Annotated in this window: 109 protein-coding genes and 5 tRNA genes (2 of these 114 cut by a window edge); 45 read left to right on the forward strand and 69 right to left on the reverse strand. The window is 69.9% G+C overall.

Translation table 11 applies throughout. The annotated features are described in order from the left end of the window. Both lipA and DJ021_RS15745 read left to right on the forward strand, forming a co-directional pair. Positions 1–240, forward strand: the 3' end of a protein-coding gene (lipA, locus tag DJ021_RS15740) for a lipoyl synthase (RefSeq protein ID WP_111458450.1). The gene continues 723 nt to the left of window position 1, outside the view; the window shows 240 of its 963 coding nt (coding positions 724–963); its start codon lies off the left edge, out of view; the stop codon is at positions 238–240. 10 nt (positions 241–250) lie between these two features. Beyond that, positions 251–760: a type II toxin-antitoxin system RatA family toxin gene (locus DJ021_RS15745; RefSeq protein ID WP_111458451.1), complete on the forward strand. Its 510-nt coding sequence runs from the start codon at positions 251–253 to the stop codon at positions 758–760. Here DJ021_RS15745 and DJ021_RS15750 read toward each other — a convergent pair. Next, positions 757–1,248: a CinA family protein gene (locus DJ021_RS15750; RefSeq protein WP_111458452.1), complete on the reverse strand. Its 492-nt coding sequence runs from the start codon at positions 1,246–1,248 to the stop codon at positions 757–759. The two genes, DJ021_RS15745 and DJ021_RS15750, sit on opposite strands and share 4 nt — an antisense overlap. A gap of 87 nt (positions 1,249–1,335) precedes the next feature. Here DJ021_RS15750 and DJ021_RS15755 point away from each other — a divergent pair, with 87 nt between their 5' ends. Next, positions 1,336–3,612 carry a spermidine synthase gene (locus DJ021_RS15755; protein ID WP_111458453.1) on the forward strand — a complete coding sequence of 759 codons (2,277 nt, stop codon included), beginning with the start codon at positions 1,336–1,338 and terminating at the stop codon, positions 3,610–3,612. On the opposite strand, the gene DJ021_RS15760 is transcribed toward DJ021_RS15755, so the two are convergent. Further along, complete coding sequence (locus DJ021_RS15760; protein ID WP_111458454.1) at positions 3,609–4,754, reverse strand: bifunctional 2-C-methyl-D-erythritol 4-phosphate cytidylyltransferase/2-C-methyl-D-erythritol 2,4-cyclodiphosphate synthase; 1,146 nt, start codon at positions 4,752–4,754, stop codon at positions 3,609–3,611. The genes DJ021_RS15755 and DJ021_RS15760 overlap by 4 nt on opposite strands. A 101-nt stretch (positions 4,755–4,855) precedes the next feature. On the opposite strand from DJ021_RS15760, the gene dusB reads away from it, so the two are divergent. The 9 genes from dusB (at position 4,856) to DJ021_RS19120 (ending at position 14,966) form a co-directional block, all read left to right on the forward strand. Next, positions 4,856–5,863, forward strand: a complete 1,008-nt coding sequence (gene dusB, locus DJ021_RS15765) for a tRNA dihydrouridine synthase DusB (RefSeq protein ID WP_111458455.1) — start codon at positions 4,856–4,858, stop codon at positions 5,861–5,863. After that, entirely contained in the window at positions 5,860–6,978 is a 1,119-nt protein-coding gene (locus DJ021_RS15770) for a two-component system sensor histidine kinase NtrB (RefSeq protein ID WP_111458456.1), read from the forward strand. Before dusB ends, DJ021_RS15770 begins: the two co-directional genes overlap by 4 nt. Next, positions 6,975–8,396, forward strand: a complete 1,422-nt coding sequence (gene ntrC / locus DJ021_RS15775) for a nitrogen regulation protein NR(I) (protein ID WP_111458457.1) — start codon at positions 6,975–6,977, stop codon at positions 8,394–8,396. The genes DJ021_RS15770 and ntrC overlap by 4 nt, the downstream gene beginning before the upstream one ends. A 97-nt stretch (positions 8,397–8,493) precedes the next feature. Then, positions 8,494–10,713: a sensor histidine kinase NtrY-like gene (locus DJ021_RS15780; RefSeq protein ID WP_165837240.1), complete on the forward strand. Its 2,220-nt coding sequence runs from the start codon at positions 8,494–8,496 to the stop codon at positions 10,711–10,713. 11 nt (positions 10,714–10,724) lie between these two features. After that, positions 10,725–12,116, forward strand: coding sequence for a nitrogen assimilation response regulator NtrX (ntrX, locus tag DJ021_RS15785; RefSeq protein ID WP_111459136.1), 1,392 nt, complete (start codon positions 10,725–10,727; stop codon positions 12,114–12,116). Continuing rightward, a complete protein-coding gene (locus tag DJ021_RS15790) occupies positions 12,116–12,979 on the forward strand; it encodes a D-amino-acid transaminase (RefSeq protein WP_111458458.1) in 864 nt (287 codons plus the stop codon). The genes ntrX and DJ021_RS15790 overlap by 1 nt, the downstream gene beginning before the upstream one ends. 101 nt (positions 12,980–13,080) lie before the next feature. Next, positions 13,081–13,326 (forward strand): RNA chaperone Hfq, encoded by a 246-nt coding sequence (gene hfq, locus DJ021_RS15795; protein ID WP_111458459.1) that lies wholly within the window; start codon positions 13,081–13,083, stop codon positions 13,324–13,326. Next, positions 13,323–14,642, forward strand: coding sequence for a GTPase HflX (gene hflX / locus DJ021_RS15800; protein ID WP_111458460.1), 1,320 nt, complete (start codon positions 13,323–13,325; stop codon positions 14,640–14,642). Before hfq ends, hflX begins: the two co-directional genes overlap by 4 nt. A gap of 6 nt (positions 14,643–14,648) precedes the next feature. Beyond that, positions 14,649–14,966: a hypothetical protein gene (locus tag DJ021_RS19120; protein ID WP_207801861.1), complete on the forward strand. Its 318-nt coding sequence runs from the start codon at positions 14,649–14,651 to the stop codon at positions 14,964–14,966. 2 nt (positions 14,967–14,968) lie between these two features. Here DJ021_RS19120 and mazG read toward each other — a convergent pair whose 3' ends face one another. Further along, positions 14,969–15,781 carry a nucleoside triphosphate pyrophosphohydrolase gene (gene mazG, locus DJ021_RS15810; protein WP_111458461.1) on the reverse strand — a complete coding sequence of 271 codons (813 nt, stop codon included), beginning with the start codon at positions 15,779–15,781 and terminating at the stop codon, positions 14,969–14,971. 82 nt (positions 15,782–15,863) lie between these two features. Then, entirely contained in the window at positions 15,864–16,352 is a 489-nt protein-coding gene (locus tag DJ021_RS15815) for a hypothetical protein (protein WP_111458462.1), read from the reverse strand. Between the two features lie 167 nt (positions 16,353–16,519). Here DJ021_RS15815 and DJ021_RS15820 point away from each other — a divergent pair, with 167 nt between their 5' ends. Next, positions 16,520–17,881, forward strand: coding sequence for a metallophosphoesterase (locus DJ021_RS15820; protein ID WP_165837241.1), 1,362 nt, complete (start codon positions 16,520–16,522; stop codon positions 17,879–17,881). Between the two features lie 67 nt (positions 17,882–17,948). On the opposite strand, the gene purN is transcribed toward DJ021_RS15820, so the two are convergent. From purN to DJ021_RS15850, 6 genes are read right to left on the reverse strand one after another with little or no spacing between them, the layout of a single operon-like run. Beyond that, complete coding sequence (gene purN / locus DJ021_RS15825) at positions 17,949–18,569, reverse strand: phosphoribosylglycinamide formyltransferase (RefSeq protein WP_111458464.1); 621 nt, start codon at positions 18,567–18,569, stop codon at positions 17,949–17,951. After that, positions 18,566–19,390: an MBL fold metallo-hydrolase gene (locus DJ021_RS15830; protein WP_111458465.1), complete on the reverse strand. Its 825-nt coding sequence runs from the start codon at positions 19,388–19,390 to the stop codon at positions 18,566–18,568. Before DJ021_RS15830 ends, purN begins: the two co-directional genes overlap by 4 nt. Then, positions 19,387–20,163, reverse strand: coding sequence for a TatD family hydrolase (locus DJ021_RS15835; RefSeq protein ID WP_111458466.1), 777 nt, complete (start codon positions 20,161–20,163; stop codon positions 19,387–19,389). Before DJ021_RS15835 ends, DJ021_RS15830 begins: the two co-directional genes overlap by 4 nt. Before the next feature lie 20 nt (positions 20,164–20,183). Then, positions 20,184–21,185 carry a DNA polymerase III subunit delta' gene (locus DJ021_RS15840; RefSeq protein ID WP_111458467.1) on the reverse strand — a complete coding sequence of 334 codons (1,002 nt, stop codon included), beginning with the start codon at positions 21,183–21,185 and terminating at the stop codon, positions 20,184–20,186. Beyond that, on the reverse strand, positions 21,178–21,813 hold the full coding sequence (gene tmk / locus DJ021_RS15845; RefSeq protein ID WP_111458468.1) for a dTMP kinase: 636 nt from the start codon (positions 21,811–21,813) through the stop codon (positions 21,178–21,180). The genes DJ021_RS15840 and tmk overlap by 8 nt, the downstream gene beginning before the upstream one ends. Before the next feature lie 31 nt (positions 21,814–21,844). Next, positions 21,845–22,390: a septal ring lytic transglycosylase RlpA family protein gene (locus DJ021_RS15850; protein WP_279386493.1), complete on the reverse strand. Its 546-nt coding sequence runs from the start codon at positions 22,388–22,390 to the stop codon at positions 21,845–21,847. Positions 22,391–22,519: 129 nt separating this feature from the next. On the opposite strand from DJ021_RS15850, the gene DJ021_RS15855 reads away from it, so the two are divergent. Next, positions 22,520–22,609: transfer RNA gene (locus DJ021_RS15855), tRNA-Ser, on the forward strand. A gap of 124 nt (positions 22,610–22,733) precedes the next feature. Further along, positions 22,734–23,339 carry a recombinase family protein gene (locus tag DJ021_RS15860; protein ID WP_165837242.1) on the forward strand — a complete coding sequence of 202 codons (606 nt, stop codon included), beginning with the start codon at positions 22,734–22,736 and terminating at the stop codon, positions 23,337–23,339. Positions 23,340–23,595: 256 nt separating this feature from the next. Here the strand turns inward: DJ021_RS15860 and DJ021_RS15865 are convergent, their stop codons facing one another. Further along, complete coding sequence (locus DJ021_RS15865; RefSeq protein ID WP_133255040.1) at positions 23,596–23,943, reverse strand: hypothetical protein; 348 nt, start codon at positions 23,941–23,943, stop codon at positions 23,596–23,598. Positions 23,944–24,198: 255 nt separating this feature from the next. On the opposite strand from DJ021_RS15865, the gene DJ021_RS15870 reads away from it, so the two are divergent. Together DJ021_RS15870 and DJ021_RS15875 are read left to right on the forward strand one after the other, a co-directional pair. Continuing rightward, positions 24,199–25,698 (forward strand): ATPase domain-containing protein, encoded by a 1,500-nt coding sequence (locus tag DJ021_RS15870; protein ID WP_111458472.1) that lies wholly within the window; start codon positions 24,199–24,201, stop codon positions 25,696–25,698. After that, positions 25,695–27,608 (forward strand): PAS domain-containing protein, encoded by a 1,914-nt coding sequence (locus DJ021_RS15875; RefSeq protein WP_111458473.1) that lies wholly within the window; start codon positions 25,695–25,697, stop codon positions 27,606–27,608. Before DJ021_RS15870 ends, DJ021_RS15875 begins: the two co-directional genes overlap by 4 nt. A 141-nt stretch (positions 27,609–27,749) precedes the next feature. Here the strand turns inward: DJ021_RS15875 and DJ021_RS15880 are convergent, their stop codons facing one another. The 3 genes from DJ021_RS15880 to DJ021_RS15890 form a co-directional block, all read right to left on the reverse strand. After that, complete coding sequence (locus DJ021_RS15880) at positions 27,750–30,590, reverse strand: TonB-dependent receptor domain-containing protein (protein WP_111458474.1); 2,841 nt, start codon at positions 30,588–30,590, stop codon at positions 27,750–27,752. Between the two features lie 168 nt (positions 30,591–30,758). After that, entirely contained in the window at positions 30,759–32,402 is a 1,644-nt protein-coding gene (locus DJ021_RS15885) for an outer membrane protein assembly factor BamB family protein (RefSeq protein ID WP_111458475.1), read from the reverse strand. Further along, on the reverse strand, positions 32,399–33,265 hold the full coding sequence (locus DJ021_RS15890) for a c-type cytochrome (RefSeq protein WP_111458476.1): 867 nt from the start codon (positions 33,263–33,265) through the stop codon (positions 32,399–32,401). Before DJ021_RS15890 ends, DJ021_RS15885 begins: the two co-directional genes overlap by 4 nt. Before the next feature lie 294 nt (positions 33,266–33,559). On the opposite strand from DJ021_RS15890, the gene DJ021_RS15895 reads away from it, so the two are divergent. Both DJ021_RS15895 and DJ021_RS15900 read left to right on the forward strand, forming a co-directional pair. Then, positions 33,560–34,633, forward strand: a complete 1,074-nt coding sequence (locus tag DJ021_RS15895) for a beta-propeller fold lactonase family protein (protein ID WP_111458477.1) — start codon at positions 33,560–33,562, stop codon at positions 34,631–34,633. Then, positions 34,630–35,793 (forward strand): aldose epimerase family protein, encoded by a 1,164-nt coding sequence (locus DJ021_RS15900; RefSeq protein WP_207801862.1) that lies wholly within the window; start codon positions 34,630–34,632, stop codon positions 35,791–35,793. Before DJ021_RS15895 ends, DJ021_RS15900 begins: the two co-directional genes overlap by 4 nt. Here the strand turns inward: DJ021_RS15900 and fghA are convergent. Together fghA and DJ021_RS15910 are read right to left on the reverse strand one after the other, a co-directional pair. Beyond that, a complete protein-coding gene (gene fghA / locus DJ021_RS15905; RefSeq protein ID WP_111458478.1) occupies positions 35,732–36,592 on the reverse strand; it encodes an S-formylglutathione hydrolase in 861 nt (286 codons plus the stop codon). The two genes, DJ021_RS15900 and fghA, sit on opposite strands and share 62 nt — an antisense overlap. Position 36,593: 1 nt before the next feature. Next, entirely contained in the window at positions 36,594–37,703 is a 1,110-nt protein-coding gene (locus DJ021_RS15910) for an S-(hydroxymethyl)glutathione dehydrogenase/class III alcohol dehydrogenase (RefSeq protein ID WP_111458479.1), read from the reverse strand. 125 nt (positions 37,704–37,828) lie between these two features. Between DJ021_RS15910 and DJ021_RS15915 the strand changes: the two genes are divergently transcribed. Continuing rightward, on the forward strand, positions 37,829–38,086 hold the full coding sequence (locus DJ021_RS15915) for a hypothetical protein (RefSeq protein WP_111458480.1): 258 nt from the start codon (positions 37,829–37,831) through the stop codon (positions 38,084–38,086). Positions 38,087–38,184: 98 nt separating this feature from the next. On the opposite strand, the gene DJ021_RS15920 is transcribed toward DJ021_RS15915, so the two are convergent. Both DJ021_RS15920 and DJ021_RS15925 read right to left on the reverse strand, forming a co-directional pair. Then, positions 38,185–38,589 carry a hypothetical protein gene (locus DJ021_RS15920; RefSeq protein ID WP_111458481.1) on the reverse strand — a complete coding sequence of 135 codons (405 nt, stop codon included), beginning with the start codon at positions 38,587–38,589 and terminating at the stop codon, positions 38,185–38,187. Between the two features lie 116 nt (positions 38,590–38,705). Continuing rightward, positions 38,706–40,151, reverse strand: coding sequence for an MFS transporter (locus tag DJ021_RS15925; protein ID WP_111458482.1), 1,446 nt, complete (start codon positions 40,149–40,151; stop codon positions 38,706–38,708). 84 nt (positions 40,152–40,235) lie between these two features. Here DJ021_RS15925 and DJ021_RS15930 point away from each other — a divergent pair, with 84 nt between their 5' ends. After that, a complete protein-coding gene (locus DJ021_RS15930) occupies positions 40,236–40,481 on the forward strand; it encodes a sulfurtransferase TusA family protein (protein WP_111459140.1) in 246 nt (81 codons plus the stop codon). On the opposite strand, the gene DJ021_RS15935 is transcribed toward DJ021_RS15930, so the two are convergent. From DJ021_RS15935 to DJ021_RS15945, 3 genes are all read right to left on the reverse strand, one after another. After that, entirely contained in the window at positions 40,441–41,379 is a 939-nt protein-coding gene (locus DJ021_RS15935; RefSeq protein ID WP_424444029.1) for a YihY/virulence factor BrkB family protein, read from the reverse strand. The genes DJ021_RS15930 and DJ021_RS15935 overlap by 41 nt on opposite strands. Positions 41,380–41,598: 219 nt before the next feature. Continuing rightward, positions 41,599–42,744 carry a CaiB/BaiF CoA transferase family protein gene (locus DJ021_RS15940; protein ID WP_111458484.1) on the reverse strand — a complete coding sequence of 382 codons (1,146 nt, stop codon included), beginning with the start codon at positions 42,742–42,744 and terminating at the stop codon, positions 41,599–41,601. A gap of 75 nt (positions 42,745–42,819) precedes the next feature. Beyond that, positions 42,820–43,596, reverse strand: coding sequence for an SDR family NAD(P)-dependent oxidoreductase (locus DJ021_RS15945; RefSeq protein ID WP_111458485.1), 777 nt, complete (start codon positions 43,594–43,596; stop codon positions 42,820–42,822). Positions 43,597–43,717: 121 nt separating this feature from the next. Between DJ021_RS15945 and DJ021_RS15950 the strand changes: the two genes are divergently transcribed. The 5 genes from DJ021_RS15950 (at position 43,718) to DJ021_RS15970 (ending at position 48,343) form a co-directional block, all read left to right on the forward strand. Continuing rightward, complete coding sequence (locus DJ021_RS15950; RefSeq protein ID WP_111458486.1) at positions 43,718–45,049, forward strand: diguanylate cyclase domain-containing protein; 1,332 nt, start codon at positions 43,718–43,720, stop codon at positions 45,047–45,049. Then, entirely contained in the window at positions 45,049–45,561 is a 513-nt protein-coding gene (locus DJ021_RS15955) for a CcdC protein domain-containing protein (protein ID WP_111458487.1), read from the forward strand. The genes DJ021_RS15950 and DJ021_RS15955 overlap by 1 nt, the downstream gene beginning before the upstream one ends. Before the next feature lie 182 nt (positions 45,562–45,743). After that, complete coding sequence (locus DJ021_RS15960; RefSeq protein ID WP_111458488.1) at positions 45,744–46,193, forward strand: MarR family winged helix-turn-helix transcriptional regulator; 450 nt, start codon at positions 45,744–45,746, stop codon at positions 46,191–46,193. Positions 46,194–46,198: 5 nt separating this feature from the next. Then, positions 46,199–47,464 carry a beta-ketoacyl-ACP synthase II gene (fabF, locus tag DJ021_RS15965; RefSeq protein WP_207801863.1) on the forward strand — a complete coding sequence of 422 codons (1,266 nt, stop codon included), beginning with the start codon at positions 46,199–46,201 and terminating at the stop codon, positions 47,462–47,464. 213 nt (positions 47,465–47,677) lie between these two features. Continuing rightward, a complete protein-coding gene (locus DJ021_RS15970; protein ID WP_111458490.1) occupies positions 47,678–48,343 on the forward strand; it encodes an HAD hydrolase-like protein in 666 nt (221 codons plus the stop codon). A gap of 8 nt (positions 48,344–48,351) precedes the next feature. On the opposite strand, the gene mfd is transcribed toward DJ021_RS15970, so the two are convergent. After that, on the reverse strand, positions 48,352–51,843 hold the full coding sequence (gene mfd / locus DJ021_RS15975) for a transcription-repair coupling factor (protein ID WP_424444032.1): 3,492 nt from the start codon (positions 51,841–51,843) through the stop codon (positions 48,352–48,354). After that, positions 51,833–52,180, reverse strand: a complete 348-nt coding sequence (locus tag DJ021_RS15980; protein ID WP_341538142.1) for an FAD assembly factor SdhE — start codon at positions 52,178–52,180, stop codon at positions 51,833–51,835. Before DJ021_RS15980 ends, mfd begins: the two co-directional genes overlap by 11 nt. A 2-nt stretch (positions 52,181–52,182) precedes the next feature. Here DJ021_RS15980 and recG point away from each other — a divergent pair, with 2 nt between their 5' ends. Next, positions 52,183–54,255: an ATP-dependent DNA helicase RecG gene (gene recG, locus DJ021_RS15985; protein ID WP_111458491.1), complete on the forward strand. Its 2,073-nt coding sequence runs from the start codon at positions 52,183–52,185 to the stop codon at positions 54,253–54,255. A 120-nt stretch (positions 54,256–54,375) separates the two neighbouring features. On the opposite strand, the gene DJ021_RS15990 is transcribed toward recG, so the two are convergent. From DJ021_RS15990 to kdsA, 5 genes are all read right to left on the reverse strand, one after another. Continuing rightward, a complete protein-coding gene (locus DJ021_RS15990) occupies positions 54,376–55,377 on the reverse strand; it encodes an NADP-dependent oxidoreductase (protein ID WP_111458492.1) in 1,002 nt (333 codons plus the stop codon). Positions 55,378–55,439: 62 nt separating this feature from the next. After that, positions 55,440–56,543, reverse strand: a complete 1,104-nt coding sequence (locus tag DJ021_RS15995; protein WP_111458493.1) for a DUF3089 domain-containing protein — start codon at positions 56,541–56,543, stop codon at positions 55,440–55,442. Between the two features lie 2 nt (positions 56,544–56,545). Further along, positions 56,546–57,547 (reverse strand): ADP-glyceromanno-heptose 6-epimerase, encoded by a 1,002-nt coding sequence (gene rfaD / locus DJ021_RS16000; protein WP_111458494.1) that lies wholly within the window; start codon positions 57,545–57,547, stop codon positions 56,546–56,548. Beyond that, positions 57,544–59,016 (reverse strand): D-glycero-beta-D-manno-heptose 1-phosphate adenylyltransferase, encoded by a 1,473-nt coding sequence (rfaE2, locus tag DJ021_RS16005; protein ID WP_111458495.1) that lies wholly within the window; start codon positions 59,014–59,016, stop codon positions 57,544–57,546. The genes rfaD and rfaE2 overlap by 4 nt, the downstream gene beginning before the upstream one ends. Before the next feature lie 48 nt (positions 59,017–59,064). Further along, entirely contained in the window at positions 59,065–59,919 is an 855-nt protein-coding gene (kdsA, locus tag DJ021_RS16010) for a 3-deoxy-8-phosphooctulonate synthase (RefSeq protein WP_111458496.1), read from the reverse strand. Positions 59,920–60,094: 175 nt separating this feature from the next. Between kdsA and DJ021_RS16015 the strand changes: the two genes are divergently transcribed. From DJ021_RS16015 to DJ021_RS16030, 4 genes are all read left to right on the forward strand, one after another. Next, a complete protein-coding gene (locus tag DJ021_RS16015; RefSeq protein ID WP_111458497.1) occupies positions 60,095–61,351 on the forward strand; it encodes an SAM-dependent methyltransferase in 1,257 nt (418 codons plus the stop codon). 43 nt (positions 61,352–61,394) lie between these two features. Then, the gene (locus DJ021_RS16020; protein WP_111458498.1) at positions 61,395–62,396 is read left to right on the forward strand and encodes a cysteine synthase A; all 1,002 of its coding nucleotides are present in this window, start codon (positions 61,395–61,397) and stop codon (positions 62,394–62,396) included. A 2-nt stretch (positions 62,397–62,398) separates the two neighbouring features. Further along, the gene (gene sseA, locus DJ021_RS16025; RefSeq protein WP_111458499.1) at positions 62,399–63,238 is read left to right on the forward strand and encodes a 3-mercaptopyruvate sulfurtransferase; all 840 of its coding nucleotides are present in this window, start codon (positions 62,399–62,401) and stop codon (positions 63,236–63,238) included. 141 nt (positions 63,239–63,379) lie between these two features. Next, a complete protein-coding gene (locus DJ021_RS16030) occupies positions 63,380–63,745 on the forward strand; it encodes a GNAT family N-acetyltransferase (RefSeq protein ID WP_481374185.1) in 366 nt (121 codons plus the stop codon). A 49-nt stretch (positions 63,746–63,794) separates the two neighbouring features. Here the strand turns inward: DJ021_RS16030 and DJ021_RS16035 are convergent, their stop codons facing one another. Next, a complete protein-coding gene (locus tag DJ021_RS16035; RefSeq protein WP_165837243.1) occupies positions 63,795–66,338 on the reverse strand; it encodes a TonB-dependent receptor domain-containing protein in 2,544 nt (847 codons plus the stop codon). Between the two features lie 508 nt (positions 66,339–66,846). Beyond that, positions 66,847–67,947 carry an amino acid ABC transporter substrate-binding protein gene (locus DJ021_RS16040; protein WP_165837244.1) on the reverse strand — a complete coding sequence of 367 codons (1,101 nt, stop codon included), beginning with the start codon at positions 67,945–67,947 and terminating at the stop codon, positions 66,847–66,849. Between the two features lie 82 nt (positions 67,948–68,029). On the opposite strand from DJ021_RS16040, the gene metC reads away from it, so the two are divergent. The 3 genes from metC (at position 68,030) to DJ021_RS16055 (ending at position 71,145) form a co-directional block, all read left to right on the forward strand. Next, on the forward strand, positions 68,030–69,193 hold the full coding sequence (gene metC / locus DJ021_RS16045) for a cystathionine beta-lyase (RefSeq protein ID WP_111458502.1): 1,164 nt from the start codon (positions 68,030–68,032) through the stop codon (positions 69,191–69,193). Between the two features lie 61 nt (positions 69,194–69,254). Then, on the forward strand, positions 69,255–70,256 hold the full coding sequence (locus DJ021_RS16050) for an SDR family oxidoreductase (RefSeq protein WP_111458503.1): 1,002 nt from the start codon (positions 69,255–69,257) through the stop codon (positions 70,254–70,256). Positions 70,257–70,278: 22 nt separating this feature from the next. Next, complete coding sequence (locus tag DJ021_RS16055) at positions 70,279–71,145, forward strand: kinase (protein ID WP_243626055.1); 867 nt, start codon at positions 70,279–70,281, stop codon at positions 71,143–71,145. A 7-nt stretch (positions 71,146–71,152) separates the two neighbouring features. Here the strand turns inward: DJ021_RS16055 and DJ021_RS16060 are convergent. From DJ021_RS16060 to DJ021_RS16070, 3 genes are all read right to left on the reverse strand, one after another. Beyond that, a tRNA-Arg gene (locus DJ021_RS16060) sits at positions 71,153–71,229 on the reverse strand. Between the two features lie 12 nt (positions 71,230–71,241). Beyond that, entirely contained in the window at positions 71,242–71,550 is a 309-nt protein-coding gene (locus tag DJ021_RS16065) for an ETC complex I subunit (RefSeq protein ID WP_111458504.1), read from the reverse strand. Positions 71,551–71,577: 27 nt separating this feature from the next. Beyond that, a tRNA-Pro gene (locus tag DJ021_RS16070) sits at positions 71,578–71,654 on the reverse strand. A 141-nt stretch (positions 71,655–71,795) separates the two neighbouring features. On the opposite strand from DJ021_RS16070, the gene DJ021_RS19300 reads away from it, so the two are divergent. Continuing rightward, positions 71,796–71,930, forward strand: coding sequence for a hypothetical protein (locus DJ021_RS19300; RefSeq protein WP_279386494.1), 135 nt, complete (start codon positions 71,796–71,798; stop codon positions 71,928–71,930). Here DJ021_RS19300 and DJ021_RS16075 read toward each other — a convergent pair. The 9 genes from DJ021_RS16075 to DJ021_RS16115 form a co-directional block, all read right to left on the reverse strand. Next, the gene (locus tag DJ021_RS16075; RefSeq protein ID WP_111458505.1) at positions 71,927–72,352 is read right to left on the reverse strand and encodes a PaaI family thioesterase; all 426 of its coding nucleotides are present in this window, start codon (positions 72,350–72,352) and stop codon (positions 71,927–71,929) included. The genes DJ021_RS19300 and DJ021_RS16075 overlap by 4 nt on opposite strands. 10 nt (positions 72,353–72,362) lie before the next feature. Then, positions 72,363–72,887 carry a DUF192 domain-containing protein gene (locus DJ021_RS16080; RefSeq protein ID WP_111458506.1) on the reverse strand — a complete coding sequence of 175 codons (525 nt, stop codon included), beginning with the start codon at positions 72,885–72,887 and terminating at the stop codon, positions 72,363–72,365. Positions 72,888–72,911: 24 nt separating this feature from the next. Next, positions 72,912–73,523 (reverse strand): cold-shock protein, encoded by a 612-nt coding sequence (locus tag DJ021_RS16085; protein ID WP_111458507.1) that lies wholly within the window; start codon positions 73,521–73,523, stop codon positions 72,912–72,914. A 143-nt stretch (positions 73,524–73,666) separates the two neighbouring features. Further along, positions 73,667–73,741 (reverse strand) — tRNA-Glu (locus tag DJ021_RS16090). A gap of 64 nt (positions 73,742–73,805) precedes the next feature. Beyond that, positions 73,806–75,605, reverse strand: a complete 1,800-nt coding sequence (recJ, locus tag DJ021_RS16095) for a single-stranded-DNA-specific exonuclease RecJ (protein WP_111458508.1) — start codon at positions 75,603–75,605, stop codon at positions 73,806–73,808. A 125-nt stretch (positions 75,606–75,730) separates the two neighbouring features. Then, positions 75,731–76,684 carry a class II fructose-bisphosphatase gene (glpX, locus tag DJ021_RS16100; protein WP_111458509.1) on the reverse strand — a complete coding sequence of 318 codons (954 nt, stop codon included), beginning with the start codon at positions 76,682–76,684 and terminating at the stop codon, positions 75,731–75,733. A gap of 55 nt (positions 76,685–76,739) precedes the next feature. After that, a complete protein-coding gene (locus tag DJ021_RS16105) occupies positions 76,740–78,029 on the reverse strand; it encodes a homoserine dehydrogenase (protein ID WP_111459145.1) in 1,290 nt (429 codons plus the stop codon). A 14-nt stretch (positions 78,030–78,043) separates the two neighbouring features. Further along, entirely contained in the window at positions 78,044–79,264 is a 1,221-nt protein-coding gene (locus tag DJ021_RS16110; protein WP_111458510.1) for an LL-diaminopimelate aminotransferase, read from the reverse strand. 121 nt (positions 79,265–79,385) lie between these two features. Then, complete coding sequence (locus tag DJ021_RS16115; RefSeq protein WP_111458511.1) at positions 79,386–79,799, reverse strand: hypothetical protein; 414 nt, start codon at positions 79,797–79,799, stop codon at positions 79,386–79,388. A 119-nt stretch (positions 79,800–79,918) separates the two neighbouring features. Here DJ021_RS16115 and phaC point away from each other — a divergent pair, with 119 nt between their 5' ends. After that, positions 79,919–81,919: a class I poly(R)-hydroxyalkanoic acid synthase gene (phaC, locus tag DJ021_RS16120; RefSeq protein WP_424444041.1), complete on the forward strand. Its 2,001-nt coding sequence runs from the start codon at positions 79,919–79,921 to the stop codon at positions 81,917–81,919. Here phaC and DJ021_RS16125 read toward each other — a convergent pair. Further along, on the reverse strand, positions 81,898–82,704 hold the full coding sequence (locus tag DJ021_RS16125; protein WP_111458512.1) for a hypothetical protein: 807 nt from the start codon (positions 82,702–82,704) through the stop codon (positions 81,898–81,900). The two genes, phaC and DJ021_RS16125, sit on opposite strands and share 22 nt — an antisense overlap. Before the next feature lie 143 nt (positions 82,705–82,847). Between DJ021_RS16125 and DJ021_RS16130 the strand changes: the two genes are divergently transcribed. The 3 genes from DJ021_RS16130 to DJ021_RS16140 are packed head-to-tail and all read left to right on the forward strand — an operon-like array spanning position 82,848 to position 84,564. Then, positions 82,848–83,174 (forward strand): PadR family transcriptional regulator, encoded by a 327-nt coding sequence (locus DJ021_RS16130; protein WP_111458513.1) that lies wholly within the window; start codon positions 82,848–82,850, stop codon positions 83,172–83,174. Continuing rightward, positions 83,171–83,752, forward strand: coding sequence for a DUF1700 domain-containing protein (locus DJ021_RS16135; protein ID WP_111458514.1), 582 nt, complete (start codon positions 83,171–83,173; stop codon positions 83,750–83,752). Before DJ021_RS16130 ends, DJ021_RS16135 begins: the two co-directional genes overlap by 4 nt. Further along, entirely contained in the window at positions 83,749–84,564 is an 816-nt protein-coding gene (locus DJ021_RS16140) for a GIN domain-containing protein (RefSeq protein WP_111458515.1), read from the forward strand. The genes DJ021_RS16135 and DJ021_RS16140 overlap by 4 nt, the downstream gene beginning before the upstream one ends. On the opposite strand, the gene msrB is transcribed toward DJ021_RS16140, so the two are convergent. The 5 genes from msrB to DJ021_RS16165 all read right to left on the reverse strand — a co-directional run bounded on the left by msrB (position 84,561) and on the right by DJ021_RS16165 (position 88,344). Further along, a complete protein-coding gene (msrB, locus tag DJ021_RS16145; RefSeq protein ID WP_111458516.1) occupies positions 84,561–85,055 on the reverse strand; it encodes a peptide-methionine (R)-S-oxide reductase MsrB in 495 nt (164 codons plus the stop codon). The two genes, DJ021_RS16140 and msrB, sit on opposite strands and share 4 nt — an antisense overlap. Positions 85,056–85,108: 53 nt before the next feature. Continuing rightward, complete coding sequence (gene argC, locus DJ021_RS16150) at positions 85,109–86,089, reverse strand: N-acetyl-gamma-glutamyl-phosphate reductase (RefSeq protein WP_111458517.1); 981 nt, start codon at positions 86,087–86,089, stop codon at positions 85,109–85,111. An 81-nt stretch (positions 86,090–86,170) separates the two neighbouring features. Next, positions 86,171–86,659: a 30S ribosomal protein S9 gene (gene rpsI / locus DJ021_RS16155; RefSeq protein WP_111458518.1), complete on the reverse strand. Its 489-nt coding sequence runs from the start codon at positions 86,657–86,659 to the stop codon at positions 86,171–86,173. Between the two features lie 5 nt (positions 86,660–86,664). Beyond that, complete coding sequence (gene rplM / locus DJ021_RS16160; RefSeq protein ID WP_111458519.1) at positions 86,665–87,138, reverse strand: 50S ribosomal protein L13; 474 nt, start codon at positions 87,136–87,138, stop codon at positions 86,665–86,667. Between the two features lie 174 nt (positions 87,139–87,312). After that, positions 87,313–88,344: a COX15/CtaA family protein gene (locus tag DJ021_RS16165; RefSeq protein WP_111458520.1), complete on the reverse strand. Its 1,032-nt coding sequence runs from the start codon at positions 88,342–88,344 to the stop codon at positions 87,313–87,315. Positions 88,345–88,428: 84 nt separating this feature from the next. Between DJ021_RS16165 and DJ021_RS16170 the strand changes: the two genes are divergently transcribed. Together DJ021_RS16170 and DJ021_RS16175 are read left to right on the forward strand one after the other, a co-directional pair. Continuing rightward, a complete protein-coding gene (locus DJ021_RS16170; RefSeq protein ID WP_111458521.1) occupies positions 88,429–88,626 on the forward strand; it encodes a DUF2842 domain-containing protein in 198 nt (65 codons plus the stop codon). Between the two features lie 63 nt (positions 88,627–88,689). Continuing rightward, positions 88,690–88,766 (forward strand) — tRNA-Pro (locus DJ021_RS16175). A gap of 167 nt (positions 88,767–88,933) precedes the next feature. On the opposite strand, the gene DJ021_RS18745 is transcribed toward DJ021_RS16175, so the two are convergent. The 7 genes from DJ021_RS18745 to DJ021_RS16205 form a co-directional block, all read right to left on the reverse strand. Continuing rightward, a complete protein-coding gene (locus DJ021_RS18745; RefSeq protein WP_133255041.1) occupies positions 88,934–90,553 on the reverse strand; it encodes a hypothetical protein in 1,620 nt (539 codons plus the stop codon). A 188-nt stretch (positions 90,554–90,741) separates the two neighbouring features. Continuing rightward, positions 90,742–91,152 (reverse strand): MerR family transcriptional regulator, encoded by a 411-nt coding sequence (locus tag DJ021_RS16180; RefSeq protein WP_111458522.1) that lies wholly within the window; start codon positions 91,150–91,152, stop codon positions 90,742–90,744. A gap of 14 nt (positions 91,153–91,166) precedes the next feature. After that, positions 91,167–91,469 carry an integration host factor subunit alpha gene (locus DJ021_RS16185; protein WP_111458523.1) on the reverse strand — a complete coding sequence of 101 codons (303 nt, stop codon included), beginning with the start codon at positions 91,467–91,469 and terminating at the stop codon, positions 91,167–91,169. 100 nt (positions 91,470–91,569) lie between these two features. Next, entirely contained in the window at positions 91,570–92,550 is a 981-nt protein-coding gene (locus DJ021_RS16190; protein WP_165837245.1) for a beta-ketoacyl-ACP synthase III, read from the reverse strand. Next, positions 92,547–93,638 carry a phosphate acyltransferase PlsX gene (plsX, locus tag DJ021_RS16195; protein ID WP_111458524.1) on the reverse strand — a complete coding sequence of 364 codons (1,092 nt, stop codon included), beginning with the start codon at positions 93,636–93,638 and terminating at the stop codon, positions 92,547–92,549. Before plsX ends, DJ021_RS16190 begins: the two co-directional genes overlap by 4 nt. 175 nt (positions 93,639–93,813) lie before the next feature. Beyond that, positions 93,814–94,335, reverse strand: coding sequence for a YceD family protein (locus tag DJ021_RS16200; RefSeq protein ID WP_111458525.1), 522 nt, complete (start codon positions 94,333–94,335; stop codon positions 93,814–93,816). After that, entirely contained in the window at positions 94,332–94,859 is a 528-nt protein-coding gene (locus DJ021_RS16205) for a ubiquinol-cytochrome C chaperone family protein (protein ID WP_111458526.1), read from the reverse strand. Before DJ021_RS16205 ends, DJ021_RS16200 begins: the two co-directional genes overlap by 4 nt. A 107-nt stretch (positions 94,860–94,966) precedes the next feature. Between DJ021_RS16205 and DJ021_RS16210 the strand changes: the two genes are divergently transcribed. Beyond that, complete coding sequence (locus DJ021_RS16210) at positions 94,967–95,467, forward strand: outer membrane protein assembly factor BamE (protein ID WP_111458527.1); 501 nt, start codon at positions 94,967–94,969, stop codon at positions 95,465–95,467. Positions 95,468–95,543: 76 nt separating this feature from the next. Here DJ021_RS16210 and DJ021_RS16215 read toward each other — a convergent pair whose 3' ends face one another. After that, entirely contained in the window at positions 95,544–97,670 is a 2,127-nt protein-coding gene (locus DJ021_RS16215; RefSeq protein WP_111458528.1) for a sodium-translocating pyrophosphatase, read from the reverse strand. Positions 97,671–97,853: 183 nt separating this feature from the next. Then, a complete protein-coding gene (locus DJ021_RS16220; RefSeq protein WP_133255042.1) occupies positions 97,854–98,327 on the reverse strand; it encodes a hypothetical protein in 474 nt (157 codons plus the stop codon). Between the two features lie 84 nt (positions 98,328–98,411). Between DJ021_RS16220 and DJ021_RS16225 the strand changes: the two genes are divergently transcribed. Next, positions 98,412–99,356: a retroviral-like aspartic protease family protein gene (locus DJ021_RS16225; protein ID WP_111458530.1), complete on the forward strand. Its 945-nt coding sequence runs from the start codon at positions 98,412–98,414 to the stop codon at positions 99,354–99,356. A 6-nt stretch (positions 99,357–99,362) separates the two neighbouring features. On the opposite strand, the gene DJ021_RS16230 is transcribed toward DJ021_RS16225, so the two are convergent. From DJ021_RS16230 to glyA, 10 genes are all read right to left on the reverse strand, one after another. After that, positions 99,363–101,192, reverse strand: coding sequence for a DEAD/DEAH box helicase (locus DJ021_RS16230; protein ID WP_111458531.1), 1,830 nt, complete (start codon positions 101,190–101,192; stop codon positions 99,363–99,365). A gap of 79 nt (positions 101,193–101,271) precedes the next feature. Further along, complete coding sequence (locus DJ021_RS16235) at positions 101,272–101,781, reverse strand: isoprenylcysteine carboxyl methyltransferase family protein (RefSeq protein WP_111458532.1); 510 nt, start codon at positions 101,779–101,781, stop codon at positions 101,272–101,274. Continuing rightward, positions 101,778–102,827, reverse strand: coding sequence for a type III polyketide synthase (locus DJ021_RS16240; RefSeq protein WP_111458533.1), 1,050 nt, complete (start codon positions 102,825–102,827; stop codon positions 101,778–101,780). The genes DJ021_RS16235 and DJ021_RS16240 overlap by 4 nt, the downstream gene beginning before the upstream one ends. Positions 102,828–102,894: 67 nt before the next feature. Next, positions 102,895–103,833 carry a thiamine-phosphate kinase gene (gene thiL, locus DJ021_RS16245; RefSeq protein ID WP_111458534.1) on the reverse strand — a complete coding sequence of 313 codons (939 nt, stop codon included), beginning with the start codon at positions 103,831–103,833 and terminating at the stop codon, positions 102,895–102,897. After that, positions 103,820–104,269 carry a transcription antitermination factor NusB gene (nusB, locus tag DJ021_RS16250; protein WP_111458535.1) on the reverse strand — a complete coding sequence of 150 codons (450 nt, stop codon included), beginning with the start codon at positions 104,267–104,269 and terminating at the stop codon, positions 103,820–103,822. The genes thiL and nusB overlap by 14 nt, the downstream gene beginning before the upstream one ends. Next, a complete protein-coding gene (ribH, locus tag DJ021_RS16255) occupies positions 104,266–104,733 on the reverse strand; it encodes a 6,7-dimethyl-8-ribityllumazine synthase (RefSeq protein ID WP_111458536.1) in 468 nt (155 codons plus the stop codon). Before ribH ends, nusB begins: the two co-directional genes overlap by 4 nt. Before the next feature lie 38 nt (positions 104,734–104,771). Next, a complete protein-coding gene (locus tag DJ021_RS16260) occupies positions 104,772–105,362 on the reverse strand; it encodes a riboflavin synthase (RefSeq protein WP_111458537.1) in 591 nt (196 codons plus the stop codon). After that, positions 105,363–106,007, reverse strand: a complete 645-nt coding sequence (locus DJ021_RS16265) for a RibD family protein (RefSeq protein WP_111458538.1) — start codon at positions 106,005–106,007, stop codon at positions 105,363–105,365. Positions 106,008–106,010: 3 nt separating this feature from the next. Continuing rightward, positions 106,011–106,481, reverse strand: a complete 471-nt coding sequence (gene nrdR / locus DJ021_RS16270; RefSeq protein ID WP_111459148.1) for a transcriptional regulator NrdR — start codon at positions 106,479–106,481, stop codon at positions 106,011–106,013. A 31-nt stretch (positions 106,482–106,512) separates the two neighbouring features. Further along, positions 106,513–107,808 (reverse strand): serine hydroxymethyltransferase, encoded by a 1,296-nt coding sequence (gene glyA / locus DJ021_RS16275; protein WP_279386495.1) that lies wholly within the window; start codon positions 107,806–107,808, stop codon positions 106,513–106,515. Between the two features lie 181 nt (positions 107,809–107,989). Here glyA and DJ021_RS16280 point away from each other — a divergent pair, with 181 nt between their 5' ends. Both DJ021_RS16280 and DJ021_RS16285 read left to right on the forward strand, forming a co-directional pair. Further along, the gene (locus tag DJ021_RS16280) at positions 107,990–108,421 is read left to right on the forward strand and encodes a Ros/MucR family transcriptional regulator (RefSeq protein WP_111458539.1); all 432 of its coding nucleotides are present in this window, start codon (positions 107,990–107,992) and stop codon (positions 108,419–108,421) included. Further along, entirely contained in the window at positions 108,421–108,672 is a 252-nt protein-coding gene (locus DJ021_RS16285; RefSeq protein WP_111458540.1) for a hypothetical protein, read from the forward strand. Before DJ021_RS16280 ends, DJ021_RS16285 begins: the two co-directional genes overlap by 1 nt. Here DJ021_RS16285 and hemA read toward each other — a convergent pair. Then, the gene (gene hemA, locus DJ021_RS16290) at positions 108,669–109,898 is read right to left on the reverse strand and encodes a 5-aminolevulinate synthase (RefSeq protein ID WP_111458541.1); all 1,230 of its coding nucleotides are present in this window, start codon (positions 109,896–109,898) and stop codon (positions 108,669–108,671) included. The genes DJ021_RS16285 and hemA overlap by 4 nt on opposite strands. Positions 109,899–110,064: 166 nt before the next feature. Continuing rightward, positions 110,065–110,745, reverse strand: the 3' portion of a protein-coding gene (mmsB, locus tag DJ021_RS16295) for a 3-hydroxyisobutyrate dehydrogenase (protein WP_243626057.1). It continues 345 nt past the right edge of the window; only the last 681 of its 1,026 coding nucleotides appear in the window; its start codon lies beyond the right edge, outside the window — the gene reads right to left on this strand; it ends in the stop codon at positions 110,065–110,067.

Raw genomic sequence — 110,745 nt, forward strand, 5'->3', positions numbered from 1 at the left:
GACATGCGCTCGGCCGGCGTCGACTTCATCACCATCGGCCAATACCTGCAGCCGACCCGCAAGCACGCCGCCATCGACCGCTTCGTCCATCCCGACGAGTTCCGGGCCTATGAAGAGATCGCCCGGGCCAAGGGCTTCCTGATGGTCTCGGCCAGCCCGCTGACCCGCTCCTCACACCACGCCGGCGAGGATTTCGCCCGCCTGCAGGCGGCGAGGATGGCGCGGGAAGCAGCGGCCTGAGGCCGGCGTTTTGCGGCACCACGTCTCAAAGCTTCTGCCCTACACGCCCGAGCAGCTGTTCCAGCTGGTCGGCGACGTGGACGCCTATCCGCAGTTCGTGCCGTGGATCAACGCCATGCGCACCTGGAACCCCCGCAGCCTGAGCGAGGGCGTGGACGCGGTCGACGCCGAGGCCGGCGTCGGCTTCTCGTTCCTGAAGGAGCGGTTCTCCACCCGCGTGCGCCGTGACGCCCGCAATCGGCAGATCGACGTCAGCCTGATCTCCGGCCCGTTCAAGAAGCTGGACAACCGCTGGCGCTTCCTGGACGCCGGCCATGGCTGCACGCGCGTCGAGTTCGACATCGACTTCGCCTTCCAGTCGCGGCTGCTGGAAGCCCTGCTCACCGCCAACTTCGCGCACGCGGTGGACAAGCTGATGACCTGCTTCGAGGCGCGGGCGAAGGCGCTGTACGGGCAGGCCGAGGCCACCGCCGACGTCGCCCCCGCGGCCGTCGGAGAGGGATCGGGCGAAGCCGCCTAGGTCATCCGGTCGCGGAGCATCTGCAGGGCGGCCTGCACCGCGGCCAGCTGGATGCCTTCGCGGGTATCTTCCTCGAAGAGCTCGTGGCGGTGCATCAGGCCGTGGTTCGAGCGGGCGGTGGCGATGTGGACGGTGCCGACCGGCTTCATGGGCGTGCCGCCGCCGGGGCCGGCGACCCCGGTGATCGCCACGGAGATGTGGGCGTTGGAGTTCTCCAGGGCGCCCTCGGCCATCATCCGCGCCACCGGCTCCGAGACCGCGCCCAGGTCGGCGATCAGGTCGCCGGGCACCCCGAGCAGCTCCTGCTTGGCGCGGTTGGAATAGGTCACGAAGCCGCGCTCGAAGACGTCGGACGCTCCCGACACCGAGCAGATCGCGCCGGCCACCAGACCGCCAGTGCAGCTCTCCGCCGTGACGATCCGCAGCGAGCGCTCCCGGGCCTCGTCGACGAGCAGGCGGGCCAGCGTGACGATCTCGAGGGAAAACATCGGCGGCGACCTCTGACAAACGACTAGGCGGAAGCGGAGCGAGACCACAACATCGGCGGCCGCGTCGATTCAAGGTGATTTGCGCCCATGACCTCGATCCCCGCCGACCAACGCGCCGGCGTCCTGCCGCCGCGGGCGCTGTTCGCGGTCACGGTGTTCGCCAGCGCCGCGCTGGTCTTCCTGGTCGAGCCGATGGTGGCCAAGCTGGTCCTGCCGCAGCTGGGCGGCAGCCCGTCGGTGTGGAACACCAGCCTGGCCTTCTTCCAGATCGCCCTGCTGGCCGGCTACGGCTACGCCCACGCGCTGCAACGATTGCGCACGGTGCGGGCCCAGGCGCTGGTCCACTGCGCCGTCCTGGTGCTGGCGGCGCTGGCCCTGCCGCTGCGGGTCAACGCGGTGTTCGGGCCGCCGTCCTCGCAGTATCCGAGCCTGTGGCTGCTGGGCGTGCTCGCGGTCTCGATCGGCGCGCCGTTCGCGGCGCTCTCCGCCACCGCGCCCCTGGTGCAGGCCTGGTACGCCCGGGTGGTCGGCGGCGGCGAGGGCCGCGAGCCCTATGTGCTCTATGCGGCCAGCAACCTCGGCAGCCTGCTGGCGCTGCTGGCCTATCCGGTCCTGGTGGAGCCGACGTTGACCCTGGAAGGCCAGCGGCTGGGCTGGAGCGCCGGCTATGCGGTGTTCGTGCTGCTGATCGGAAGCCTGGCGCTCACGGTCGTGCGCGCCCCGCAGCTACCCGCGCCGGCCGCCACTCAAACCGCCGCGAAGCCGGTGCTCTGGGTCGAGCGCCTGCGCTGGGCGGCGCTGGCCGCCATCCCGTCGAGCCTGATGCTCGGGGTCACCACTCACATCACCACGGACGTGGCTTCCGCGCCCTTCCTCTGGGTGCTGCCGCTGGCGCTCTACCTGCTGACCTTCGTGATCGCCTTCCAGGCCAGGCCCGCGATCCCGCCCAAAGTGACCCTGACGGTCCAGGCCGCGCTGGTGGCCGCCTGCGCCGCCATCCTGCCGTTCAGCGGCCTGCACATCGCCCTGCAGTTCGCCATCCACATCGGCGCGTTCTTCTTCACCGCCCTGATGTGCCACCAGGCGCTGGTGGCGCAGCGGCCGGAACCCGCCCGGCTCACCGAGTTCTATCTGTGGATGTCGGTGGGCGGGGTGGTCGGCGGCGGCTTCAACGCCTTCATCGCCCCGGTGATCTTTGACAACGTCTGGGAGTATCCGCTGGTGCTGGCGCTCTCCTGCCTGGCGCGGCCCTGGGGGAACTGGCGGATCGAGCCGCAGGCCTGGGTGATGCTCGGCATGGGCATGGTCTGCGCCCTGGCGACGGTGGCGATCACCAGCTTCCGCAGCCACTTCCCGGGCCACGAGGTTGTCGGCGACCTCAACCTGCTGCAGCTGGTGACCATCGCCCTGATGATGGCGGCGGCGATCGCCGCCTTCATTGTGCGCGGCCGGGCGCTGCTGTTCTTCGCGGTGATCTCGGTGCTGTCGATGTCCGCCGACGCGGCGTCCGACCGGGCGACCACGACGCAGAGCTGGCGGAGCTTCTTCGGCGTGCTGAGGCAATCGCAGGCCGAGGTCCCGGCGCTGGGCGGAACCGTGCGGATGCTGGCCCACGGCACCACCCTGCATGGGGCGCAGGCCGCGAACCCGGCCTGGCGCTGCCATCCGCTGGTCTACTACACCCCCAGCACTCCGATCGGTCAGGTGTTCGCCGCCCTGCAGAAGGAGCGGCCGGACCTGCGCATCGGCGCGGTCGGCCTCGGCACCGGCTCGGTGGCCGCCTACGTCCGGCCCGGCGACCACCTGACCTTCTTCGAGATCGATCCCCTGGTGATCCGCATCTCCACCAACCCGGCGCACTTCAGCTACACGACCGCCTGCGCCAAGGGGCCGGTCGACTATGTGGTGGGCGACGCGCGCCTGACGGTGGCGAAGCAGCCGCCCGCCGCCTTCGACATCCTGCTGATCGACGCCTTCTCGTCCGACGCTGTGCCGGCGCACCTGCTCACCGCCGAGGCCGTGCGCGGCTACCTGACCCACCTGAAGCCCGACGGGGTGCTGATCCTGCACCTGTCGAACCGCAACCTCGACCTGAAGGGCCCGGCCCAGGCGGTGGCGCGTGCGGCCGGTGGCGTCGCCCTCCTGCAGCAACGCCGCATCGCGAAGGGGCAGGGCGCCTTCTGGGAGGCCGACGAGGATGCGCTGGTCATCGGCCGCTCGCCGACGGCGCTGGCCCGGTTCGCCGGCGATCGGCGCTGGACGCCGTCCGACCCCACCAAGGTGCGGCCCTGGACCGACGACTACGTGAACCTGCCAGGCGCCCTGTGGCGGCGGATGAAGGAGCGGGCCGTCGGCGACCGTTAGAGCGGCGTCTCCACCGAGACCACGGCCTGGGCCATCAGCCCTTCCTCGCGGCCGGTGAAGCCCATGCCCTCGGTGGTGGTGGCCTTGACGCTCACCCGCTGGATCGGCAGGCCCAGCAGGTCGGCGATCCGCTGGCGCATGGCGTCGCGGTGCGGCCGGATCTTCGGCCGCTCGCAGATCAGGGTCACGTCGGCATTGAGGATCCGCCCCCCCTGGGCGGCCACCAGCTTCACGGCATGGGTCAGGAACTGGTCGGAGGACGCGCCCTTCCACCGCGGGTCGGTGGGCGGGAAATGCTCGCCGATGTCGCCGTCGGCGATCGCCCCGAGCACGGCGTCGGTCAGGGCGTGGAGGCCGCAGTCGGCGTCGGAATGACCTATCAGGCCCAGCTCGTGCTCGATGCGGATGCCGCACAGCCAGACCACGTCGCCCGGGCCGAAGCGGTGGGCGTCGATGCCCTGGCCCATCCGTACGATGCGCCGCGAGGCGGCCAGCTGCTCGGCCATGAGGAAGTCCTCAGGGTAGGTCAGCTTCATCAGCATCGGGTCGCCGGGGATCATCGCCACGTGGCCGCCGGCGCGCTCCAGCACCGAGGCGTCGTCGGTCGGCTCCTCGTTGGCCGGCCAGCGGCGGTAGGCCGCCTTCAGGCGGCCGAAGCGGAAGGCCTGCGGGGTCTGGGCGCGCCACAGACCCTCGCGGGACACCGTCTCGTCGATCAGGCCGTCGCCGCGCTTCAGGGTGTCGGGAACGGGCAGGGCGGGCACCGCGCCGTCGGCCAGGTCCAGCGCCGCCAGCAGCCGGTCTACGTGATGACGGGCGACAAATGGACGCGCCGCGTCGTGCACCAGAACCGGCTGGTTGCGGCCGGCGCTGATCGCCGCCAGGCCGGCCTGAACGGACTCGGCGCGGGTCCGGCCGCCCGTCACGGCGGTCCAGCCCACCAGGCCTTCCAGCGCGGCGTCGACCTGTCCCAGGCGGTCGTGGGCGACGACGACCACGACTTCGCGCGCGCCGGCCGAGAGCAGGCCCTCCACCGACCAGCGGATCAGCGGCCGCGCGCCCAGCATGCGCCAGGCCTTCGGTTCGCCCGGCCCGGCCCGCAAGCCCGCCCCCGCCGCGACTATCACCGCGGAAAAACTCATGTGCACGTGTTTAGGGCGCTCAATGGCGTTGTCCAGTTCAAGCCGGGCTTTACGACGCTGCATAATGTGCCTAAAAAGACGCCGGCGGGAATGAGTAAAAAATGGGCAACACGCTCGAGCTTGGCGATGTGGCGGTCCACGGACGCGCCTGGATCGCGCCGATGACGGGGGTCTCCGATCTGCCGTTCCGGCGGGCGGCCAGCCGCCAGGGCGCCGCCTACGTCGCCACCGAGATGGTCGCCTGCGATGAATTCTCCCGCGGTCGTCCCGACGTGGTGCGCCGCGCCGCGGTGGGCGAGGGGCTGCCGCTGATGGTGGTGCAGCTGGTCGGCCGCGAACCGCGGCACATGGCCGAGGGCGCGCGGCTCGCCGCCCGGGCCGGCGCCCAGATCATCGACCTCAATTTCGGCTGCCCGGCCAAGGAAGTCACCGGCGCGCTGTCCGGCTCGGCGCTGATGCGCGATCCCGAGCTCGCCGCCAGCCTGATGGCCGCCGCGGTGGACGCCGTCGACGTGCCGGTGACGGTGAAGATGCGGCTCGGCTGGGACGACGCCTCGAGGAACGCCCCGGAGATCGCCGCCCGCGCCGAGGCGCTGGGCGTCAAGGCGGTCACCATCCACGGACGCACCCGCTGCCAGTTCTACAAGGGCGCCGCCGACTGGTCGGCGGTGCGGGCGGTGAAGCAGGCGGTCTCGATCCCGGTCATCGTCAACGGCGACATCGTCGATGGGGCGAGCGCGCGCATGGCCCTGGCGGCGTCCGGGGCCGACGCGGCGATGGTCGGCCGCGGGGTCTACGGCAAGCCGTGGATCGCCGCCCAGATCGAGGCGGAGCTGGCGGGCCTGGACTACCAGGAGCCCGAGGTCGAAGACCGATTGGCGATCGCGCTGGAGCACCTGCGCGAAAGCCTCACATTCTATGGCGACCGCCTGGGCCTGCGGATCTTCCGCAAGCACCTGGCCGCCTATATCGAAAGCGCCCCCTGGCCTGCGTCCGCGCAGGCCCGGAGAGAAGCGCGCTCGGCCATGTGCCGCCTGGAGGATGCCCGCGACGTCGAAAGAGGGCTTACCGCCCTCTGGCGCACCCCAGACCACAGGTTGGCGGCATGAACGGCAGAACACTAAGCCAGGCGCCCGGGATAGACCCCGCCGCCTTGAAGGCTGCGGCCTTCGACCTCAGTCCCGATCCCGCCCTGGTGGTGGACGGCGAAGGCGCCCTGGTGGCGGTGAACGAAGCCGCCGAGGCGCTGTTCGGCCAGGGACTGGGCCTCCTCGCCCGCGGCCGCTTCCGCGCCGCCCTGCCGCCGGGCTCGGCGCTGGTCTCGCTGCTCAACCGCGCCCTGGAGGAGGACGCCCGGGTGCGCGAGCGCGGCGTCGAGATCAACCTGTTCGGCCTGCCGCCCTTCGAGGCGGACGGAGCGGCCGCGCCGCTCGGCGACGGCTCGGTGCTGCTGACCCTGGCCATCAAGGCCGGCCTCGGGACCGAGCGCGGCGGGGTGGAAGCTGCCAACCTGCGCTCCATCGTCGGGCTCGGGCGCATGCTGGCCCACGAGATCAAGAACCCGCTGGCCGGCATCCGCGGCGCGGCGCAGCTGTTGAAGTCGGGCGCCAAGGCCGAGGACGCGCCGCTGGCCCAGCTGATCGTCGACGAGACCGACCGCGTGCGCCGGCTGGTGGACCGGATGGAGGCCTTCTCCGACGACGCCCTGCCCAAGCTCGATCAGATCAACATCCACCAGGTGCTCGACCGCGTGCGGGCGCTGGCCGCCAACGGGGTGGCCGACGGCCTGGTGCTGCGCGAGGCCTACGATCCGTCGCTGCCGCCGGTGCTCGGCGACGAGGATCAGCTGATCCAGATCTTCCTCAACCTGGTGAAGAACGCCGCCGAAGCTGCGCACGCCCGCGGCGACGGGCGGGGCGAGATCGCCATCCACACCGCCTACCGCCACGGCGTGCGGGTCCGCGCCGCCAAGGGCCAGGCCCTGCGCGGCGCGCCGATCGAGATCCGCGTGCAGGACAACGGCCCCGGCGTGCCGGCGCACCTGCGCGAGCACCTGTTCCAGCCGTTCGTCAGCTCCAAGGCCAACGGGGCGGGGCTGGGGCTCGCCCTGGTCACCAAGCTGGTCGCCGGACATGGCGGCCTGATCGACTTCGAATCCGAGCCCGGGCGGACCATCTTCCGGGTGCTGCTGCCAGTCGCGCCCGAAGAAGGTGTCTCCGCATGAACGCGTCCGGGAAGAAGATCCTGATCGCCGACGACGACTCCTCGATCCGGCTGGTGCTGAGCCAGGCCTTCACCCGGCTGGGATATCAGGTCCGCGCCACCGGCAACGCCACCACCCTCTTGAAGTGGGTGACCGACGGCGAGGGGGACCTGGTGGTCACCGACGTGGTGATGCCCGACGAGAACGTCTTCGACGTGCTGCCGCGCATCCGCAAGCAGCGGCCGAAGCTGCCGATCATCGTGATGAGCGCGCAGAACAACCTGATCACCGCGGTCAACGCCGCCGATGCCGGCGCCTTCGACTACGTGCCCAAGCCCTTCGACCTCGACGACATGACCTCGGCCGCACGCCGGGCGCTGTCGCGGCCGGCCGACGCCGACGCCGCCAAGGCCCAGGCCCGGGCGGTGCGCGACGACCGGCTGCCGCTCATCGGCCGCTCCGGGCCGATGCAGGACGTCTACCGCACCATCGCCCGCCTGGTCGGGGCGGACCTGACCGTGCTGATCACTGGCGAGTCCGGCACCGGCAAGGAGCTGGTCGCCCGCGCCCTGCACGACATGGGCCGTCGCCGCGACGGCAAGTTCGTGGTCATCAACCTGGCCGCCGTGCCCCGCGAGCGGGTCGAGACCGAGCTGTTCGGCAAGGAAGACGGCGACAGCGGCAAGCTGGTGGACGCCGACGGCGGCACCCTGTTCCTGGACGAGATCGGCGACATGCCGCTGGACGCCCAGACCCGGCTGCTCAGGGTCATCGACGGCTCCGAGCCGGCGCTGAACCCGAAGACCGGCCGCCGCCCGAACGTGCGGATCATCGCCGCCACCAACCGCGACCTGCGCGGCCTGATCCAGCAGGGGCTGTTCCGCGAGGACCTGTTCTTCCGTCTCAACGTCGCCCCGCTGCGCCTGCCGCCGCTGCGCGACCGGGCCGACGACATCCCCGACCTGGCGCGCGCCTTCCTGCTGCGGGCGAATCGCGAGGGCCTGCCGTCCAAGACCATCGACGCCGCGGCCCTGGAACGACTGAAGCTGCACGCCTGGCCGGGCAACGTCCGCGAGCTGGAGAACCTGGTCCGGCGGATCTGCGCCCTCTATGGCGAGGACCTGATCACCGCGCGGATCGTCGAGCGCGAGCTCGCCGACCATCAGCCCGTCGTCGAAGGGCAGGAGGGTCCGAGCACGCTCGCCCAACTGGTCGAGCGCAAGCTCTCCGGCTACTTCGCCGACCAGCCCGACGGCCTGCCGCCGCCCGGCCTCTACGATCGGGTGCTGGAGGAGGTGGAGCGTCCGCTGATCCAGCTGACCCTGGCGGCGACCCGCGGCAACCAGGTCCGCGCCGCGGAGATCCTCGGCCTCAATCGCAACACCCTGCGCAAGAAGATCCAGGACCTGGGGGTCGAGATGAGCCGCGGCCGCCGCTGACCCGCCGCGTCCGCGACCACCGGGGCTAGGTCACACTGACGCTTCCCCGCAACATGCCTGTTGAGTTTGGAGCACAGTGCCGTAGGCTCTGAGCCCTATGTCGTTGCTGGTTGACCACATGCGGACCAGCGCCGGGGCTCAACGCCTCTGGCGCGCGATCCAGTCCCGCGTCGTGCTGGGTGTCGGCTACGGGGTGGCGGTCGTCCTCACGGGCGTCAGCATCCTGCTCGCCGCCTCGCCGCCGGCCAGCGGACCGGTCGGCCCCGCCAGCGAGATGATCCTCACCGTCCTGGGCCTCAACCTGGTGCTGATCCTGGCGCTGACCATGGTCGTGGCGCTGCGGTTCGTGGCCCTGATCAACGCCCGGTCGCGCGACGCCGGCGCGCGCCTGCACCTGCGATTCGTCACCCTGTTCGCGCTCGCCGCGGTGGCCCCGGCCGTGGTGGTGGCGCTGTTCATGGGCGTGCTGGTCAGTCAGGGCGTCGACCGCTGGCTGGGCCTGCGCGTGCAGACCGTGGTCGAGAACTCCGCCACCGTGTTCCGGTCCTACGTCGACGACCAGAAGCGCTACATCGGCGACCACGTCACCCTGATGGGCGCCGACCTCAACCGCGAGGCGCCCCACCTGCAGACCAGTCCGGTCAGCTTCAGCCACTACCTGGCGGTGCTGACCTCCTATCACGCCTTTCCGGCCGCCTATCTGGTGGACCGCCAGGGCCGGGTGCTGGCGCGGGCGGAGAGCACGGACGCGCCGCCCTACGTCATCCCGCCGGAGTCCAGCTTCAGGGCCGCCGACGAAGGCGACATCTCGGTGCGGCCGGTGGAGCAGGCCGACCTGATGCGGGCGGTCTATCGCCTCACCGGCTACGCCGACGCCTACCTCTACGTGATCAAGCCGGTGGAGAAGGGCATCCTCAACCACCTGCGCGAGGCCGAGGGCTCGCTGGTCTCCTATCGCGAGGCCGCGCAGAGCCGCGAACGCATCCAGACCATCTTCGCCCTGAGCTACGCCGAGACGGCGCTGCTGGTGCTGGTGGGGGCCGTATGGCTGGGGATGAGCGCCGCCAACGCCATCTCCGGGCCGGTCGGGCGGCTGGTGCAGGCGGCGGGCCGGGTGGCCGGTGGCGATCTCAGCGCCCGCGTCGACGCCGAGGACGACCCTGAAGAAATCGCCGTATTGTCTCGTGCTTTCAACAGCATGACGCACGATCTTCAGGCGCAGCAGGCGGCCCTGAAACGCGCCAGCGAGGAGGCGGAGAGCCGCCGCCAGTTCATCGAGACCGTGCTGGCGGAAGTCAGCGCCGGGGTCATCGGCCTGGACGCGCGCGGCAGGATCTCCGCGGCCAACCGCCAGGCGGCGCTGCTGTTGGCCTTGCCGGGCGACCATGGCCGCGGCCGCAAGCTCGCCGACCTCGCTCCGGAGTTCGCCGCCGTCCTGGAGGCCGCCGCCCGCGGGGCAGAGCCGGAGGACGAGGTGGATGTGGTCCGCGGTCGCGAGACGCGCCGCCTGCGGGTCCGCGCCAGCCACAGCGAAGGCGGGCTGGTGCTGACCTTCGACGACATCACCCGCCTGGTCACCGCCCAGCGCAACGCCGCGTGGCGCGACGTCGCGCGCCGCATCGCCCACGAGATCAAGAACCCGCTGACGCCGATCCAGCTGTCGGCCGAGCGGATCCGCAAGAAGTACCGCAAGGACATCGCCGAATCGGAGCTGGAGACCTTCGACCGCTGCACCGACACCATCGTGCGCCAGGTGGGCGACATCGGCCGGATGGTCGACGAATTCTCCGCCTTCGCCCGGATGCCGGCTCCGAAGTTCGCCGAGCAGGACGCCGCCGAACTGCTTCGCGCGGCGGTGTTCGCCCAGCGGGTCGCCAGTCCCGAGCTGGAGATCGAGCTGGAGGAACCGGCCCAGGTCACCTTGTTGGCCGACGGCCGCATGCTGGCCCAGGCCCTGACCAACGTGCTGAAGAACGCCGCCGAGGCGGTGGACGCCCATCGCGCCGCCTCGCCAAAGCTGCAGGGCCGGATCCGGGCGCGCCTCGTCGCCGACGACGGCGGGGTGGCGTTCGAGGTCGAGGACAACGGCGTCGGCCTGCCCGACAAGGACCGCGACCGGCTGACCGAGCCCTATGTGACGACGCGGGAAAAGGGCACCGGCCTCGGCCTCGCGATCGTGAAGCGAATTCTGGAAGACCACGGCGGTGAGCTCGAGCTCACCGACGCCAGGACCGGCGGCGGGGCGCTCGCCATCCTGTGGCTGCCCGCCAGCGCGCGCGTGCGCCGCGAAACCGCACCTCAATCCGTGACCGCGTGAAGGACTAGATGATGGCGTCAGACGTTCTGGTGGTCGACGACGAGGCGGACATCCGCGACCTCGTGGCGGGCATCCTCTCCGATGAGGGTTATGCAGTCCGCACCGCCACGGACTCCGAATCCGCCCTGGCGGAGGTGCGGGCCCGCAAGCCCGCGCTGCTGATCCTCGACATCTGGATGCAGGGCGGCGGCATGGACGGGCTGGAGCTGCTCGACCTGGTCAAGCGCCTGGACGGCGACCTGCCGGTGATCATGATCTCCGGCCACGGCAACATCGAAACCGCGGTCAGCGCCATCAAGCGCGGCGCCTACGAGTTCCTGGAGAAGCCGTTCAAGTCCGACCGGCTGCTGCTGGTGGTCGAGCGCGCCCTGGAGGCGGCCAACCTCAAGCGGGAGAACCGCCGCCTGCGCGCCCAGGCGATGACGCCCGAGGGCCTGATCGGCCGCTCGATGGCCGCCCAGCAGCTACGCCAGATGATCGCCAAGCTGGCGGGCGCCAACAGCCGGGTGCTGATCTCCGGCCCCGCGGGCTCGGGCAAGGAGACGGTGGCCCGCCTGATCCACGCCGGCTCCAACCGCGCCCGGGCCGAATTCGTGGCGATCAGCGCCGCCGGCATGACCCCGGAGCGGATGGACATCGAGCTGTTCGGCGAGGAAGGCGAGGGGGGCCGGACGGCCAAGATCGGGGTGTTCGAACGCGCCCACGCCGGCACGCTCTACCTCGACGAAGTGGCCGACATGCCGCGCGAGACTCAGGGGCGGATCCTGCGCGTGCTGGTGGACCAGCGGTTCCGCCGCGTCGGCGGGGACTCCGACGTCCAGGTGGACGTGCGCGTGGTCTCCTCCACCTCCCGCGACCTGCGCGAGGAGATCGCCGCGGGCCGCTTCCGCGAGGACCTGTTCCACCGGCTGAACGTCGTGCCGGTGAACGTGCCCGGCCTGTCGGAGCGGCGCGAGGACATCCCCGAGCTGCTCGAATATTTCATCGACCGCATCTGCGGCGCCACCGGCATGCCGCGGCGCAAGCTCGCCGACGACGCGCTGGCCACCCTGCAGGTCCGCGCCTGGCCGGGGAACCTGCGCCAGCTGCGCAATAACGTGGAGCGGATGCTGATCCTGGCCTCCGGCGCGCCGGCGGAGCCGATCACCGCCGACATGCTGCCCGCCGAGGCCACCGTGAACGACCAGGCGGCCAGCCTGGGGGCCGAGCGGATCATTGCGCTACCGCTGCGCGAGGCGCGCGAGGTGTTCGAGCGGGAATACCTCAACGCCCAGATGCTGCGCTTCTCCGGCAACATCTCCCGCACCGCCGCCTTCATCGGCATGGAGCGCTCGGCGCTTCACCGCAAGCTGAAGTCGCTGGGCCTGTCCGGAGGCCGGCCGCTCGAAGAAGAGGTCGGCTGATGGGCCGGATCGCCTACGTCAACGGCCGCTTCCTGCCGCAGCGCGAAGCCACGGTCCACATCGAGGATCGCGGCTACCAGTTGGCCGACGCCGTCTACGAGGTCTGGGCGCTGTTCGACGGCAAGCTGACGGACGCGGAGGGCCATTTCACGCGGCTGGAGCGCAGCCTCTCCGAACTGCGCATCCCCATGCCGATGAGTCGGCGGGCGCTGACGCTGGTGCTGCGCGAGGCGGTGCGCCGCAACCGCATCCGTGACGGCCTGGTCTACCTGCAGGTCAGCCGCGGCGTCGCCCCGCGCGACCATGCCTTCCCGACCCAGCCTGTCGCGCCCGCCATGGTCATCACCGTCAGCGCCGTCGACCGGGTGGCCGCCGAGATCCGCGCCGCCAAGGGCATCGGCGTGATCACCACCCCGGAGAACCGCTGGGGGCGCTGCGACATCAAGACCGTGGGCCTGCTACCCAATGCGCTCGCCAAGCAGAAAGCCCGCGAGGCGGGGGCCACGGAAGCCTGGTTCGTGGACGAGCTGGGCTTCGTCACCGAAGGGGCTTCCTCAAACGCCTGGATCGTCGATGGGGAAGGGCGCCTGCGGACCCGCGACGCCAACGCCAACATCCTGCGCGGCATCACCCGCCACACCCTGCTGGACGTGATCGCCCAGGCCGGGCTGGAGGTGGACGAGCGGCCATTCACGCCCGACGAAGCTGTCGCCGCCCAGGAGGCGTTCATAACCGGGGCCGGGACACTTGTTCTGCCGGTAATCGCCGTCGATGGCCGTCCGGTGGGCAAAGGCGCGCCGGGACCGGTGGCGGCGAGGCTGCGTCGTCTCTATATCGAGCGGGCGAGAGCGACAGCGATCTAGGTCGCGACCTGTGATTGCGTCCGTCACAATTCCCGTTCTAGCGTGACTTTGCGTGTGTGGGTGGCGCTTGGCCGCCCAATCATAACAAGAGGCGAAAAGCCGTGAGCGATAAGAAACAGAACCTTCAGGACACCTTCCTCAACAGCGTGCGGAAATCGAAGACGCCGCTCACCATCTTCCTGGTCAACGGCGTGAAGCTGCAGGGCGTCGTGAGCTGGTTCGATAACTTCTGCGTTCTGCTCCGCAGGGACGGGCAATCGCAGCTCGTCTACAAGCACGCCATTTCCACCATCATGCCGGCTCAGCCTGTGCAGCTGTATGAGCCCGGCGAAGACGAGCCCGATTGACCTCATCCAAATCGATTGACCGTGAGGCGCCCGTCCAGGGCGCCGTCGTCATCCACCCCGATCGTGAAGGCCGCGGCGTTTCGCGGGACGCAGACGCGCGTCTCGAGGAAGCCGTGGGCCTGGCGCGCGCCCTCGACCTCGAGGTCCGCGAGACCCTGATCGCTTCGCTCCGCCGGCTGACCCCCGCCACCCTGTTCGGCAAGGGGAAGGTCGAGGAGATCGGCCTCACCATCCAGGCGGTCGAAGCCGACGTGGCCATCGTCGACGATGCGCTGACGCCGGTGCAGCAGCGCAACCTCGAGAAGGCCTGGCAGGTGAAGGTCATCGACCGCACCGGCCTGATCCTGGAGATCTTCGCCCGCCGCGCGCGGACCCGCGAAGGCCGCCTGCAGGTGGAGCTTGCCCGGCTTTCCTACGAGCGCTCGCGCCTGGTGCGGACCTGGACCCACCTGGAACGCCAGCGCGGCGGCTTCGGGGTGATGGGCGGTCCCGGCGAAACCCAGATCGAGACGGACCGCCGGCTGCTGGCCGAGAAGATCGGCAAGCTGAAGCGCGAACTGACGGAGGTCCGCCGAACGCGCACCCTGCAGCGCTCGGCGCGCGGCCGGGTGCCGTACCCGACCGTGGCGCTGGTGGGCTACACCAACGCCGGCAAGTCGACGCTGTTCAACCGGCTGACGCAGTCGGAGGTGGTCGCCGAGGACATGCTGTTCGCCACCCTCGACCCGACGCTGCGGATGCTGAAGCTGCCCGACGGGCGGCCGGCCATCCTCTCCGACACCGTGGGCTTCATCTCCGACCTGCCGCACGAACTGGTGGAGGCCTTCCGCGCCACCCTCGAGGAGGTCAAGGAGGCCGACGTGGTGCTGCACGTCCGCGACATCGCCAGCCCCGAAAGCCAGGCGCAGGCGCAGGACGTCCGCACCGTGCTGGAGCGGCTGGGCGTCGACATGGACGAGCGCAGCATCCTGGAGGTCTGGAACAAGGTCGACCTGCTGCCGGAGGACGCGCGCGCCGCGGTCGCCGGCGACGCCCGCCGGGCCCATCCGCCGGCGGTGCTGGTCTCGGCGGTGACGGGGGAGGGCTGTCCGCAGCTGCTGTCGACCGTCGCGGGCCTGGTGGACGAGGCGCCGCCGGTGGACGTCTATGCGCCGGCCGGCGAGGGCGCGGCGATCGCCTGGCTCTACCGCCACGGCCGCGTCATCGAGCGCAACGAGGGCAAGGACGGCTCGGTCCGCTTGGCGGTCAGTCTCTCGGCCCAGGCGCTCGGCCAGTTCGAGCAGCTGTTCCCGTCGAGCGAGATCCGGCCGCACTAGCCGCCGATGATGGACGATCGCGATCCCATCGGCCGCTATGAGGACCTCGCGGAGGCCTTCGCGGAGGATCCGACGGTCACCCGACCGGAGCGGCGCGGCTTCGCCCAGGGCGCGCTGACGCGGAACGGCAAGCTGTTCGCCACCCTGCGGGGCGAGACGCTGCTGTTGAAGCTGCCGGCCGCGCGGGTGGCGGAGCTGATCGCCGCCGGCGTCGGCTCGCCGTTCGACGCCAACAAGGGGCGGCCGATGAAGGAATGGGTGACGGTCGGCGCCGAGGCCGGCTGGCTGGCCCTGGCGCGGGAAGCCGCCGCCTTCGTGGGCTGAAGCTAGGCCTTCTCGGCCACCTTCGCCTCGTCCCAGAGCGCGTCCATCTCGGCGAGGTCGGACTGGTCCGGGGTCTTGCCCCGCGCGGCGAGGCGTTCCTCGATATAGCGGAAGCGGCGGCCGAACTTGGCGTTGGTGAAGCGCAGGGCGTCCTCCGGATCGACGTCCAGGGTGCGCGCCAGGTTGGCCACCACGAACAGCACGTCGCCCATCTCCTGGCGCGCCTTCTCCAGGTCGCCGGCGGCGATCTCGGCCTCCAGTTCCTCGACCTCCTCGTGCAGCTTCTCCAAGACCTCCTTGGCGGAGGGCCAGACGAAGCCGACGCCGGCGGCGCGCTTCGACAGCTTCACGGCGCGGGTGAGGGCGGGCAGGCCCACCGGCACGTCGTCGAGCAGGCTCTGGTTGCGGCCCTTGCTCTCGCGTTCGGCGGCCTTCAGCGCCTCCCAGCCGTCCTTCTGGTCGGCCAGGGAGGCGTAGGACTCCTGGGCGAACACATGCGGGTGGCGGCGGATCATCTTGTCGTTGATGGCGCGGGCCACGTCCTCGAAGGCGAAGGCGCCTTGCTCCTCGGCCATGCGGCTGTGGAACACCACCTGCAGCAGCAGGTCGCCGAGTTCCTCCTTCAGGTCGGAAAGGTCGCCGCGCTCGATGGCGTCGGCCACCTCATAGGCTTCCTCGACGGTGTAGGGGGCGATGGTGGCGAAGGTCTGCTCGACGTCCCAGGGGCAGCCGCTCTCGGGATCGCGCAGGCGCGCCATGATGGCGAGCAGCCGGTCGATCGGCCGCAGGTCGGAGGGCGGAGCAGAAGAGGTCATCGATGTCCCTGGACGCAGATAGCCGAACGGCGCGCGGCGATGAGACCGCGCGCCGCTGACGGACGCAAGTCCGTGGGCGGGCTTAGCGGCTGGCCAGCGCCCGGCCGCGGCTCAGCTGGCCGGCGAAGCGGTCGAAAGTCCAGGTCGCGTCCGACCAGGTCCAGTTGGCCCGCGCGAAGCGGATGTCGGTCTCGTACCACTTGTAGGCCAGGGGGGTGACCGTGCCGTCCGGCGCGATGGCGCGGCCGGCGATCTCGGCGCCGCCGATGCCGAAGCTGTCGTACGACAGACCCGGCGTGTCGCCGAGCTGCTTGAAGGTCGGCCGGTTGGGCTGGGCGTCGACGAGGGTCAGCTCGACCCGGGCGCCGTCGTAGGCGCCGGTCTTGGTCAGCTCGCGCAGCACGTCCTTGCGAAGTTCGTCGGCCAGGTTGGCGACTTCCTTCACGCCGTAGGTCTTGTGGGCCTTGGCCTGCATTTTCGGCGAAAGATCGACGGTGACCGAGGCCGGCGCCGCGAGGGCGGCCGAGCTGCTCATCAACAGCGCTGCGGCGGCGAGAGCGAAGGTGCGCATGGGATTCCCCTGTGGGTACAGTAAGAACTTAATAGATGGGCGCCGAAGCGTCACGTCACAAGGTCGAGATGGGGGTCCGTTATATAAATGTCACCTGGGAGCCGCATATCGGTCTTCCAGATTCAGGGGGTTGCATGGGCTCGATCGCCAGGGCTGCCGCGAAGGCTTTGCTCCTGCTCGGAGCGCTGTCGGCCGGGCTCCCTGCGCAGGCCGAGGTGCTGGCTCGCTACGTCGTCATGGGTCCAGGCGGCGCGGCGAGCGCGCGTGTCATCGCCTCGGGAGCCACGTGCCCGACCATCGTCGTGGACGGCCGGCGGCGGGCGATGCAGGTCCGGGCCAAGGCCGAAACCCTGGCGCAGCGGCCGACCTCGTCCAAGCCGGAGCTCTCCAAGCCCAGCGCCTTTCCGGTCACGACCTGCGAGGCCGCCATCCCCCAAGGCGCTGTGCGCGCCGTCGTGGCGGGCCGCGCGCTGCCGCTGCGCCATGGACGCGTCGACCGGATCGTGGTCGTCGGCGACACCGGCTGCCGGCTGAAGGCCAGCGACAGCGCCTACCAGCGCTGCAACGATCCGAAGGCCTATCCCTTCGCCACGGTGGCGGCGCGGGCCGCGGCGTGGAAGCCCGACCTGATCGTGCACGTCGGCGACTACGAATACCGCGAAAACCCGTGCCCCGAGGCGACGGACGGCTGCCGCGGGTCACCGTGGGGATATGGCTGGGACGCCTGGAACGCCGACTTCTTCACACCGGGCGCGCCACTGCTGGCCGCCGCGCCGCTGGTGCTGGTGCGGGGCAACCACGAAAACTGCGCGCGCGCCGGGCAGGGGTGGTTCCGCATGCTCGACGCGAGCCCGCTCACGGCCGGCCATGACTGCAACGATGCGGCGAACGACCTGGTCGGCGACTACAGCGCGCCCTACGCGGTGCCGCTGGGGGGCCGGGAACAGATCGTGGTGATGGACCTGGCCATCGCGGGCAACAAGCCGCTCAAGCCGGGTGACCCCCGCAGGGCGCAGTTTCGCTCGGCCTACGAGGACCTGAAGGCGCTTTCCGCGAAGTCGGGCATGACCTTCATGGCCACGCACAAGCCGACGCTGGGCTTCACCGCCGAGGACGTGGGCGGCAAGCTCACCCTGTTGCCGGGCAACCAGGCGATGCAGTCGGCTTTCGCCGCCGCTGACCCGAGTCTGTTCCCGCCGGGCGTCGACGTGCTGCTCTCGGGCCACGTGCACCTTTGGCAGCAGGTCAGCTTCGCGAGCGCGCATCCGACCCAGTTCATCGCCGGCTTCTCCGGCACGCAGGAGGATGTCGTGCCGATCCCGGAAACCCTGCCGGCGGACGCGACGCCGGCGCCGGGCGCGCTGGTCGACCACTTCAGCTCCTGGGTCGACGGCTTCGGCTACATGACGCTGGAGCGGGCCGGGCGTGACCGGTGGGACGTCAAGGTCTGGAACCTCGAGGGCGTCGTGGCGAACCACTGCCGCATCGCCGGCCGGCGCTCGGTCTGCGATCGCCCACAGGTGCATTGAGGGTCGGGTGGCTGGTGAGGGCGGCCCAGCTCCGGCCGAGCCATACCTATTTCGCGCCTAAGGAAGATTATCGGAAATTACCATGGGACCCCAAGGCGATCTGGCCCTCGGCGATCCGTTGCAGCGTTTCGACGTAGAACGCCGGCTCCGCTGCGGTCACCCGGGCTTCCAGGCTCTCCGGCGTGTCGCCGGCCTCCACCGGCACCGGCCGCGCGGCGATCTCCGGACCGCGGTCGTATTCCTCGTCCACCAGATGGATGACGATGCCGCTCTGCGCCACGCCGGCCGCCAGCACCGCCTCGTGCACCCGGCGGCCGTACATCCCGTGGCCGCCGAACGCCGGCAGCGGCCCCGGATGGATGTTGAGGATCCGCCCGGCGTAGCGGCTCAGCACCTGCGGCCCCAGGCGCCGCAGATAGCCCGACAGCACGATCAGCTCGACGCCGTGCGCCGTCATCTCCCGCGCCAGGCGCGCGTCGGCCGCCTCGGCGTCGGCCTGGGTGGGAATGCAGAGCGCCGGAAAGCCGGCCGACCGGGCGAACTCCAGCGCCGGCGCGGCCTTGATGTTGCTGACCATCAGCCGCGGCTCGGCGGCCAGGCGGCCGTCCCGCGCCGCGTTAACGATTGCGCGCGCGCTGGAGCCGTTTCCCGACGCGAGGAAACCGAGCTTAAGTGGCGCAACAATCACAGGAATTCCGCTCCGAGTTCATGTTCCAGCCGCAGGCCGTCGAAGGCCGGGATGACGTTCGGTGGCAGCTCGGCGGCCAGGGTCTCGTAGTCCAGGTCGATGTGCATGTTGGTGAGCACAGCGCGTCTTGGCCGCACGCGCTCGATCCACTCCAGCGTCCGCGCCAGGTGCGCGTGCGTCGGATGCGGCCGGTGGCGCAGGGCGTCGACGATCCAGAGGTCGAGGTCCGCCAGCGCCTCGAACGCCGCCTCGTCCAGCGCCACCACGTCGCTGGAATAGGCCACGCCGCCGAACCGGTAGCCCACCGAGCGCACGCCGCCATGATCCTGGTCGAAGGTGACCACGGGGATCGCGCCGGACGGGCCGTCCACCACCCACGGCTGTCCATGCGCCGGGATCGGGCGGCGGTCGCAGATCGCCGGATAGCCGCCCTCGCCTTCGAAGATGTAGCCGAAGCGGCGCATCATGGTGGCCTCGGTGGCGGCGTCCATGTGGCAGGTGATCCGCGCGCCCTGGCGCAGGAAGAAGGCGCGGACGTCGTCGATGCCGTGCACCTGGTCGGCGTGGTCGTGGGTCAGCAGCACGGCGTCCAGACGCTTCACTCCTGCCATGGCGCTCTGCAGGCGGAAGTCGGGCGCGGTGTCGACCACCGCGGTGGTCTCCTGCTCGGGCGCCTCGCCGCGCCGACGCACCAGCAGCGAGCAGCGGGTGCGCAGGTTCTTCGGATCGGCCGGATCGCAGACGCCCCAGTTCCCGTCCGCCCGCGGCACGCCGCCGGAGGAGCCGCAGCCGAGCACGGTGATCTCCAGCACGCCGCTCACGGCCGCGGAATCCGGTCGAACACCGCGAAGAAGGCGTCCTCCGTCCGCGCCTCGGCCTCCGCCAGGTCCCAGCCGCGGATCTCCGCCAGCCTGGCGAGCACATGCGGCAGCATGGCCGGCTCGTTGCGCCGACCGCGATAGGGCACCGGCGCGAGGTAGGGGCAGTCGGTCTCCACCATGATCCGGTCGCCGGGCATCTCGCGGATCACCGCCCGGACATCCTCGGCCGCCCTGAAGGTGGCGATGCCCGAGACCGAGAACCAGGCGCCCAGGGCCGCCACCCGACGGGCGAGCTCCGGGCCCGAGGTGTAGCAATGCATCAGGATGCGGAAGGCGCCGCGCGCATGCTCTTCGTCCAGGATGTCGCCCATCACCTGGTCGGCCTCGCGGGTGTGGACCACCAGCGGCAGGCCGGTCTCGCGCGCGGCGGCGCAATGGGCGCGGAACACCTGGGCCTGCACGTCGCGCGGGCTGAGGTCGTAGTGGAAGTCCAGGCCGCACTCGCCGATGCCCACCACGCGGCGGTCGGCGGCGATGGCCACCAGCGTCTCCGCGGACAGCCCGGGATTCTCCTTGGCCTCGTGCGGATGGGTCCCGACGGTGCACCAGATGTCGGGATGCTGGGCCACCAGCCGCACGGCCTCGTAGTTCGAGACTTTGTCGCAGATGTTGACCATCAGCCGCACGCCGGCCGCCAGCGCCCGCGAGATCACCGCCTCGCGGTCCTCGTCGAATTGCGGGGCGTGCAGGTTGACGTGGCTGTCGATCAGCATCGGGGTCTTGTCGGTCGCGCTCAGGCCTGTGCGGCCCGACGCAGCTCCGTCAGCGCGGTGAACAGCGCATCCGTGCGGTCGAGGTTGAGCGCCTCGACCTCCCGCGGCAGGCGTTGCAGCGTCTCCCACGCCTGCGCCCAGCGATCAAGCGCACCGATCCCCTGCCCGGCCCGGTCCACGGCCAGGCCGTGGATGCGCTCCGCCAGCCGGTCGAACAGCAGGTTGAACTGCGCCTGCCCCTCCCCGCCGCGGAACCGGTCGGCGAGCGACAGCGCCATGGCCTCGTCCAGCCGCGGCAGGTCGCCGACGATGGCGCGGGCCGCGTCGTCCATGGCGATGGCCGCGGCCGCCGCCAGCGCCAAAGTCCGCCCGGGCGCGCCGCCGGACATCCTGGCGAGCCGCAGGGCGTCTTCCGCGTTCACCTCCGTCCGCGACCGCACGAAGGCGGCGGCCTCCTCCAGCGGAAGCGGCGCGAAGGCCAGCCGGCGGCAGCGGGAGCGGATGGTGGGCAACAGGCGCCCCGGCGAATGGGCGACCATCAGCAGCACGCCGCGCGGCGGCGGCTCCTCCAGGGTCTTCAGGAGGGCGTTGGCGGCGTTGACGTTGAGGTCGTCGGCGGCGTCGACGATGGCCACCCGGTGCGGGGCGCTGGCCGGCGACTTGGAGAAGAATTCCGAGAGCTTGCGGGCGTCGTCGACAGGGATGTTCTTCCGCGGCTTGCCGTCCTCGGCGACGCGTTCCAGCACCAGGATGTCGGGATGCGAGCGGGCGATGATCTGGCGGCTGACCGGATGGTCGGGCGAGGCGCCCAGGGTCCCGTACGCCGGGTCGGCCGGCGCCCCCAGCAGCCGGCGCGCGGCGCGATAGGCGAAGGTGGCCTTGCCGACGCCTTCGGGACCGGTGAGCAGCCAGGCGTGGTGCAGACGCCCCCGCGCGCGGCTGGCCTCGAACGCCTCCTCGGCCGCCTCGTGCCCCTGCAGCTGGAAGACCTCGCGCGGGTGCGGGACCTCGACGTCAGCCATGGACCGCGAGCCGTTCGGCGACCGTCTCCCAGACCTGCGTCTCCACCGCGTCCAGCGAGCCGGCGGCGTCGATCACCGCGCAGCGCTCCGGCTCGGCCCGGGCGATGGCCAGGAAGCTGGCGCGCAGCCGTTCGTGGAACGCCATGCCCTTGGACTCGAAGCGCATCTCGGCGCCGGCGCGGGCGTGCGCCCGGGCCAGTCCGACGTCGGTGGGCAGGTCGAAGACCAGCGTCAGGTCGGGCCGGGTGTCCTCCAGGATATGGACCTCCAGCGCCTTGATCAGCTCGGGATCCGTACCGCCGGCCGCGCCCTGGTAGGCCCGCGTCGAATCGGCGAACCGGTCGCAGACCACCCAGGCGCCGCGCGCCAGCGCCGGCCGGATCACCCGCTCGATATGGTCGCGCCGCGAGGCGTACATCAGCAGGGTCTCGGTGACCGGGCTCCAGCGATCGGCGTCGCCCCGCAGCACCAGGTCGCGGATGCTCTCGGCGCCCGGCGAGCCGCCGGGTTCGCGGGTCGCCACGACCTCATGGCCCTGCGCTTCCAGGCGCGCGACCAGCCGCTGGAGCTGGGTGGACTTGCCCGCCCCCTCACCGCCTTCGAATGTGATGAACCTGCCGCGCGCCACGGCTCCAAATTGGCCGGTTCGCGGCAGAAGTCTAGAAGGGCGCGTCGACGCGGGCGTCGAGAAGCGCCGTCCGGTCGTTCGGCGGGGCGTCGGCCCCGAGGTAGCGGACCCGTACATGGGCCAGGCCCCGGCCCTCGAAGCCGAGCTCGCGCGCCGCCTCCTGGCTGAGGTCGATGATCCGCCCGGAGACGAACGGCCCGCGGTCGTTGACCCGCACGTGGATGCGCTTGCCGTTGTCGAGGTTGGTCACCTCCACCACGGACGGCAGCGGCAGGGTCTTGTGGGCGGCGGTCACCCGGTTCAGGTCGAACCGCTCGCCGTTGGCGGTGGGCTTGCCCTGGTGCTGCGGGCCGTACCAGGAGGCGAGCCCCACCTCGTCGTAGTTCGGCTGCGCCTTGGGCGTGTACCAGACTCCGCCCACTTGGTAGGGCTTGCCGATCTTCTGGCCCTGGGCGCGCGGGGCCGGCGCAGGCTGGGTCGCATAGCGCGGCTCGACGGTGGCGCAGGCCGCCAGCGAGGCGCCCGCGGCGAGCACGACGGCCAGGCGCGAAAAGCGCGTGAAAGAGTGGTGATCCAAACCCGAACCCCAGCATGCGGCTCGTCCCCCGAGCTGCGCCATGGATAAGGATGCCGCCGGAAGTTTGCCCTGCGGTTAACCGCCGCGCCGGTGGAGCCGCCTGCCCGCGCCTGCTATAGGCCCGCCTCCGGACGGGTGGCCGAGTGGTTTAAGGCAGCGGTCTTGAAAACCGCCGTGGGTGAAAGCCCACCGTGGGTTCGAATCCCACCCCGTCCGCCAATCTCGCCCCGTTTTTAAGGGCCTGCGTAGCGCCTCTGATAGGGTCGCCCAGCGGATCGCCGGGCCAGCTTCACAGGCCGGGCGCAAACCGTCGTTACCGAAGCTTTGCGGATGTTTCACCGCCTTGTCGCACATTTCAGCGACCCTGGCCGCAACAGGGGGCGCCGCGGCCAATCACGCGCGGGCGCGCGGGGCGGCGAAGATCTTGCGTTATGGTATCGTGCGGGACGGCGACGGACTGCCTCCCGCGACTTTGCAACGACTGGGTTTGGAGCGGGCGGCGTGCGACCTCATCGTCGAGGAAGGGCGCGTTACCGAGCAACGGCGCCTGGACCGGCTGCTGCTGCGCCTGCGGAGCGGCGACGAGGTCCTGGTCTACAGCCTGGCGGCGATTCAGCGCCCGGCGGGCGAGGTCGCCCAGCTGCTCCGGCATCTGATCCGCACCGGCGTGATCTTTCGGCTCGCAGACGAGAACGAGAGGTTCGTGCCGATCGCCAAGACCAAGGCGGCGCGTCGGATCGTCGAGCTGCTGGCCGCGCATGAGGATCATCGCCGCGGGCGGCCCAACGCGCAGTGCGTGCGCGGCGGTAGCCGCAACCCGCTGTCCCGATTCCAGATCGACTATGCCCGCAAGCTGCACAAGCAGGGGGCTCCGCTTCGGACCATCGGCCTGATCTTCCAGCTTCCCCCGGATGAGATCTGGGAGCTGATCAGCGAGCCTCGGGCTTAGCGCCGCCTGGCCGCACGAACACACGCTGGCGATTGCGCGCCGGCGTGTGCCCAGAACCAGACGGTGGTGGAGGAAGCGCCCAGCGTCATCGCGACGCCGGGCCCACCCTCGGGGTCGTCAGAAGTTCACCGACGCTTCCACGCCGAAGGTGCGCGGCGCGTTGAAGTTGCCGTAGTCGCCAAGCGTCGAGCGGTTGGCCGGATGCGGCGGTAGACGTACTGCTCGTCGAGCAGGTTGCGCGACCAGAGCGAGAGGGTCAGCTTCGAGCCGTCGCCGCGGACGTCGATGTCGGCAAGCGAAAGGCGGCCGTTCTGCCCTGGACCTGCACGAGCGGCGGCAGCGGGCGGACGGTCCCGGCCGGAAGCGTGCCCGTGGCCGGCCCGATGGGCATGTTCAACGGGTTGTAGTTCAGCAGCTGGCTGTAGAACGGCGTGCTGGCGTCGCGGCCCACGTCATAGGAGTAGTCGGCCGTGAAGTTGTCGGTCGGCTTCCAGCGCGCGCTGAAGCGCAGGCGCTGACGATCGAAGTAGTTCCAGCCGGTGCTGCCCGGCAGCGGGTCCTTCGTGGTGGCGTCCTGGTGCTGGGCCACTACCGAAGGCGACATTCCGCCGCGTCCGGGGTCGGCTATTAGGGGCCGACTGTGACGGGGCGGTATCGATGGCGTGACGGTTCCGCGTCGGCCAGCGGTGTGGCCGAAAGGACGCACTTCGGGGCAGGGAGCCGGCCCCCTCTCCTCTCGCGACATCGGATCGCCGTCAGGGCGGAGGCGCGGGCCCGCCCACGCGCGCAGCCGCGTTTGATCGTTTGGCAGGTCCCAGGCGTTTCGTAGGGAATCCCACAGCTACGAGACCCCGTTGCGATGAATACCGTTCCTGTCCAGGTCGCCGATCAGGCATTGACCGGCGTGCCTGGTCTTGACGACATCCTTGCGGGCGGGCTCGCCAAGGACCGGCTCTATCTGTTCGAAGGCAGCCCCGGCACCGGCAAGACCACGGCCGCCCTGAGCTTCCTGCGCGCCGGCGCCGAGATCGGCGAGCGGGTGCTCTACATCTCGCTCGCCGAGACCGAGGAGGAGCTGCGCGAGAGCGCCCTGTCACACGGCTGGATGCTGGAAGGGGTGGAGATCTTCGAGCTGATCCCGCCCGAGAGCCTGCTGGACGACCGGCAGCAGCAGAGCCTGCTCTACTCGTCCGACCTCGAGTTGGGCGAAACGACCCGGATGATCTTCGAGGCCGTCGAGCGGGTGCAGCCGTCGCGGGTGGTGATCGACAGCCTGTCGGAGATCCGGCTGCTGGCGCAGAGTTCGCTGCGCTACCGCCGCCAGGTGCTGGCCTTGAAGCACTATTTCGCCAAGCACCGGGCCACCGTCCTGCTGCTGGACGACCTGACGACCGACACCCTCGACAAGACCGTCCACAGCGTCGCCCATGGCGTGGTCCGCCTGGAGGAGCTGGCCCCGGAGTATGGCGCCGAGCGGCGGCGCATCCGGGTGGTGAAATACCGCGGACGCAAGTTCCGCGGCGGCTATCACGACTTCACCATCAAGACCGGCGGACTGGAGGTCTATCCCCGCCTGGTCTCGGCCGAGCACAAGACGGCGTTCGAGCGGGCCCCGCTGCCTAGCGGCATCACCGGCCTCGACTCCCTGCTGGGCGGCGGCGTCGAGCGCGGCTCGAGCTGCCTGATCCTGGGCCCGGCCGGCACCGGCAAGTCGCTGATGAGCGTCTATTTCGCGATCACCGCCATCGCCCGCGGCGATCGCGCCGCGCTGTTCATCTTCGACGAGGAACTGGGCTTGCTGTTCGATCGCACCCGCGCCCTGGGAATCGACCTGGAGGGTCTGCGGGACCGCGGCGACCTCCTGATCCACCAGGTCGACGCCGCCGAGCTGTCACCCGGCGAGTTCACCGCCCGCGTCCGCGAGTGCGTCGACAAGGCCGATATCAGGGTCGTGGTGGTCGACAGCCTCAACGGCTACCAGGCGGCGATGCCCGAGGAGAAATTCCTGCTGCTGCACATCCACGAGCTGCTCCAGTACCTCAACCGCCAGGGGGCGACGACATTCCTGACCGTGGCCCAGCACGGGCTGGTCGGCGACATGAAGGCGCCGGTGGATGTCACCTACCTGGCGGACACCGTGCTGCTGCTGCGCTATTTCGAGGCGATCGGTGAAGTCCGCAGGGCCGTCTCAGTGATCAAGAAGCGCGCGGGCCGCCACGAAAAGACCATCCGCGAATATGAAATCACCGATACTGGGCTCAGCGTCGGGCCACCCCTGGTCAACTTCCAGGGCGTATTGCGCGGCGTGCCGAATTTCGTGGGGCCAGGGGCCGGTCTGATGGGCGAGCGCACCGCATGACCACGCCTGCGGCGTCACGGTCCGAACGGGTCCTGATCCTGGCGCCGCTGGGCCGCGACTCGCAGATCGCGGCCGCTATCCTGCATGAGGCGGGCCTGTCGGTCAGCGTCTGCCGCGACCTCGCCGAGCTTCGCACCGAACTCGACGGCGAGGCCGGCGCGGCCCTGATCGTCGAGGAGGCGCTGCAGGGGCCTCACTACACGGACCTGGTCGGGTGGATCGACACGCAGCCGGCCTGGTCGGATTTCCCGATCGTCATCCTGGCCGGCCGTGGCGGCGGCCTGGAGCGCAATCCGGAGGTCCGGCGCTTCAGCGAAGCGTTGGGCAACGTCAGCTTCCTGGAGCGGCCGTTCCACCCGACGACCCTGGTCAGCATCATGCGCACCGCCCTGCGGGGGCGGCGGCGGCAATACGAGGCCCGCGCGCGGATCGAGGCCATCCGGGCGGCCGACGAACGCCTCAGGCTCAGCGAGGCCTCCCTGCGCCTCGCCACCGAGGCGGCCGAGGTCGGGACGTGGGACCTCGACCTGCAGACCAACGCCCTCACCTGGTCGGACCGGACCAAGGCGATGTTCGGCATCTCGCCGGACCGGCACTGCAGCATGGATGACTTTTACGCCGGCCTGCACCCCGAGGACGCGGCGGCGACCAGCGTGGCGTTCGCCTCGGCGCTCGATCCCGAACTCCGCGCCAGCTACGACGTGGAGTACCGGACCATCGGCCGGGAGGATGGGGTCGTCCGCTGGGTGGCCGCCAAGGGCAAGGGCCTGTTCGACGACCTGGGCCGTTGCGTCCGCGCCATCGGCACCGCCCTCGACGTCACCCAGCGCAAGGCGATCGAGGAGCGCCTGCGCAACAGCGAGGCCAGCTTGCGGCTGGCGCTGGACGCCGGCCGGCTCGGGGCGTGGGAGCTGGATCTGCCCGACCAGATCCTGCGCGCTTCGCTCACCTGCAAGGCCAACTTCGGCCGCGAGCCCGACGAGCGGTTCACCTACGAGGATCTGCTGGCGAGCGTTCATCCGGAGGACCGGTCGCAGATGCTCGGCCAGCTGCGCCAAGCCGTCGAGAGCGGCCGGGACTACGACCTCGAGCATCGCGTGCTGCGTCCCGACGGCCGTATCGCCTGGGTGCTGGTGCGGGCGCAGACGACCTATGCGCCCGACGGCTCGCCGGTGCGGATGACCGGCGTCTCCCTCGACATCACCGAGCGCAAATATGCCGAAGAGCACCTGCGGTTGATGGTCAACGAACTCAATCACCGGGTGAAGAACTCGCTCGCCACGGTCCAGGCGATCGCGGCCCAGACTCTGCGGCGCGAGGAGATTCCTGCGCACATCCGCGAGTCGCTGACCTCGCGGCTCCTGGCCCTGGCCCGCGCCCACGACGTGCTCACCGACGAGAAGTGGTCGGGCGCCAGCCTGCGCGAGATCGCCCATCAGACCGCGGCGCCCTACGAGCATGCGGAAAACGACCGCTTCTCGATCAGCGGACCGCCGCAGACGCTGCCGCCAAAGACGGCGATCGCCGTCGCCCTGGCCTTCCACGAGCTGGCCACCAACGCGGCGAAGTACGGCGCGCTCTCGGTTCCCGACGGCCGCGTGTCGATCGAATGGAGCGTCGCGCCGCATCCTACCGACGTGGCGCTGCGCCTGGTCTGGCGCGAGACCGGCGGCCCGCCGGTTTCTCCGCCCGAGCGCACGGGCTTCGGCACCCGGCTGATCGAGCGGGGGCTTTCCGCCGACCTGGGCGGCGCCGTGAAGGTGAGCTACCCCGCCACCGGCGTCGTCTGCACCATCGAGGCCGTCCTGCCCGCCAGCCTCACGGAAGACGAGCCCGCGCGCATTTCGGAGCGCCCCGACGCACGGCGCTGGCAGGTCCGCGCCGGAGACGCCAGCAGTAGCGTCAACTGATCCGCCTGCGCCGACGAGAAGCGGCGGCCTGTAGTCCCAACGCGAAGAGGCGCGCCCAACCTTCGCCGGGCGCACCTCCCAGCCCCGGCGCGGACGCCGGGGCCTTGATCTTCAACGCCGTCGCGAAACGGCGCCTCGGCCTTAGAACTCGAACTTCAGCCCGGCCACGTAGTAGCGCCCGACGACGTCGTAGAGCGACTGCTGCGAGGGGTAGAACTCGGTCGGTTGTCCGGTCGAGGGCATGAACACGAACTTGTTCGTCAGGTTGGTGACGTTCGCATAGGCCGTGAACTTGTGGCCGCGCACTTCGAAGTCGTACGCCGCGTTCAGGTCCACGTAGGTGACCGCCGGGATCTTGTTGTCGGTGTAGTAGACCCCCGGGGTGGTGGTGCGGGTGACCGCGCCCAGGTAGCGGGCCTGCACCCCGAAGCTCAGCGGGCCGTCGGTGTAGGTGGCGCCGACATTGACCTTGTTCTTCGGGATGAAGGTGACCAGGCCGGCCTCTTGGACCGGGGCCACGCCCGGGCCGGACTGCGCCTTGAAGCTCGGCGTGTAGTTGCCGATCAGCCGCAGGTCGACCCGCGCATTGGAGCTGGAGAAGAAGCGGTCCAGCGGCAGGCGGTAGTTCGCCTCGTAGTCGATGCCATGCATGTAAATCATGGCCTGGTTGAACGGCACCGTGATCAGGTTCGTCGGGAAGTTCGCGGCCGAAGTATCGGAGTAAGGCAGCGGCCGGACGATGTACTGGCAGATGCTGGCGGTGCCGTGGCTGTTCTCGCACTGCTGGTTGAGGTCAGTGGTCGTGAGCTTGGTGATCGCACCGCGGATCGTCAGGTCGAAGTAGTCCAGCGAGGCGCTGAAGCCCGGGATGTAGTCAGGCTGCCAGATCACTCCCAACGTCGTCGTACGACCGATTTCCGGCTTCAGGTTCGGATTGCCCATGCTGAGCGTGATCGTGTTGGTGTTGGCGCCGGTGTGGATGTCGTTGAACGTGCCGCGGGTGGCGGACGTCCCGGCGAACAGTTCATAGAGCGTCGGCGCGCGGATATCCTGCGAGAGGTTGGCGCGGACGCGCAGTTCGTGGATCGGGGTCCAGCTGGCGCCGATCTTCCACGTATTGACGCTGCCGCTGACGCTGTAGTCGGTGTAGCGGGCGGCGCCGTTCAGATCGAGGCTCTCGGCGAACGGCACGTCCCGCAGGATCGGCACGGCGACTTCGACGAAGGCTTCCTTGACCGACTCCTGACCGTTGGCCTTGCCGACGTTGGTGCTGTTGTACGTCAGGACGAACGGCGAGACGGTCGTGCGCAGGCCGGTCTGGTCGATCGGCGTGCTGGGATCGTTGTTGCTCTCTTCGACCAGGGTCTGGTGGCGCCATTCCGCACCGACGGCGGCCTGGATCGGACCGGCCGGGAGTTCGAAGACCGAGCCGGAGATCTGGCCCGCGAAGTCGTCCTGCTTGTTCCGCACCTGGAACTGCGAGACGCCCAGGATGTAGTTGTAGGCCGCCGCCGAGGGCGCGCCGTTGCCGAACGGGTTCCAGGGAACGCATCCGGGATAGAGGCCCGGATTGGTGATGCTGGTGCGGCAGACGATATTGCCGTTCGGACCCTTCACGGCGTCGAGCGCCGCGTACCAATGGGACTGGTTGAAGTTGCCGTAGTGGTCGGTGCGCAGCAGCGAGTCGCCGTGGGAGTAGTTGATCCCCCAGTTGTAGTCGCCGATCTTGCCGGTCAGGCCGGTGAGGAACGTGTAGACGACGTTCTTGGTGACGGCGCGCTTCGGCGGCTGGTCGGCCTCGATGCGGCTGGCCGTGAACGGGCCGGTCATCGCCGCGGCGACGCTGGCCGGCAGGAAGGCGTTGTCCGGATAGATCTTGAACGCGTTCAGCTGGGTGCCGGCGGCGACCGTGACGTACTCGGAGTCGCCTTCGGAGAAGCTGAACTGCGAGAACGCGTGGATGTCCGGGGTCAGCTCGTAGTCGAACCGGCCGAACGCCTGGTTGGTGTTGAGGCTCGACGTCAGGGTCGCGCCGTAGGCCACGCCGCCCTCGCCGCCGACGTTGAAGTTCGCCGTGCCCGTGGGCGTGCCCATGTTGGGCTTGTACGGCGTGCCGTCCGGCATGAAGGCGAAGCCGACGCAGCAGGCCACGCCGTTGATCGTCGAGCCCGGGGCGAACGAGCCCGAGTTGATGAAGGTGCCGTAGGTGGCGTTGCCGAACCGCACGTTGTTGGTCGGCGTGTAGGGGTTGCTCGCGGTGCCGTTGCCGGTTTCCACCCAGCCGCCGCCGAGATCAGCGCCGTTCGGCCGATCGGCGTTGCTCTTGATGCCGGGCTGCTCGAAGTGGTCGAGGCTGAACTCGAAGTGGCCCTTGCCGTCGTTGAAGTTGGTGCCGCCGGCGAGGCTGAACTTGAACTGCTCGTCGTCCGAGTACTGCGAGATGCCGGTTTGCACCTGGCCCTTCAGGCCATTGAACTTGGTGTCGAGGATGAAGTTGATCACCCCTGACACGGCGTCGGAGCCGTAGGCCGCCGAGGCGCCGCCGGTGACGATGTCGACGCGCTGAATCAGCGCCTGCGGAATGATGTTGGTGTCCACCGTGCCGTCGAAGCTGGTGGGCGGCAGGCGCTGACCGTCCAGCAACACTAGGTTCTCGTTCGAGCCCAGGTGGCGAAGGTTCAGGTAGTTGCCGGCGCTGGGCGTGCCGGCCTGCGTGCTCTGCGCGTTGGAGCCGGCGGTGGCGGCGAATTGCGGCAGCTTCTCGAGGCCGGCGGAAATGCTCTCCGGGGCGCTCTTCTGCAGTTCTGTGGTGCTGACGACGGTGACCGGCGTCGGCGCGGTGTAGCCGTTGGCCACGATGCGCGAGCCGGTGACGACGACTTCTTCGACGTCCTTGGGGGCGGCGTCTTGAGCGAAGGCGCTGGTGGCCATCGCGAAGGTGCTGGCGCCGACGAGCAGCGCCGCAAGGCTATAGGACTTCATATTCCCTCCCGATCCCGAGCGATCGTGTCTGAGATGATTTCCGCCCCTCGGGAGTGGCGGGTTCACCGTGTTGTTGAGCGATCCGATGGCGGAACGCCGTGCGTCAGAAGCTGGCTACTGTATACAGATAGGCCTGTAAAGACGGTGTTCCGCTACCGAAACAAGTTCCTAGCGGGGTGTGGCGCCGGCGACCTGGCTGTCGGGCAATGTGAAGGCGTAGAGGCTGTCGCCGGCCGCCATCAGCATCCACTGCTTGCCGTCGAGCATGTAGGTCACGGGACCGTTCGACTGGTTGGCCGGGGCCTTGTAATGCCAGAGGATTTCGCCATCCGTGGCGCGGTAGGCGATCATGTTTCCCTGGTCGTCGCCGGTGAAAAGCAGGTTGCTGGCGGTGCTGATCAGGCCCGGCCCGATGGTGCTGCCGGCGCCGTGGATGTTGGGATAGACGTGTTCCCAGGCCCGCTTGCCGGTCAGCGGATCGATAGCCAGCAGCACCCGCTGCGATTCGCCGAGGCCGGCGACTGTGCCGCTGTAACCGGCCGGCTTCGGGCTGGTGTCCAGCAGGTAGTAGATGTTCATGCCCCGCATGGAGTTCACGTAGAACAGGCGCGAGGTCTCGCTGTAGGTCGGGTTGAACCAGTTGGTCGGGTTGTTGTTGCTGATCGAGCCCTCGACCTTAGGGTCGTCGTTACGGTCGGAGATCGGTTCGCCGGTGACCGGATTGCGGCCCTTCACCCATTTGATGTCGTCGATGTAGGGCTGCGACACCAGGAACTTGCCCGTCACCCGGTCGAGGGTGACGAACCAGCCGCTGCGGGCGGCCAGCGACAACAGCTTGCGCGGCTTGCCGTCCACCGTGGCGTCGAACAGCACCGGCATGTTGGTGTTGTCGAAGTCGTGGGTGTCGTGCGGCATCGACTGGAAGTGCCACTTCAACTTTCCGGTATCGACGTCGAGCGCGACGATCGAGGCCGTGTAGAGGTTGTCGCCCTTCCGGCCCTGGCCGGCGTAGACCGGGTTGGCGTTGCCGGTGCCCCAGTAGATCGTGTTCAGCTCGGGATCGTAGCTGCCGGGCATCCAGGTCCCTGCCCCGCCGCGCAGCGAGGTCGCCACGTCCGGCCAGGTCTCGATGCCCGGCTCGCCGGCCGCGGGCGTGGTGTAGAACTTCCACTGCTCGGCGCCGGTCTGCGGATCGAGCGAGAGCAGGAAGCCGCGGATGTCCATGGCGTCACCGCCGACTCCCACCAGGACGTGGTCCTTGGCGACGATCGGCGCGGAGGTGGTGAAGTACTGCTCGCGCGCGTTGGCGATCTCTTTTTTCCAGATCTCCTTGCCGGTCTTGGCGTCCAGGCAGATCACCCAGTCGTCCGGACCCATGAAGTAGATCAGGTTCTTCCACATCCCGACGCCGCGGTTGCCGACGAGGTGGCCGCCCTTGTCGTGCCAGGTGTAGGTCCACAGCCGCACGCCGGTGCGCGCGTCCATCGCATAGACGTAGTTCGGCAGGGTGACGTAGAGCACCCCGTCGACCATCAGCGGCGTGCCCTTGATCACCGGGGTCGGCGCGCCGCGTTGCGGGCCCACGTCGGCGAAGCTGGCGATCCAGGCCGGTCGCAGGGTGTCGACGTTCTTCTCGTTGATCTGGGTCAGCGTCGAGAAGCGCCGGCCGCTGAAGTCGCCGTTGAACGTCGGCCAGGACCCGACCGGCGGCTGGCCGACCTTGGACATGTCGAGGGTCTGGGCCTGCGACGGCGCGACGGCGAGCAGGGAGACGGCCAGGGCCGCGGCCCAGGCAGCGGATTTCACGCTCATTTCAGCGTCTCCAGATAGGTCGTGACGTCGGTCATGTCCCGGTCCTTCAGGGTCCTGGCCAGCTCGCGGTGCGCCTGCAGGGGATCGACGATCTGCACTTTCACGTCCTTGCCGCGGTTGAAGGCGTGGACCGCGCCGGCGGCATCGACGATCACCACCTGGAAGTCGTCCACCTGGCGCACCCGGCCCTTGAACACGCCGGTGGGCGTGGTCACCGTGGCCTGGAAGGCGCGCGGCCCGTCGGCCGGGTCGCGCGGCGGGAAGATCCAGTTCCGCTGCAGGTCCAGCGGCCGGTACTTGGCGCCGAGCCCCTTCAGGTCGCCGGTCAGCGAGTGGCAGCTGGCGCAGTTCTTCTTCACGAAGGCCGCGCCGCGCTTCTTGTCGCCCACCAGGATGTTGTTCTTGTTCTCGTAGGTGCCCCGGTTGGCGATGAGCTCGACCTGCTGGTGGAGGAACTCGGTGATGTCCACCCGGTCGCGGTCGGACAGGCCGGCGAAGGCCGGCATGCCCTTGTCGGGCCGCCCGACCTTGAGAAACGGCGCGAGCTTCTCGCCGTGGTCGTCGTCCAGCACCAGGGAAGAGTGCACCAGGCTGGGCCCGATGCCGCCGCGACCGGTCTCGCCGTGGCAGGCGGAGCACTGGGCGACGAACAGGGGCTGGCCGCGGGCGGCGGCGGCGGCGTCCGGCGCGGTTCCGAGGCCGAGGAATTCGCGGGTGGACTCTGCGCGCTGGGCGGCCGTTCCGCCGCGGCGACCCGCGGCGGCGGGAGCCTTGCCCTGCGCGGGCATCGGCGGCGGATCGTCAGCCAAGGCGACGCCGGCGGCGAGGGCAAACCCCGCCGAGAGCAGAATCAAACGGCGCATGTAGGCTCCTGTGACCTCGTCCTGCCCTTGAATTTCTTGTCGGCCCCGGGTCAAGAGAGCCTGCTCGGGCGCGGCGCCGTCGAGCGACGGCTCCAACACTCCAGGCTAGTCTTGCCCCGACGGTTTCGTTGACCGGTTGGCTTGCTTGAACATAGTATACAGTTGTCGTCAACTCCCTGCGCGGGCGATCTCGCCCACACCGGCACTGATGTTGCGACGCCCGCGTCCCGCGGAACAGGCCCTGGGGAGGCCCTGCGACACTGCGGCCGCGCCCCGGGTAATCTGGAGAAGTGAATGAAACCGTATGTTCGCGTCGCGGCGCTGGCCGCCCTGGCGCTCGGCCTGCCGCTCTCCGCCTGCGGCAAGCGTAGCGCCGCCCCGACCGCGGCGGACGGAGCTGCGGCGCAGGGCGCCTATCGGGTCTATGTCACCAACGAGCGCTCCGATGACCTGACGGTGATCGACGGGGCGAGCCGGCAGGTGGTCGCCACGATCCCGCTCGGCAAGCGCCCCCGCGGCATCCGGCTCAGCGCCGACGGCCGCACCCTCTACATCGCGCTGAGCGGCTCGCCGATCGCCGGCCCCGGGGTCGACGAATCGAAGCTGCCGCCGCCCGACAAGGCGGCCGACGGGATCGCCGTGTTCGACGTCGCCAGCGGCAAGATCCAGCGGATCATCAAGGGGGTTTCCAACCCCGAACAGCTGGCCGCCTCGAAGGACGGCCGGCTCTACGCCGCCGACGAGGACGCCGGCAAGTTGATGGTGCTCGACATCGCCACCGGCCGCACGGTGGCGCAGATCCCGGTGGGATCGCAGCCGGAAGGCGTCGCGCTGACCCCGGACGGGAAGCAGGTCTGGGTGACCTCGGAAGGCCAGTCGCAGGTCACCGCGATCGACACCGCGACGCTGAAGCCACTGACCGCCATCCCGGTGGGCGAGCGGCCGCGCAACACCGCCTTTTCGCCGGACGGGCGCCGCGCCTTCGTCGCCGGCGAATCGAACCGGGTGATGAAGGTGATCGACACCCAGGCGCTCACCACCCTCAACACCACCACCCTGGCCGGCGAGACCCTAAAGCCGATGGGGATGGCGGTCTCCAACGACGGCCGGACCCTCTACGTCTCCGCCGGGCGCGGCGGCCAGGTCCTGGCCCTCGATGCGGCCTCGCTCAGCGTCCAGGGCGTCGCCCAGACCGGCGGCCGGCCCTGGGGCGTCGCGCTCAGTCCGGACGGCAAACTGCTCTACAGCGCCAACGGCCCCGCCAATGAGGTCAGCGTCATCGACACTGCAACCATGAAGGTCATCGCCACCGTGAAAGCCGGAACCAGCCCCTGGACCGTCGCCGTCGTCCCCACGGTGCGCCCGTGATCGCCCGCCTGGCTCTGGCCTCGCTGGCCTGCCTCGCCCTCGCCGGCCCGACCGTCGCCGCCGAGGCCTCGCGCGCGCCCTACGGCGTCACGAAGACCGGTGAGGCGGTCGAGGCGATCACCCTGAAGAACGACCGCGGCATGACCGTGCGCATCCTGACGCTCGGCGGCATCATCGACGAGGTCCGCACGCCGGACCGCCACGGCCGCCTCGCCAACGTCATCGTCGGCCTGCCGGACCTCAAGGCCTACGAGGCCAACGGCTCGTTCAACAGCATCGTCGGCCGCTTCGCCAACCGCATCGCCGGCGGCGGTTTCACGCTCGACGGCGCGACCTACAAGCTGCCTTCCAACCCCAAGGGCATCGCCATGCACGGCGGCCCTCACGGGTTCGGAAGCCGGATCTGGCAGGCCCGGCCGTTCAGCGGCCACGGCCGCGCCGGCGTCACCCTCTCCTACCGCAGCGCCGATGGCGAGAACGGCTATCCGGGCGCCCTCGACGTCAGCGTCACCTACACGCTCGACGACAAGAACGCCCTGCGCCTCGACTACGAGGCGAAGACCGACAAGCCGACGATCGTGAACCTCACCAATCACAGCTACTTCAACCTGGCCGGCGACGCCGCGCGGGACGTCTACGACCATCGGCTGCAGATCTTCGCCGACCGCTACACGCCCACCGACGAATCCCAGATCCCGACCGGCGAGTTCGCCTCGGTGGCCGGCACGCCGTTCGACCTGCGCCAGCCCGCCCGCATCCGCGACCGCGTGGCCTCGGCCCACCCGCAGATGTTGCTGGCGCGCGGCTTCGACCAGAATTTCGTGGTGCGGAAACAGCCCGGCGATCCCCTGCCCCTGGCGGCGCGGCTGGAGGATCCGGACAGCGGACGGGTCATGGAGATCCGCACCACCCAGCCCGGCGTCCAGGTCTACACCGCCAATGGCTTCAACGGCTCGCAGCTGGGGTCGGGCGGCGGCGCCCTGCGCCAGGGCTACGGCGTCGCCTTCGAAACCGAGCACTATCCCGACAGCCCCAACAAGCCGCAGTTCCCCTCGACGGTGCTGCGGCCGGGTCAGGTGTTCCGCGAGTCGACGGTGTTCAGCTTCCCGACGCCGGTCCGGCCAGCCGCTCGGCATGCCAGCGCAGGTGGTCAGCCATGAAGGTGGAGACGAAATAGTAGCTGTGGTCGTAGCCCGGCTGCATCCGCAGGGTCAGCGGGATGCCCGCCGCCTCGCAGGCCTGGGCCAGCAGCTCGGGCTTCAGCTGGGTCTTCAGGACGCCGTCGGCCTCGCCCTGGTCCACCAGCAGGTGGTCCAGGCGAGCGCCGTCCTCGATCAGGGCGGTGGCGTCATAGCGCCGCCACGCGGCCTCGTCGCGGCCGAGATAGCCTGCTAGCGCCTTCTCGCCCCAGGGGCAGCGCATCGGGCTGGAGATCGGCGCGAAGGCCGAGACGCTCCGCCAGCGGCCGGGGTTCTTCAGCGCCAGGGTGAGCGCCCCGTGCCCGCCCATCGAATGGCCGGTGATCGCCTCGCGCGCCATGTCGACCGGGAAGTTGGCGGCCAGCACGTCGGGCAGTTCCTGGACCAGATAGCTCTCCATCCGGTAGTTGGCGGCCCAGGGCGGCTGGGTGGCGTCGAGGTAGAAGCCGGCGCCCAGGCCGAAGTCGTAGGCCCCCTCGGGATCGTCCGACACGCCCTCCCCGCGCGGACTGGTGTCCGGCGCGACGAGGATCAGGCCGAGCTCGGCGCAGGTCCGCTGGAATTGCCCCTTCTCGGTGACATTGGCGTGGGTGCAGGTGAGACCCGAAAGGAACCAGACGACCGGACAGGGCCCGGCCTCGGCCTGTGGCGGCAGGTAGACGCTGAACACCATGTCGGTGCCCGTCTCCCGGCTCTTGTGGCGGTAGACGCCCTGGACGCCGCCGAAGCTGCGCGCCGTGGAGACGGTTTCGATCCTCACGTCAGTAGACCACGACGCTGCGGATGCTCTCGCCCCGATGCATCAGGTCGAAGGCGTCGTTGATCCGTTCCAGCGGCATCTTGTGGGTGATCATCGGGTCGATCTCGATTTTCCCGTCCATGTACCAGTCGACGACCTTCGGCGTGTCGGTGCGCCCGCGCGCGCCGCCGAAGGCCGTGCCCTTCCAGACCCGCCCGGTGACCAGCTGGAACGGCCGCGTGGCGATCTCCTTGCCGGCCTCGGCCACCCCGATGATGATGCTCTCGCCCCAGCCGCGGTGGCAGGCCTCCAGCGCCTGGCGCATGACCGTCGTGTTGCCGGTGGCGTCGAAGGTATAGTCCGCGCCGCCGTCGGTCAGCTGGACCAGATGGGCGACCAGGTCGCCATCCACGGTCTTCGGGTTGACGAAGTGGGTCATGCCGAAGCGCCGGCCCCACTCCTCGCGATCGGGGTTGAGGTCGACGCCGACGATCATTCCCGCGCCGACCATCTTCAGGCCCTGGATGACGTTCAGCCCGATGCCGCCGAGGCCGAAGACGATGCAGTTGGCGCCCGGCTCCACCTGGGCGGTGTTGACCACGGCGCCGACCCCGGTGGTCACCCCGCAGCCCACGTAGCAGGCGGTCTCGAAGGGCGCGTCGGAGCGGATCTTCGCCACCGCGATCTCCGGCAGGACCGTGAAGTTCGAGAAGGTCGAGCAGCCCATGTAGTGGAAGATGGTCTGGCCCTTGTAGGAGAACCGGCTGGTCCCGTCCGGCATCAGCCCCCGCCCTTGCGTGGCGCGGATCGCGGTGCAGAGGTTGGTCTTGCGCGAGAGGCAGCTTTTGCACTGCCGGCATTCCGGCGTGTAGAGCGGGATCACGTGGTCGCCCGGCTTCACGCTGGTGACGCCCGGCCCGACCTCGACGACGACGCCGGCGCCCTCGTGACCGAGGACGGAGGGGAACAGGCCCTCCGAGTCCAGGCCGTCCAGGGTGTAGGCGTCGGTGTGGCAGATCCCGGTGGCCTTGATCTCCACCAACACCTCGCCGGCGCGCGGTCCCTCGAGATCTAGCTCGACGATCTCCAGGGGCTTCTTGGCTTCGAAGGCGACGGCGGCGCGGGTCTTCATGACGATCCTGTGGGCTGCGTGAGTCGCCGGGACCATTTCCCATGCTGGCGGTAATGTGAAGGGCCCGGATATCGGGCCGCCCGGCCGCGCGGCAACAGAGCGCCGCTGTCGGCGTTACAAGACCTATGATCGACCCACACGACCTTCCCCCCGACGAACGCGAGGTGCTGAAGTCCGCCCTCGACCGACCGCTGGCCGAGCGCGATCCCGTCACCGTCGGCCTATGCCTGAGGCTTTGCGGCCGCAGGCTCCTGCAGCGCGCCGGCGCCGCCGCCCAGGCGAACGGATGGGACGGCTCGCCCCACGCTTTCGTCCTCACCCGCGAGGGCTGGGCCTATCTGAAGGCCGAACACCGACGCGCGCCGCTTCGGCGCACCGGCTGATAAATGCCAAGCTTAGGCCGGCACCATAGCCGATCTGAGGACCGGCTCATTTTCAATTGATCGGTAATTTCCGACTTCACGAAGATATTCCGTTTCGATCACATTTTCGGAACCAGCAGACCAGACCTCGGTTGCTGCACGCGAGCCGCGCCCACCGGGCCGCTCCGCCATTCGCAAGCTGAGGAGACCTGCTCGATGTCACCGAGATCTTCGCGTACAGCCCTGCTCGCCGCGGGCGCCGTCCTGGCGGCCTCCAGCCTGATGGTGGCCGGCTGCTCCAAAAAGACCGACACCACGGGCGCCGGCGCGACCACGACAACGACGACGACGGACACGACCGGCACGGCGGGCACGGCCGGCGGCATGGCGGACACCTCCGGCGCCGCGGGCACGACCGGCGCGGGGAGCACGACCGGCTCGACGAGTTCCGGCGCGAGCGGCGCGGGCATGAACTCCGGTTCGACCGGAACCACGACCAGCGGCTCGGGGACGACCGGAGCCACTCCCGGAACCGCGGGCTCGACAGGGACATCGGGCTCGTCCGGTTCAAGCCCGCACTGACACCGTTCCCCTGGAGCGACGGCGCGAGCCGGCCCTTACGCCGGCTCGCGATCCCGTATCAGTCGTCGGCGACGAGCGAGAGCGGCCGCGACACCTCTTCCAGCGACTGCCGCTCGGCCGAAACGCCCAGCACCAGCTCGGTGACCGCCGCGCCCAGCATCAGGACGCCGCCGAGCAGGTAGCCCATGAAGATCTGCCCCCGCTCCCCAGTGTCGATCAGCATCCCGAACAGCGCCGGACCGCCCACCCCGCCCAGCAGGGTGCCGAAGGCGTAGAACAGCGAAATGGTCACCGCCCGGATCTCCAGCGGGAAGAGCTCGCCCACCGTCAGATAGGCGGCGCTGGCGGCCGCCGAGGCGAAGAAGAAGATTACCGTCCAGGCGATGGTCTGGCTGCCGGCGGTGAGCAGGCCATGGGCGAACATCCAGCCGGTCAGGATCAGCAGCGCGCCCGCCAGCCCGTAGGTCCCCGCGATCATGGTCTTGCGGCCGAGGCTGTCGAACATCCGCCCCAGCAGCAGCGGCCCGGCGAAGTTGCCGAGCGCGAAGGGCAGCATGAACCAGCCGATGTTCCGCGGCTCGACCCCGTAGAACTTCGTGAGAATCAGGGCGTAGGTGAAGAAGATGGCGTTGTAGCAGAAGGCCTGGGTGGCCATCAGCACCACGCCCAGGAACGTCCGCCGCGGATGGGTGCGGAACAGGCTCCCGGCGATCTCCATCCAGCTGGTGGGGCCGCGGCTGACGAAGCGCAGCTTCGGGAAGGGTCGGAACATCGCCGGCAGGGCGCGGTGGCGCTCCACCTTCCGCTCGATGTCGCGCACGATCGCCTCGGCCTCCTCGGGCCGGCCGTGGGTCATCAGCCAGCGTGGGCTTTCCGGGATGAACCGGCGGATGAAGATGATGATCAGCGCCAGCAGCCCGCCGGTGACGAAGGCCAGCCGCCAGCCCCAGGCCTGCGGGACGAGGTCCGGGTCGAGCACCACGATCGAGCCGACCGCGCCCAGCGCCGCGCCCACCCAGAAGCTGCCGTTGACCGCCAGGTCGGTGTAGCCGCGCCGGCGGGCCGGGATCAGCTCCTGGATGGCGGAGTTGACCGCGCCGTACTCCCCGCCGATGCCCGCCCCGGTCAGGAAGCGGAACAGCATGAACGACCAGAAGTCCCAGGAGAGCCCCGTGGCGACGGTGGCCAGCAGGTAGACGCCCACGGTGATGGTGAACAGCCGGCGTCGCCCGAGCGTGTCGGTGAGCCGCCCGAACACCAGGGCGCCGAGCACCGCGCCCAGGATGTAGGCGCTGCCGGTGTAGCCGATCTGGGCCGCGCTGAGGTTCAGCGCCTGGCGCCCGGCGATCGCCGGCGACAGCGACCCGACCAGCGTCACCTCCAGCCCGTCGAGGATCCAGGTGATCCCCAGCGCCACGACCACCAGCCAGTGGAACCGGCTGAACGGCAGCCGATCCAACCTCGCCGGCACATCCGTGGCGAAAACCTCCCCCGCTTGCCGCATCCCGCCTCCCGCTACTCCCGGTTGGATGACAACGCACACAGGCCAAGCTTGGGTTCCCGAAGCCATCCAGTGTATGCGCCGCTGATGGCTTGCGAAGAGATCCTGGTCGACGCCCGCGGGCACCGCTGCCCGGTGCCGACGCTGCGGCTGCGGCGCGCGCTGGAGGCGGCGGCGCCCGGCGCGCGGGTGCGGCTGCTCGCCGACGACCCGCTGGCGCGGATCGACGTGCCGCACTTCGCCGCCCAGGCCGGCGCCGAGGTGGTCGAGCAAGGCGAAGCCGGCGGTGTGTTCAGCTTTCTGGTGGCGAAACCACCGGCCGCGCGCCCCTGAGGTCGGGCAGCAGCGGCTTGCTCCGCGCCGCCTGGGCGTCGATCGACAGCTCCACCTCGGTCGCCAGGGCGCCGCCGAAGAAGATGGCGTTCACGTTCCACGACAGCCAGATCAGGAACACCACCACGGTGGCGATGGAGCCGTAGGTCGCGCCGAGCTGGGCGACCTGCTCGACGTAGAAGGCGATGGCCCAGGAGGCGAACAGACAGAGCACCGCCGCCACCCCGCCGCCGAGGAACGAGGCCCGCCAGTCCACCGGCCGCCGCGACATGGCGAAGCGGTAGATGAAGGCCATGCCCAGCGTCAGCCCGGCGCTGGCCCAGGTCCACTCGCTGTAGAGCCAGGAGACCCCGCGCAGGGGCCGCAGGGCGAAGGCCGAGCCCATCACCCGCAGGCCGAAGAACGCCGCCGAGATCACCGCCAGGCCGGCGAAGGTGGCGACCAGCACCACCAGGGCCATGAGGTTGAAGCCCACGAAGCCGCGCGGCTCGTCCTCGTCATGGATGAACGACAGGCCGGCCAGCAGGGCCTTGAAGCCGCGGTGCGCGGCGTACATGCCGATCAGCAGGGCCAGGCCGCTCTGGGTGGACATGGCGCCGTGCGGCGCATGCGCCAGTCGCAGCAGCTCACTCTGGAAGATCTCCCGCGCGCCCGCCGGGATCAGCGTCGACAGCGCCTCGCCTTCGCGGGCGGCCTGGGCCGGATCGGAGAGCAGGCTGTAGAGGCTGATCAGGATCGCCAGCGCCGGGAAGATGGCGAGCATGGCGAAGAACGAGACGCCGCCGGTGTACAGCATGACGTCGCGGCCCCACAGGCGCGTCAGGGCCTTGCCCAGCACCTGCAGGGTCACCCGCAGCCAATAGAGCGGATCCCAGTCGACCTCGCGCAGGCGCTGCAACTGTGGCCGGATCCTCATCGCCGCGGAAGGTGGTGAAGCTCGCGCACTCTGGCAAGCCTTGAAAAATGGAAACGGCGCGCCACCGGTTTAGGGGTGGCGCGCCGCCGATGGGCGTGTCGTTCCATCAGGTGGTCCGCCGCTTCGAGGGACGGGAGAGCGCGACGAACAACCTTGGGGCACATTGCAGTCCGGCGGCTGAACCCAACCTGAACGTAACCTTCAGGAAACAGGCTCCACGGCGATCGCGCCGGCGGCGGCCAGCCGCTCGATGTCGGCGGCCGATAGGCCCCAGTCGGCGAGCGCGCTGCGATCGTGGGCGCCGATCGCCGGCGGCGGCCCCTGGATGGCGCCCGGCGTGGCGGAGAACCGCGGCGCCGGCGCGGGCTGGGTGACGCCGGCGACCTCCACGAAGGTCTCGCGGGCGGCGTTGTGCGGGTGGTTCGGGGCCTCGTCGAGGTCGAGGACCGGGGCGAAGCAGACATCGGTGGCGTCCATGATCGCGCACCACTCGGCCTGGGTCTTGCGGGCGATCACCGCGGCGAGCTTCTCGCGCAGCTGCGGCCAGGCCGCGCGGTCCATCTGGCGCGTGAAGTCGGGGTCGTCGACGCCGGTCTTCTCCAGCAGCAGGGCGTAGAACTGCGGCTCGATCGAGCCGATCGAGATCCATTTGCCGTCGGCGCACCGGTAGGTGTCGTAGAAGTGCGCCCCGCCGTCCAGCAGGTTGGCGCGGCGCTGCTCCTGCCACATGCCCGAGGCCTTGAAGCCGTAGAACATCGCCATCAGCGAGGCGGCGCCGTCGCTCATGGCGCAGTCGATCACCTGCCCCTGCCCGGTCTCGCGGGCGTGGATCACCCCGGCCAGCAGGCCGAACGCCAGATAGAGCGCGCCCCCGCCGAAGTCGCCCACCAGGTTCAGCGGCGGCACCGGCTTGTCCTGCGTGCCGATGGCGTGCAGCGCGCCGGTGATGGCGATGTAGTTCATGTCGTGGCCGGCGGCGTTGGCGTAGGGGCCGGTCTGTCCCCAGCCGGTCATCCGGCCGAACACCAGCTTCGGGTTGCGCGTCAGGGCGACCTCGGGCCCGAGGCCCAGGCGCTCCATGACCCCGGGCCGGAAACCCTCGATCACCGCGTCGGCCTTCTCCATCAGCTGCAGGCAGGTCTCGATGGCCGCCGGCGTCTTCAGGTCCAGCGCCACCGAGCGGCGGCCGCGGGCGGTGACGTCGGAGGGCGCGCCGCCGCGCGCGCCCTTGCGGTCGATCCGCACCACGTCGGCGCCCAGGTCGGAGAGCAGCATGCCGCAGAACGGACCGGGACCGATGCCGGCGAACTCCACGACCTTCAGCCCGGTCAGCGGTCCCTGGCGCATCTCGTCACTCCCTGTTCGAGGCCAGTAAAGCGCCCTGCCCCTCGGTCAGCCAACCTCCCGGCGACAAATTTGGGGTCAGCCGCCGCCGGGCAGCGACTGGCCGTCGTCGACGGTGATGACGCTGCCGGTGATCGCCCGCGCCGCGGGACCCGCAAGCATCAGGAAGGCGGCGTCGAGGTCGCTGGCGTCCATCAGCCGGCGGCGGGGAAAGGCCTTCAGCTGCTTCTGGCCGCCGTCGGTCCTGAACCAGTCGGCGTTGATGTCGGTCTCGATGTAGCCGGGGCAGAGCGCGTTGACGGCGATCCCGCGCCGCGCCCACTCCCGCGCCAGGCTCTGGGTCAGCATGGCGACCGAGGCCTTGGAGGCGCAGTAGGCCGCGAGCCCGGGCAGCACCGTGTGGCTGGCGATCGAGGCGATGTTGACGATGCGCCCCTCCCCGCGCCCGGCGACGCCGGAGGCGATCATCCGCCTGGCCGCCTCGCGCGCCGCCAGGAAGGTCCCGCGGACGTTGACGGCGAAGGTGTTGTCCCAGTCCTCCACGGACACCTCCAGCGCCAGACCCTCGCCGCCGACGCCGGCGTTGTTCACCAGGATGGTCAGCGGGCCGAGCGCGGCCTCCGCCTCGTCCAGCGCCGGTCCGATGGCGGCGGCGTCGGCGACGTCGAGCCTCAGCGCCAGGGCCCGGCCGCCCTCGCCGGCGATCTCCCGGGCCAGGGCCTCGACCCGCTCCAGCCTGCGCGCCGCCAGCGCCACGGCGGCGCCTTCGGCGGCCAGCAGGCGGGCGAAATGCGCGCCGAGTCCGCCCGAAGCGCCGGTCACGATGGCCACCTGTCCGGCCAGCAAACCCGCCATTCCACCCTCCCGCGACGCCGCGACTCTGCTGCAACCAGGCCGCGCGGTCTATTCTGCCCACTTCCACCCGTGCGCGATTCCGTGCTTAGCACGGCGGGTGGTGGCTTCAGGGATGGGGGAAATGGCGCAAGGCGTCCAGGCGCGGGTGTTGATCGTCGCGCGTGACGACGTCCTGGCGGGTCCCCTCGCCGAGGGGCTCGACCGGCTGGGCTGGCGCACGATCACCGCGCGCGGCCAGTACGCTGCCATGGCCAGCCTCGGCGACCTGCAGATCGAAGCCGCGATCATCGACCTCGGCCAGGGCGGCGAGGAGGTGCTGGCGCTCGCCAAGCGCCTGAAGGCCGCCTGCGCGCCGCGCCGCCTGCCGGTGATCGCCATCGGCGATCCCGACCCGTCGCTGCAGACCCACGGCTTCGACCTCACCCTCGCCGCCCCGCTGCATCCCTCGCAGGCTGCGATGCGGCTGGAGAGCCTGGTGCGGCTGGCGGTGTCGGAGGAGGAGTTCGAGCTGCGGCTGGAGACCTTCGCCGACCGCGGCCGGCGGCTCGACCTGCCGGATCCGGACGTCTCGCCCCTTCGGGTGCTGGCGATCGGCGAGCCGGCCCCGCAGTTCCTGGCGCTGTCCAACGCCCTGACGCAGCGCGGCGCCGACGTGGTGGGCGCCTTCACCGCCTACACCGCCTTCGACTACCTGCACGAGCGGGCCTTCGACGCGGTGGTGCTGTGGGCCGGCGAGAACCCGCAGGAGGCGCTGTCGATCGCGGCAGGGCTTAGGCGCAACACCCGCCTCTACCACACGCCCGCCCTGCTCTACATGCGCCGCGAATCCTATGTGACCACCTCGGAGGCCTACCATCGCGGGGTCTCCGACGTGGCGTCGCCCGAAACGCCGGAGGACGAGACCGCGCGCCGCGTCCTGGAGCTGGCGCGCAACTACCGCCGCCAGACCTCCGTGCGCCAGGCGCTGGAGAAGGCCCGCAGCTCCGGCCTGATGGACGCCGCCACCGGCCTCTTCACCCGCGACCTGTTCGCCGCCCACCTGGCGCGCCTGGCCCAGGCCTCCCGGGTCCGCAACCGGCCGCTCTCGGTCTGCGTGCTGAAGGTCTCCGACCGGCCGGAGGTCAAGGCGGCCCGCGTCGGCGGCTGGCTGGACCGCGCCATTCCGCAGATCGGCTCGATGATCGGCCGGCTGGTGCGCGTCGAGGACACCGCCGCGCGGCTGGGTCCCGAGGTGTTCGCCCTGGCCCTGCCTGCCACGCCCCTGCTCGCCGGCCGCGCCGCGGGCGAGCGGATCGCCGCGGTCATCGGCTGCACTGCGTTCGAGGCCGGGGACGGCAAGCCGCCGTTCGTGGCCGACTTCGACATCGGCGTGGCCGAGGTGGGGTCCGCCGACACCGCCGGGCGCGCGCTCGAGGAAGCCGCCCTCCAGGCGCAAGGACTCAAAGCGAGCTGATGCACGGCTACCCCGGCAATGTGGGCTACGGGGCCTACCTGTTCCCGCTGGTGTTCATCGCGCTCGCCATCCTGCGCAACGCCCGGGTCCGCAACCTGAAGGTCGAGCGGCTGTGGATCGCGCCGCTGATGATCCTGGCCGCCACGGTGCTGTCGTTCAGCCAGCAGCAGGCGCCGGGCCCGGTGATGATCGCCGCCGACATCGCGGCCCTGGCGGCCGGCGCGGCGCTCGGCTGGTGGCGCGGGCGGTTCACCAAGATCACCGTCAACCGCGAGACCCATGCCCTGACCAGCCAGGCCTCGCCGGTGGGCATGCTGCTGATCCTGGGGATCTTCGCGATCCGCATGGGCCTGCGCACCTATGCGGCCGAGAACGCCAGCGCCCTGCACGTCTCGGTGACCGACATCACCGACGCCTTCCTGCTGCTCGCGGTGGGCCTGGTCTGCGCCCAGCGCTTGGAGATGGCGCTGCGGGCGACCCGGCTGGTGAACGAGGCTCGCGCCTCCAACTAGGTCGTATACTCATAACGCTCAAAGACGCCCGCGAGGTAGCGACCCCGATAAGCGGTCTCTCTGAATGTCTGAGATGGGTGGAATGCCGCCGTCCCTCTTTCGTCGGATGCAGCGGCCAACATTGCCCACGCAGCGTCGCTACAATCATGTAGCAGCATCATTCTAAAAGCTGTATCTGCAGGATGATGAGCCCTGACGACGTCGCGATGTTCTGTTTCGGCCACCGCAGCCGTAAGGCCGCGCGGGCGGTCACCCGGGCGTTCAACCAGCGGCTCAAGCCCCTGAACCTCCAAATCACCCAGTTCATCCTGCTCGGGGCCATCGCACGGGAGGGCGACCGGTCCATCGCGGCCTTGGCGGATGACGTGGGCGTAGAGCCCTCCGCCGTGCTGCGGAACCTCAAGATTCTGGAAGAGCGGGGGCTGGTGAGCAATTCGGGCGGTCGCGGTCGGGGTGGCCGGAAGGTGCGCGTGACCGAGGCCGGCCGGGCGCTGATCGCCGGCAGCATGCCGGCCTGGCGGCAGGCGCAGGCGGATCTGGCGGCCCTGCTGGACGGCCGCGCCGACGAGACGCGGGAGGCGCTGGTGCGGCTGGAGCGGGCCGCGCTCGCGCTGGAGCGATCGGAAGGATGAGTACGATGCGTCGAGTGGTGGTGACCGGCCTGGGCGTGGTGTCGCCGCTGGGCGTCGGAACGGAGGCCGCCTGGGCGCGGCTGTTGGCGGGTCGTTCCGGGATCACTCGCCTGCCGGCGGACTTGGCGCCCGACGTGCCGGCGCAGGTCGCCGGACGGGTGCTTTCGATTGCGGAGGACTCGGAGGCCGGCTTCGACATCGACGCCGCGGTCTCGGGGAAGGACCAGAAGAAGATGGACCGGTTCATCGCCTTCGCCATCGCCGCGGCGGACGAGGCGATCGCCCAGGCCGGATGGGCTCCGCAGGACGAGAGGCAGAAGGCCAGAACGGCCACGGTGATCGCCACGGGGATCGGCGGCTTCCTGGCGATCGCGGAGGCCGTGCGGACCACCGACGAGCGCGGCGTGCGGCGGCTGTCGCCGTTCACGGTCCCGGCGTTCCTCGCCAACCTCGCCGCGGGCTGGGTCTCCATCAGGCACGGGTTCAAGGGACCGCTCGGCGCGCCGGTGACCGCCTGCGCGGCGGGGGTCCAGGCGATTGGCGACGCGGCGCGCATGATCCGGGCGGGTGAGGCCGACATCGCCGTCTGCGGCGGGGCGGAGGCCACGATCGACCGCGTGAGCCTGGGCGCCTTCGGGGCGGCCCGAGCTCTGTCGACCGGCTTCAACGAGGCGCCGGAGAAGGCGTCGCGGCCGTTCGACCAGGCCCGCGACGGCTTCGTCATGGGCGAGGGTGCGGGCGTCATGGTGATCGAGGCGCTGGAGCACGCCGAGGCGCGGGGCGCGAAGATCGTCGCCGAACTCGTCGGCTATGGCACGAGCGCCGACGCGTACCACCTGACCGCCGGACCGGCCGATGGCGATGGGGCGGCGCGATCCATGCGCATGGCCCTCGATCAGGCGGGCCTTGCGCCCGAGGCGATCGGCCATCTGAACGCCCACGCCACGTCCACGCCGGTCGGGGACAGGGGGGAGCTGGCGGCTGTCCGCTCGGTTTTCGGCGAGAACGGTCCGGCCATCAGCGCCACCAAGTCGGCCACCGGCCACCTCCTCGGGGCGGCCGGCGGGTTGGAGGCGATCTTCACGGTGCTCGCCCTGCGGGACCAAGTGGCGCCGCCGACTCTGAACCTGGAGACTCCCGACGCCGCTGCCGCGGGCCTCGACCTCGTAGCGCTCGAGGCGCGGAAGGTCGGCTTCGATTATGCCTTGTCCAACGGCTTCGGGTTCGGCGGCGTGAACGCCAGCGCGATCTTCAAGCGCTGGCAGGCATGAATAGCCGACCTCGCAGCTACATCATTGGCTCCATCGATCAGGTCGGCGCAGCCATTCAGGCCGCGTGACGGCGGACCTCCCGAAGGGCTGCCACGGGTCGAAAGGCGCTATTAGCCCGCGACCGCACAGCAGACGTTGGGCCAATCTGCCAAGCAGCGGACCTTCCGAAGGTCGGCAGGGTGGCAAGCGGACGTCTCGAAGTTAAGCTGACGCATGGCCGCTCCGCCCCTCTCGATATTGTTTGACCTGGACGGCACCGTCGTCGACTCCAAGCCCGGCATCCTGGCGAGTTGCAGCGCGGCTCTCCGCTCGCTGGGGCATCGGCCCGACGGCCTGGACGTCGGCAATCTGATCGGCCCACCGCTGGAAGAGGTCCTGGCCGAGGTGCTGGGCCGGTTCGGCGACGACCGTGTGGCCGAGGCCGTGCTCGCCTATCGCGACCACTATGGATCGGCTGGCTTCCGCGAAACGACGGTCTATCCAGGGCTGGCGGCCGCGCTGGACCAACTCCTGACCCGGAAGGCGAAGCTGTACATCGCCACGTCGAAACGGAGGATCTTCGCCGAGCAGATCCTGGAGCACCTCGGTCTAATCGATAGGTTCGCGGGTGTGCACGGCTCCGAGCCCGGCGGGGCCCTCGACAGGAAGGCCGACCTGATCGCCGATGTGCTTCGGCGACATGAACTGAGCGCGGACCGATGCCTCATGGTTGGAGACCGACGCCAGGATGTGGAGGGCGCGCGGGCGAACGACATTTCCACGGTCGGCGTCCTGTGGGGCTATGGCGACCGCGATGAACTCGAATCCGCCGGCGTCATGCAGATCGCCGCGGACCCCGCCGATCTGATCACGATCGCGAAGGGCCACGGCGAAGGGTAGCGGCCGCCCTAGGCGGCCAGCTTCGCCAGTTCGGTCAGCACCTTCTCGGCGGCGTTGAGGCGCTGCTCGGGGGTTTCCCACTCGCCCTTCACCACCACCTTGTGGTCCGGGCGCAGGCGCCAGGCGATCTGGTTCTTGGCGATGAAGCCGATCAGGCCCGCGGGGTTCTTGAAGTCGTCGCCGCGGAAGGTGACCACGGCGCCCTTCGGCCCGACGTCGATCTTGGCGACATTGGCTTCGCGGCACAGGCCCTTGATGGCGACGACCTTGAGCAGTTGGCCGGCTTCCGGCGGCAGCGGCCCGAAGCGGTCGATCAGCTCGGCGGCCAGGGCTTCGCGCTCCTGCGACTTCTCGGCGTCGGACAGGCGGCGGTAGAGCGACAGCCGCACGTTGAGGTCCGGCACGTACTCCTCGGGGATCAGCACGGCCGCGCCGGTGTTGATCTGCGGCGACCATCCCCGGTCGTGTTCGAGGCCTTCCGCGCCGGCCAGGGTCTTCAGCTCGTTGACCGCGTCCTCCAGCATCTGCTGGTAGAGCTCGACCCCGATCTCGCGGATGTGGCCGGACTGCTCGTCGCCGAGCAGGTTGCCGCCGCCGCGGATGTCCAGGTCGTGGCTGGCCAGCTGGAAGCCGGCGCCCAGGCTGTCGAGGGACTGCAGGACCTTCAGGCGCTTCTCGGCCGACTGGGTGATCTGCTTCTCGGCCGGCGTGGTCATGTAGGCGTAGGCCCGCGACTTGGCCCGGCCGACCCGGCCCCGCAACTGGTAGAGCTGGGCCAGGCCGAACATGTCGGCGCGGTGGATGATCAGGGTGTTGGCGGTCGGGATGTCGAGCCCGCTCTCGACGATGGTGGTCGACAGCAGCACGTCGTACTGGCCCTCGTAGAAGGCGCCCATGACCTCTTCGAGCTGGGTCGGCGACATCTGGCCGTGGCCGACCACGAAACGCACCTCCGGCACCTGCTCGCGCAGATAGCGCTCCAGCGCCGGCAGGTCGTTGACCCGCGGGGCGACGTAATAGGCCTGGCCGCCGCGGTACTTCTCGCGCAGCAGCGCCTCGCGGACGACCACCGGATCCCAGGGCGTGATGTAGGTGCGGACCGCCAGGCGATCGACCGGCGGGGTGGCGATGATCGACATCTCGCGGATGCCGGAGAGCGACATCTGCAGGGTGCGCGGGATCGGCGTCGCGGTCAGCGTCAGCATGTGCACGTCGGTGCGAAGCTCCTTGAGCTTCTCCTTGTGCTTGACCCCGAAGTGCTGCTCCTCGTCGACGATCACCAGGCCGAGGTCCTTGAAGCCGACCTGCTTGGAGAGCACCGCATGGGTGCCGACGACAATCTCGACCTCGCCGTTCTTCAGCGCCTCGCGGGTCTCGGCGGCCTCCTTGGGCGGCGCCAGGCGCGACAGGCGCCGCACCTTCACCGGCCAGCCCTCGAAGCGTTCGCTGAAGGTCTTGTAGTGCTGGCGCGCCAGCAGCGTCGTCGGCGCGACGATGGCCACCTGCTGGCCGCTCATGGCCACCACGAAGGCCGCCCGCAGGGCGACCTCGGTCTTGCCGAAGCCCACGTCGCCGCAGATCAGCCGGTCCATCGGCTTGCCGGCGGAGAGGTCCTCCAGCACGTCGCCGATGGCGGCGAGCTGGTCCTCGGTCTCCTCGTAGGGGAAACGGGCGCAGAACTCGTCGAACACCCCGTGCGGCGGGTCCACCGGATCGGTGGACTTGGTCGCCCGCTCGGCGGCGATGCGGATCAGGCCGACCGCCATCTCGCGCAGCCGCTCCTTGGCTTTGGCCTTGCGCGCCTGCCAGGCCGCGCCGCCCAGCCGGTCGAGCTGCACGCCCTCGGAATCCGAGCCGTAGCGGGTCAGCAGGTCGATGTTCTCCACCGGCAGGTAGAGCTTGGCCTCGCCGCCGTAGTGGATCTCCAGCGTGTCGTGCGGCGCGCCCTGCACCTCCAGGGTCTTCAGGCCGTCGTAGCGGCCGATGCCGTGGTCGATGTGCACGACCAGGTCGCCGGGCGTCAGCGACGAGGCCTCCGCCAGGAAGTTCGACGCCCGCCGCCGCCGCCGCGGCCTCGCCAGCCGGTCGCCCAGGATGTCGGTCTCGGAGATCACCGCCAGGCTGTCGGTCTCGAAGCCGGCGTCCAGCGGCAGGACGACCCGTTGCGGGGTCTTCGGGTCACCGGCCCTGGCGGCGTCCCAGTAGGGCGCGAACGGGATGTTCTTCAGCCCGTGGTCGGCGAGCATCGAGCCCAGCCGGTCGGAGGAGCCGTCGGACCAGGAGGCGAACAGCACGCGCTTGCCGTCGGCCGCCAGCTTGCGGGCGTGGTCGGCGGTGGCCTCGAACAGGTTGACGCTGTCGCGCTGGCGCTCGGGGGCGAAGTTGCGGCCCTGGCGCGCGCCCATGTCGATGACCGCCTCGCCTCCCGCCTCCTGGAAGGACGAGAACCGGCGCGTCGCGCGCTTGGCGAGCAGGTCCTTCCACTCGTCGGCGGTCAGGTAGAGCCGGTCCGGCTCCAGCGGGTGGTAGTGGACCTTGCGCTCGGTCTGGTTCCGGCTCTCGAAGGCGTCGTGGATGATCGACAGCCGCTCGTCGCGCGCCTCGCGGCTCAGGTGATCGAGGGCGATCACCGCCTCCTTGGGCAGGAAGTCGAACAGCGTCGCCATCTGCGGATAGAACAGCGGCAGCCAGTGCTCCATGCCGGCCCGGCGGCCGCCTTCGGAAACGGTGGCGTAGAGCGGATCGTCGCCGGGCGCGCCGAAGGTCTCCAGATAGCCGGTGCGGAAGCGGCTGATCGCCTCGGCGTCCAGCAAGGCCTCGCTGACCGGCAGGAGGCTGACCTCCTTCAACTGCTTGGTGGAGCGCTGGGTCTCGGGATCGAAGGCGCGGATGGATTCCAGGGTGTCGCCGAACAGGTCCAGGCGCACCGGCTCCTCAGCGCTGGGCGGGAAGACGTCGATAACGCCGCCGCGGATCGCGAACTCCCCGTGCTCGGAGACGGTGGAGGCGCGCTGGTAGCCGTTGATGGCGAAATAGGTCTCGAGGTCGGCGATCTCGACGGTGTTGCCGCTCCGGGCCGAATAGCTGGCCCGCTGGATGGCCTTCTTCGGCGGCACGCGCTGGATCAGCGCCGGCACGGAGGTGACCAGCAGCGTCGGCGTCTTCTCGTCCACCCCGGCCGCCAGCCTGGACAGCGTGGTCATCCGCTGGGCGGCGATGCCCGGCGACGGGCCGATGCGGTCGTAGGGCAGGCAATCCCACGCCGGGAAGGTCATCACCTCGACGTTGGGCGCGAAGAACCGGAAGGCGTCGACGAAGGCCGACAGCCGCGCGCCGTCGCGGGCGACGAAGACCGACAGCCCTTTGCGGGCGCGGACCACGTCGGCCATGACCAGGGCGTCGAAGCCTTCCGGCGCGCCGACCAGGTCCAGGCGGCCGGGATCGTCGGAGACGCGTCGAAGCGCGGCCTGGCTCAGGGGCCGGGAACCGTCAGCCGCCATGGTCGTCTCCGCGCGCTTCGTGAGCTTCGAAGCGGAATTGCTTGATGCGGTTCATGATTTCGCCGTCGAACTCCGGCGGCGTCGGCGTCCGGCCGATGATCCAGTTGTAGAGGTCGTGGTCGGGTTGTTCGAGCAGGTCCTCGAAGAAATCGAGCTCCGCCGCGGTGAACCCCTGGACATGCCTGTCCGCGAACGGCCCCAGAATGAGGTCCGCTTCCCTGAAGCCCCGGCGCCAGGCGCGGAACTTCAGCTTCTTGAGCCGTGCTTCATCGATGATCATCAGGAAGTCGTGGATATAGAGGGCGCATACCCCCAGCGCCAGTCGGGTATGCTGCAATCATGCGGCCCGAGATTCTGTTCCCGCTCTACGCCCCCATAACCTCGCTGAAGGGGGTGGGGCCGCGCGTGGCGCCGCTGCTGGACAAGCTGGCCGGCCCCATCGTCCGCGACGTGCTGTTCCTGAAGCCGCATTCGGTGGTGCGCCGGACGCCCGCGACCATCTCCGCCGCCATCGACGGCGAGGTGATGACCTTCCAGGTGACGATCGAATCCTTCCAGGCGCCGCGCGGGCCGCAGCCCTGGCGAGTGCGGGTGTTCGACGAGACCGGCTTCATGACCCTGGTGTTCTTCGGCAGCTTCGGCTCGCAGCTGGAGCAGCGCCATCCGGTGAACGCCCGTCGGGTGATCTCCGGCAAGGTCGAGGACCAGGGCTACGGCTGGCAGATGGTCCACCCGGACTACATGCTGGCGCCGGAGAAGGCCTCGGAGATCCCCGAGCTGGAGCCGGTCTACCCGGCCACCGCCGGCCTTCCCGCCCGCACGGTCCGCAGGTTCGTGCAGGAGGCGCTGCAGCGGGCCCCGGAGCTGCCGGAGTGGCAGGACGCCGCGTGGGCGGCCCGCGAGCGCTTCCCCACCTGGCGCGAGGCTCTGGGACGGCTGCACGACCCGGAGAGCGACGCCGACATCTCGCTCCAGGCCCCGCACTACCGCCGCCTGGCGTATGACGAGCTGCTCGCCCAGCAACTGGCGATGGCGCAGCGCAAGGCCGAGCGCAGGCGCGAGGCCGCCGCGAAGATTCCCGCCAGCACGGTCGCCGAAGCCATCCGCGCCGACCTGCCGTTCGCCTTCACCGGCGCCCAGACCCGGGCGCTGGGCGAGATCCGCCACGACTTCGCGCTCGGCGAGCGGATGAGCCGGCTGATCCAGGGCGATGTCGGATCCGGCAAGACGGTGGTGGCGATGTGCGCCATGGCCGACGTCGCCGCGGCCGGCGGCCAGACCGCGCTGATGGCGCCCACCGAGATCCTGGCCCGCCAGCACTTCGAGACCATCTCCGGCCCCCTCACCGCTCACGGCATCGCCGTCGTCCTGCTGACCGGGCGCGACAAGGGCGCGGCGCGGGCGGAGAAGCTGCGCGCCCTGGCGTCCGGGGCGATCCAGGTGGCGGTCGGCACCCATGCGCTCTTTCAGGACGAGGTGGCGTTCCATCGGCTGGAGCTGGCCGTCATCGACGAGCAGCATCGGTTCGGCGTCGCCGAGCGCCAGCGGCTGCAGGCCAAGGGCCAGGGCACGCACTTCCTGGCGATGTCGGCGACGCCGATCCCGCGCACCCTGGAGCTCACCGTCTACGGCGACCTCGACGTCTCCAAGATCGACGAGAAGCCGCCGGGCCGCACGCCGGTCGCCACCCGCGCCGCGCCCATGGGTCGGATCGGCGAGGTGGAGGCGCGGCTGCGCGAGGCGGTGGCCGGCGGCGCCCAGGCCTTCTGGATCTGCCCGCTGGTCTCGGAGTCCGAGCTGGTGGACCTGAAGGCGGCGGAGACCCGCGCCGAGGAGCTGAAGGCCACCATCGGCCCCAGCGTCGGCCTGATCCACGGCAAGATGGCGCCGGCCGCCAAGGACGCGGTGATGGCCGACTTCGCCGACGGCCGTCTGTCGGTGCTGGTGGCGACGACGGTGGTCGAGGTCGGCGTTAACGTGCCCAACGCCACCATCATGGTCATCGAGCAGGCTGAGCGCTTCGGCCTCGCCCAGCTGCACCAGCTGCGCGGCCGGGTGGGCCGTGGGCGCCGCGAGAGCGCCTGCGTGCTGCTCTACGACCCGCCGCTGTCGGAGACCGCCCAGAAGCGGCTCGACATCCTGCGGCGCACCGACGACGGCTTCCTGATCGCCGAGACCGACCTGGAGCTGCGCGGCGGCGGCGACGCGCTGGGCCTGCGGCAGTCGGGGTTCCCGGACTACGTCTTCGCCGACCCCTTCGCACACCGCGACCTGATCGCCGCCGCCGGCGACGACGCCCGCCTGATCGTCGGCCGCGACCCCGCCCTCACGTCCGAGCGCGGCAAGGCGCTGCGGATCCTCGAAGAGCTGTTCGACTGGAAGGCCGGCCTCGGCCTGCGCGACGCCGGCTAAACCGAAGTTCCTCCCCCTCTGGGGGAGGTGGCGCGAAGCGCCGGAGGGGGTTGGCGCCGCCCTCGGAGGACCCCCTCAGTCAGCTTCGCTGACAGCTCCCCCGGCGGGGGAGCAACTAGGCTAGCGCACCTTCACCATCCGCTTGCCGCGGTTCTCCCCGGCCAGCAGGCCCACGAGCGCGGCCGGCGTGTTCTCCAGCCCCTCGATGATGTCCTCGTGGACCTTCAGCCGGCCCTCGGCGACCCAGGTTTGCAGGTCCCGCAGCGCCTGGCTGCGCTTGTCGTCGAAGTCGGAGACGATGAACCCGCGCAGGGTCAGCCGCTTGGTGACGATCAGGCCGGGCACGCCGCGCGGGCCGTGGCGCGGAGCCTCGCCGTCGTACTGCGAGACGGCGCCGCAGCAGGCGATCCGGCCGAAGGTGTTCATGGCGAACAGGCAGGTCTCGAACACGTCGCCGCCGACGTTGTCGAAGTAGACGTCGATGCCGCCCGGCGCGGCCTCCTTCAGCTGGCGGCGCAGGTCGCCGGCCTTGTAGTCGACGGCGGCGTCGAACCCGAGTTCCTCGGTCAGCCAGCGGCCCTTCTCCGCCCCGCCGGCGACGCCGACCACCCGGCAGCCCTTGAGCTTGGCGATCTGGCCGACGATCGAGCCGACGGAGCCTGCCGCCGCCGACACCACCACGGTCTCGCCGGGCTTGGGCTGGCCGCATTCCAAGAGGCCGAAGTAGGCGGTGAGCCCGGCCACGCCGAACACGCTGAGCAGGTGGGTCCGGGGCTCCAGCGCCGGCAGCTTCGCCAGCCGCTTGGTGGGCACGATGGCGTAGTCCTGCCAGCCGGTGTCGGCGAACACCAGGTCGCCGGGCAAGAGGTCGGAGTCCGGCGCCTCCACCACCTCGGCGAGCGCGCCGCCGGCCATCACCTGCCCGGCCGACAGCGCCGAGCGGTAGGTGGCGCCCTGCATCCAGGCGCGGTTGGCGGCGTCCAGCGAGATGTAGTGGGTCCGGACCAGGGCCTCGCCCGGTCCAGGCGTCGGACGCTCGCCCTGCACGAGGCGGAAATGGTCGGCGCTGAGCCGCCCCTGCGGCAGCTGGTCCAGGACGATCTGACGGTTGGCCTCGGCCATGGCGCGCTCCCTTTTTCCTTGTTGGGAGGAGCTAAGACCCGAACGCCGGGCCGCGCCAAGCCTCAGTGACCGGTGAGCGTGGCGACCCGGGCCTTCGCGTCGGCCTCGAGGTCCGCATAGAAGAGGTTGTAGCCGGGGACCTTGCGCTGGTCGGCCCAGGAGCCCTGGCGCTTCAGCGACGCCGACTTCGGATGGGTGACGCGCAGCACGCCGCCGCGGCACACCGCCGAGACCTGGCGGCCGAGGAAGGCGGGGCGCGCGCCCCACTCCAGCCCGGTGGCGTTCGCGGCCCCCAGGTGCAGGCGGGCCGGCGCGGGGTCCTGGGTCACCGCCCCCAGGATCGGGTTGAAGCACAGCGCCGCGCGGTCGTTGAGGTTCACCAGCTCGCCCTGCGAATTCCAGACGACGGCGCGGTCGAGCAGCAGCTGGGCGTGGTCGATCTGGCCATCGAAGACGCTGGCCCAGGCCGCCAGGCACCCGGCCTGGCCGCGGCGCATGCACGGCGGGATCGGCGGATCGACGGCGGGTATCACCGTCTCGATCAGGTAGGCGGCCGCCAGCCGGGCCCGAAGGTCGGGATTGGGCGCCACCTCCTCCGCCAGCAGCCGGGCGGCGAGCGTGCCGCCCTGCTCCACCCCCACGATGACGAACGGCCGGCCGCTGTTGTAGCGGTTGAGGTATTCGTGGAAGGCGCGCGCCACGTCGCCGTAGGCGAACTGGCGGGCCTCGCGGGCGTCCTCCCGCAGGGTCAGCAGGCTGTAGAGGCTGGCCTGGCGGTAGCGCGGCGCGAAGATCCGGCCGACCCGCACGAACGGCCCGGCGTAGTTGGGCGCCATCACCCGACGGAACAGCCGGTCGGCCTTCGGCTCATGGATCGGCGCGTTCCAGTCGTGGCCGCCGTCGAAGGTGGTCGGCGAGACGAAGAAGACGTCGGCCGGCGGATCGCCCGCGGTGGCGTCCGGACGGGTGGGCATCAGCGCCCAGCTCTGGCGGCTGGCGTAGTCGGGCGCCGGCGGCGGCCTGTAGGTCTGGAACGGCGACTTGGGATCCAGCGCCGAGCGCATCAGGTCGCCCCAGAACACCCCCGTCGCCAGGCCGAGGAACAGCACCACCCCGACCACGGACAGGGCCAGCCAGCGGCGGCTGCGGGGTGCGCCCGGCGGCATGGCTACCGGTAGGGGTCCGGCTGGCTGAGGTAGCGGGTGACGTAGTCGTGGATGCCGTCTTCCAGGGCGGTCATCGGCTTGTCGTAGCCGGCGGCGTAGAGCCGCTCCATGCGCGCCTCGGTGAAGTACTGGTACTTGTCGCGGATGGCCGGCGGCATCGGGGTGTAGTCGATCTCGGCGTTCTTGCCGGCGGCGGTGAACACCGCCCGGGCCATGTCCTCGAAGCTGCGCGCGGTTCCCGAGCCGAGGTTGAAGACGCCGTTGACCTGCGGGTTCTGCATCAGCCAGTCGGTGACGTCGGTGATGTCGCGGACGTAGACGAAGTCGCGCTTCTGGCCGCCGTCGGGGACGTCTGAGCGGTAGCTCTTGAACAGCTGCACGCCATGGCCCTCGCGGACCTTTGGCCAGATCTGCGAGGCCACCGACTTCATCGAGTGCTTGTGCTCCTCGTTGGGGCCGTAGACGTTGAAGAACTTCAGCCCCACCCACTGCGGCGGCGCGTAGTCGCGCGCCGCCTGGCGCGCCGCGAACAGGTCGAACAGCGCCTTCGACCAGCCGTAGGTGTTCAGCGGCCGCAGCGCGGCCAGCGCCTCGTAGTCGTTGTCGTCGTCGAAGCCGTGCGCCCCGTCGCCGTAGGTCGCCGCCGAGGAGGCGTAGATCAGCCGGCGCTGGCGGTCGGCGCACCAGCGGAACAGGTCGCGGCTGAGGGTGAAGTTGGAGTGGACGATCTTGTCGGCGTCCGGCTCGGTGGTCGAGGAGATGGCGCCCATGTGGATCACCACCTCGACGTCGCGCCAGCGCTTCTCCAGCCAGTCGAACATGTCCTCCGGGGCCACGAAGTCGCCGATCGGGTGCTTGGCGATGTTGCGCCACTTGCCGAGCTCGGCTTCGCGCAGGCGGTCGCAGACCACCACGTCGAGGCTGCGGTCCTCGGCCAGCCTGGCGGCGATGTTGGAGCCGATGAAACCGGCGCCGCCGGTGACGAACGCGATCCGGCGGTTCATGCCTTGGCCTTCTGGGTCATCCGCGCGATGGCGGCGGTGGTGGAATAGCCGTCGACGATCTGGGCCAGCCGGACCTCGCCGCCCCAGGCCTTGACCAGGTCGGCGCCGACCACTTCGCTCTCGGCGTAGTCGGCGCCCTTGACCAGCACGTCGGGCCGCGCGGCCTCGATCAGCTTGAGCGGGGTGTCGTCCTCGAACGGCACGACCAGGTCGACGGAGCCCAGGCCCGCCAGCACCAAGGCGCGGCTCTCCAGGTCGTTGACCGGCCGGCCCTCGCCCTTCAGCGCCCGCACGGAGTCGTCGGAGTTGAGGCCGACGATCAGCCGGTCGCACCAGGCCCGCGCCTGGGCGAGATAGGCCACGTGGCCCTTGTGCAGGATGTCGAAGCAGCCGTTGGTGAAGCCGACCCGCAGGCCCTTGGCGCGCCAGCGGGCGACCTCGTCGGCCATCCGCTGCGGGGTGGCGATCTTGGCCTCGGCGGGCGCCATGTGGGCGCTGATCGTCGCCTCCACCAGCTCCTCGGGGCTGACGGTGGCGGTGCCGACCTTGCCGACCGCTACGCCCGACGCCAGCTGGGCGAAGGCGATGGCGTCGTTCAGCGGCGCCCCGGCCGCCAGCGCCAGGCCGAGCGCCGCCAGCGTGGTGTCGCCGGCCCCGGAGACGTCGAACACCTCGCGCGGCGCGGTCGGCACGTGACGCACCGGCTCGCCGCGGACGGCCAGCGAGACCCCCTTGGCGGCGCGGGTCACCAGGATGGCCCTGGCCTCCCAGAGCTCCAGGGCGCGGGCCAGGGCGACCTCGATCTCGGCGTCCGTGCCGGTCGGCAGGTCGGTGGCGTGGGCAAGCTCGGCGGCGTTGGGCTTGATCAGGTCCACCGCGCCGTAGCGGGCGAAGGAGCGGGCCTTGGAGTCCACCACCAGCTTGGCGCCGGCGGCCTGGGCCGCCTCGCGCGCGGCGGCGATCACCGCGTCGGTGACCACCCCCTTGCCGTAGTCGGAGAGCAGGATGGCGCCGGCCCCCTGCGCCGCGTCGCGCAGGGTGCGGACCAGCCGCTGCTCGACCTCGCCCGTGGCCGCGCGGCTGGCCTCCAGGTCGACGCGCAGCAGCTGCTGGCCGCCGGAGACGAAGCGGGTCTTCAGGGTGGTCGGGCGATCGGCGTCGGTGACCAGGTAGCCCTCGACGTGGCCTTCCTCGCCCACCAGCCGCGACGCCTCGTGGCCGTCGGCGTCGCCGCCCACCAGCCCCACCAGGCAGACCGAGCCGCCGAGCGCGGCGACGTTGCGCGCCACGTTGCCGGCCCCGCCCAGCATCACCAGCTCTCGGGTCCGCGCCAGCACCGGGATCGGCGCCTCCGGCGAGACCCGGCTGACGTCGCCATAGACGAAGCGGTCGACCATCAGGTCGCCGACACAGGCCACCCGGCGGCCCGGGACCAGGCCCAGGAGATGCTGGAGCGCGGAAAGATCCATGGCGACTAGCGTGTGCGGCGGGTCGGGGAACGGGTCAAGCGGCGGCCCTCAGCGGTTCGCCACGGCGTGCAGCGCCTTCAGCGTGCCCAGGAGGTCCTTGGCGCCCGCCAGCGGCAGGCAGCTGGGCGCGTCGCAGAGCGCCTTGTCGGGGTCGGGGTGGAACTCCAGGAACACCCCGTCGGCGCCGGAGACCACGGCGGCCTTGGCGATCACCGCCACGCCCTCCCGCCGGCCGCCGGTGGACTCGCCGCCGGTGCGCGGATCGGCGCCCGGCAGCTGCACCGCATGGGTGGCGTCGATGGTCACCGGCACGCCGAGCTTCTTCATCTCGCCGATCCCCAGCATGTCGACCACCAGGTTGTTGTAGCCGAACGAATTGCCGCGCTCGCATAGGATGGTGATGTCGGCGCCGTCCACCGCCTCCTGCACCTTGGAGACGATGTTCTTGCAGTCCCAGGGCGCCAGGAACTGGCCCTTCTTGACGTGCAGCCAGCCACCGGCCCGATGGATCGCGCGGGCCGAGGCCACCACCAGATCGGTCTGCCGGCAGAGGAAGGCGGGGATCTGCAGGACGTCGATCACCTCGGCCAGGGGCTCGGCCTGGGCGATCTCGTGGATGTCGGTGGCCACCGGCACGTCCACCTCGGCCTTCACCCGGCGGAAGATCTCCAGCCCCTGGTCCAGGCCCGGCCCGCGATAGCTCTTGATCGACGACCGGTTGGCCTTGTCGAAGCTCGCCTTGAACACATAGGGCAGCCCAAGCTCGCCGCAGATCGCCTTCAACTGGCGGGCGGTCTCGATGGCGAGCTCGGGGGTCTCCAGGACGTTCAGCCCGGCGATCACGGTCAGGGGCTGGCCGTCGCCGATGGCGACGTTCCAGCGATCGAGCTTCAGGACGGGCATGGCGCTCCCCGGCGTTGCAATTCAGTCGCCGGCTAAGTGGCGCGCGCCGCCAGGCTTCACAAGCGCCAAGTGCCGCGACCCGGCGGCGTGCCGCCCTCCCTGCCGCCCGCGAATCGGGCGCTCGCGCCGCGGCTGATCGGTGTTAAGGTTGGTCAAGTTCCTCGGGGGAGCCGGCATGAGCCTTGCCCACGAGACGTCGCTTGCGACGCTCGCAGTGAACTCCAGAGCGTTCCGGCGGCTGCCGGAGCTGGCGGATGCGCCCAGGGCCTTCCGCGCCGCCCTGCTGTTGATGGCCCGCAACTGGCTGGCGGGCTCGCTGACCTTCGTCACCCCCACCGGCGGCGAGCTGCCGCTCAGGGGACGCGAGCCCGGTCCGGACGCCCGGCTGGTGGTCCGCGACTTCCGCTTCATGCGCCGGGTGCTGGCCTCCGGCGATATCGGCTTCGCCGAAGGCTACATGGCCGGCGAGTGGGACACGCCGGACCTGTCGCGATTGCTGGAAGTGCTGGCCGTCAACTTCAACCGCCTGCACCGCGTGGCGCTGGGCAACCCGCTGATGTGGGCGGCCGAGCGGCTGCGCCACGCCCTGCACGGCAACAGCCGCGAGGGGGCCCGGCGCAACATCCACGCCCACTACGACCTGGGGAACGCCTTCTATTCCCGCTGGCTGGACCCGACGATGACCTACTCGTCCGCCCGCTACGCCGAGCCGGGACAGCCGCTCGCCGAGGCGCAGCGCAACAAGTACCGCACGCTGGCCGAAGGCATGGCGCTGGCCCCCGACCACCACGTGCTGGAGATCGGCTGCGGTTGGGGCGGCTTCGCCGAGTTCGCCGCCCGCGACGTGGGCGCGCGGGTCACCGCCATCACCATTTCCCAGGAGCAGTACGACTTCGCCCGCCGCCGGATGTTCGAGCAGGGTCTCGCCGAGCGCGCCGAGGTGCGGATGATCGACTACCGCGACGTCGAAGGCGCCTTCGACCGGGTGGCCTCCATCGAGATGTTCGAGGCGGTGGGCGAACGCTATTGGCCGGCCTATTTCGGCAAGATCCGCGACGTGCTCGCGCCCGGCGGCCGGGCCGGCCTGCAGATCATCACCATCCGCGACGAGCTGTTCGAGGGCTATCGCCGGCGCGCCGATTTCATCCAGAAGTACGTCTTTCCGGGCGGCATGCTGCCCTCCGAAGCCCGCCTGAAGGCGGAGACCGACCGCGTCGGCCTGCACTGGCAGGGCATCGCCCGCTTCGGCCAGCACTACGCCGACACCCTGGCCGAATGGGGCGAGCGTTTCGACGCCGCCTGGGCCGACATCCGCACCCTCGGCTTCGACGAGCGCTTCCGCCGCCTGTGGCGCTTCTACCTGAGTTATTGCGAGGCCGGCTTCCGCACCGGACGCACCGACGTGGTGCAGCTCAGCCTGGCGAAAGGCTGACACCCCCTGTTCGCCGCCGCCCGCCACGCTTAAGTAGCCGCCCATGGAAGTTGCAAACAGCGTCCTGGACGCCATCGGAAACACGCCGCTCATCCGCCTTCGCCGGGCCAGCGAGATCACCGGCTGCGAGATCCTCGCCAAGGCGGAGTTCATGAATCCCGGCCAGTCGGTGAAGGACCGGGCCGCCCTCTACATCATCCGCGACGCCGAACAGCGGGGCCTGTTGCGGCCCGGCGGCCGGATCGTGGAGGGCACGGCGGGCAACACCGGCATCGGCCTGGCCATGGTCGGCAAGGCCATGGGCTACAAGGCGACCATCGTCATCCCCCGGACCCAGAGCCAGGAGAAGAAGGACGCCATCCGGCTCTACGGCGCCAACCTCGTCGAAACCGACGCCCTGCCCTATTCGAACGAGATGAATTACGTCCACGTTTCCCGCCGCTTGGCGGAGGAACTTGACGCGAAGGAGCCGAACGGCGCGGTGTGGGCCAACCAGTTCGACAACGTCGCCAACCGCGAGGCCCACGTCCGCGGCACCGGCCCGGAGATCTGGCGCCAGACCGACGGGCGCATCGACGGCTTCATCTGCGCCGTGGGCTCGGGCGGGACCTTGGCGGGGGTGGCCGAGGCGCTGCGGGAGCGCAAGCCGGACATCCGCATCGGCCTCGCCGACCCGCACGGGGCCTCGCTCTATTCCTGGTACACGGACGGCGAGCTGAAGGCCGAAGGGACCTCGATCAGCGAGGGCATCGGCCAGGCGCGGATCACCGCCAACCTCGTCGGCCTGACCATCGACCACGCCTACCGCATCTCCGACGAGGAGATGCTGCTCGCCATCTACGACCTCATCGAACACGAGGGGCTGGTGATGGGCGGCTCGACCGGAATCAACGTCGCCGGCGCCATCCGCCTGGCCAAGGACCTCGGCCCCGGCCACACCGTGGTGACCGTGCTCTGCGACCACGGCCAGCGCTACCAATCGAAGATCTACAACCCGGGCTTCCTCGCCGAGCGCGGCCTGCCCGCCCCGGCCTGGCTGGAGTGACCATGGACCCGCTTGTCTCCACCGCCTGGCTGGCCGAGCGCCTGGCCGACCCCGACGTGCAGGTGGTCGACGCCACCTGGTACATGCCGGGCGAGCCCCGTTCCGGCCGCGAGGACCATGCGGCCGGGCATATCCCCGGCGCGGTGTTCTTCGACATCGACGAGATTTCCGACCACGGGACCGACCTGCCGCACATGCTGCCGACGCCCGAGGCGTTCGCGGCGGCGGCCGGAGCGCTGGGCCTGCGCCGCGACGCGACGGTGGTGGTCTACGACGGCCAGGGCATATTCTCCGCGCCGCGGGTCTGGTGGACGCTGCGGACCATGGGCTTCCCCAAGGTCGTGGTGCTCGACGGCGGCCTCAAGAAATGGCGCGCCGAAGGCCGGCCGGTTGAGACCGCCGAGACGCAAGCTACGCCCACCCGCCTGGAGCCGGCCTTCGATCCCGCCCGAGTCCGCGACCTCGACGCCGTGCGCGGCCTGCTGGACGGCGGCGCGGCGCAGCTGGTCGACGCGCGCGCCGGCCCGCGTTTCCGCGGCGAGGCGCCGGAGCCGCGCGCCGGATTGCGCTCCGGCCACATGCCCGGCGCCTGCAACGTGCCCTGGGGCCCGCTGGTGAACGCCGACGGCACGCTGAAGTCCGCCGCCGAGCTGCGCGAAACGTTCGAGGCGGGCGGCGTGGACCTGACGGGGCCTATCGTCACCACCTGCGGCTCCGGCGTCAGCGCCGCCCTGCTGGCCCTGGCGCTGGCGCGCCTCGGCCGCGACGACGTGCCGGTCTACGACGGTTCCTGGACCGAATGGGGCGGTCGAGCGGACACCGAGGTTGTCACCGGAGCCTGAGCCATCGACGTCCGCCTCGCCCGCCCAGACGACCTGCGCCACCTGCCGCGGATCGAGCGGTCGGCCGCTGCGGCCTTCCGCGGCTCCAGTCAGGACGCCATCGCCGACGACGAGGTCAGCCCGGCCAGGGTCTACGTCCCGCTGCAGGCGCAGGGGCTGGTCTGGGTGGCCGACGACGCCACGGGCCGGATCGGCTTTGCGGCCTGCGAGGCGTTCGACGACGCCCTGCACCTGTGGGAGCTGGCGGTGCGGCGCGCGCGCCAGGGCCAGGGCGTCGGCCGCGCCCTCGTTCGCGCCGTGATCGATGCGGCGCGGGCGCGAGGCTGCGCCGCGGTCACCCTGACGACGTTCCGCGAGATCGCCTGGAACGGGCCGTTCTACGCCCGTCTCGGATTCCGCGAACTCGCCGTGCACGAACTCGACGGCCGGCTTGCGGAGGTGCTGTCTCGCGAGGCGGAAAAGGGCCTCGACGTGGCGACCCGCTGCGCCATGCGGCTGGCGATCTAGCGCGAACCCGGGCGGCCACCCTGCGAACAGGACGGCCGCCCGGTCGCGGTTACCAGAACTTCGCGCGGAGCGTGACTTCGAGCGTGCGTCCGAACGGCGAGGCCAGGGGGGCGTAGTAGCCGCCCGTCCCGTCGTAGAACGGCGGCTTCTTGTCGAACACGTTGGCCGCCCGCAACTGGATCTGCGACCCGCTCATGACGTGCGGCAGGTCGTAGGTGCCGACCAAGTCGAACGTGGTCCAGGAATCGACGGTCTGGACCGGTGTGATCGCCGTGTTCTTGAACGACCCCGTGTAGTTCATGAACACCGCCAGGGTGACCGGCTCCATGTTCCAGCTCGCGCTCAGGCGCGCCTTCCACTTGACCGCGTCGGTGGTGCCGAGGCGGGAGGTGAACGGCGTGCCGGCCACAACCTGCTGGTCGAACTGCAGCTGGCGGTTGGCGTTGGCTGCGAACGAGAACCGGCCCAAGCCGGTGTCCATCTGATAGCTGGCGTCGAGGTCGACGCCGGCGAACCGGCGGGTCCCCAGGTTGATCGCGTAGGAGCGGAAGATGTAGTCGATGACCGCCGGCACCGGGCTCTGCGGCGGCGCGTCCTTGATCGCCTGCGCGATCTGGGCGGCGGTCGGGAACCGGGTGATGGAGTCGGCGAACGCCGGGTTGAAGAAGGCGTCGTTGGTCGTCGGCTTGTAGACCAGGTTGCTGTATTCGACGTGGTAGTAGGTCGCGCTGAACCGCAGGCCATGGATGTAGTCCGGCGTGTAATCGACGCCGTAGGAATAGCTCTTGGCGCGTTCCGGCGTCAGGTTCGGGTTGCCGCCGCCCATGTTGTAGACGTTGACCGTGCCCACACCGGCGATGTTCGAGCCGGGCTGCGGGACCCCGAAGATGCTGGTCAGCATGCCGAGGTTCGGGGCGGCGTAGGCCTTGCCGTAGCTGGCGTGCAGGGCCACGCCGTCGATCGGCTCCCACACGACGCCGTACTTCGGATTGAAGGTGCCGCCGAGCTTTTGGTAATGGTCGTAGCGACCGGAGACGGAGACCTCGAGCCGCTGGAAGCCCGGGATCGCGTTCTCGGCGCTGAACAGCGGCACGTGGACTTCGCCGTAGAGGCCTTCCACCGCCCGGTTGACGTCGTCGTTACGCACCAGGATCTGGTCGACGCGGGCCGCGCCGGCGTACTGCAGCTGCCTCGCCTCCTCATCCCGGAAATCGGCGCCGACGGCGGCGCGCACCTCACCGCCGGGGATCTTGAACAGCGGCCCGTCCGCCTTGATCTGCAGCTCGCGAAGGTACTGGTGGGCGTTGTTGATCTGGGTGTAGCCGTTGTCGATCTGCGACAGGACCGAGGGATTGTTCTGCGCCGCTTGGCCGAACGGGTTGAAGGCCGTGGCGAGGGTGGTGTTGTTGGCCAGCGCCTGAGCGACCGCGATGTCGATTTCCGGGTCGCTGTTGAAGTCGTGGGTCTTCGAGAAGTGGGTCATGATCCCACCGGACCAGCCGCCGCCCAGGTCGATGTCCAGGCCTCCCGTGATGCCCATGACCTCGGAGGTCTGGAAGCCATGCGGGTTGGGAAACAGCCCCAGCCCGCTGCGGGTCACCGACTCGCTGGTCGCGACCACGCCCGGCGGCAGCACGAAATAGGGGTTGGTGTTGGGCACGACGACGGTGAACGACCGCGGCCCACTCGTGCGATTGGTCTCGTAGTTGGAATAGTTGAGCTCGGTCCACAGCTTGACCCGCTCGCCAAGGTCCTGGTGGGCCGTGGCCAGCACCGAATGGCGCTTTCCGTTCGGGATGATGCTGTTGAGCAGCGAGTTCTCGCACTTGTTGGGCGTCGTCGCGAAACTCGGATAGCCGTAGGTCTTGCCGCCCACGCTAATGTTCGGATTGGGGCAGCTCGTGGTGCGCAGGTCGCGCCCGCCGCGGTAGCTCTGGTCGAGGACGATACCGAGGTCGGCGTTGGTCGGAGAGTGGTTGTCGGAATACTCGTAGGCGACCATGACGCCGCCGGTGTCCCAGGTCTTGCCCCAGATCGCGGAGAAGTCGCGCTTCTGATACTTGGAGTTGTTGCCGCCATAGGTGGCCGAGGCTTCCAGGCCGTCGACGTCCTTGCGGTAGATGAAGTTGACCACGCCGGCGACGGCGTCGGAGCCGTAGACCGCCGAGGCGCCGTCGGCGACGACCTCCACCCGCTGGAGCGCAATCACCGGAATGATCGACGGGTCGGGGAACACCGCCTCGCCGCCGACCGGGGCGAACCGGTGGCCGTTGAACAGCGTCAGGGTGGCGTAGATGCCGAGGTTGTGGATGTTCGGGTCGAAGCCCGGGCTCCGGAACCGGTTGGACGTGGACTGCTCGGAATTGGCGCCGAAGTTCCCCAGCTGCGGGATGGAGGACACCAGCTCGCTGACGGTGGCCGGGGCGTTCATCTTGATCGTGTCGCGTCCCACGGCGATCAGGGCCGAGCCGGTGGGTGCGACGCCGCGGATGCTGGAGCCGGTGACCACCACCTCATCGAGGGCGGTCTCCTTTGCGGGGGTCGAAGACGCCGATTCCGCCGGCGCGGCGGCGGCCGCGTTGACCTGAGCCAACGCCGCGTGCGGGAGAACAATTGAGAGGACGGCTGCTGAGCCCAGCAAAATCCTTCGTTGCACGCGGTTCGGCGTCAGATTCGACAGCTTCGACATTTTTCTCTCCCCGTTGTTTTAACTTTTCACCGGCACGCCAGTTGAAAGGCGCAGCCAGCCGACCGCCATCCGATCAATGTCGAGATGGACGCGACAAATTGAATTGAGGCGCAGAAACGCACGTGCAGAGGCGTCACAAGGTCGCCGTCGCACTTCTGGGTAATCTGCTTATTGAGTGACTATGGGCGCGAAATTACACGCGCCAGCTCGCTTCCCGCGACATCAGGCTTTCCATCCCTTTGGTTGTACTTAGACGAGGTCATTGATTCCGCCTCGCCAGCCCAGCTATTTGTGCACACTGTATACAGCGACACAAGCCACTTTCGCGCCTTAGTTGAAACGAACGACACGACACCTTTGGTGGCTGAGCCAGCCTTTGAAGCCGGCATGGGGACGGCGCAGCCGCTCTGGCCTAGCGCATCGGCGGCGCGTAGAGCAGCCCGGGCTTCGGTGCGTTCCACAGGGCGTTGAGGCCCCGGTCGAGCTTCAGGCCGGAGTCCTGGCCCACGTCGCGCTGGAAGATTTCGTGATAGGCGCCGACCTGCCGGATCACCTGGAAGGCCCAGTCCTTGGAGAGCCCCAGCAGCGGGCCCAGGTCCCCTTCGACGCCCAGCAGGCGCCGCGTTTCCGGGTCGGAGGCGGTCTCGCGCGCCTGCTCGACGGTGCGCGAGGTCAGCCCGAGCTCCTCGCCCAGCACCGTCGCGTAGACCGTCCAGCGGACGATGTCCGTCCAGGCGGGGTCGGTCTGGCGCACCACGGGGCCGAGCGGCTCCTTGGAGATCACGTCCGGCAGGATGGCGTGGGCGTTGGGATTGTTGAGCACCGAGCGGGCCGCCGCCAGCGCCGACACATCGGCGGTGAAGGCGTCGCAGCCGTCGTTCTCGTAGAGCCGGCGGGCCTCCTCCTCGGAGTCCATGACGACGGGCTTGTAGTTCAGGCCGCGGGCCCGGAAGTAGTCGGCGAGATTGCCCTCGCTGGCGGTGCCCGCCTGCACGCAGATGCGGGCGCCCGACAGCTCCTCGGCGCTGGCCAGGCCCAGCGACTTGCGCGCCAGGAAGCCCTGGCCGTCGTAGTAGGTCACCGCCGCGAAATCGAGCCCGAGGCCGGCGTCGCGGGCGAAGGTCCAGGAGGTGTTGCGCGACAGGATGTCGATCCGGCCCTGCTGCAAAGCCCCGAACCGGTCCTGGGCGGTGACCGGCGTGAACCGCACCTTGTTGGCGTCGCCCAGCACCGCGGCGGCCACCGCGCGGCAGATGTCCACGTCGAAGCCCCGCCACTGGCCGTGCACGTCCGGAAGGGCGAAGCCCGGCAGGCCGGGATTGACCCCGCAGGCGAGGTAGCCGCGCTTGCGCACCGCGGCCAGCGTCGGGCTGTGGGCGCGCTTGTAGGCCGGACCGGCCGCCGGGGCGGAGGCGGCGGGCGCAGGCTTGTCGACGGCGACCGGCGGCTGGCGCGCCTCGCAGGCGGTCAGGCCGAGCATCAAGATCGCCGTCGCCGCGAGGCGCCTGATCATCCCTGCTCCTTGATCGGGGAAACGGTAGGGCTGTAAGTGCGGCCGGCACTTTCGCCAGCGTCGCCAGAGCCCGCAACCCCACATGGCCGATGAAACCCGCCTGATCCGCGCCGGGACCACGCCGAAGGCGCTGGCCAAGACCGTCGGCCCGCCGATCCAGAAGGGCTCGACCGTGCTGCTGCCGAACGCCGAGGCGCTGTACGACGACGAGAGCCACGTCACCTACGGCCGGCAGGGACTGGCCGCCCAGGACGCCCTGCAGGCGGCCCTGGCGGAGATGGAGGGCGCGGCGGGCGTGGCGCTTTACCCGTCCGGCCTGGCGGCCCTGACCGGCGCCCTGTTGGCGGTGCTGAAGTCCGGCGACGAGGTTATGGTCGTCGACAACATCTACAAGCCGACCCGGCGGTTCTGCGACCGGGTGCTGAAGCGCTTCGGCGTCGGCGTGCGCTACTTCGACCCGCGCACCTCGCCGGAGGAGCTGGTGGCCGACGCCGGCGAGGCGACCCGGCTGATCCTGATGGAGAGCCCGGGCTCGCTGACCTTCGAGATGCAGGACCTGACCCGCATAGCCGAACTGGCCCGGGCGCGCGGCCTCCTCACCGCAACCGACAACACCTGGGGCGCCGGCCACATCTACAAGCCCCTGGAGCACGGGATCGACCTGTCGCTCCAGGCGCTGACCAAATACGTCGGCGGCCATTCCGACATCTTCATGGGCTCGGCCGCGGCGCGGGACCCGGCGTTGGTCCGGGCGTTGGGCGACGGGGTGCACGACCTCGGCTGGGCGGTGTCCGGCGAGGACGCCTACCAGATGCTGCGCGGCCTGCGGACCCTGCCGACGCGGATGGCCCGCCAGGGCGCGAGCGGCCTGGCCGTCGCCGCCTGGCTGCGCGACCAGCCGGAGGTCGCCGCGATCTACCACCCGGCCCTGCCCGGCTGTCCCGACCACGCGCTCTGGACGCGGGATTTCACCGGCGCCTGCGGCCTGTTCGGCTTTGCGCTGAGGCCGGGGCCGGAGACGGCGGTGAACGCCTTCCTCGACGCCCTGACGCTGTTCGGCCTGGGCTTTTCCTGGGGCGGGTTCGAAAGCCTGGCGATCTCCTGCGATCCGCAGCTGAAAAGCCGCGCCTTCACCCGCGACTACGGCGGGCCCCTGATCCGACTGCACATCGGCCTGGAGGACCCCGACGACCTGATCGCCGACCTGCGGGGCGCGCTGGCGGTCTACGCGGCTTCGCGGAGCTAGGCGGGAACTCTCGGCGCCCTGACGGATTGCCTCGCGGACTCCACCACGACGAGGACCGGCCATGACCAGCGAACCGGACTTCCGCCAGGAAGCCGAACGCGCCGCACAGGCGGAACGCGAAATCCAGCAGGAGATCGACGCGAAGGAGGAGCGCTCCTTCGCGCCCAAGAAGGACGGCGAGGATCGGCCCATGCAGGCCGGCGCGCGCGAGTATCCCGCCCCGCCCTTCCCCAGGCAGCACCTGAAGAAGCCCGGCCTCGAGGCCGAGCTCGAGCTGCAGCCGATGTGGGACGCGCCGTTCTACAAGGGCTCGGAGAAGCTGAAGGACAAGGTGGCGCTGATCACCGGCGCCGACTCCGGCATCGGCCGGTCGGTCGCCGCCCTGTTCGCCCGCGAGGGGGCGGACGTCGCCATCGCCTATCTCGACGAGCACGAGGACGCCGAGATGACCAAACAGGCGGTGGAGAAGGAAGGCCGCCGCGCCATCCTGCTGCCCGGCGACGTGGCCGATCCGCAGTTCGCCCGGCACGCCGTGGACCGCACGGTGCGCGAGCTCGGCAAGCTCGACATCCTGGTCAACAACGCCGCCTTCCAGGAGCACGTCAACGACCTGGAGGAGCTGACCGAGGAACACTTCGACCGCACCCTGAAGACCAACCTCTACGGCTACTTCCATATGGCCAAGGCGGCCGTGCCGCACATGCCCCCGGGCTCGGCGATCCTGATGACCGGCTCGGTCACCGGCCTCATGGGCAACAAGGACCTGCTGGACTATTCGATGACCAAGGGCGGCATCCACGCCTTCGCCCGCTCGCTCTCGACCCACCTGATCCCCAAGGGCATCCGGGTGAACGTGGTGGCGCCGGGCCCGGTCTGGACGCCCCTCAATCCGGCCGACAAGGACCCCGAGCGGACCTCGCAATTCGGGGCCGACACCGAGATGAAGCGGCCGGCCCAGCCGGAGGAAATCGCCCCGGCCTACGTTTTCCTGGCCTCTGCGCAGACCTCCAGCTTTATCACTGGGGAGATCCTGCCGATTCTGGGCGGTTACAGCGGGGGCTGACGACGCCCCCACGAGGGGCGACGTGAAGGCTGACTGGCTCGACGACTTCATGAAGGCCGAGGCGCTGCCGGAGAGCTTCCGGGAGACCGTGGAGCTGGTCTGCGAGCCGCTGGCGGCCCGCGCCGCGCGCCTGCGCCAGGTCCGCCGGCGAACGCTGACGCTCGGCATCTGCGGCGCCCAGGGCTCCGGCAAGTCGACCATCGTGGCGGTGACCAAGCGGCTGCTGGAAAAACGGGGCCTCTCCACCGTCGCCCTGTCGCTGGACGACTTCTACCTGCCGAAGGCGGCGCGCGAGCAGCTGGCCAGGGACGTCCACCCGCTGCTGGCGACCCGCGGCCCGCCCGGCACCCACGACATCCGCCTGGCCGGAGCGGTGCTGGACCAGCTGCGCATCAAGGGCCGCGTCGCCCTGCCCTCCTTCGACAAGGCCACCGACAACCGCCGTCCGCGTGGCGGCTGGGAGACCGTCGCCACGCCCGTCGACATCGTGCTGTTCGAGGGCTGGTGCGTGGGCGCCGTAGCCCAGGGCGCGGCGGCGCTGCGCCAGCCGGTCAACGACCTGGAGCGGGACGACGATCCGCAGGCCGTCTGGCGCACCTACGTCAACGACCAACTCGACCGCCCCTACCAGGAGCTGTTCGCCCGCTACCAGGAGCTGATCATGCTCAAGGCGCCCAGCTTCGAGACCGTCCTCGTCTGGCGCACGGAGCAGGAGCACAAGCTGCGCGCGCGCACCGGCCAGGGCATGTCCGACGCCGAGGTCGCCCGCTTTATCGCCCACTACGAGCGGCTGACCCGCTGGATCCTGGCGGAGATGCCGGAGCGCGCCCGCTGGGTGGTGCAGCTGGACGAGACGCGGCGGCCGCTGCCCGAAGTCCCGCTGGACTGATCTGACCTGGCGCGCCCGGCAGGGCTCGAACCTGCAACCACCAGCTTAGAAGGCAGGTGCTCTATCCAGTTGAGCTACGGGCGCCCGTCAGGGGCTCTAGTGCGTCCAGGGGACCTTACGGCCGAAGGCGAAGTTGTCCGCATAGGCCTTGATGATCTGTTTCGCCGGCTTGGGGTCGATCAGCTGGAAGGCGATGCCGTGCTGGTCGGCGTAGCGGACCGCCTCCTCCTTGGTGTCGAAGGCGAGCCGCACCTGGCTCGATTCCGTGTCGCTGGTCTGCGTCCAGCCCATCAGCGGATCGGATCTGCGCGCGTCCTTCGGCTCGAACTCCAGGACCCACTCCTTGGTCTTGCCCTTGCCGGACTGCATGGCGGTCTTGGACGGACGAAAGATGCGCGCGAGCATTCGATACCTCAGATCTAAGCCGGCGCGTGGTCGGGGCGGCAGGATTTGAACCTGCGACCCTCTGCTCCCAAAGCAGATGCGCTACCAGGCTGCGCTACGCCCCGAGGACGCCGGCGCCTTGCGATATAAGCGTTTTCGGCTTTCGGCAACGGACCACCTGCAACCTGCATGGACTGGACAGCCCCCGCCCGCGCCCGGCATGGTCGGCAAACGACATCGGGTGGGGAAACATGACGGAACGCCGCTTGCGGACGGCGCAGCGCAAGAAGCGCGCGCGGGCCAAATTCTGGGACCGCCACGGCGAGAAGGTTCGCCTGATGCTGATCGGCAGCGGCCTGGTGCTGATCGCCGCCTTCGTCGCCAAGGCGACGCTGGGCTAACGCTCCCGTCCCATCAGCTTGAAGATGCCGGAGGCCCGGACCACGTCGTGGCCGCCGACATAGGCGCGGCCCTCGGCGAAGGCGACATCGCGGGTGGCCCGCGTCATCCGCGCCTCGCCCATCACCCATTCGCCGACCCGGGCCATGTGCAGGAAGTCGATCGACAGGTGGATGGTCAGCCCCGTGCGGCGGACGCCCTTGTAGACCGCCGAGGCCAGCAGCCCGTCCATGAACGCCGACAGCATGCCGCCGTGCACCAGGCCCAGGCCGTTGGCGTGGCGCGACAGGGCGAAGAAGGCCTGTTCGGCCGCCTCATCCCCCGGCTTGTGGAAATAGGGCCCGTTGTGGGTGGAGAACTGGCCGCGTCCCTCCGAGCGGACGAAGCCCTCCGGCGGCGGCGGGATCGCGTCGTCGGCGCTCATTGGGCGGCGCTCATCGCGTGAAGATCCGGTGGCCCACCTTGTCGCCCGGCAGGAGACCGATCTGTGCGGCGCGGCCGGCCGGCAGCTCCAGCACCGCACGGATCGTCCCGCCGGCCGGCACCAGGCTCTCGTCCAGCGGCGGGACATTGCGGGCGATCGACAGTACGGTCCCGTCCGGCCGGATGTAGACGATGTCGAGGCTGATCAGGGTGTTGCGCATCCAGAAGGCGACGCCCTGCATCGGCTTCTTGAAGTCGAACAGCATGCCGCGGTCGGCGGCGAGCTGCTTGCGGCACATCAGGCCGTATTCGCGGGTGGGGTCGGTGTCGGCGAACTCGACCATGAAGGCCTGCGGCCCGCGCGCGGTGTTCAGGACCAGCGGCTGCAGCGGCCGAAGCTCGGCCTGACCGCGGCAGTGGGCGGGATCCTGGCGCGGCAGGCCCGCCGCGAAGGCGGGCGACAGGGCGGCCGACGACAGCGCCAGGGACGCTGCGAGCGCCAGGAGGCCGCGCCGGCCGATCGGATTGTGGGACACTCTGGACGAACTCCGCGCCGAACCTCAGGCCAGGCCGGAGGACTCGATCTCGGCGACCACCAGGCCCTTCGGACCTTCGGCGAACCGCACCATGACGTCCTCGCCCGGCTGCAGGTCCTCCATACCAGACCGGCGCAGGGTCTCGATATGGATGAAGATGTCGCCCGGCTCGCCGTCGCGGACCACGAAGCCATAGCCCTTGGTGCGGTTGAACCATTTCACCTTCGCCCGCTCCAGCGGACCGGAGGCCGAAGCCGCGCGCCGGGGCGGACGGGCGATGAGCCCGCCGCTGCCGAAACCGTCGCTGCGTTCGCGGCGGGGGCCCTCGGCGTCGCGGCCGCGGCGTTCGGCGGGCGGAGTGGCGACGCTCTCGTCCAGTTCGACGACTTCGGCCACCTGCCAGCCCTTCGGCCGGCGGACCACGTCACAGGTGATGAGGGAGCCTTCGAGGGCGTTCTCGCGTCCCGAGTTGCGCAGGCAGGTCACGTGCAGCAGCACGTCCTTCAAATCGGTCTGGCTGGGATCGCTCGGAACGATGAAGCCATAGCCCTTGCCCGCGTCGAACCACTTGACGTGACCAGTGATCCGCACGGCCAGGGCCTGCGTATCCACCTGCTCGAAATCGTAACCAGCCATGCGCCCCTCGGCCCCGTTACCCCCGATCGGCATCGGAAAAGAGCCAACTATAACACTGTTCGCGTAACAGGCTCGTCGTCAATGGGGATTTATGGCGCGCGCCCGCGGAGGCGCATGGCGCACCTATCGGCGGGGCAGACGCGTGGCAGTCCCTAGGGGAGTCGAACCCCTCTTTTCAGGTTGAAAACCTGACGTCCTAACCGATAGACGAAGGGACCGCGTGACGCGAAGGGCGGCTCTATATCGGCCTTCCGAGAGGGGTGCAAGAGCCTCTCGCCACGCTCACGCTCGGCGCGGATCGGCGACGTCGTCGATCTCGAACTCGACTCCGGACCGGCCCTGCCAATCGTCGGGTTTCAGCCGGCCGACCACGTGGACCGCGCCGCCCTCGGTCATCAGCCGCCGGCCAATCTCGGAGTCCTCCACCCGCCAGGCCACCGCCTTCAGCTTGCCGCCCGAGCCGTCGACCAGGGTGCAGCGCACGTGGCCGCCGCGCAGCGCCATCGGCCGCTCGACGCGGACGTCGGCGGCGGCGAACACCGGCTCCGGATTGCCGGGGCCGAAGGGGGCCAACCGCTGGAAATCCTGCCACAGCGCGCGGTCGCAGCCGCCGGTGGTGACCAGGGCGTCGATGTCGAGGCCGTCCACCGCCGCGGCGGCCTCGGTCTCGCCGGCCAGCCGCTCGCAGAGGAAGGCGCGCAGCTCTGGGATGGTGTCGGGGCGCACGGACAGGCCCGCGGCCATGGCGTGGCCGCCGCCGGCCAGCAGCAGCCCCTCCTCGAAGGCGGCCTGGACGGCGCGGCCGAGGTTCACCCCCGGCTGCGAGCGGCCGGAGCCCTTGCCGACGTTGGCGGCCCGGTCGACCCCCACCACGATCACCGGCTTGCGGTAGCGCTCGCGCAGGCGGCCGGCGACGATGCCGATGACGCCGGGATGCCAGCCGTCGGCGGCCACCAGCAGCATCGGGGCCTCGCCCTGGTTGCTCTCGCGCTCGATGTTGGCGATCGCCGCCTCGGTGACCTCGCGCTCGACCTCCTTGCGCGAGGCGTTGAGGGCGTCGAGCTCCTCGGCCAGCGCCCTCGCCTCCTCCGGATCGTCGGTGGACAGCAGCCGCGTCCCCAGGTCGGCGCGCCCGATCCGGCCGCCGGCGTTGATCCGCGGCCCGAGGATGAAGCCCACATGGAAGACCGAGGCCGGGCCCTGGCTCTTGGCGACGTCGAGCAGGGCCTTCAGGCCCGGATTGCGCCAGGCGGACATCACCTTCAGGCCCTGGGCGGCGAGCGCGCGGTTGAAGCCGGTGAGCTGGGTGACGTCGCAGATCGCGCCCATGGCCGCCAGGTCCAGCCATTGGCGCAGGTCGGGCTCGGGCGTCCCGGCGAACAGGCCCCGCCGGCGGGCCTCGCGGTTGAGGGCGGCGAGCAGGACGAAGGTGACGCCGGCCGCCGCCAGGTGCCCCTGCCCCGAGACGCAGTCCGGCCGGTTGGGATTGACCAGGGCGGCGATCTTCGGGATCTCGTCGCCGCGCATCAGGTGGTGGTCGATCACCACCACCTCCAGGCCGATCTCGGCGGCGCAGGCCAGGGCGTCGTGGGCCGCAGCCCCGCAGTCGACGGTGATCACCAGCTCCGCGCCCTCGGCCTTCAGGCGGCGGAAGGCGGCCGGCGACGGGCCGTAGCCCTCGGTGATCCGGTCGGGGACATAGATCGGCAGCTCGTAGCCGAGCGCCCGGAACCAGCGGACCAGCTGCGCCGCGGACGAGGCGCCGTCGACGTCGTAGTCGGCGAACACCACCAGCGGGCGCTTGCGCTCCAGCGCGTCCACCAGGACGGCGGCGGCGCGGTCCATGTCCATGAAGCTGGAGGGGTCCGGGAACAGCGCCTTCAGGGTCGGATTGAGATAGTCGGGCCCGTGCTCATGGGCGACGCCGCGGGCGGACAGCGCCCGGGCCAGGGGCTCGGAGAGGCCCAGGCTGAGCTGGTGCCTGCGGGTGAGGTCGGCGTCGGCCAGGCGCTCGCGCCACATCCGCCCGGAGAGCGAACGCGCCACGCCGAGATATCCGAGCTGGGCGTCGCCGTCCGCCATCCGCCTTCGCCACCCCCATGAAACGCCCGCACTATCCGCCCGCGCCGGCCGAGTCGCTAGCCGGCGCTGGTTCCGGATGAATAGCCGCAGGGTGCGTCAGGAACGGACGCCGGACGGCGAAGCGGTCAGACGGGCCGCTTCATCCGCACCTCGCGCACGGTGCGCGTGGCGGAGTTCATCACCAGGGTGTGGGTCTCGACGAAGCCGTTCTTGAACTTCACCCCGTCCAGCAAGGCGCCGTCGGTCACCCCGGTGGCGGCGAAGATGGCGTCGGAACGGACCATCTCATGCAGGTCGTACTTCTTGTCGAGGTCGGTGATGCCGACGCGGGCGGCGCGGGCGCGCTCGTCGGCGTTGCGGAACACCAGGCGGCCCTGGAACTGGCCGCCGACGCACTTCAGCGCCGCGCAGGCCAGAACGCCCTCCGGCGCCCCGCCCTGACCGACGTAGAGGTCGACGCCGGTGCTCGGGTCGGCGGTGTTCATCACTCCGGCCACGTCGCCGTCGGTGATCAGGTAGATGCGGCAGCCCACCGAACGGAGGCTGGCGATGATGTCGGCGTGGCGCGGGCGGTCGAGGACGCATACCGTGATCTCGTCCGCCGGCACGCCCTTGGCCTTGGCGATCGCCTGGGCGTTCTCCGCCGGTGTCTTGTCGAGGTCGATCACGCCCTGCGGATAGCCGGGACCGCAGGCGATCTTGTCCATGTAGGTGTCGGGGGCGTTGAGCATGGTGCCCTTCGGCGCCCAGGCCATCACGGCGAGCGCATTGGCCATCGCCTTGGCGGTCAGCGTGGTGCCCTCCAGCGGATCGAGGGCGATGTCGATCTTGACCTTGCCGCCCTTGCCGACCTTCTCGCCAATGTAGAGCATCGGGGCCTCGTCGCGTTCGCCCTCGCCGATGACGATCTCGCCGTCGATGTCGAGGTCGTTGAGCGCCGTGCGCATGGCGTCGACGGCGGCCTGGTCCGCGGCCTTCTCGTCGCCCCGGCCCACCAGCTTCCAGGCGGCGATGGCGGCGATCTCGGTCACACGGACCGCGTCGAGCACAAGGCCCCGGTCCAGAACTTCGGAACTCATCTTCAAGCGTCTCCCGCCGTCGGGCGCCATTGGTCGGCGCGTTTTCTTTGCAATCTCAGATGCGCGCGATGCGCAGCAGTCGTGGCCGGTCGAGCACCGCGGGGAGGCCCGCGATCCGCTCGATGGCAGCCTTCAGCACGGATTCGGCCACCGCATGGGTGGTCAGCACGATCGGCACGCCGTCCGCATTGTCCACCGGCTTCTGCAGGAAGCTCTCGATGGAAACGCCCGCCTCGGCCAAGGTTTCCGACACCGCGGCAATGACGCCGGGCTCGTCCTTCACCAGGAAGCGCAGGAAGGCGCGGCCGACGCTCTTGGAGGGGTCCACCGGGGTGAACGGGCTGAGCGAGGCGGCCGGCGCCTGGAAGACCGGCCGCACCGCGCCGGTCATCACGTCGGCGATGTCGGCGGCGACCGCCGCGGCGGTCGGGCCAGCGCCCGCGCCCGGACCCTGCAGGAAGATCCGGCCGACCCGCGCCCCTTCGATGAACAGGGCGTTGAGCGCGCCGCCGGCCTGCGCCAGCGGATGCGCCAGCGGCGCCAGCGACGGATGCACCCGCACCAGCACGCCGTCCGGCGAGCGGTCCGCCGAGGCCACCAGCTTGATCCGGTAGCCCAGGTCGCGGGCGAGCTGGATGTCCAGCAGCTCGACCTGCTCGATGCCCTCGATCTCGGCGGCCGCGTAGTTGGGGGCGCAGCCGAAGGCCAGCGCCGCCAGGATGGAGATCTTGTGGGCGGCGTCGAAGCCGCCGACGTCCATGGTCGGGTCGGCCTCGGCGTAGCCCAGGCGCTGGGCCTCGCCGAGCACGTCGGCGAACGAGCGGCCCGTGGCCTCCATCTCGGTCAGGATGTAGTTGCAGGTGCCGTTGAGGATGCCGGCGATCGACTTGATGTCGTCGCCGACCAGCGCCTCGCGGACCATCTTCACGGCCGGCACGCCGCCCATCACCGCGGCTTCGAACAGGAGCGGCGCGCCCTTCGATTCGGCCAGGGCCGCTAGCTCGGCGCCATGCTCGGCGATCAGCGCCTTGTTGGCGGTGACCACCGGCTTGCCGGCGGAAAGCGCGGCTTCCACCGCGGCCTTCGCCGGGCCGTCGGAGCCGCCGATCAGCTCGACGAAGACGTCGATCTGCGGCGACGTCGCCAGGGCGACCGGATCGTCGAACCACGGCAGGCCGGAGATGTCGAACGGCCGCGGCCGCGAGCGCGAGCGCGCCGAGACCCCGGTCACCACCGCCCGGCCGCCGGCCGGCGCGAACCCGGGCCGGTCCGCCAGGAAGGTCAGGAGCCCTGCGCCCACCGTGCCCAGGCCCGCGACGCCGATCCGCCAGTCCTGGCCGGCCATTGAGTCGCGGCCGGTCATTGCGCCGCCAGGGCGTTGTGGGCGCGGCCGAGGATCTCGTCGGCGTTGGCCAGGAAGCGCTTCACGTTGCGCGCCGCCTGCCGGATGCGGTGCTCATTTTCGACCAGTCCGATCCGCACGTAACCCTCGCCGTTTTCACCGAACGCGATGCCCGGCGCGACCGCGACGCCAGCCTCCTCGATCAGGAGCTTGGAGAACAGCATCGAGCCCGCCTCCTTGTACTGTTCCGGCAGCGGCGCCCAGGCGAACATCGACGCCGAGGGGGCGGGAATGTCCCAACCTGCCCGTTTCATGGACGTGATCAGCGTGTCGCGCCGGCTTTTGTAGGTGGCGCGGATCTCGTCGACGCAGTCCTGCGGCCCGTTCAGCGCCGCCGCCGCGGCGACCTGGATCGGAGTGTAGGCGCCGTAGTCGAGGTAGGACTTCACCCGCGCCAGCGCCGCGCACATCCGCTCGTTGCCGACCACCATGCCGACACGCCAGCCGGCCATGGCGTAGGTCTTCGACAGCGAGTTCACCTCGACGGCGATGTCCTTGGCCCCATCCACCTGCAGGATCGAGGGCGGCGGGTTGTTGTCGAAGTAGATCTCCGAATAGGCGATGTCCGAGAGCACCAGCATCTCGTGCTTCTTCGCGAGCGCGATGACTTCCTTGTAGAAGTCGAGGTCGACCCATTGCGCCGTCGGATTGGACGGATAGCTGACGATCAGCACGCTCGGCGGGGGCGCGGAGTTCTTCACCGCGCGGCTGACGCCGGCCAGGTACTCCTCCGGCGACGGCGCCGGCACGTGGCGGATGACGCCCCCGGCCATGATGAAGCCGTAGGCGTGGATCGGGTAGGCCGGGTTCGGGCAGACGATCACGTCGCCCGGCGCGGTCAGCGCCTGGGCGAGGTTGGCGAAGCCTTCCTTGGAGCCCAGGGTGGCGATCACCTCGGTGTCGGGGTTCAGCTTCACGCCGAACCGGCGGCCGTAATAGGCGGCCATCGCCTTGCGCAGGCCGGGAATGCCCTTGGACGCCGAATAGCGGCCGGCCTTGGGATCGCGCGCGGTTTCGACCAGCTTTTCGACGATATGCTTCGGCGTCGGCATGTCGGGGTTGCCCATGCCGAAGTCGATGATGTCGACCCCCTGCGCGCGCAGGCGGGCCTTGATGCGATTGACCTCCTCGAAGACGTAAGGCGGGAGGCGACGGATACGGTGGAATTCGGGGGTCATTGTAGAGCTCTTACGCCGCGAGCTGCCCAGTTGCGGCCAAAGGGAGCTGAAGCCGGGCATGGATAGACTCCGGGCAGGAGTCAGCCAAGCCATCGATGGGATTTTTGCGCCTCCGCGGGCCCTATCTGTTGGGCGGCGGAGGCGGGGTAGCTCGCTTGCGGAGCGTGTTGGCGAAGGCTTCGGTGTCCGCAGCGCTGGCCGGGGCGACGTCGGGCCCGGCCGCCGCCCGGGCGGCGGCTGCGAAGGTTTCGGTGTTGTTCAGGGTCCAGGTGCCGGGGGCCGTCGCCTGCTCGATCTGGACGCGAGCCTGGTCGACGTCGCGCGCCGCCTGGCCGTACATCCTCGCCGGCCGCAGGTCGGTGGGCTTGGCGGGAATCTCGGAGAAGCTCGGATAGTCGGAATTGGAGTGGGCCAGCTTGGCCACCTCTCCGGCCACCGGCGAGGCCGGATCGATCTTCGCCTCCGCCAGCGGATTGCCGATGCACCCCGAGGTGAACGCCGCAGCGCCGACGCACGCCAGCAGGCGCGCAGCCATACGGCTTCGGCGGACGTTCATAAAAAGACGGACGGGCGCGTTCATTTCCGCCACGGTCTTATGCGATGATCGACAAAGGTGGAAGGGTGCGAACGGCCTGTCACCTGGAGGAAACGCGCATGAGTGAGCAAACCTCAGCCTCGACCAAGCCTTCCGGGGGCAAGAAATCGTCGGACGGCGGCAAATCGAAGGGCAAGGGCAAGAACGGCAAGTCGGCGTCCGGCGCGCTCGCCAATCCGCCGTTGCCCGAGGACGTGCTCGTCGAGATCGCTGCGGCCGAACCCTCCCCCGCGCCCGCGCAGGCCGCGATCGGCGGCGAGGCCGGATTCGATCCCGCCGCCATGACGGCCGAGCAGCGCGCCCAGGTCGAAAAGCTGTCGATGAACCTGGCGCGCGCGGCGCTGACCGCCCAGGGCGCGATCGCCGAGATGGCGTTGCGCCAGGCCGACCGCCCGGCCGCCCTGTCGCCCGATCCGTTCCACGTGGGCCCTGCCCTCACCGAGGTGATGGGCCGCCTCGCCGCCCAGCCCGACCGGCTGATGCGCGCCCAGGCCGACCTGTTCTCCCGCTACCTGGACCTGTGGCAGGCCACGCTTCGTCGCGCCGCCGACGGCACGTCCGAGCCGGTGGTCGCGCCCGCCAAGGGCGACAAGCGCTTCAACGACCCGGAGTGGGCGGAGAATCCGGTCTTCGACGTGATCAAGCAGTCCTACCTGCTCACCTCCAACTGGCTTAACGGCCTGGTGTCGGACGTGCAGGACGTCGACCCGATGGACCGCCGCCGGGTCGAGTTCTTCATGAAGATGCTCACCGACGCCTTCTCGCCGTCGAACTTCCTGGCCTCCAATCCCGCCGCCCTCAAGGAAGTGATGGCCACCGGCGGCGAGAGCCTGGTGCGCGGCATGGAGAACTTCACCGCCGACCTGCAGCGCGGCGGCGGACAGCTCTCCATCGCCCAGACCGACTACGAGATGTTCCGGATCGGCGAGAACGTCGCCACCGCGCCGGGCAAGGTGGTGTTCCGCAACGAAATCATCGAGCTGCTGCAGTTCTCCCCGACTACGGAGGAGGTCCACAAGATCCCGCTGGTGATCTTCCCGCCGTGGATCAACAAGTTCTACATCCTCGACCTGCGGCCCGAGAACTCGATGATCCGCTGGCTGGCGGACCAGGGGATCACGGTGTTCGTGGCCTCCTGGGTCAACCCCGACGCCAGCCTCGCCGACAAGACCTTCGAAGACTACATGCGCGAGGGCATCTACGCCGGCGCGGCCGCGGCGATGGAGCAGTGCGACGTGCCGCAGGTGAACGCGGTCGGCTACTGCATCGGCGGCACCCTGCTGTCGGCCAGCCTGGCGCACATGGCCGCCAAGGGCGTCAACCCGATCGCCTCGGCCACCTTCTTCGCCGCCCAGCAGGACTTCTCGGAAGCCGGCGACCTGCTGCTGTTCACCAACGAGGAGTGGCTGAAGAAGCTCGAGCAGAAGATGGACGAGGGCGGCGGCGTGCTGTCCGGCCAAACCATGGCCGACACCTTCAATTCGCTGCGGGCCAATGACCTGATCTGGTCGTTCTTCGTGAACAACTACCTGCTGGGCAAGGAGCCCAAGCCCTTCGACCTGCTGTTCTGGAATTCCGACCAGACGCGGATGCCGAAGACCCTGCACCTGTTCTACCTGCGCAAATTCTACGGCGAGAACGCGCTGGCCAAGGGCGAACTGGAGCTCGACGGTCTCAAGCTCGACCTGAAGACCGTCAAGACCCCGATCTACGTGCAGTCCTCGAAGGAGGACCACATCGCCCCGGCCCGCTCGGTCTTCAAGGGCGCCAAGCTGTTCGGCGGCCCGGTCACCTTCACCATGGCGGGCTCCGGCCACATCGCCGGCGTGATCAACGCCCCGGCCGCCAACAAATACCAGCACTGGACCAGCGACGGGCTGCCGGCGACGCTGGAGGCCTGGCAGGCGCAGGCGAAGGAGACCGCCGGCTCCTGGTGGCCCCACTGGGCGACCTGGCTGAAGGCGCGCTCGGGCAAGATGGTCCCCGCCCGCGATCCGGCCAAGGGGCCGCTGAAGCCGTTGGGGGACGCGCCCGGGGACTACGTGAAGGTCCGCTCCTGAGCGGTCGCGCGGCGCCGGGCGAACCAGACCCGCGCCAGGACGACCACGGCGCCCACCGGCAGGGTCATCCGCACGATCCACGGGCTCAGCGGAGGTAAGGACTGGGTGACGCCCGCGCCCACCAGGTTCACCGCCAGCGGCACGACGTTCAGGACGCCGGTCGTCCAGTTCATCCACAGCGTGCCGACGCCCACGAAGGCCAACACCGCCCAGAGCCACCTGACCGGCAGCTGCCGGGTCGTGGCCGCCGCCACCGCCGCGGCCAGCATCAGCAAGGGCGACAGGGCGCAGGCCATCAGGAAGCCGTACTGCGCCGCCGACTTGCCCGGCGCGTCGAAGCGGTTGGCCGCCAGGACCTTGGGATCGCTGGGCACGACGTGGATGCCGGCGATCGTCGGCGCGTCGCGGCTGCGGTCGAAGACGATGTTCACCACCAGCGAGCGATGCGGATAGGCGTAGAGGTAGGTGATACTCGTCGTCGCCGCGCGACCTTGGGCCAGGGTCCACCCGGCGCTGCGCTGCCAGTTGATCACCTTCACCGCCGTCGGGGCGTCGACCGGCACGAAGGCGCGGACCTGCTCGAGCCGGGAGCGCAGTTGCGGGTCGTGGGCGACCATGGGCGACAGCTGCGGCTCGACGGCGCGCCAGTCGCCCCGCTGCACGGCGGCGAACACCGCCCGCGCCTGCTGGTCCGCCGCCGTGTCGACGCGCAGGGCGGAACAGGCGGTCAACACCAGCGCCAGCACCACGGCGCCCAAGGCCGCCAGCTTCGCCCCCACCCGCATCAGGGCATTCCTCCGGTGATTGCGAACCGGACGCCAGCCTAAGCGGGGCCGCACGCCCGCACAACCTTGCTAACTTGTAATGCACGCTACCTTGCGTCGCCCAATACCTTGCCGTACATGTTGCGTCAGAGAGGAGCTTCGCCGTGCCGGAAGCCATCGACATCCAGCTGAAGAAGGGCGCGCTCGAGCTCTGCGTGCTCGCCCTGCTCTCGCAGCATGACAGCTACGCCTACGAGATCGCCAGCCGCCTGGCCGACCCGATCGGCATGGGTGAAGGCACCATCTACCCGCTGATGCGGCGCCTGCAGAACGACGGCCTGGTGGAGACCTATCTGGTCGAATCCTCGTCGGGGCCGCCGCGCAAATACTACCGGCTCACCGAAGCCGGAAAGACGAGCTTCTCGTCGCAGAAGACCGCGTGGACCTCATTCTCCCACGCCGTCGAAGACATCCTGGGAGGGGTGGCATGACCCGTCAGGCGTTCATGGCGCGGTTGCGGGAGGGCCTTCGCGGCCTGCCCGCGCAGACCGTCGCCGACATCGTCGCCGACTACGAGACCCACTTCACCGAGGGCGAGGCCGCCGGCCGCAGCGAGGCCGACGTGGCCGCCGCGCTGGGCGATCCCGGCCGACTGGCCCGCGAGCTGCGCGCCGAAGCCAGCCTGAAGCGCTGGGAGGAGCAGCGGAACCCGTCGGGCGCCGCCGCCGCGGTGTTCGCGGTGCTGGGCCTCGGGGCCATCGACATCCTCATCCTGCTGCCGATCGCCATGGGCGTGGCCGGCGCCCTGTTCGGCATGATCATCGGCGACATCGCCGTGTTCTTCGCCGGCGGCGTGCTGTTCGCGGCCGGGCCGTTCACCGATCCGCCCGGCGGTCCCGCAGCGGCCCTGCTGGCCGGCCTCGGCCTGATGGCCGCCGCGGCCTCGGTCGGCGCGGTGCTGACCCTGGTGGGCATCGGCCTCGTCAACGCCCTCGTCTGGTACGGGCGGCTTCACTATCGGCTGCTGAAGCCTGCGCTCGAGCCGCAGGCGCAGGGAGGCGTCCAATGATCCGCGTGCTCATCATGATCGCCGTGGCCGGCTTCATCGTCGCCGTGGCCTCGCTGTCCACCGCCATCGCCATAGGCGGCCCCGACGCCATCGCCCGCGGCGTCTGGTCCTGGGCGCCCGGCCGGGGTTGGAACGTCAGCCACGACGGGGACCGCTGGGGCGGCCGCCATGCCTGGGCCGACGGCGGCCCGCAGACCAGCCGCGCCTTCGCCTGGACCGGCGGCGAGGCCCTGCAGGTCGATGTGCCCGCCGACGTCCGCTACACCCAGGCGCCGGGCCCGGCCAAGCTGACGGTCACCGGCCCGCGGGCCGCCGTCGACTCGCTCAGCGTCCAGGACGGCCGGATCGGCTTTGGGCGCCGCCACCATGGCCATCACTGGGGCCGGGTGGTGATCGTCATGACCGCGCCGAACGTGACCCGCTTCGAGCTGCACGCCAGCAACAAGCTGACCATCGACGGCTATCGCCAGGACGTGCTGCGGATCGACCTGTCGGGGGACGCCGACGTCACCGCCAGCGGGGAGACCAAGCTTCTCGAGCTCGGCATCTCCGGCTCGGCCGACGCCGACCTCAGCGGCCTGAAGACGGCGGGCGCGGACGTGGACATCACCGGCTCCGGCGAGGCGACGCTCGCGCCGACCGAATGGGCGAAGCTGAACATCTCCGGCTCCGGGGACGTCAACCTGCTCACCCACCCCGCGCGCCTGGAAACCGACGTCTCGGGTTCGGGTCGGATCCGGCAGGCCGAGGCACAGGCGACGCCCGCCCCCTCGCCGTCTCCGGCTCCGGCTCCGGCTCCGAAGACGCGCTAGGCGGGCACGAACTTCAGCGCCACGCCGTTGTTGCAGTAGCGCAGGCCGGTCGGCCGGGGCCCGTCTTCGAAGACGTGGCCCTGGTGGCCCAGGCACTGGGCGCAGTGGTACTCGGTGCGCGGCAGGCCGATCTTGAAGTCCGGCTTCTTGTCCAGGGCGCCCATGATGGCCGTGTAGAAGCTCGGCCAGCCGGTGCCGCTTTCGAACTTCCAGGCGGCGTCGAACAGCGGCAGGCCGCAGCCGAGGCAGGCGAAGACGCCCTTGCGGTGCTCGTTGAGCAGCGGGCTCGTGCCCGGCCGCTCGGTGTCCTCGTGGCGCAGCACCGAATAGCTGTCGGCCGGCAGCCGCTTCTTCCAGTCCGCATCGGAGAGCTTGCGCCAGGACGATCCGGCGTAGGGGTCCTGGTAGGCGGCGAGCGCGACGCCCGGCGCGGCGCCCGCCACGGCGGTCAGCAGCAGGAAGCGGCGGCGATCGAAAGCGAGCTGGGTCATGCTGGATTACGTGGCGAAGGCGGCAAAAGTTACAAGCCCCTCCCCCTGCGCGATCACAGCCCTGCGCCCTCCTCCAGGCCCAGCATCAGGTTGAGGTTCTGCACCGCCGCGCCGGACGCGCCTTTGCCGAGGTTGTCGAGCTGGGCGACCAGCCGCGCCTGCGTGCCCGACGCGTTGCCGAACACGAACAGCCGCATGCGGTTGCTGCCGTTCAGCGCCTCGGGGTCGAGGGCGGCGACATAACCGGCCGCCCCGGCGCGGGTTCTCTGGAGCTCGGCGCACTCGGCGCCGCTGGCCACCTCGACGAAGCGCTCGCCGGCGTAGGCGGCCTGCAGCGCCACATGCAGCTCCGAGGGATCGGGCTTGCCCGGCATCGCCCAGAGCTGGAGGGGCACCTCGACGATCATGCCCTGGGCGTAGCGGCCCACCGCGGGCGCGAACAGCGGCGGATGGGTCAGGCCGGCATGCACCTGCATCTCCCCGAGGTGCTTGTGCGCCAGGGTCAGGCCGTAGGTGCGGAAGGCGTCGTTCGTGCCGGCGGGCGGCGCCTGGCCCTCGAACTCCTCGATCAGGCCGCGGCCGCCGCCGGAGTAGCCGGAGATGGCGTTCACGGTCAGCGGGAAGTCGGCCGGGATCAGGCCGGCGGCCACCAGCGGTCGCACCAGGCCGATGAAGCCGGTGGGATAGCAGCCCGGATTGCTCACCCGCCGGGCGGCGGCGATCGCCTGGCGCTGGTCCGCGGCCATCTCGGCGAAGCCGTAGGCCCAGTCCGGATCGACCCGGTAGGCGGTCGAGGCGTCGACCACCCGCACGGTGTTCGACCGGATCATGCCCACGGCCTCGCGCGCCGCGTCGTCCGGCAGGCAGAGCACCACGGCGTCGACGCCGTTCAGCAACTCGGCGCGGGCGGCCGGATCCTTGCGCCGCGCCGGATCGATGGAGACGATCTCCAGGTCGCCGCGGCGATCGAGCCGCTGGCGGATCTGCAGGCCGGTGGTGCCGGCTTCGCCGTCGATGAAGACTGTGTGGGCCATGAGCTGGGTATCCAGACAAAGAGAAAGGGCGCTCCGGTTTCCCGAAGCGCCCTTGTCCGTAACGCGAGTTTTCGCGCGCGGTTAGCGCTTCGAGAACTGGAAGCTGCGTCGGGCCTTGGCCTTGCCGTACTTCTTCCGCTCCACGACGCGGGGGTCGCGGGTCAGGAGGCCGTGCGGCTTGAGGACCGCGCGCAGCCCGGGCTCGTAATAGGTCAGGGCCTTGGAGATGGCGTGGCGGACGGCGCCGGCCTGGCCGGAGAGGCCGGAGCCTTCAACCGTGCAGACGACGTCGAACTGGCCGGCGCGATCGGCCAGCTGCATCGGCTGGGCGATCATCATCCGCAGCACGGGACGCGCGAAATAGATCTCCTGGTCGCGGCCGTTGATGGTGATCGTGCCCTTGCCCGGCTTGATCCAGACGCGGGCGATGGCGTTCTTGCGCTTGCCCGTGGCGTAGGAACGGCCCTGGGCGTCGATCTTCGGTTCGCGGACGATGGTCTCTTCAGCGGCGGTGCCGAGGCCCTTCAGGGCGTCGAAGCCTTCGCCGGCGGTGTTCGGGGATTCCGACATCTGTCCTACGCGCTCCGCACGTTCTTGGCGTTCAGATCGGCGAACGCGATGGTCTCGGGGTTCTGCGCTTCATGCGGGTGTTCGCCGGCATTGTAGATGCGCAGATGGGTCAGTTGCTTGCGCGCCAGGGGGCTTTCCTTGGGCAGCATGCGTTCGACGGCCTTCTCCAGCACGCGCTCGGGGAACCGGCCGCCGAGGATCTTCTCGGCCGTGCGTTCCTTGATGCCGCCCGGGTGACCGGTGTGCCAGTAGTAGATCTTGTTCTGCAGCTTGCGGCCGGTGAACTTCACCTTGTCGGCGTTCACGACGACGACGTAGTCGCCGCAATCGACGTGCGGGGTGTAGTCGGGCCGATGCTTGCCGCGAAGACGCATGGCGATGAACGACGCCAGACGGCCGACGACGGCGTCCTGGGCGTCGATCACGATCCACTTCTTCTCGACCTCGGCGGGCTTCAACGAAGCCGTGGTCTTCATCATGGGAGCGATCCGTTAGCTTGGCGGGACAAGATACGCGCGCCCCGAGTTGAGGCGCGGCATATGCCCAGGATGCGGACGGAAGTCAACAGCTCGGATTTCCGAGCTGCGGCAGAAACTACCGTGAAATCCGCCACTTAGCTATTGCGGTAATATCATACCGTGCGAAATGCGCGCTCAGACGCGCCGCACCCGCCAGGCGAAGGCCACCGCCAGGCACAGGGTGAAGGCCGCCATCAGCTGGTGCGCGACCCCCAGGCCGATGGGCACGGCCGTCATCAGGGTGGCGATCCCCAGGCAGGCCTGCACCACCACGGCCAGTGCGACGCCGACGGCCAGCTGCTTGGATTCCGCCGCCAGATAGGTCGAGCGCCAGGCGCTGACCCCGACCAGCAGGGCCACGAGGGTCAGCAGGTAGGCCACCAGCCGGTGATGCAGCTGCACCGCGCCCTGGCTGTGGGCCAGCGTCGCCCAGAGGCTCTGCCCCGCGTAATGGTCCGGCAGCCAATGTCCGTTCATCAGCGGCCAGTCGTTGTAGACCAGCCCCGCCTGGTTGCCGGCCACCAGCGCCCCCAGCAGGATCTGGACGAAGACCAGGGCCACCAGGGCCAGGGCGCGGCGACCCCAGGGGCTGGGCAGGGTCTGGCGGGCCCAGCCCGCCCAGGCGTCCAACGCCGTCCACACCAGCGCGCCCAGCAGGGCGAAGGCCAGGCCCAGGTGGATCATCAGCCGCTCGGGCGCCACATAGACGCGATGCTCCAGGCCGCTGGCGACCATCCACCAGCCGACCAGCCCCTGCAGGCCGCCCAGCACGAACAGCCCGCCCAGCCGCCAGAACAGCCGCTTGGGGATCTCGCGCCGCACCGCGAACCAGACGAAGGGGATGAAGAACACCGCCCCCACCAGCCGGCCGAGCAGGCGGTGCGACCACTCCCACCAGTAGATGGTCTGGAATTGGCCGAGGCTCATGCCGCGGTTGAGCAGCTGGTACTGCGGGATCGACTTGTAGCGGGCGAACTCCGTCTGCCAGTCCGCCAGGCTGAGCGGCGGGATCGCGCCGGTCACCGGCTTCCACTGGGTGATCGACAGCCCCGAGCCGGTCAGCCGGGTGGAGCCGCCGACCACCACCATCGCCAGCACCAGCACGGCGACCGCGAGCAGCCAGATCGCGACGGCGCGCGAGCGGTCGGAACGCAGGAATGAGGTCATGGGCGCCTTTTCGGGGCTGAACTTTGCGCTCGCTAGCCGGAAAAGCCGGGTGCGTCCACGCCCCTGCCCGGCTAAGAGCCGCGGATGTCCGCCCGCGTTCGCAAACTCATCGGCCTGATCGGCATCCTGGTCTTCCTCGGGGCCTATGTGGCGGTGATGTCCCTGCTGTCGGACCACGTCCCCAAATACTGGCTGGCGCAGCTGGCCTTCTACCTGGTGGCCGGCATCGGCTGGGGCGTGCCCATCCTGCCGCTGCTCTCCTGGATGAACCGCGGGCGGTAAGGGTTTTGGGGATTGCGGCCACGCGGACCTGCCGCCTATAAGGCGCGCCTCGCCGCCAGGCCTCGGAGCGTAGCGCAGCCTGGTAGCGCACTTGACTGGGGGTCAAGGGGTCGCAGGTTCAAATCCTGTCGCTCCGACCAGCGGCCGGCGGCGAGACTTCTTCAGAATTTCGGGCATTTGCGCCGACCGCGCGCTAGCGCTCTTGTTCGAAAGGCGCTTCCACTAGGCGATCCGGGGTACGAGTCTGGGCAGGCGAAACCGACCCCTCGAAGTCCTCGATTTCGCGCTAGGTGTGTCCCTCGGTCCGCTATGAGATGCCCAAGATGCGCGCGGCATGTTCAATCCAGCCGAACGCGGTCGGGTTTTCCTTTGCTAGCCGAAGCAGCACCTCGCCAATGCTATTGAGGAAAGTCTTCAAGGCGGAGTTCGCAACCAGCTCCGTTCTTTCTGAAAGGGCTTTGGTCGCACCTCTCATGGCGGCCTCACGTTGCCGCATCAGAAAACGCACCGCTTCCGAAAGGATGTTGCGCGCAGAGGACGCGGTTCCCGCAATGTCCTCGTCGCTCTTGGCGTCGTTCGCCACGACAGCCTTGGCGTATTCTCGGACCCCTTCATCTGCGACTTCGCCGCCCGCCTCATCAATACGGAGGAATACCTCGTCCAATGCGAGTGCGTATGAAGACGAGACCCCCCTGCCCCAGTTCATCCTTTCGGCATTGTCGATGAACTCGCGCCACGCCGGAAACTGGGAAAGAAGAAGGTTCAGATGCAGAAAGAACGGAGAGAATTCATTCGCAACCGCGTCACTCAGTTCTTCTTTTGATTTTTCATATAAGGACCGAAGCGCCTCTCCATCGAGAGCTAATTGGGTTACATCGGCAACAGTTCTGATGCTCCCGTCCTTAACTCTTTCGAGGTGACCAGCTATGCGTTCGAGTTTGCGCTGAGCCCCCGGAACCCAGTTGGATAGATTGCCTGCGCTGCAGATATCATCGATCAAGTTAAGAAGATGCTGGCTGCTAGCTTCGATCGATTTCTCATCCGAGACGAACTCAGCGTGAAGCTCAACTCTGGCCAGCCGACCATATTCAACACGCACATTCAACGGTGCGGCCGTTTGCTTGGGAACTATTTGAGAAATCAACTCTTCTTCTGTCTCGCTCGCCTTCGCGATCGCGAACCGCAAGAAATCGTTTGCCTCTCTCAACGTAATTGTCCGGTCTCGCGCCGACTCAAGCCTCACTTCGCTCCATCGGTCGAAGCGTTCTGCCGCGTGGGGCACCGAGGTCCCCGCGCTCTCTCTGAAGAACGACAGCACAACATCTGTATTCAAATATGGGCGGCGAAACTCAGACAGGTTGAAGGCGGTTGCGTATCTTTCAGGACCAAAGACAACCCAAGGCGCTTGCTTACTGTCATGATTTACGATGTGCGCCAAGGCGAGCAGAAAGGTCGTGCCTTCAAGCGCATCAAGACTGAGAACCGTCCCCCCGCCGCCACTACCTAACCCAAGAGTAATTGCGTCTATTGAATCTCGCAGGGCAGAAAGTAGGTAAATCGCATCTGGATACGCGTCGCGAAATCGTGAGATGTATGTATCGGCCGACAGTTGACTGATCTTCGCCAGACGTTTGCCGTCCTGCAGGATAGATTCCGCGTCGCGATTAAAGCGCAGTGCGTCATGAATCTTGTAAGATGATATCTTAGTCGAAGTGACCGTGTTGAACGATGGCGACCTAGGGTCAAGGCGTTTTGCGTTCTTGAACGTAGGTGGCAGTTCAAAGCTACCTAGCAGTTCGTCATAGTCGCGGCCGAATACGTAAATTCCTCGCCCCGCGATTTTTGGCAGGGAATAGGGTTGCCACTTGGCTTCGAATTGGTCCCGAGCATAGCTTAGCTGAAATCCGGGGTGGCTGACTCGTTTCAATATTCGCCTTCTCGCAAGCTCGACTCAGCAATTTCCAAGGTATGTAAGCTCTGCAGTGAATGAGCCCTTGCCCAGTGCGTCAACCGGCTGAGCTCCTTTCACGCCAGAAAACTGGACCTACCCACCCTCGCGACGTGCTTGCCGAGGGCGTCGCTCCGACCAGCGGCCGGCGGCGAGACTTTTCTCTTTCAGGGCTTCAGCAGGGCGTCGAGCCGGCGCTTGATGGCTTCGAGGTCGTGCAGGGCCTCGCCGAGCCGCTCGCGGGCGGCTGGATCGAGGTCGGGCGCGCCGGCCTCGGCGAAGCCTGCGTCAGGCGGCGGCAGGCTCTCGCCGTCGCCGGCGCCGATCAGGTGCCGCAGGCCCTGCTCGCGGTGCAGGCGCTGGACGCCCTTGATGGTGTAGCCCTCGTCGTGCAGCAGGCGGCGCACGCCGCGCAGCACGGCGATGTCCTGCGGCCGGTAGAACCGCCGGCCGCCGGCCCGTTTCATCGGGCGGATGAAGGAGAATTTGGTTTCCCAGAACCGCAGCACGTGCTGCGGCACGTTCAGCTCGTCAGCCGCTTCAGAGATGGTCCGAAAGGCTTCCGGGCCCTTGGCCACGGTCTAAGGCGCCCTCACCGCGCCAGGGCGCGATCGACCCGCGCCTTCATGACCTGCGAGGCGCGGAAGCCGATCACCCGCCGCGGCTCGATGGCGGCCGGCTCGCCGGTCTTCGGATTGCGGCCCATGCGGGCGTTCTTGGCGCGCACCTGAAAGACGCCGAAGCCCGAGAGCTTGACCTGCTCGCCGACCTCGAGGGCCGTGGCCATCAGCTCCAGCACGCGCTCGACGAGCTCGCCGCAATCCTGGCGGGTCAGCCCGACCTCTTCGTGCACGGCCTCGCAAAGATCCGCCCGCGTGACCGTCGCGCCCTTCATCGTCGCCCCGTTCCCCGTAACGATGCTGTTCATGCCAATTGATTGTCCCATCGTGTCAAAGACTTCAAGGGCCAGTTTCGCAAGGGGGTTAAGGGGCCTGCTAAAGGCGCAGGACGCAAGCCCCCCAGGTGAGTCCGCCGCCCATGGCTTCCAGCAGCAGCAACTGGCCCGGCTTGATGCGCCCGTCAGCGACCGCGGTGTTCAGCGCCAGCGGGATCGAGGCGGCCGAGGTGTTGGCGTGGTCGGCGACGGTGGTGATCACCTTGGCGTCGTCGATGCCGCAGCGGCGGGCGACCCCTTCCAGGATCCGCAGGTTGGCCTGGTGGGGGATGAACCAGTCGACCTCGGCCACGTCGATGCCGGCGTCGGCCGCCGCGGCGTTGATCGCCTCGGAGATGTTCACCACGGCGTGGCGGAAGACCTGGTTGCCCTGCATGCGCAGGTGGCCGATCTGGCCGCTGGTGGAGACCCCGCCGTCCACATAGAGCAGGTCCTGCTTGGTGCCGTCCGCCCGCAGGGCGAAGCCCAGGAGGCCGCGGTCGGCCGTCGTCCCCTCGCCTGCCTGCGGCTCCACCACGACCGCGCCGGCGCCGTCGCCGAACAGCACGCAGGTGCCGCGGTCGGTCCAGTCCATCAGCCGCGTCATGGTCTCCGCCCCGATCACCAGGGCGCACTTGGCGCGGTTGCGGGCCACGAAGCCGTCGGCCACCGACAGGGCGTAGACGAAGCCGGAGCACACCGCCTGCACGTCGAAGGCGATGCCCACCGGGCAGCCGAGCTTGCGCTGCACGATGGTGGCGGTGGCCGGGAAGGTCAGGTCGCCCGTGGTGGTCGCCACCACGATCAGGTCGACATCCGCCGGGGTGCGCCCGGCGGCCTCCAGCGCGCGGCGGGCGGCGGCCACGGCCAGGTCCGACACCGGCTGGTCGTCGGCGGCCCTGTGGCGCTGGCGGATGCCCGTGCGCTCGACGATCCAGGCGTCGGAGGTGTCCACGATTTTCGCCAGATCGTCGTTGGTCACGACCTGATCCGGCAAGTAGCCGCCGACCCCGGTCACCACGCTACGCAAGACCTGGGTCACTTAGGCGACTCCATCGAGGGGGCTCCATCGGCCGCGGCGGCTCCGTCAGCGGGCGCCGGTTGGGCGTCGGCGAGCGCCGCCGGCAGCCGTCTCATATTGCGTTCGATCTCCGCCGCGAAGCCGCTTTGCGCCAGATCGACCGCGACACGTAGCGCCTGGGCGAAATCGCGCTCGCTGGCCCCGCCATGGCACTTCAGCACGATGCCGTTGAGACCGAGCAGCGGCGCGGCCGGCGGCGGGCTCAGGCGGTCGCGGAACTTGCGGAGCGACGGCCGGGCCAGGAGCGCGCCCAGGCTGGCCCCCAGGCTGGAGGTGAGCGCGGTGCGCAGCTCGTTGCTCATGAACCGCGCGGCGCCCTCCATGGCCTTCAGCGCCACGTTGCCGGTGAAGCCGTCGGTGACGATCACGTCCACCGCCCCGCGGGTGATGTCGTCGCCCTCCACGAAGCCGCGGTAGTCGAGGTCGAGCTTGCCCTCGCGCAGCACGCGGTGGGCCTCGCGCACCTCCTCGTGGCCCTTCATCTCCTCGGAGCCGACGTTGAGCAGGCCGACCGTGGGCCGGGGCACGCCGTGGGCGGCGCGGTGGAAGGCCTCGCCCATGATGGCGAACTCCACCAGGCGCTCGGCGTCGCAGTCGACGTTCGCGCCGACGTCCAGGAAGGTGGTGACCCCGCGCTCGTGCGGAATGCTGGCGACCAGGGCCGGGCGCTCGAGATCGGCGCTCATCCGCAGGATCAGCTTGGAGATCGCCATCAGGGCGCCGGTGTTGCCGGCCGAGACCGCGGCCACCGCCTCGCCGTCGCGGATCGCCTCCACGGCGTTCCACATGGAGGTGCCCTTGCCGCGGCGAAGCGCCTGGGCGGGCTTCTCGTCCATGCCGATCACGCGCTCGGCGTGGCGGACATCGGCGCGCTGCAGGACCGCCTTGTGCCGCGCCAGCTCCGGGGCGAGCGCGCCCTCGTCGCCGTGCAGCAGGAAACGGACGTTGGCCGGGACGATGGCCAGGGCGTGCGCCACGGCGGGGATCACCACGGACGGCCCGTGGTCTCCGCCCATGGCGTCGATGGAAATCACCAGAGTTTCGGTCAAGACGGCGCTTGGTCCTTCGGCGGCCCGGAGCCTCGGTTCAGAGACCCGAAAACTCGTAGGTTCTTATAGTTAAGCCATCTCCAACGCCGAACCTGTCGCGGGCTGGAAGCGGCATGCCGGAATCGAGCAGACGATACGCCCGGCCCCTGGCAATGCAAACTGTGGCGGAGCTGGGCTAGGGCTTGGAATCCTTCAGGCCCTTGAGGACCGCAAACGGCGAGACCTCCTCCGTCGGCGGCGCGTAGTCGAATTCGACGCCGGGCTTGCGCGGGAACGGATCGATCTCCAGCGCCAGGGCCTCGACCAGATAGGCGCCCACGTCGATCTCGTCGATGTCCAGGACGTCCGGCGGATCCGGCGATTCCAGATCGAATTCGACCTCGGTCATCTCGTCGCTGATCGCATGCGGACTGCCGCGGGGGACGACACGCACCTCGACCTGGCCGGCCAGCGGCTGCTCGAAGGGGTCCAGCGACACCGAGCAGGTCTGCTCGACCACGGCCTGGAAGCGGCCGGTGATCTCCGCCCCGTCGAACCACGGGTTGACAGTGAGCTCGGCGCTGAGCGCCGGCAGGCCGATCAGGTCGAGCTCGCGGGCGATCCGCGCCCGCGCCTCGGCGTCGGGCTCGAGGCGCAGCCGCACGGGGCCACGGCCGAGTTCGTGCAGCTTCACGGGCTTGGGCCAGCCGTCGCTCATGGGGTTTTCCAATCCACCTGGCCCTCGAGCAGCTGCTCCAGCGGCCGCGCCGCCAGATGCGCCCGCTGGCCGGTGACATAGGCCGAAAGCGCCGGGGCGCGGCTCTCGGGCGCGTCGGCATAGACGGTGCGCGCCAGCAGGGCCTCCAGATCGGCGGTGGCCGGCAGGGCGGCGAAGGCGGCGGTGTAGGACTTCACCCGGCCGAAGAAGGCTTCGCCCAGCCGGCGCATCTTCTTGCCCACGGACAGGTCGCCGACCCCCATCTCGCGCAGGGCGTGGTCCAGCGCCTTCACATAGGTCTCGTACAGGGCCTGCGAGGTCTCCTGCGCCTGCGGCCCCTGCCCGTTCAGGCGATCCAGCAGCAGCACGACGTGCAGGGTGTAGATCTCGAATCGGCCCTCCACCGTGTCCGGCGCGGCGAACCCGTCGTAGAGCGCCGGCGAGCGCGACTGCTCCACCGCCGAGGCGTAGAGGGCGCGGCCCATCGCCTGCGCGGGCCTCGTACGGAACAATCGATTGAGCATCGTGGCCTCTATTTCGCCAGAAGGCGCGGCTAAAGCCGGCATTGAACTAAGGGGCGGCGAGCGATAGGTCAAAGCCCACAGAGCCAGGAACGGGTCCTAATCCGCACATGTTTCGTCGCGCAGCTTCCGCCGCCATCGCCGCAGGCCTGCTGGCCTCAACCCTGGCCGGGTTGGGCGCGTGCGCGCCGATCACCACCTATTCCGGCTTCCAGGCGATCGAGTCCAACCCCAAGGACGTGAAGGTCGGGACCGACACCAAGTCCACCGTGCGCGGCAAGCTGGGTTCGCCCTCGGCGACCTCCACCTTCGATCCCAACGTCTGGTTCTACATGAACCAGATCAAGGAGCGGGTGGCGTTCCGCCGGCCGCACGTGGTCGCCCGCAGCGTCACCGCCATCACCTTCAACAAGGACAACGAGCAGGTGGAGAGCGTGAACAACTACACGCTCAAGGACGGCAAGGTGATCGCCTTCAACAACCGCGAGACGCCGACCCGCGGCCGCGAGATGACCGTGCTCGAGCAGCTGCTCGGCACCGTCGGCCGCGGCAGCATGCTGCCGCCGCAGGACGAAGGGGTGCCGGGCACCCGTCCCGGCGACCAGCGCTAACCGCTCACCGACCGCCAACGAAAAACGCCCCGGAGATCGCTCTCCGGGGCGTCTTCTTGTCAGCCTGGCGATCCGATCAGTGGATCACCCCGCGCGCCAGCACCGCCAGCAGCAGCAGGGCGACGATGTTGGTGATCTTGATCATCGGGTTCACGGCGGGACCGGCCGTGTCCTTGTAGGGGTCGCCGACGGTGTCGCCGGTCACCGCCGCCTTGTGCGCGTCGGAGCCCTTGCCGCCGAAGTGACCTTCCTCGATCAGCTTCTTGGCGTTGTCCCAGGCGCCGCCGCCCGAGGTCATCGAGATGGCGACGAACAGACCGGTGACGATCACCCCCATCAGCATGGCGCCGAGGCAGGCGAAGGCGTCGGACTTGCCGGCGATGGCCTTGATGACGAAGAACAGCAGCACCGGCGAAACCACCGGCAAGAGGCTGGGCACGATCATCTCGCGGATCGCCGCCCGGGTCAGGATGTCGACGGCGCGGCCGTACTCCGGCTTCACCTCGCCGGTCATGATCCCGGGGTTTTCCCGGAACTGGCGCCGGACCTCGGCCACGACCGCCTCGGCCGCCCGCCCGACCGCGGTCATCGACAGCCCGCCGAACAGGAACGGCAGACCGCCCCCGAACAGCAGGCCGACCACCACGTAGGGGTTGGAGAGGTCGAAGGCCACCGCGCCCAGGCCGTCGAAAAAGGAGCCCGGCGTGGCGTTGGCCGCGAAGTATTTCAGGTCCTCGGTGTAGGCGGCGAACAGCACCAGCGCGCCGAGGCCCGCCGAACCGATCGCATAGCCCTTGGTCACCGCCTTGGTGGTGTTGCCCACCGCGTCGAGGGCGTCGGTGGAGACCCGCACCTCGGCTGGCAGGCCGGCCATCTCGGCGATGCCGCCGGCGTTGTCGGTGACCGGGCCGAAGGCGTCCAGCGCGACGATGAAGCCGGCCAGCGAGAGCATGGAGGTGGTGGCGATGGCGATCCCGAACAGGCCCGCCAGGTTGTAGGTGACGATGATGCCGATGATGATCGTCAGCGCCGGAAGCGCCGTCGACTCCAGGGACATGGCCAGGCCCTGGATGACGTTGGTGCCGTGGCCCGAGACCGAGGCCTTGGCCACCGACTTCACCGGACGATAGCCGGTGCCGGTGTAGAACTCGGTGATCACCACGATGGCGGCGGTCACCGCCAGGCCGGCGACGCCGCACCAGAACAGGTTCATGCCGTCGAAGGTGCGGTTGCCGACCGTGACGACCCCGGGGACCATCCTGTTGGTCACCCACCAGATGGCGCCGATGGACAGCACCCCGGTGACGATGAGGCCCTGGTAGAGGGCGCCCATGATGTTGCGGCTCTTGCCCAGCCGGACGAAGAAGGTGCCGATGATCGAGGTCAGGATGCAGACGCCGCAGATCGCCAGCGGCAGCAGCATCATATTGCCGACCACGTCCGTGCCGCGGAAGAAGATCGCCGCCAGCACCATGGTGGCGACGGTGGTCACCGCATAGGTCTCGAACAGGTCCGCGGCCATGCCGGCGCAGTCGCCGACGTTGTCGCCCACGTTGTCGGCGATGGTCGCGGCGTTGCGGGGATCGTCCTCGGGGATGCCGGCTTCGACCTTGCCGACCATGTCGCCGCCGACGTCGGCGCCCTTGGTGAAGATGCCGCCGCCCAGACGCGCGAAGATGGAGATCAGCGAGGCCCCGAAGCCCAGCGCCACGAGGCTGTCCACCACGTCACGGCTGGTCGGATCGTAGCCGAGGCCGGAGGTGAGGATGGTGAAGTAGACGGACACGCCCAGCAGGGCCAGGCCCGCCACCAGCATGCCGGTGACCGCGCCGGAGCGGAACGCCATCGAGAGGCCCTTCTCCAGGCCTTCCGACGCCGCCTGCGCGGTGCGCACGTTGGCCCGCACCGAGATCAGCATGCCCAGGAAGCCGGCGAGGCCGGAGAGCACGGCCCCGATGGCGAAGCCCAGGGCCGCAAGCGGACCGATCAACAGGGCGACGATGATCAGGATGACGACGCCGACGATGGCGATCGTGGTGTACTGCCGCCGCAGGTAGGCTTGCGCCCCTTCCTGGATGGCTGCGGCGATCTCCTGCATGCGCGCATTGCCGGGCGAGGCCCGGAGCAGCGCGGCGGACTGCACGGCGCCGTAAAGCACAGCTAGCAGGCCGGCGATGATCACCAGCGTAAGCGTAAGACTCATAAAAAGCGCCCCTTTGCGATTGCGCGGAGGGGGGCCGGCCGCCGTCGCTATCCGGCCGCCGGCTGTTTCCCAGCCCCTGGTTTCCCCCAGTTCCGGGACGCTCTTGAGCGGCGGCCCGGCCTAAGACCGGCGAAGGTGCCAAGGATTGCCGGTGTACGCAATGTCCCGCGCACCACGGGTCTCTCAGGGGAGCGGCGCGGGCGCGGGCCTGGGGGTCGGCGCGCGCCGCCGCGGGGCCTGGGACGTCACCACGACGGAACGGATCACGCCGGGACCGGTGATGGCCACCGCCTCGGTCATCAAGGTCGAGGTCAGCTTGTCGACGTTGATCTTCTGGTAGTCGTCCGGCTGCGTGAACGGCGTGCGATGGCCAGCCCGCACCAGGGCGTCTCGGAAGAACGGCTCCTTCTCCCGCCAACGCGAGGGGTTGGCCCCGCTGGTGAGGTTCAGGCGCACGTAGACGAAGACGTAGTTCACCAGCTGGCCGCCGGCCACGATCGGCAGGCCTACCGGCTGGATGTCCACGTACTGGCCGACGTCCTTGGTCGGCGCGCTTTCCGACGCCTCGGCCCGGCCGACGAGCAGGAGGAGCGGGAGGACGCTGAGAGCGATGCGGCGCAGCATCCGGCGACGTTGCGCCGAGAGGAGTTTCCGCAAGGTTGAAGCGCCGCCTTTGCGTGACGCCCTCGGCGAACGGTGGTATTTTACCGCCAACGACAAAAACAGGTGGAGGCCAGGGCCATGTCCGTTTCGCGACGCGAAGCCTCCGTAGCCCTGTTGGCCGCCGCCGGCGTGGGCTTCCTGCCGGGCGGGCTGGCGCGGGCGCAGGTCGCGCCAGCCGAGCCGCCGCCCCCCGACGACGATCCGCCCATCCAGCTCGACACCGCCAGCGACCGCTTCGAGCACATGCTGGCGCCGGTCACCATCAACGACCGCGGCCCGTTCAACTTCCTGCTCGACACCGGGGCCAACATCTCCTGCATCTCCCGCAGCCTCGCCGACCGGCTGGGCCTCGAAGCCGGGCCGCCGGCCCGGGTCCACACCATGGCCGGCGTCCGCACGCGGCCGAGCGTGATCATCCCGCGCCTGCTGGTGGGCGGCCGCAGCCGCCGCACCGTCCGCGCGCCCTCCCTGCCGATGAAGGGCCCGGAGGTCGAGGGCGTGCTGGGCGTCGACTGGCTGAAGGGCCAGCGGCTGGTGCTCGGCTTCAAGGACAAGAGCCTGGAGATCACCCGCTCGCGCAGCGAAACCTCCCAGGACGGGCGCATCGTGGTGCCTGCCCGCCGCCGCATGGGCCAGCTCACCATCGTCGACGCCGATCTCAGCGGGAAGCGGATCAGCGCGCTGATCGATTCCGGCTCGCAGGTGACCATCTGCAACACCCCGTTGCGGAAGGCCCTCGCCGAGACGGACCGGCGACAGGGCCGGGCGTCCGTCCCGGTCCGCGTGGGCCTGGAGACCATCGCCGGCGAAGCCTTCACCGGCGAGCAGTTCTACCTGCCGTTCCTGCGCCTGGGCGGCCTGCACCTGGGCAACGTGCCGGTGGTGCACGCCGATTCCCACGTCTTCGACCTCTGGGGCCTGCAGGACACCCCGGCGATCGTGCTGGGCATGGACCTGCTCACCCAGTTCACCACGGTGGCCCTGGACTTCGGCAGGTCCCAGGTGCGGTTCGACATCGCCTGACCGGGCTCAGCGGCGCGGCGGCTTCTGGTCGTTGCCCGGCCGGCGCGGCTTGATCTTCGGTCGCGGGCCTGCTCCCGGACCAGGGCCAGGGCGAGGGCCAGGGCGAGCGCCTGGGCCCCGCGGCGGGCCGCCGGGGCCGCGCGGCCCGGCGTTCGGGCCGGCGTTCGGGCCTCTGGGCGGCGGACGAGGACCGCGGCTCGGGCTAGGCCCCTGCCCCTTCACCGGCGGCGCGCCGGCCGGCTCGATCCGGATGTCGCCCTCGGCGGCGGCCTTCACCGCCTCGCGGAAGCGAGGCTCGGCCTCCTTGGAGATCTCGAACTTGGTCTCGCGGTCGAAGATGCGGATCTGGCCGATGTCCTTCTTGGTGACGTGGCCCAGCCGGCAGATCAGCGGAATCAGCCACTTCGGATCGGCGTTGTTCTGCCGTCCGATGGTCATCCGGAACCAGGCCGCGTCGCCGCCCTCGTCGCCGGTGACCGGGTCCCAGCGCTTGCCCGGCGGCCGCGGCTCGGGCGCGCGCTGGTCGCGGACGTCGTCGAACATCTCCTCCGGCTCCGGCAGCCGCTGGCGATAGAGGCGGATCAGGGCGGCGGCCACCGCTTCCGGCGACCGGCCCTCCAGGATGCGGCGGGCGAGCGTCAGGTCCTCGTCGGTGGGCGCCTCGGTGAGGATCGGGTCGTCCAGCATCCGCGCCTGGTCCTTGGCGCGGATCTCCTCGGCTGACGGCGGGCCCGACCAGGCCGCCTCGATGCTGGCGCTGTCGAACAGCCGCTCGACGATCCGGCGCTTGTTGTAGGGGGTGACCAGGACGGAGACGCCCTTCTTGCCGGCCCGGCCCGTGCGGCCGCTGCGGTGCAGGAGGCCGGCCTTGTTGGCCGGCAGGTCGGCGTGGATCACCAGGCCCAGGTCGGGCAGGTCGAGGCCGCGCGCCGCCACGTCGGTGGCCACGCAGGCCCGTGCATGGCCGTCGCGCAGGGCCTGCAGGGCGTCGGCGCGCTCCTTCTGGCTGAGCTCGCCGGACAGCGCCACGGCCGAGAACCCGCGCTCGCGCAGGGCGCCGTAGAGCTGCCGCACCCGCTCGCGCGTGGCGCAGAACACCAGCGCGCCGGGGCTCTCGAAGTAGCGCAGCAGGTTGACGACCGCGTTCTCGACCTCGTTCGGCGCGACCCGGATGGCGCGGTATTCGATGTCCCCGTGCGCCTCGTCGCGGCGCAGGGTATCGATGCGCAGGGCGTCCTTCTGGTAGCGCCGCGCCAGGGTCGCGATCTCCTTGGCGATGGTGGCCGAGAACATCAGCGTCCGCCGCTCGGCGGGCGTGGCGTCGAGGATCTCCTCGAGGTCCTCGCGGAAGCCGAGGTCGAGCATCTCGTCCGCCTCGTCGAGGACGACCGCCTTCAGGGCGGAGAGGTCGAGGTTGCCGCGCTCCAGGTGGTCGCGCAGGCGGCCGGGGGTGCCGACCACGATGTGGGCGCCGGCGGACAGCGCCCGCTGCTCGCGCCGGGCGTCCATCCCGCCGACGCAGGTGACGATCTGGCCGCCGGCCCCGGCGTAGAGCCAGTCCAGCTCCCGGCTGACCTGCAGCGCCAGCTCACGGGTGGGGGCGATGATCAGGGCCAGCGGAGCATTGGGACGGCCGAAGCGCTCCGCCGTCCCCAGCAGGGGGCCGGCCATGGCGAGGCCGAACGCCACCGTCTTGCCGGAGCCGGTCTGGGCGGAAACCAGCAGGTCGCGGTCGGGGGCGGCGTCGAGCACCGCGGCCTGAACCGGAGTGGGAGCCTTGTAGCCCTGGGCCGTCAGGGCGCGGGCCAGCGCCGGGTGGGTATCTGAAAAGTCCATCGTATCCTCGTGCGCCACCGCAAGTGTGGCGGACGCGCCAAGGACTCTACAGCGCGACGGATAGCAATAGTCTCATGCGTCAGCCGGCCTCTTTCGTGGCCATTGAGTCGCGCAAAGCATCGTTCTCGGCGCGGATGCGGACCCACAGGATCGAACCGTTGAGCAGCGAGAACACCAGGGCGTAGGCCGGAAGCGCGAAAACCATCGGCAGGACGGCGATCTCGCCCGCCACCACCAGGTAATTTGGATGCGGGAGGAAGCGATAGGGGCCGCGCCGCACCGGCGGCTCGCCCGGCAGGGTGATGATCCGCGTGGTCCAGCGGTCCCGGAGCGAGGCCAGGACCCATATCCGCAGGCCTTGCAGGACGATGTAGACCGCCAGCCACGGCAGGCTGGCGGGCCGGTTCCAGGCCAGCGCCCACAGCCCGGCCAGCCAGGCGGCGTGCAAGCCGACGATGATCGGATAGTGCTCCGCCCCGGTCTCCACCGCGCCGCGCGCCAGCAGCCGGCGGGTGTTGCGCCGCGCCAGCGCCAGCTCTCCGAGGCGTTGGAGGGTCACCAGGGCCAGGATCAGGATCGAGAAGGTCATGCCGCGCGCAGGGTCACAGTGCTGGCCGTGAATCCGGGGCCCAGCGCCGCCAGCACAGAGCGCCTGGGCAGGCCGGCCCGGCGGGCGCGGTCCAGCACATAAAGCACGGTCGGCGCCGACATGTTGCCGTGGTCGGCCAACACGGCGCGCTCGTGATCCAGCGCGCCCTGACCGAGGTCGAGCGCGGATTCCAGCGCCTCGATCACCTTCACCCCGCCGGGATGGCAGATGAAGCGGTCGACGGCGTCGACCTCGAGGCCCTGCCCCGCCAGCATCGAGTCCATGGCCGGCCGCAGGTGCTTGCGGGCGAAGGGCGGGATGGCCTGGGCGAAGATCACGCCCAGCCCCTCGGGATCGACCCGCCAGCCCATGATGTCGAGGGTGTCCGGCCAAGTGTGCTCGGCCGCGCCGACCACCTCGGCGAAGCCCTCCGCCCCAGCCCGGAGCACGCAGGCCGCCGCCCCGTCGCCGAACAGGGCGGTCGCGACGATGTCGGCCTTGGAAAGCCCGTCCATGCGGAATGACAGGGTGCAGAGTTCGACACAGACGAACAGCACCCGCTTGCCGGGCTCGGCGGCGGCCAGACGGGCGGCGAGCGCCAGGCCGGTCGCCCCGCCGGCGCAGCCCAGGCCGAACACCGGGACCCGCGCGGCGTCGGACCGGAACCCCATGCGGCCCATGGCGCGCGCCTCCAGGCTTGGCGTGGCGATGCCGGTCGAGGAGACGGTGACGATGATGTCCACCTCCGCCCCGGTCAGGCCGGCCTCGTCCAACGCCCGCCGGGCGGCCTGTTCGAACAACTCCACGGCGACCCGGGTGTAGGCTTCCATCCGCTCGGGCCAGCCGCGCGGCTTCAGGTACCACTCCATCGGCATGGCCGACTGGCGCGTGCGGATGCCGACCGTCTGGAACACCGGGGCCATGCGGTCGAACTGCGGGAACCTGTCCTGGAGGACGGCGCGGGCGACCTCCGCCACCTCGGTCTGCAGCAGCTCATGCGGCGGCGACGCCGTCGCCAGCGAGATGAGCCCGACGGGCGTGGACATGGGAAACTCCGAGCGCGACTGCGCCGAACCGCAACCCGGTCGGGGCGTGCGGGTTCCGAACTCTCGCTCAGCCGTGACGCCAGCCGCCGAGGCCGGCGTCGACGATCCGGCCTGCCTGGCGCACCTCGACGCCCGTCCCGGCCACCACCTCGCCGATCACCGTCAGGCCGGGGATGGGGGCCGCCGCGGCGCAGACCACCTCGTAGTCGTCGCCGCCGGTGGCGAGCTTCACCAGGCCCGCGCCCCGGTCGGCCTGGCCCGCCAGCCAGCCCGCGGCCGCCGCGGAGAGCGGCATCCGGTCGAGGTCGACCCGCAGGCCCACGCCGCTGGCGCGGGCGATATGGCCGGCGTCGGCGATCAGCCCGTCGGAAACGTCGGCGGCGGCGCTGGCCTGGGCGCGCAGGGCGTCCCGAAGATCGAGGCGCGGCGTCGGCAACTGGTAGCGTGGCAGCAGCCGGCCGCCGGGATCGGCCAGTTCGCCCAGCGCTGCGGCGAGGCCCAGCACGCCATCGCCGATGACCCCGCTGACCATCACAAGGTCGCCGGGCCGTGCACCCGCCCGGCGCACCATCCGCCCCTCCGGGACCCAGCCCAGGGCGGTCAGGCTGGCGGTGAGCGGGCCGGGCGTGGAGACCGTGTCGCCGCCCAGCAGGCTGACGCCGAACGCGTCGAGGTCCTCGCCCAGGCCGGCGGCGAAGGCGGCGCGCTGTTCAGGCGTGAAGCCGGTCGGCCAGGCCACCGCCAGGAAGGCGGCGAACGGCTCGGCGGCCTTGGCGGCCAGGTCGGAGAGGTTCACCCGCAACAGCTTGCGCGCCACCAGGTCGGGGCGCTCGCCTGTCGGGAAATGCACGCCCTCGACCACGGCGTCCTTGGTGACCACCAGGTCGAAGCCCGGCCGCTGCGGCACGACCGCGGCGTCGTCCAGCAGGTCGAAGGCCCCCGCCGCCCCGCGCGTCAGCGGGCGGAAGAGCCGTTCGATCTCGCCGAATTCGTCAGCTCCGGACATCCTGCGCCACAGCGTCCAGGGCGCCGTTCACGAAGCCGGGCTCCGGGCCCTCGAAGAAGGATTTGGCGAGTTCCACGTACTCGTCGATGACCACCTCGGTGGGCACGTCGTCGCGATGGGCGAGCTCATAGGCGCCGGCCCGCAGGATGGCGCGCACGGTGGCGTCGATCCGCTCCAGCTTCCAGCCCTGCGCCAGCCGCTTGGCGACGGCGGCGTCCACCTCGCCCTGGTGGCCCACCACGCCGCGCACCAGGTCGGCGAAGAAGGCTTCGTCGGCGGCGGCCAGGGTCATGTCCTCGACGTCGCGGTCGAAGCGGTGCTCGCTGAACTCGCGGATCACCGTCTCGGCCCCCGCGCTGGAGACCTCCATCTGGTAGAGCGCCTGCACGGCGGCGAGCCTGGCCACCGAACGCGCCTGGCGGACCGGAGCGGTCATCGCTTGCCGCCCATCAGCTGCTGCTTCAATTCGATCATGGTCAGGGCCGCGCGGGCCGCGCCGCCGCCCTTGTCGCCCTCGCTCGGCCGGGCCCGCGCCCAGGCCTGGGCCTCGTCCTCGACGGTGAGCACGCCGTTGCCGATCGCCAGCCGCTTGCCCACGGTCAGGTCCATGAGGCCGCGGGCGGACTCGTTGGAGACGATCTCGAAATGATAGGTCTCGCCGCGGATCACCGTGCCGAGCGCCACGTAGCCGTCGTAGGGCACGCCGCCGGCCGGGCGATGGCCGCCCTCCTCCGCCAGCGCGATGGCGCCGGGGATCTCCAGGGCGCCGGGCACGGTGACGACGTCGTACTCCGCCCCGAAGGCGTCGAGCGCGTCCGCCGCCCCCTTGAGGAGCTCGTCGGCCAGGTCGGAATAGAACCGCGCCTCCACGATCAGGATGCGGATCTTGTCGTCGCTCATGGGAAGCGCAGCCCTTTCGGAGAGGTCGGGCGAAGCCTTTAGGCCGTTTCGCGCCAGCGGGCGAGATACCGCGCCAGCATATCGATCTCCAGGTTCACCCGCGTCCCCGGTTTCAGCTCGCCCAGGGTGGTCACGTCCCAGGTGTGCGGAATGAGGTTTATGCCGAACAGGTCGTCCTCCACCTCGTTGACGGTCAGGGACACGCCTTCGACGGTGATCGAGCCCTTGGGGGCGATGAAGCGGTGCAGCGGCCGGGGCGCGCGGATGACCACCCGGTGCGAGCCGCCCTCGGCTTCGACGGAGACGACCTCGCCGAGACCGTCCACGTGGCCGGAGACGATGTGGCCGCCGAGCTCGTCGCCGACCCTGGCGGCGCGCTCCAGGTTCACCCGCCGGCCGGGCGTCCACTCGGACAGGGTGGTCAGGGACAGGGTCTCGCCGGACACCTCCACCGCGAACCAGCTCTCGCCCTTCTCGACGACCGTCAGGCAGACGCCGGCGTTGCTGATCGAGGCGCCGAGGTCGATGGTCGAGAGGTCAAAGCCGGTCTCGATCTCGAAGCGGCGGTCGCGGTTGGTGTCGCGGACGGCGCGGACGCGGCCCACGTCGGTGACGATGCCGGTGAACATTCAGATCCTCTCGTAGCGCTCCCAAAGGTCGTCGCCGAGTTCGCGGACCTCCGTGCGCCGGAAATGGGGCGCGTCGGCCAGACCGGCAATGGCCAAGGCGCCGACGCCGGGCCGGCCTTCGCCGCCGATGACGATCGACGCGCGGAACCACTCCAGGGCGTCCACCAAGCCGCAGCGAAGGAAGCTGGCGGCCACCTGCCCGCCGCCCTCCACGAACAGCCGCGACAGGCCCTCGCCGGCCAGTGTCTCGACGACGGTCTTCAGTTCCGGCCGGTCCTCGCCCACGGCGCGGACCTGCAGCACCCGGACGCCGGCCTCGACGAGCGCCGGATCAGGTTCGGTGGTCGAGACCAGGAAGGTCGGGATGTCGCGCGCGGTGCGCACCAGCTTGCACTCGGCCGACAGGCGCTGGCGGCTGTCCAGCACCACCCGGGCCGGCTGCGGGCCGTTGTAGCCGGGGGAGCGCACCGTCAGCTCCGGATCGTCGGCCAGCGCGGTCTCGACGCCCACCACCACCGCGTCGTGCTCGGCGCGCAGCCGGTGCACCGCGTCGCGCGCCGCCTCGCCGGTGATCCAGCGGCTTTCCCCCTGGGCGGTGGCGATCCGGCCGTCGAGGGAGGTGGCCAGCTTCAGGGTGACCGGCACCGCCTAGACCCCGGGCTCGATCTCGTTCAGCCCTTCCTCGCCCAGGAAGCGGGCGAAGTCCTGGGTCTCGCGGAAGTCGCGGTAGACCGAGGCGTAGCGGACGTAGGCCACGTCATCGAGCACCTTCAGCTGCTGCATGACCAGCTCGCCGACGGTGGAGGACGGCAGCTCGGTCTCGCCCATGCTCTCCAGCTGGCGGGTGATCGCGGAGATCATCCGCTCCACCCGCTCCGGCTCGATCGGCCGCTTGCGGATGGCGATGGCGATGGAGCGGGCGAGCTTGTCGCGCTCGAACGGGGTGCGCCGGCCCGAGCGCTTGACGATGGTCAGTTCGCGCAACTGCACGCGCTCGAAGGTGGTGAAGCGGCCGCCGCACTCCGGGCACAGCCGCCGTCGACGGATCGCCGCGCCGTCCTCGGACGGGCGGGAATCCTTCACCTGGCTTTCTTCGCTACCGCAGAACGGGCATCGCATCATGTAGCCCCTTTGCGGCCAATAAACGCTATTAGCTGTAGATGGGGAAGCGCTTGGTGAGGGCCAAGACTTCGGCGCGCACCTTGGCCTCGACGGCGCTGTTGTCGCCGCCGGCCGCGACGCCGTCCAGCACCTCGCCGATCCACTTGCCGACCTGGCGGAATTCGCCGGGGCCGAAGCCGCGGGTGGTGCCGGCCGGAGAGCCGACGCGCAGGCCCGAGGTCTGCATCGGCGGCAGCGGGTCGAAGGGGATGCCGTTCTTGTTGGTGGTGATGCCGGCGCGCTCCAGCGCCACCTCGGCGTCGGCGCCGCTCACGCCCTTGGGCGTCAGGTCCACCAGCATCAGGTGGCTGTCGGTGCCGTTGGAGACGATCTTGAAGCCGGCGCTCTGCAGGCTGTCGGCCAGCGCCCGGGCGTTCTCGATCACCTGGCGGGCATAGAGCTTGAACTCCGGCCGCAGGGCCTCGCCGAACGCCACCGCCTTGGCGGCGATCACGTGCATCAGCGGACCGCCCTGCAGGCCGGGGAAGACCGCGGAATCGATCTTCTTCGCCAGCTTCTTGTCGTTGGTCATCACCATGCCGCCGCGCGGGCCGCGCAGGGTCTTGTGGGTGGTGGTGGTGACGATGTGGGCGTGCGGGAACGGGTTCGGATAGACCCCCGCCGCGATCAGGCCGGCGTAGTGGGCGATGTCGCACATCAGCACCGCGCCGACGCTGTCGGCGATCTCGCGGAAGCGCTTGAAGTCGATGGCGCGCGAATAGGCCGAGCCGCCGGCGATGATCACCTTGGGCTTCTCGGCCTCGGCGACCTCGGCGGCCTGATCATAGTCGATCATGTGGTCCTGCTGGCGCACCCCGTAGGCCACCGGCCGGAACCACTTGCCGGACTGGTTGACGCTCTTGCCGTGGGTCAAGTGCCCGCCGGCCGCCAGGTCCATGCCCATGAAGGTGTCGCCCGGCGACATGGTGGCCATGAACACCGCCTGGTTCGCCTGGCTGCCGGAGTGCGGCTGGACGTTGACGAAGTCGCAGCCGAACAGCTGCTTGGCGCGCTCGATGGCCAGGCGCTCGGCCTCGTCGACGACCTCGCAGCCGCCGTAGTAGCGCTTGCCCGGATAACCCTCGGCGTACTTGTTGGTGAGCACCGAGCCCTGCGCCTGCAGCACCGCGCGGGAGACGATGTTCTCCGAGGCGATCAGCTCGATCTGGTCCTGCTGGCGCTTCAGCTCGCCGGCCAGGAACTGCGCCAGGTCCGGATCGCTCTCGGCGACGCCCTGGTTGAAGAAGTCGTCGGTGGACGGCTGGGCTTGCACGTGGAGGGTCAAGGGCGAAGCCTTTCAGTGAGGGCGTGGAGAGTCGTTGGGGCGACGAAGAGCGCTGTTTACCCCCAAGTGCGCGACCTTCCAACGGCCGGAACCAATCTCTCGCTTTCGGCGTTCCACGCTAGCCCATGGTGCACGTAGCGCGCGCCAGCGGCCCTGTGCAGCGTTTAAGAAGGGGGACTTAATGAGCGTTGGACCCGACGCCGAGGGCCGATCGGCCGAGGATCTGCTGCGCCTGGGAGCGGAAATCGTGGCGGCCTATGTGAGCCGTAACACCGTGGCGGCGGAAGCCGTTCCCGACATCATCCGCACCGTCCACCGGGCCCTCGAAGGGCTGTCCCGCAACGCGCCGGCGACGCCTGAGGAGCGACCGAAACCCGCCGTCTCGATCGCCCGATCCGTCCAGCACGACTACATCGTCTGCCTGGAAGACGGCAAAAAGCTGAAGATGCTCAAGCGCTACCTGCGCTCGCGCTACGACATGACCCCGGACGACTACCGTCGCCGCTGGGGCCTGCCGCCCGATTATCCGATGGTCGCGCCGGCCTACGCCGCACGGCGGTCGGACTTCGCCAAGCAGATCGGCCTCGGCCGCGGCGTGCGGAGGCGCAAGTGATGGGCGACGTCCGCGACTCCGGCCTGCGGCCGTTCCGCGAGAGCGGCTACGAGATCCTCGACGAGGGCCTGGTCACCCTGGGCGAGGTGGTGATCTGGTCGATCGATCCGCTGACGCCCAGGCTCGGGGACCTGTTCCTGGTCGAGAGCCAGGGGCGAACCCACGAAGTGTCCGTGCACGAACTCACCACCTTCAGGGGCGGTTGGAGCGCGAAGTGCCGGCTGTTGGGGATGTCGCTGACCGGCGGTTAGGCCGCGACCCCGCCAACCCGCTCGATGTTGCAGTGGACCCACAGGGTTTCCAGGGCTTCCACCAGCCGGTCCATCATCTCGTCGGTGTGCGCCGGTGACGGCGTGAACCGCAGCCGCTCCGTGCCGCGCGGCACGGTCGGGTAGTTGATCGGCTGGACGTAGATCCCGTGCTCTTCCAGCAGGATGTCGGAGATCATCTTGCAGTGGACGGCGTCGCCCACCAGCACCGGCACGATGTGGCAGACCGAGGGCATCACCGGCAGGCCGGCCTTGATCAACCGCGCCTTGAGGCTGGCCGAACGCTCCTGGTGGGCCGCACGGATCTCGTCGTGCTCCTTCAGATAGCGGATCGAGGCCACCGCGCCGGCGGCCAGCGCCGGCGGCAGCGAGGTGGTGAAGATGAAGCCGTCGGCCCAGCTGCGGATCGCGTCGACGATCACCGCGTCGGCGGCAATGTAGCCGCCCATGACGCCGAACGCCTTGCCCAGGGTGCCCTCGATGATGTCGATCTGATCCATCACCCCGTCGCGCTCGGCGACGCCGGCCCCGCGCGGACCGTACATGCCGACGGCGTGCACCTCGTCGAGGTAGGTCATCGCGCCGTACTTCTTGGCCAGCGCCACCATCGCCGGCAGGTCGGCGATGTCGCCGTCCATCGAGTAGACGCTCTCGAACGCCACCAGCTTGGGAACGTCGGCCGGGGCGGCGGCCAACAGTTCCTCGAGATGCTCGAGGTCGTTGTGGCGGAACACCTTGCGCTGCTCGCGGGCCCCGGCGCGGATGCCGGAGATCATCGAGTTGTGGTTCAGCGCGTCGGAGAAGACGATCAGCCCGGGCAGGATCTTGTAGAGGGTCGACAGCGACGCCTCGTTGGACACGTAGCCGGAGGTGAACAGCAGGGCGGCTTCCTTGCCGTGCAGGTCGGCGAGCTCGCGCTCCAGCTCCACGTGATAGTGGGTGGTGCCGGAGATGTTGCGGGTGCCGCCGGAGCCGGCGCCGGCCTCTTCGATCGCCTGGTGCATGGCGTCGAGCACAAGCGGGTTCTGGCCCTGGCCCAGGTAGTCGTTGGAACACCAGACCACGACGTCGGCGCTCGTGCCGTCGTCCCGCGTCCAGGTGGCGCGCGGGAATTCCCCGCGGTGGCGCTTGAGATCGGCGAAGACGCGGTAGCGGCCCTCGGACCGGACCTTCTCCAGGGCGCTGCGGAACGCGTCTCTGTAATCCATCGACTTGCAAAGCCGGCCGCGCGTTCGACGATCTTGCGCGTGGGGCCGGTCCCCTTGAATCTGCCGCACCTTTTGGCGCCGCGTCGGCCGCTTGTCCATAAGCTCGGCGGCCGCAGGCTATCAGCTTTCGTGACCGGCCGAGGAGAGTTCGTGAACGCCGGTAACCTCAGGGGGCCTTGCCGCGGAACAGCTCCAGGATCGCAGAAAAGTCCTTCGCCCCGCCGCCCAGGCGATCGAACAGGGCGTAGAGCCCTTCCGCCTGGGCGCCGAGCGGCGTCGCCGCGCCGGCCTTGGCCGCGGCCTCCTGGGCGAGCTTCAGGTCCTTGAGCATCATCGCCGTGGCGAAGCCGCCCTCGTAGTTGCGGTTGGACGGCGCCGACGGCACCGGCCCCGGCCACGGGCAATAGCTGGTCAGGCTCCAGCACTGGCCGGAGGAGTTGGAGGCGATCTCGAAGAACCGCTCGGGATCGAGGCCGAGCTTCTCGGCCAGCGCGAAGGCCTCGCAGACGGCGATCATCGAGGCGCCCAGCACCATGTTGTTGCAGATCTTGGCCGCCTGCCCCGCGCCGTGGTCGCCGGCCCGGATCACCGCGCGGGCCATGGGCCGGATGATCTCCTCGACGGCGGGAAAGTCGGCCTCGTCGCAGCCGACCATGAACGCCAGGGTCCCGGCCTCGGCGCCCGCCTGCCCGCCCGACACCGGCGCGTCGGCGAAGCGGAAGCCGGCCGCCTTCACCTGCGCCGCCACGGCTCGAGCGCTCTCCACGTCGATGGTGGAGCAGTCGATCATCAGCGCGCCCGGCTGGGCGTTGGGCAGCACGTCCTCGGCGTAGACCTTCCGCACGTG

The sequence above is a fragment of the Phenylobacterium hankyongense genome (genome assembly GCF_003254505.1).
In the GTDB taxonomy this organism is placed as follows: Bacteria; Pseudomonadota; Alphaproteobacteria; order Caulobacterales; family Caulobacteraceae; genus Phenylobacterium; species Phenylobacterium hankyongense.

Coding starts and splice junctions, on each gene's coding strand:
- DJ021_RS15750 (WP_111458452.1), bottom strand. CDS start 1,248: ATGTTTTCCCTCGAGATCGTCACGCTGGCCCGCCTGCTCGTCGACGAG.
- DJ021_RS15755 (WP_111458453.1), top strand. CDS start 1,336: ATGACCTCGATCCCCGCCGACCAACGCGCCGGCGTCCTGCCGCCGCGG.
- DJ021_RS15760 (WP_111458454.1), bottom strand. CDS start 4,754: ATGAGTTTTTCCGCGGTGATAGTCGCGGCGGGGGCGGGCTTGCGGGCC.
- dusB (WP_111458455.1), top strand. CDS start 4,856: ATGGGCAACACGCTCGAGCTTGGCGATGTGGCGGTCCACGGACGCGCC.
- DJ021_RS15770 (WP_111458456.1), top strand. CDS start 5,860: ATGAACGGCAGAACACTAAGCCAGGCGCCCGGGATAGACCCCGCCGCC.
- ntrC (WP_111458457.1), top strand. CDS start 6,975: ATGAACGCGTCCGGGAAGAAGATCCTGATCGCCGACGACGACTCCTCG.
- DJ021_RS15780 (WP_165837240.1), top strand. CDS start 8,494: ATGTCGTTGCTGGTTGACCACATGCGGACCAGCGCCGGGGCTCAACGC.
- ntrX (WP_111459136.1), top strand. CDS start 10,725: ATGGCGTCAGACGTTCTGGTGGTCGACGACGAGGCGGACATCCGCGAC.
- DJ021_RS15790 (WP_111458458.1), top strand. CDS start 12,116: ATGGGCCGGATCGCCTACGTCAACGGCCGCTTCCTGCCGCAGCGCGAA.
- DJ021_RS19120 (WP_207801861.1), top strand. CDS start 14,649: ATGATGGACGATCGCGATCCCATCGGCCGCTATGAGGACCTCGCGGAG.
- mazG (WP_111458461.1), bottom strand. CDS start 15,781: ATGACCTCTTCTGCTCCGCCCTCCGACCTGCGGCCGATCGACCGGCTG.
- DJ021_RS15815 (WP_111458462.1), bottom strand. CDS start 16,352: ATGCGCACCTTCGCTCTCGCCGCCGCAGCGCTGTTGATGAGCAGCTCG.
- DJ021_RS15835 (WP_111458466.1), bottom strand. CDS start 20,163: ATGCTGATCGACAGCCACGTCAACCTGCACGCCCCGCAATTCGACGAG.
- DJ021_RS15840 (WP_111458467.1), bottom strand. CDS start 21,185: ATGGCTGACGTCGAGGTCCCGCACCCGCGCGAGGTCTTCCAGCTGCAG.
- DJ021_RS15865 (WP_133255040.1), bottom strand. CDS start 23,943: ATGTCGCCTTCGGTAGTGGCCCAGCACCAGGACGCCACCACGAAGGAC.
- DJ021_RS15870 (WP_111458472.1), top strand. CDS start 24,199: ATGAATACCGTTCCTGTCCAGGTCGCCGATCAGGCATTGACCGGCGTG.
- DJ021_RS15875 (WP_111458473.1), top strand. CDS start 25,695: ATGACCACGCCTGCGGCGTCACGGTCCGAACGGGTCCTGATCCTGGCG.
- DJ021_RS15880 (WP_111458474.1), bottom strand. CDS start 30,590: ATGAAGTCCTATAGCCTTGCGGCGCTGCTCGTCGGCGCCAGCACCTTC.
- DJ021_RS15885 (WP_111458475.1), bottom strand. CDS start 32,402: ATGAGCGTGAAATCCGCTGCCTGGGCCGCGGCCCTGGCCGTCTCCCTG.
- DJ021_RS15890 (WP_111458476.1), bottom strand. CDS start 33,265: ATGCGCCGTTTGATTCTGCTCTCGGCGGGGTTTGCCCTCGCCGCCGGC.
- DJ021_RS15895 (WP_111458477.1), top strand. CDS start 33,560: ATGAAACCGTATGTTCGCGTCGCGGCGCTGGCCGCCCTGGCGCTCGGC.
- DJ021_RS15910 (WP_111458479.1), bottom strand. CDS start 37,703: ATGAAGACCCGCGCCGCCGTCGCCTTCGAAGCCAAGAAGCCCCTGGAG.
- DJ021_RS15915 (WP_111458480.1), top strand. CDS start 37,829: ATGATCGACCCACACGACCTTCCCCCCGACGAACGCGAGGTGCTGAAG.
- DJ021_RS15925 (WP_111458482.1), bottom strand. CDS start 40,151: ATGCGGCAAGCGGGGGAGGTTTTCGCCACGGATGTGCCGGCGAGGTTG.
- DJ021_RS15930 (WP_111459140.1), top strand. CDS start 40,236: ATGGCTTGCGAAGAGATCCTGGTCGACGCCCGCGGGCACCGCTGCCCG.
- DJ021_RS15940 (WP_111458484.1), bottom strand. CDS start 42,744: ATGCGCCAGGGACCGCTGACCGGGCTGAAGGTCGTGGAGTTCGCCGGC.
- DJ021_RS15945 (WP_111458485.1), bottom strand. CDS start 43,596: ATGGCGGGTTTGCTGGCCGGACAGGTGGCCATCGTGACCGGCGCTTCG.
- DJ021_RS15950 (WP_111458486.1), top strand. CDS start 43,718: ATGGCGCAAGGCGTCCAGGCGCGGGTGTTGATCGTCGCGCGTGACGAC.
- DJ021_RS15955 (WP_111458487.1), top strand. CDS start 45,049: ATGCACGGCTACCCCGGCAATGTGGGCTACGGGGCCTACCTGTTCCCG.
- DJ021_RS15960 (WP_111458488.1), top strand. CDS start 45,744: ATGATGAGCCCTGACGACGTCGCGATGTTCTGTTTCGGCCACCGCAGC.
- fabF (WP_207801863.1), top strand. CDS start 46,199: ATGCGTCGAGTGGTGGTGACCGGCCTGGGCGTGGTGTCGCCGCTGGGC.
- DJ021_RS15970 (WP_111458490.1), top strand. CDS start 47,678: ATGGCCGCTCCGCCCCTCTCGATATTGTTTGACCTGGACGGCACCGTC.
- mfd (WP_424444032.1), bottom strand. CDS start 51,843: ATGGCGGCTGACGGTTCCCGGCCCCTGAGCCAGGCCGCGCTTCGACGC.
- recG (WP_111458491.1), top strand. CDS start 52,183: ATGCGGCCCGAGATTCTGTTCCCGCTCTACGCCCCCATAACCTCGCTG.
- DJ021_RS15990 (WP_111458492.1), bottom strand. CDS start 55,377: ATGGCCGAGGCCAACCGTCAGATCGTCCTGGACCAGCTGCCGCAGGGG.
- DJ021_RS15995 (WP_111458493.1), bottom strand. CDS start 56,543: ATGCCGCCGGGCGCACCCCGCAGCCGCCGCTGGCTGGCCCTGTCCGTG.
- rfaD (WP_111458494.1), bottom strand. CDS start 57,547: ATGAACCGCCGGATCGCGTTCGTCACCGGCGGCGCCGGTTTCATCGGC.
- rfaE2 (WP_111458495.1), bottom strand. CDS start 59,016: ATGGATCTTTCCGCGCTCCAGCATCTCCTGGGCCTGGTCCCGGGCCGC.
- kdsA (WP_111458496.1), bottom strand. CDS start 59,919: ATGCCCGTCCTGAAGCTCGATCGCTGGAACGTCGCCATCGGCGACGGC.
- DJ021_RS16015 (WP_111458497.1), top strand. CDS start 60,095: ATGAGCCTTGCCCACGAGACGTCGCTTGCGACGCTCGCAGTGAACTCC.
- DJ021_RS16020 (WP_111458498.1), top strand. CDS start 61,395: ATGGAAGTTGCAAACAGCGTCCTGGACGCCATCGGAAACACGCCGCTC.
- sseA (WP_111458499.1), top strand. CDS start 62,399: ATGGACCCGCTTGTCTCCACCGCCTGGCTGGCCGAGCGCCTGGCCGAC.
- DJ021_RS16040 (WP_165837244.1), bottom strand. CDS start 67,947: ATGATCAGGCGCCTCGCGGCGACGGCGATCTTGATGCTCGGCCTGACC.
- metC (WP_111458502.1), top strand. CDS start 68,030: ATGGCCGATGAAACCCGCCTGATCCGCGCCGGGACCACGCCGAAGGCG.
- DJ021_RS16050 (WP_111458503.1), top strand. CDS start 69,255: ATGACCAGCGAACCGGACTTCCGCCAGGAAGCCGAACGCGCCGCACAG.
- DJ021_RS16065 (WP_111458504.1), bottom strand. CDS start 71,550: ATGCTCGCGCGCATCTTTCGTCCGTCCAAGACCGCCATGCAGTCCGGC.
- DJ021_RS16075 (WP_111458505.1), bottom strand. CDS start 72,352: ATGAGCGCCGACGACGCGATCCCGCCGCCGCCGGAGGGCTTCGTCCGC.
- DJ021_RS16085 (WP_111458507.1), bottom strand. CDS start 73,523: ATGGCTGGTTACGATTTCGAGCAGGTGGATACGCAGGCCCTGGCCGTG.
- recJ (WP_111458508.1), bottom strand. CDS start 75,605: ATGGCGGACGGCGACGCCCAGCTCGGATATCTCGGCGTGGCGCGTTCG.
- glpX (WP_111458509.1), bottom strand. CDS start 76,684: ATGAGTTCCGAAGTTCTGGACCGGGGCCTTGTGCTCGACGCGGTCCGT.
- DJ021_RS16105 (WP_111459145.1), bottom strand. CDS start 78,029: ATGGCCGGCCAGGACTGGCGGATCGGCGTCGCGGGCCTGGGCACGGTG.
- DJ021_RS16110 (WP_111458510.1), bottom strand. CDS start 79,264: ATGACCCCCGAATTCCACCGTATCCGTCGCCTCCCGCCTTACGTCTTC.
- DJ021_RS16115 (WP_111458511.1), bottom strand. CDS start 79,799: ATGGCTGCGCGCCTGCTGGCGTGCGTCGGCGCTGCGGCGTTCACCTCG.
- phaC (WP_424444041.1), top strand. CDS start 79,919: ATGAGTGAGCAAACCTCAGCCTCGACCAAGCCTTCCGGGGGCAAGAAA.
- DJ021_RS16125 (WP_111458512.1), bottom strand. CDS start 82,704: ATGCGGGTGGGGGCGAAGCTGGCGGCCTTGGGCGCCGTGGTGCTGGCG.
- DJ021_RS16135 (WP_111458514.1), top strand. CDS start 83,171: ATGACCCGTCAGGCGTTCATGGCGCGGTTGCGGGAGGGCCTTCGCGGC.
- DJ021_RS16140 (WP_111458515.1), top strand. CDS start 83,749: ATGATCCGCGTGCTCATCATGATCGCCGTGGCCGGCTTCATCGTCGCC.
- msrB (WP_111458516.1), bottom strand. CDS start 85,055: ATGACCCAGCTCGCTTTCGATCGCCGCCGCTTCCTGCTGCTGACCGCC.
- argC (WP_111458517.1), bottom strand. CDS start 86,089: ATGGCCCACACAGTCTTCATCGACGGCGAAGCCGGCACCACCGGCCTG.
- rpsI (WP_111458518.1), bottom strand. CDS start 86,659: ATGTCGGAATCCCCGAACACCGCCGGCGAAGGCTTCGACGCCCTGAAG.
- rplM (WP_111458519.1), bottom strand. CDS start 87,138: ATGATGAAGACCACGGCTTCGTTGAAGCCCGCCGAGGTCGAGAAGAAG.
- DJ021_RS16165 (WP_111458520.1), bottom strand. CDS start 88,344: ATGACCTCATTCCTGCGTTCCGACCGCTCGCGCGCCGTCGCGATCTGG.
- DJ021_RS16170 (WP_111458521.1), top strand. CDS start 88,429: ATGTCCGCCCGCGTTCGCAAACTCATCGGCCTGATCGGCATCCTGGTC.
- DJ021_RS16185 (WP_111458523.1), bottom strand. CDS start 91,469: ATGAAGGGCGCGACGGTCACGCGGGCGGATCTTTGCGAGGCCGTGCAC.
- DJ021_RS16200 (WP_111458525.1), bottom strand. CDS start 94,335: ATGAGCGACGGCTGGCCCAAGCCCGTGAAGCTGCACGAACTCGGCCGT.
- DJ021_RS16205 (WP_111458526.1), bottom strand. CDS start 94,859: ATGCTCAATCGATTGTTCCGTACGAGGCCCGCGCAGGCGATGGGCCGC.
- DJ021_RS16210 (WP_111458527.1), top strand. CDS start 94,967: ATGTTTCGTCGCGCAGCTTCCGCCGCCATCGCCGCAGGCCTGCTGGCC.
- DJ021_RS16215 (WP_111458528.1), bottom strand. CDS start 97,670: ATGAGTCTTACGCTTACGCTGGTGATCATCGCCGGCCTGCTAGCTGTG.
- DJ021_RS16225 (WP_111458530.1), top strand. CDS start 98,412: ATGTCCGTTTCGCGACGCGAAGCCTCCGTAGCCCTGTTGGCCGCCGCC.
- DJ021_RS16230 (WP_111458531.1), bottom strand. CDS start 101,192: ATGGACTTTTCAGATACCCACCCGGCGCTGGCCCGCGCCCTGACGGCC.
- DJ021_RS16235 (WP_111458532.1), bottom strand. CDS start 101,781: ATGACCTTCTCGATCCTGATCCTGGCCCTGGTGACCCTCCAACGCCTC.
- DJ021_RS16240 (WP_111458533.1), bottom strand. CDS start 102,827: ATGTCCACGCCCGTCGGGCTCATCTCGCTGGCGACGGCGTCGCCGCCG.
- thiL (WP_111458534.1), bottom strand. CDS start 103,833: ATGTCCGGAGCTGACGAATTCGGCGAGATCGAACGGCTCTTCCGCCCG.
- nusB (WP_111458535.1), bottom strand. CDS start 104,269: ATGACCGCTCCGGTCCGCCAGGCGCGTTCGGTGGCCAGGCTCGCCGCC.
- ribH (WP_111458536.1), bottom strand. CDS start 104,733: ATGAGCGACGACAAGATCCGCATCCTGATCGTGGAGGCGCGGTTCTAT.
- DJ021_RS16260 (WP_111458537.1), bottom strand. CDS start 105,362: ATGTTCACCGGCATCGTCACCGACGTGGGCCGCGTCCGCGCCGTCCGC.
- nrdR (WP_111459148.1), bottom strand. CDS start 106,481: ATGCGATGCCCGTTCTGCGGTAGCGAAGAAAGCCAGGTGAAGGATTCC.
- DJ021_RS16280 (WP_111458539.1), top strand. CDS start 107,990: ATGAGCGTTGGACCCGACGCCGAGGGCCGATCGGCCGAGGATCTGCTG.
- DJ021_RS16285 (WP_111458540.1), top strand. CDS start 108,421: ATGGGCGACGTCCGCGACTCCGGCCTGCGGCCGTTCCGCGAGAGCGGC.
- hemA (WP_111458541.1), bottom strand. CDS start 109,898: ATGGATTACAGAGACGCGTTCCGCAGCGCCCTGGAGAAGGTCCGGTCC.